This window comes from Falsihalocynthiibacter sp. CO-5D18 (assembly GCF_041205445.1).
Classification (GTDB): Bacteria; Pseudomonadota; Alphaproteobacteria; order Rhodobacterales; family Rhodobacteraceae; genus Falsihalocynthiibacter; species Falsihalocynthiibacter arcticus.
The window spans coordinates 1-115,343 of record NZ_JBGFCF010000013.1; the positions used below are offsets into that span (position 1 = coordinate 1).

At 52.3% G+C, this 115,343-nt stretch carries 105 protein-coding genes, 1 tRNA gene and 3 pseudogenes (1 of these 109 running past the window's edge); 60 read left to right on the forward strand and 49 right to left on the reverse strand.

Annotated features, from left to right (window positions below; translation table 11 throughout):
- The first annotated feature begins 44 nt into the window (after nt 1-44).
- Nucleotides 45-121, forward strand: a tRNA-Met gene (locus AB9F27_RS16020).
- 630 nt (nt 122-751) lie between these two features.
- Here AB9F27_RS16020 and AB9F27_RS16025 read toward each other — a convergent pair.
- Together AB9F27_RS16025 and AB9F27_RS16030 are read right to left on the reverse strand one after the other, a co-directional pair.
- Nucleotides 752-1,465, reverse strand: a complete 714-nt coding sequence (locus AB9F27_RS16025) for a response regulator (RefSeq protein WP_369756318.1) — start codon at nt 1,463-1,465, stop codon at nt 752-754.
- On the reverse strand, nt 1,462-2,688 hold the full coding sequence (locus AB9F27_RS16030) for an ATP-binding protein (protein WP_369757938.1): 1,227 nt from the start codon (nt 2,686-2,688) through the stop codon (nt 1,462-1,464). Before AB9F27_RS16030 ends, AB9F27_RS16025 begins: the two co-directional genes overlap by 4 nt.
- Before the next feature lie 181 nt (nt 2,689-2,869).
- Between AB9F27_RS16030 and AB9F27_RS16035 the strand changes: the two genes are divergently transcribed.
- Genes AB9F27_RS16035 through AB9F27_RS16055 form a run of 5 tightly spaced genes read left to right on the forward strand, consistent with a single transcriptional unit; the run spans nt 2,870 to nt 8,208 of the window.
- Nucleotides 2,870-3,886 carry an ABC transporter substrate-binding protein gene (locus AB9F27_RS16035; RefSeq protein WP_369756316.1) on the forward strand — a complete coding sequence of 339 codons (1,017 nt, stop codon included), beginning with the start codon at nt 2,870-2,872 and terminating at the stop codon, nt 3,884-3,886.
- Between the two features lie 17 nt (nt 3,887-3,903).
- Nucleotides 3,904-5,388, forward strand: coding sequence for an ATP-binding cassette domain-containing protein (locus AB9F27_RS16040; RefSeq protein ID WP_369757939.1), 1,485 nt, complete (start codon nt 3,904-3,906; stop codon nt 5,386-5,388).
- On the forward strand, nt 5,385-6,311 hold the full coding sequence (locus tag AB9F27_RS16045; protein WP_369756314.1) for an ABC transporter permease: 927 nt from the start codon (nt 5,385-5,387) through the stop codon (nt 6,309-6,311). Before AB9F27_RS16040 ends, AB9F27_RS16045 begins: the two co-directional genes overlap by 4 nt.
- Nucleotides 6,308-7,294, forward strand: coding sequence for an ABC transporter permease (locus AB9F27_RS16050; RefSeq protein ID WP_369757940.1), 987 nt, complete (start codon nt 6,308-6,310; stop codon nt 7,292-7,294). Before AB9F27_RS16045 ends, AB9F27_RS16050 begins: the two co-directional genes overlap by 4 nt.
- Complete coding sequence (locus AB9F27_RS16055) at nt 7,291-8,208, forward strand: SMP-30/gluconolactonase/LRE family protein (protein WP_369756312.1); 918 nt, start codon at nt 7,291-7,293, stop codon at nt 8,206-8,208. The genes AB9F27_RS16050 and AB9F27_RS16055 overlap by 4 nt, the downstream gene beginning before the upstream one ends.
- Nucleotides 8,209-8,379: 171 nt before the next feature.
- Here AB9F27_RS16055 and AB9F27_RS16060 read toward each other — a convergent pair.
- The 7 genes and pseudogenes from AB9F27_RS16060 to AB9F27_RS16085 form a co-directional block, all read right to left on the reverse strand.
- Nucleotides 8,380-8,680, reverse strand: a pseudogene (locus AB9F27_RS16060) (ATP-binding protein); the annotation flags it as partial.
- Nucleotides 8,677-8,823, reverse strand: a pseudogene (locus tag AB9F27_RS22235) (IS21 family transposase); the annotation flags it as partial. The pseudogenes AB9F27_RS22235 and AB9F27_RS16060, both read right to left, overlap by 4 nt.
- A gap of 154 nt (nt 8,824-8,977) precedes the next feature.
- Nucleotides 8,978-9,428, reverse strand: a pseudogene (locus AB9F27_RS16065) (IS21 family transposase); the annotation flags it as partial.
- Nucleotides 9,429-9,528: 100 nt separating this feature from the next.
- Nucleotides 9,529-9,996, reverse strand: a complete 468-nt coding sequence (gene msrB, locus AB9F27_RS16070) for a peptide-methionine (R)-S-oxide reductase MsrB (RefSeq protein ID WP_335586714.1) — start codon at nt 9,994-9,996, stop codon at nt 9,529-9,531.
- A gap of 70 nt (nt 9,997-10,066) precedes the next feature.
- The gene (locus tag AB9F27_RS16075; RefSeq protein WP_335586713.1) at nt 10,067-10,636 is read right to left on the reverse strand and encodes a fasciclin domain-containing protein; all 570 of its coding nucleotides are present in this window, start codon (nt 10,634-10,636) and stop codon (nt 10,067-10,069) included.
- A gap of 172 nt (nt 10,637-10,808) precedes the next feature.
- Nucleotides 10,809-11,507 carry an anti-sigma factor domain-containing protein gene (locus tag AB9F27_RS16080; protein ID WP_335586712.1) on the reverse strand — a complete coding sequence of 233 codons (699 nt, stop codon included), beginning with the start codon at nt 11,505-11,507 and terminating at the stop codon, nt 10,809-10,811.
- Nucleotides 11,504-12,046, reverse strand: a complete 543-nt coding sequence (locus AB9F27_RS16085) for a sigma-70 family RNA polymerase sigma factor (protein ID WP_335586711.1) — start codon at nt 12,044-12,046, stop codon at nt 11,504-11,506. The genes AB9F27_RS16080 and AB9F27_RS16085 overlap by 4 nt, the downstream gene beginning before the upstream one ends.
- Nucleotides 12,047-12,214: 168 nt before the next feature.
- Between AB9F27_RS16085 and AB9F27_RS16090 the strand changes: the two genes are divergently transcribed.
- Together AB9F27_RS16090 and AB9F27_RS16095 are read left to right on the forward strand one after the other, a co-directional pair.
- Complete coding sequence (locus tag AB9F27_RS16090) at nt 12,215-12,835, forward strand: YdeI/OmpD-associated family protein (RefSeq protein ID WP_335586710.1); 621 nt, start codon at nt 12,215-12,217, stop codon at nt 12,833-12,835.
- A 180-nt stretch (nt 12,836-13,015) separates the two neighbouring features.
- A complete protein-coding gene (locus AB9F27_RS16095; protein WP_369757941.1) occupies nt 13,016-14,644 on the forward strand; it encodes a BCCT family transporter in 1,629 nt (542 codons plus the stop codon).
- Between the two features lie 95 nt (nt 14,645-14,739).
- On the opposite strand, the gene AB9F27_RS16100 is transcribed toward AB9F27_RS16095, so the two are convergent.
- Nucleotides 14,740-16,092, reverse strand: coding sequence for a glutamine synthetase family protein (locus AB9F27_RS16100; protein ID WP_335586709.1), 1,353 nt, complete (start codon nt 16,090-16,092; stop codon nt 14,740-14,742).
- 339 nt (nt 16,093-16,431) lie between these two features.
- On the opposite strand from AB9F27_RS16100, the gene AB9F27_RS16105 reads away from it, so the two are divergent.
- The 3 genes from AB9F27_RS16105 (at nt 16,432) to AB9F27_RS16115 (ending at nt 21,301) form a co-directional block, all read left to right on the forward strand.
- Nucleotides 16,432-17,805 (forward strand): glutamine synthetase family protein, encoded by a 1,374-nt coding sequence (locus tag AB9F27_RS16105; protein ID WP_335586708.1) that lies wholly within the window; start codon nt 16,432-16,434, stop codon nt 17,803-17,805.
- A gap of 889 nt (nt 17,806-18,694) precedes the next feature.
- Nucleotides 18,695-19,771, forward strand: a complete 1,077-nt coding sequence (locus AB9F27_RS16110; protein WP_335586707.1) for an OmpA family protein — start codon at nt 18,695-18,697, stop codon at nt 19,769-19,771.
- Nucleotides 19,772-19,849: 78 nt separating this feature from the next.
- On the forward strand, nt 19,850-21,301 hold the full coding sequence (locus tag AB9F27_RS16115) for a caspase family protein (RefSeq protein ID WP_335586706.1): 1,452 nt from the start codon (nt 19,850-19,852) through the stop codon (nt 21,299-21,301).
- Between the two features lie 23 nt (nt 21,302-21,324).
- On the opposite strand, the gene AB9F27_RS16120 is transcribed toward AB9F27_RS16115, so the two are convergent.
- The 5 genes from AB9F27_RS16120 to AB9F27_RS16140 are packed head-to-tail and all read right to left on the reverse strand — an operon-like array spanning nt 21,325 to nt 24,665.
- Nucleotides 21,325-22,749 carry a DUF4384 domain-containing protein gene (locus tag AB9F27_RS16120; RefSeq protein ID WP_335586705.1) on the reverse strand — a complete coding sequence of 475 codons (1,425 nt, stop codon included), beginning with the start codon at nt 22,747-22,749 and terminating at the stop codon, nt 21,325-21,327.
- Nucleotides 22,746-23,150 carry a biopolymer transporter ExbD gene (locus tag AB9F27_RS16125; protein WP_335586704.1) on the reverse strand — a complete coding sequence of 135 codons (405 nt, stop codon included), beginning with the start codon at nt 23,148-23,150 and terminating at the stop codon, nt 22,746-22,748. The genes AB9F27_RS16120 and AB9F27_RS16125 overlap by 4 nt, the downstream gene beginning before the upstream one ends.
- Complete coding sequence (locus AB9F27_RS16130; RefSeq protein WP_335586703.1) at nt 23,147-23,569, reverse strand: biopolymer transporter ExbD; 423 nt, start codon at nt 23,567-23,569, stop codon at nt 23,147-23,149. Before AB9F27_RS16130 ends, AB9F27_RS16125 begins: the two co-directional genes overlap by 4 nt.
- Before the next feature lie 34 nt (nt 23,570-23,603).
- Nucleotides 23,604-24,224 carry a MotA/TolQ/ExbB proton channel family protein gene (locus AB9F27_RS16135; protein WP_335586702.1) on the reverse strand — a complete coding sequence of 207 codons (621 nt, stop codon included), beginning with the start codon at nt 24,222-24,224 and terminating at the stop codon, nt 23,604-23,606.
- 3 nt (nt 24,225-24,227) lie between these two features.
- Entirely contained in the window at nt 24,228-24,665 is a 438-nt protein-coding gene (locus AB9F27_RS16140) for a hypothetical protein (RefSeq protein WP_335586701.1), read from the reverse strand.
- A gap of 322 nt (nt 24,666-24,987) precedes the next feature.
- On the opposite strand from AB9F27_RS16140, the gene tssA reads away from it, so the two are divergent.
- From tssA to AB9F27_RS16230, 18 genes are all read left to right on the forward strand, one after another.
- Complete coding sequence (gene tssA, locus AB9F27_RS16145) at nt 24,988-25,995, forward strand: type VI secretion system protein TssA (protein WP_335586700.1); 1,008 nt, start codon at nt 24,988-24,990, stop codon at nt 25,993-25,995.
- Nucleotides 25,996-26,072: 77 nt separating this feature from the next.
- Nucleotides 26,073-26,585: a type VI secretion system contractile sheath small subunit gene (gene tssB, locus AB9F27_RS16150; RefSeq protein ID WP_039002360.1), complete on the forward strand. Its 513-nt coding sequence runs from the start codon at nt 26,073-26,075 to the stop codon at nt 26,583-26,585.
- 3 nt (nt 26,586-26,588) lie between these two features.
- Nucleotides 26,589-28,076, forward strand: a complete 1,488-nt coding sequence (gene tssC / locus AB9F27_RS16155; protein ID WP_369756298.1) for a type VI secretion system contractile sheath large subunit — start codon at nt 26,589-26,591, stop codon at nt 28,074-28,076.
- Nucleotides 28,077-28,156: 80 nt separating this feature from the next.
- The gene (locus AB9F27_RS16160; protein ID WP_335586829.1) at nt 28,157-28,642 is read left to right on the forward strand and encodes a type VI secretion system tube protein Hcp; all 486 of its coding nucleotides are present in this window, start codon (nt 28,157-28,159) and stop codon (nt 28,640-28,642) included.
- Nucleotides 28,643-28,721: 79 nt separating this feature from the next.
- The gene (locus AB9F27_RS16165; RefSeq protein ID WP_039002363.1) at nt 28,722-29,546 is read left to right on the forward strand and encodes a type VI secretion system accessory protein TagJ; all 825 of its coding nucleotides are present in this window, start codon (nt 28,722-28,724) and stop codon (nt 29,544-29,546) included.
- Nucleotides 29,539-30,033 (forward strand): type VI secretion system baseplate subunit TssE, encoded by a 495-nt coding sequence (gene tssE / locus AB9F27_RS16170; RefSeq protein ID WP_335586828.1) that lies wholly within the window; start codon nt 29,539-29,541, stop codon nt 30,031-30,033. The genes AB9F27_RS16165 and tssE overlap by 8 nt, the downstream gene beginning before the upstream one ends.
- 9 nt (nt 30,034-30,042) lie before the next feature.
- Nucleotides 30,043-31,917, forward strand: a complete 1,875-nt coding sequence (tssF, locus tag AB9F27_RS16175; RefSeq protein WP_335586827.1) for a type VI secretion system baseplate subunit TssF — start codon at nt 30,043-30,045, stop codon at nt 31,915-31,917.
- The gene (gene tssG / locus AB9F27_RS16180; protein WP_335586826.1) at nt 31,914-32,906 is read left to right on the forward strand and encodes a type VI secretion system baseplate subunit TssG; all 993 of its coding nucleotides are present in this window, start codon (nt 31,914-31,916) and stop codon (nt 32,904-32,906) included. Before tssF ends, tssG begins: the two co-directional genes overlap by 4 nt.
- Before the next feature lie 44 nt (nt 32,907-32,950).
- Complete coding sequence (gene tssH, locus AB9F27_RS16185; protein WP_335586825.1) at nt 32,951-35,704, forward strand: type VI secretion system ATPase TssH; 2,754 nt, start codon at nt 32,951-32,953, stop codon at nt 35,702-35,704.
- 122 nt (nt 35,705-35,826) lie between these two features.
- A complete protein-coding gene (locus AB9F27_RS16190; RefSeq protein WP_335586824.1) occupies nt 35,827-37,926 on the forward strand; it encodes a type VI secretion system tip protein TssI/VgrG in 2,100 nt (699 codons plus the stop codon).
- 12 nt (nt 37,927-37,938) lie between these two features.
- Entirely contained in the window at nt 37,939-38,553 is a 615-nt protein-coding gene (locus tag AB9F27_RS16195) for a DUF6931 family protein (RefSeq protein ID WP_335586823.1), read from the forward strand.
- Nucleotides 38,550-38,852: a PAAR domain-containing protein gene (locus AB9F27_RS16200; RefSeq protein ID WP_335586822.1), complete on the forward strand. Its 303-nt coding sequence runs from the start codon at nt 38,550-38,552 to the stop codon at nt 38,850-38,852. Before AB9F27_RS16195 ends, AB9F27_RS16200 begins: the two co-directional genes overlap by 4 nt.
- An 8-nt stretch (nt 38,853-38,860) precedes the next feature.
- Nucleotides 38,861-40,312 carry a type VI secretion system-associated FHA domain protein TagH gene (gene tagH / locus AB9F27_RS16205; protein WP_335586821.1) on the forward strand — a complete coding sequence of 484 codons (1,452 nt, stop codon included), beginning with the start codon at nt 38,861-38,863 and terminating at the stop codon, nt 40,310-40,312.
- 32 nt (nt 40,313-40,344) lie between these two features.
- Entirely contained in the window at nt 40,345-41,685 is a 1,341-nt protein-coding gene (gene tssK, locus AB9F27_RS16210; protein WP_335586820.1) for a type VI secretion system baseplate subunit TssK, read from the forward strand.
- 18 nt (nt 41,686-41,703) lie between these two features.
- Entirely contained in the window at nt 41,704-43,134 is a 1,431-nt protein-coding gene (gene icmH / locus AB9F27_RS16215) for a type IVB secretion system protein IcmH/DotU (RefSeq protein WP_369757942.1), read from the forward strand.
- A complete protein-coding gene (tssM, locus tag AB9F27_RS16220) occupies nt 43,131-46,706 on the forward strand; it encodes a type VI secretion system membrane subunit TssM (protein ID WP_369757943.1) in 3,576 nt (1,191 codons plus the stop codon). The genes icmH and tssM overlap by 4 nt, the downstream gene beginning before the upstream one ends.
- Before the next feature lie 2 nt (nt 46,707-46,708).
- Entirely contained in the window at nt 46,709-47,326 is a 618-nt protein-coding gene (gene tagF / locus AB9F27_RS16225) for a type VI secretion system-associated protein TagF (RefSeq protein WP_335585339.1), read from the forward strand.
- Nucleotides 47,323-48,036, forward strand: coding sequence for a protein phosphatase 2C domain-containing protein (locus AB9F27_RS16230; RefSeq protein ID WP_335585340.1), 714 nt, complete (start codon nt 47,323-47,325; stop codon nt 48,034-48,036). Before tagF ends, AB9F27_RS16230 begins: the two co-directional genes overlap by 4 nt.
- 38 nt (nt 48,037-48,074) lie before the next feature.
- On the opposite strand, the gene AB9F27_RS16235 is transcribed toward AB9F27_RS16230, so the two are convergent.
- Complete coding sequence (locus tag AB9F27_RS16235) at nt 48,075-50,234, reverse strand: protein kinase domain-containing protein (RefSeq protein WP_369757944.1); 2,160 nt, start codon at nt 50,232-50,234, stop codon at nt 48,075-48,077.
- Nucleotides 50,235-50,288: 54 nt separating this feature from the next.
- Nucleotides 50,289-50,882, reverse strand: a complete 594-nt coding sequence (locus AB9F27_RS16240; protein ID WP_335585342.1) for an OmpA family protein — start codon at nt 50,880-50,882, stop codon at nt 50,289-50,291.
- A 230-nt stretch (nt 50,883-51,112) separates the two neighbouring features.
- On the opposite strand from AB9F27_RS16240, the gene AB9F27_RS16245 reads away from it, so the two are divergent.
- Nucleotides 51,113-51,898 (forward strand): M15 family metallopeptidase, encoded by a 786-nt coding sequence (locus AB9F27_RS16245; protein WP_335585343.1) that lies wholly within the window; start codon nt 51,113-51,115, stop codon nt 51,896-51,898.
- A 66-nt stretch (nt 51,899-51,964) separates the two neighbouring features.
- Nucleotides 51,965-53,053 (forward strand): class I SAM-dependent methyltransferase, encoded by a 1,089-nt coding sequence (locus AB9F27_RS16250; protein ID WP_335585344.1) that lies wholly within the window; start codon nt 51,965-51,967, stop codon nt 53,051-53,053.
- Nucleotides 53,054-53,066: 13 nt separating this feature from the next.
- Here AB9F27_RS16250 and AB9F27_RS16255 read toward each other — a convergent pair whose 3' ends face one another.
- The 4 genes from AB9F27_RS16255 to AB9F27_RS16270 are packed head-to-tail and all read right to left on the reverse strand — an operon-like array spanning nt 53,067 to nt 56,631.
- Nucleotides 53,067-53,906, reverse strand: coding sequence for a hypothetical protein (locus AB9F27_RS16255; protein WP_335585345.1), 840 nt, complete (start codon nt 53,904-53,906; stop codon nt 53,067-53,069).
- A gap of 34 nt (nt 53,907-53,940) precedes the next feature.
- Nucleotides 53,941-54,372, reverse strand: a complete 432-nt coding sequence (locus tag AB9F27_RS16260; RefSeq protein WP_335585346.1) for a hypothetical protein — start codon at nt 54,370-54,372, stop codon at nt 53,941-53,943.
- A gap of 10 nt (nt 54,373-54,382) precedes the next feature.
- Complete coding sequence (locus AB9F27_RS16265; RefSeq protein ID WP_335585347.1) at nt 54,383-55,090, reverse strand: hypothetical protein; 708 nt, start codon at nt 55,088-55,090, stop codon at nt 54,383-54,385.
- On the reverse strand, nt 55,060-56,631 hold the full coding sequence (locus AB9F27_RS16270) for a caspase family protein (RefSeq protein ID WP_335585348.1): 1,572 nt from the start codon (nt 56,629-56,631) through the stop codon (nt 55,060-55,062). The genes AB9F27_RS16265 and AB9F27_RS16270 overlap by 31 nt, the downstream gene beginning before the upstream one ends.
- 222 nt (nt 56,632-56,853) lie before the next feature.
- Here AB9F27_RS16270 and AB9F27_RS16275 point away from each other — a divergent pair, with 222 nt between their 5' ends.
- From AB9F27_RS16275 to AB9F27_RS16290, 4 genes are all read left to right on the forward strand, one after another.
- Nucleotides 56,854-57,900 (forward strand): putative sugar O-methyltransferase, encoded by a 1,047-nt coding sequence (locus AB9F27_RS16275; RefSeq protein WP_335585349.1) that lies wholly within the window; start codon nt 56,854-56,856, stop codon nt 57,898-57,900.
- Between the two features lie 118 nt (nt 57,901-58,018).
- The gene (gene pseB / locus AB9F27_RS16280) at nt 58,019-59,017 is read left to right on the forward strand and encodes a UDP-N-acetylglucosamine 4,6-dehydratase (inverting) (protein ID WP_335585350.1); all 999 of its coding nucleotides are present in this window, start codon (nt 58,019-58,021) and stop codon (nt 59,015-59,017) included.
- Nucleotides 59,017-60,165, forward strand: coding sequence for a UDP-4-amino-4,6-dideoxy-N-acetyl-beta-L-altrosamine transaminase (pseC, locus tag AB9F27_RS16285; RefSeq protein WP_335585351.1), 1,149 nt, complete (start codon nt 59,017-59,019; stop codon nt 60,163-60,165). The genes pseB and pseC overlap by 1 nt, the downstream gene beginning before the upstream one ends.
- Entirely contained in the window at nt 60,155-61,249 is a 1,095-nt protein-coding gene (locus AB9F27_RS16290) for a hypothetical protein (protein WP_335585352.1), read from the forward strand. Before pseC ends, AB9F27_RS16290 begins: the two co-directional genes overlap by 11 nt.
- On the opposite strand, the gene pseI is transcribed toward AB9F27_RS16290, so the two are convergent.
- From pseI to pseF, 3 genes are read right to left on the reverse strand one after another with little or no spacing between them, the layout of a single operon-like run.
- A complete protein-coding gene (pseI, locus tag AB9F27_RS16295; protein ID WP_335585353.1) occupies nt 61,246-62,295 on the reverse strand; it encodes a pseudaminic acid synthase in 1,050 nt (349 codons plus the stop codon). The genes AB9F27_RS16290 and pseI overlap by 4 nt on opposite strands.
- Complete coding sequence (pseG, locus tag AB9F27_RS16300) at nt 62,285-63,850, reverse strand: UDP-2,4-diacetamido-2,4,6-trideoxy-beta-L-altropyranose hydrolase (protein ID WP_335585354.1); 1,566 nt, start codon at nt 63,848-63,850, stop codon at nt 62,285-62,287. The genes pseI and pseG overlap by 11 nt, the downstream gene beginning before the upstream one ends.
- Nucleotides 63,828-64,544 (reverse strand): pseudaminic acid cytidylyltransferase, encoded by a 717-nt coding sequence (gene pseF / locus AB9F27_RS16305; RefSeq protein ID WP_335585355.1) that lies wholly within the window; start codon nt 64,542-64,544, stop codon nt 63,828-63,830. Before pseF ends, pseG begins: the two co-directional genes overlap by 23 nt.
- A gap of 153 nt (nt 64,545-64,697) precedes the next feature.
- Here pseF and AB9F27_RS16310 point away from each other — a divergent pair, with 153 nt between their 5' ends.
- Nucleotides 64,698-65,615: a lysophospholipid acyltransferase family protein gene (locus tag AB9F27_RS16310; protein ID WP_335585356.1), complete on the forward strand. Its 918-nt coding sequence runs from the start codon at nt 64,698-64,700 to the stop codon at nt 65,613-65,615.
- A 32-nt stretch (nt 65,616-65,647) separates the two neighbouring features.
- Here the strand turns inward: AB9F27_RS16310 and AB9F27_RS16315 are convergent, their stop codons facing one another.
- The 8 genes from AB9F27_RS16315 to AB9F27_RS16350 all read right to left on the reverse strand — a co-directional run bounded on the left by AB9F27_RS16315 (nt 65,648) and on the right by AB9F27_RS16350 (nt 74,635).
- Entirely contained in the window at nt 65,648-66,757 is a 1,110-nt protein-coding gene (locus tag AB9F27_RS16315) for a flagellar basal body P-ring protein FlgI (protein ID WP_039002388.1), read from the reverse strand.
- The gene (locus tag AB9F27_RS16320; RefSeq protein WP_335585357.1) at nt 66,754-67,764 is read right to left on the reverse strand and encodes a flagellin; all 1,011 of its coding nucleotides are present in this window, start codon (nt 67,762-67,764) and stop codon (nt 66,754-66,756) included. The genes AB9F27_RS16315 and AB9F27_RS16320 overlap by 4 nt, the downstream gene beginning before the upstream one ends.
- Nucleotides 67,765-67,767: 3 nt before the next feature.
- Complete coding sequence (flgK, locus tag AB9F27_RS16325) at nt 67,768-69,216, reverse strand: flagellar hook-associated protein FlgK (protein WP_335585358.1); 1,449 nt, start codon at nt 69,214-69,216, stop codon at nt 67,768-67,770.
- Nucleotides 69,217-69,242: 26 nt separating this feature from the next.
- On the reverse strand, nt 69,243-70,547 hold the full coding sequence (locus AB9F27_RS16330) for a flagellar hook protein FlgE (protein ID WP_039002391.1): 1,305 nt from the start codon (nt 70,545-70,547) through the stop codon (nt 69,243-69,245).
- Nucleotides 70,548-70,660: 113 nt separating this feature from the next.
- Nucleotides 70,661-71,527: a flagellar motor protein MotB gene (locus AB9F27_RS16335; RefSeq protein ID WP_335585359.1), complete on the reverse strand. Its 867-nt coding sequence runs from the start codon at nt 71,525-71,527 to the stop codon at nt 70,661-70,663.
- A 76-nt stretch (nt 71,528-71,603) separates the two neighbouring features.
- Complete coding sequence (locus tag AB9F27_RS16340) at nt 71,604-72,812, reverse strand: NAD(P)/FAD-dependent oxidoreductase (RefSeq protein ID WP_335585360.1); 1,209 nt, start codon at nt 72,810-72,812, stop codon at nt 71,604-71,606.
- Nucleotides 72,813-72,854: 42 nt separating this feature from the next.
- Nucleotides 72,855-73,487 (reverse strand): CAP domain-containing protein, encoded by a 633-nt coding sequence (locus AB9F27_RS16345; protein WP_335585361.1) that lies wholly within the window; start codon nt 73,485-73,487, stop codon nt 72,855-72,857.
- 41 nt (nt 73,488-73,528) lie between these two features.
- Nucleotides 73,529-74,635 (reverse strand): polysaccharide biosynthesis/export family protein, encoded by a 1,107-nt coding sequence (locus AB9F27_RS16350; protein ID WP_335585362.1) that lies wholly within the window; start codon nt 74,633-74,635, stop codon nt 73,529-73,531.
- Nucleotides 74,636-74,980: 345 nt separating this feature from the next.
- On the opposite strand from AB9F27_RS16350, the gene AB9F27_RS16355 reads away from it, so the two are divergent.
- A complete protein-coding gene (locus AB9F27_RS16355; protein WP_335585363.1) occupies nt 74,981-75,610 on the forward strand; it encodes a sugar transferase in 630 nt (209 codons plus the stop codon).
- A gap of 117 nt (nt 75,611-75,727) precedes the next feature.
- Here AB9F27_RS16355 and AB9F27_RS16360 read toward each other — a convergent pair whose 3' ends face one another.
- The 5 genes from AB9F27_RS16360 to AB9F27_RS16380 all read right to left on the reverse strand — a co-directional run bounded on the left by AB9F27_RS16360 (nt 75,728) and on the right by AB9F27_RS16380 (nt 81,776).
- Nucleotides 75,728-75,928 carry a hypothetical protein gene (locus tag AB9F27_RS16360; RefSeq protein ID WP_039002396.1) on the reverse strand — a complete coding sequence of 67 codons (201 nt, stop codon included), beginning with the start codon at nt 75,926-75,928 and terminating at the stop codon, nt 75,728-75,730.
- Between the two features lie 79 nt (nt 75,929-76,007).
- Complete coding sequence (locus tag AB9F27_RS16365; RefSeq protein WP_335585364.1) at nt 76,008-76,685, reverse strand: YjbF family lipoprotein; 678 nt, start codon at nt 76,683-76,685, stop codon at nt 76,008-76,010.
- Nucleotides 76,685-78,835 (reverse strand): YjbH domain-containing protein, encoded by a 2,151-nt coding sequence (locus AB9F27_RS16370; protein ID WP_335585365.1) that lies wholly within the window; start codon nt 78,833-78,835, stop codon nt 76,685-76,687. Before AB9F27_RS16370 ends, AB9F27_RS16365 begins: the two co-directional genes overlap by 1 nt.
- Before the next feature lie 106 nt (nt 78,836-78,941).
- A complete protein-coding gene (locus tag AB9F27_RS16375) occupies nt 78,942-80,822 on the reverse strand; it encodes a nucleoside-diphosphate sugar epimerase/dehydratase (protein WP_335585366.1) in 1,881 nt (626 codons plus the stop codon).
- 222 nt (nt 80,823-81,044) lie between these two features.
- Nucleotides 81,045-81,776 (reverse strand): DsbA family protein, encoded by a 732-nt coding sequence (locus AB9F27_RS16380; protein ID WP_335585367.1) that lies wholly within the window; start codon nt 81,774-81,776, stop codon nt 81,045-81,047.
- 260 nt (nt 81,777-82,036) lie between these two features.
- Here AB9F27_RS16380 and AB9F27_RS16385 point away from each other — a divergent pair, with 260 nt between their 5' ends.
- The 5 genes from AB9F27_RS16385 to AB9F27_RS16405 all read left to right on the forward strand — a co-directional run bounded on the left by AB9F27_RS16385 (nt 82,037) and on the right by AB9F27_RS16405 (nt 88,436).
- Nucleotides 82,037-84,079 (forward strand): protein-disulfide reductase DsbD domain-containing protein, encoded by a 2,043-nt coding sequence (locus AB9F27_RS16385; protein ID WP_335585368.1) that lies wholly within the window; start codon nt 82,037-82,039, stop codon nt 84,077-84,079.
- A gap of 224 nt (nt 84,080-84,303) precedes the next feature.
- Nucleotides 84,304-85,806, forward strand: coding sequence for a SulP family inorganic anion transporter (locus AB9F27_RS16390; protein WP_369756258.1), 1,503 nt, complete (start codon nt 84,304-84,306; stop codon nt 85,804-85,806).
- Between the two features lie 9 nt (nt 85,807-85,815).
- Entirely contained in the window at nt 85,816-86,664 is an 849-nt protein-coding gene (locus tag AB9F27_RS16395) for a universal stress protein (protein ID WP_335585369.1), read from the forward strand.
- A gap of 131 nt (nt 86,665-86,795) precedes the next feature.
- Nucleotides 86,796-87,818: an aspartate-semialdehyde dehydrogenase gene (locus tag AB9F27_RS16400; RefSeq protein WP_039002400.1), complete on the forward strand. Its 1,023-nt coding sequence runs from the start codon at nt 86,796-86,798 to the stop codon at nt 87,816-87,818.
- 423 nt (nt 87,819-88,241) lie between these two features.
- On the forward strand, nt 88,242-88,436 hold the full coding sequence (locus AB9F27_RS16405; protein WP_335585370.1) for a hypothetical protein: 195 nt from the start codon (nt 88,242-88,244) through the stop codon (nt 88,434-88,436).
- Between the two features lie 20 nt (nt 88,437-88,456).
- Here AB9F27_RS16405 and AB9F27_RS16410 read toward each other — a convergent pair whose 3' ends face one another.
- Nucleotides 88,457-89,107: a carbonic anhydrase gene (locus tag AB9F27_RS16410; protein ID WP_335585371.1), complete on the reverse strand. Its 651-nt coding sequence runs from the start codon at nt 89,105-89,107 to the stop codon at nt 88,457-88,459.
- 152 nt (nt 89,108-89,259) lie between these two features.
- On the opposite strand from AB9F27_RS16410, the gene AB9F27_RS16415 reads away from it, so the two are divergent.
- The 3 genes from AB9F27_RS16415 (at nt 89,260) to AB9F27_RS16425 (ending at nt 91,938) form a co-directional block, all read left to right on the forward strand.
- Complete coding sequence (locus AB9F27_RS16415) at nt 89,260-89,637, forward strand: hypothetical protein (protein ID WP_335585421.1); 378 nt, start codon at nt 89,260-89,262, stop codon at nt 89,635-89,637.
- Nucleotides 89,638-89,731: 94 nt separating this feature from the next.
- The gene (locus tag AB9F27_RS16420) at nt 89,732-91,117 is read left to right on the forward strand and encodes a leucyl aminopeptidase family protein (RefSeq protein WP_335585372.1); all 1,386 of its coding nucleotides are present in this window, start codon (nt 89,732-89,734) and stop codon (nt 91,115-91,117) included.
- On the forward strand, nt 91,114-91,938 hold the full coding sequence (locus tag AB9F27_RS16425; RefSeq protein ID WP_335585373.1) for a C40 family peptidase: 825 nt from the start codon (nt 91,114-91,116) through the stop codon (nt 91,936-91,938). Before AB9F27_RS16420 ends, AB9F27_RS16425 begins: the two co-directional genes overlap by 4 nt.
- A 6-nt stretch (nt 91,939-91,944) precedes the next feature.
- Here AB9F27_RS16425 and AB9F27_RS16430 read toward each other — a convergent pair whose 3' ends face one another.
- Both AB9F27_RS16430 and AB9F27_RS16435 read right to left on the reverse strand, forming a co-directional pair.
- Entirely contained in the window at nt 91,945-92,283 is a 339-nt protein-coding gene (locus AB9F27_RS16430; protein WP_335585374.1) for a DUF2794 domain-containing protein, read from the reverse strand.
- 39 nt (nt 92,284-92,322) lie between these two features.
- Entirely contained in the window at nt 92,323-94,002 is a 1,680-nt protein-coding gene (locus AB9F27_RS16435; protein WP_335585375.1) for a DNA polymerase Y family protein, read from the reverse strand.
- A gap of 147 nt (nt 94,003-94,149) precedes the next feature.
- On the opposite strand from AB9F27_RS16435, the gene AB9F27_RS16440 reads away from it, so the two are divergent.
- Together AB9F27_RS16440 and AB9F27_RS16445 are read left to right on the forward strand one after the other, a co-directional pair.
- A complete protein-coding gene (locus AB9F27_RS16440; RefSeq protein WP_039002407.1) occupies nt 94,150-95,262 on the forward strand; it encodes an S-(hydroxymethyl)glutathione dehydrogenase/class III alcohol dehydrogenase in 1,113 nt (370 codons plus the stop codon).
- A gap of 47 nt (nt 95,263-95,309) precedes the next feature.
- Nucleotides 95,310-95,888: an ATP-dependent Clp protease proteolytic subunit gene (locus tag AB9F27_RS16445; RefSeq protein WP_369757945.1), complete on the forward strand. Its 579-nt coding sequence runs from the start codon at nt 95,310-95,312 to the stop codon at nt 95,886-95,888.
- A 42-nt stretch (nt 95,889-95,930) separates the two neighbouring features.
- On the opposite strand, the gene AB9F27_RS16450 is transcribed toward AB9F27_RS16445, so the two are convergent.
- Nucleotides 95,931-96,557, reverse strand: a complete 627-nt coding sequence (locus tag AB9F27_RS16450; protein WP_039002409.1) for a TetR/AcrR family transcriptional regulator — start codon at nt 96,555-96,557, stop codon at nt 95,931-95,933.
- Between the two features lie 188 nt (nt 96,558-96,745).
- Between AB9F27_RS16450 and fghA the strand changes: the two genes are divergently transcribed.
- The 6 genes from fghA to zapE are packed head-to-tail and all read left to right on the forward strand — an operon-like array spanning nt 96,746 to nt 101,657.
- Entirely contained in the window at nt 96,746-97,576 is an 831-nt protein-coding gene (fghA, locus tag AB9F27_RS16455) for an S-formylglutathione hydrolase (protein WP_335585376.1), read from the forward strand.
- A complete protein-coding gene (locus tag AB9F27_RS16460) occupies nt 97,573-98,037 on the forward strand; it encodes a YaiI/YqxD family protein (protein ID WP_335585377.1) in 465 nt (154 codons plus the stop codon). The genes fghA and AB9F27_RS16460 overlap by 4 nt, the downstream gene beginning before the upstream one ends.
- Before the next feature lie 31 nt (nt 98,038-98,068).
- Complete coding sequence (locus tag AB9F27_RS16465; RefSeq protein ID WP_335585378.1) at nt 98,069-98,692, forward strand: HAD family phosphatase; 624 nt, start codon at nt 98,069-98,071, stop codon at nt 98,690-98,692.
- Nucleotides 98,689-99,597 carry an ornithine cyclodeaminase gene (locus tag AB9F27_RS16470; protein ID WP_335585379.1) on the forward strand — a complete coding sequence of 303 codons (909 nt, stop codon included), beginning with the start codon at nt 98,689-98,691 and terminating at the stop codon, nt 99,595-99,597. Before AB9F27_RS16465 ends, AB9F27_RS16470 begins: the two co-directional genes overlap by 4 nt.
- Before the next feature lie 3 nt (nt 99,598-99,600).
- Nucleotides 99,601-100,527: an alpha/beta hydrolase gene (locus AB9F27_RS16475; RefSeq protein ID WP_335585380.1), complete on the forward strand. Its 927-nt coding sequence runs from the start codon at nt 99,601-99,603 to the stop codon at nt 100,525-100,527.
- Between the two features lie 56 nt (nt 100,528-100,583).
- Complete coding sequence (zapE, locus tag AB9F27_RS16480) at nt 100,584-101,657, forward strand: cell division protein ZapE (protein WP_335585381.1); 1,074 nt, start codon at nt 100,584-100,586, stop codon at nt 101,655-101,657.
- On the opposite strand, the gene AB9F27_RS16485 is transcribed toward zapE, so the two are convergent.
- From AB9F27_RS16485 to AB9F27_RS16495, 3 genes are all read right to left on the reverse strand, one after another.
- The gene (locus tag AB9F27_RS16485) at nt 101,654-102,928 is read right to left on the reverse strand and encodes a folylpolyglutamate synthase/dihydrofolate synthase family protein (RefSeq protein ID WP_335585382.1); all 1,275 of its coding nucleotides are present in this window, start codon (nt 102,926-102,928) and stop codon (nt 101,654-101,656) included. The genes zapE and AB9F27_RS16485 overlap by 4 nt on opposite strands.
- On the reverse strand, nt 102,925-103,851 hold the full coding sequence (gene accD / locus AB9F27_RS16490; RefSeq protein WP_335585383.1) for an acetyl-CoA carboxylase, carboxyltransferase subunit beta: 927 nt from the start codon (nt 103,849-103,851) through the stop codon (nt 102,925-102,927). The genes AB9F27_RS16485 and accD overlap by 4 nt, the downstream gene beginning before the upstream one ends.
- 73 nt (nt 103,852-103,924) lie before the next feature.
- Nucleotides 103,925-104,818 (reverse strand): lysostaphin resistance A-like protein, encoded by an 894-nt coding sequence (locus tag AB9F27_RS16495; protein ID WP_369757946.1) that lies wholly within the window; start codon nt 104,816-104,818, stop codon nt 103,925-103,927.
- Nucleotides 104,819-105,021: 203 nt separating this feature from the next.
- On the opposite strand from AB9F27_RS16495, the gene AB9F27_RS16500 reads away from it, so the two are divergent.
- The 4 genes from AB9F27_RS16500 (at nt 105,022) to AB9F27_RS16515 (ending at nt 109,377) form a co-directional block, all read left to right on the forward strand.
- Nucleotides 105,022-105,795, forward strand: a complete 774-nt coding sequence (locus AB9F27_RS16500) for a DUF6478 family protein (protein ID WP_335585385.1) — start codon at nt 105,022-105,024, stop codon at nt 105,793-105,795.
- 9 nt (nt 105,796-105,804) lie between these two features.
- Entirely contained in the window at nt 105,805-106,188 is a 384-nt protein-coding gene (locus tag AB9F27_RS16505; protein WP_335585386.1) for a hypothetical protein, read from the forward strand.
- A gap of 73 nt (nt 106,189-106,261) precedes the next feature.
- Nucleotides 106,262-108,289 carry an NADPH-dependent 2,4-dienoyl-CoA reductase gene (locus AB9F27_RS16510; protein WP_335585387.1) on the forward strand — a complete coding sequence of 676 codons (2,028 nt, stop codon included), beginning with the start codon at nt 106,262-106,264 and terminating at the stop codon, nt 108,287-108,289.
- A gap of 182 nt (nt 108,290-108,471) precedes the next feature.
- Nucleotides 108,472-109,377 (forward strand): LysR family transcriptional regulator, encoded by a 906-nt coding sequence (locus AB9F27_RS16515; protein WP_039002422.1) that lies wholly within the window; start codon nt 108,472-108,474, stop codon nt 109,375-109,377.
- Nucleotides 109,378-109,452: 75 nt separating this feature from the next.
- On the opposite strand, the gene AB9F27_RS16520 is transcribed toward AB9F27_RS16515, so the two are convergent.
- The 4 genes from AB9F27_RS16520 to AB9F27_RS16535 are packed head-to-tail and all read right to left on the reverse strand — an operon-like array spanning nt 109,453 to nt 112,413.
- Nucleotides 109,453-110,397 carry an OmpA family protein gene (locus AB9F27_RS16520; protein WP_369757947.1) on the reverse strand — a complete coding sequence of 315 codons (945 nt, stop codon included), beginning with the start codon at nt 110,395-110,397 and terminating at the stop codon, nt 109,453-109,455.
- Nucleotides 110,394-110,969 carry a peroxidase-related enzyme gene (locus tag AB9F27_RS16525; protein ID WP_039002423.1) on the reverse strand — a complete coding sequence of 192 codons (576 nt, stop codon included), beginning with the start codon at nt 110,967-110,969 and terminating at the stop codon, nt 110,394-110,396. The genes AB9F27_RS16520 and AB9F27_RS16525 overlap by 4 nt, the downstream gene beginning before the upstream one ends.
- Nucleotides 110,970-110,974: 5 nt before the next feature.
- Nucleotides 110,975-111,694 carry a GNAT family N-acetyltransferase gene (locus AB9F27_RS16530; protein WP_335585389.1) on the reverse strand — a complete coding sequence of 240 codons (720 nt, stop codon included), beginning with the start codon at nt 111,692-111,694 and terminating at the stop codon, nt 110,975-110,977.
- Nucleotides 111,691-112,413, reverse strand: a complete 723-nt coding sequence (locus tag AB9F27_RS16535) for a molybdopterin-binding protein (RefSeq protein ID WP_335585390.1) — start codon at nt 112,411-112,413, stop codon at nt 111,691-111,693. Before AB9F27_RS16535 ends, AB9F27_RS16530 begins: the two co-directional genes overlap by 4 nt.
- 45 nt (nt 112,414-112,458) lie before the next feature.
- Here AB9F27_RS16535 and sfsA point away from each other — a divergent pair, with 45 nt between their 5' ends.
- The 3 genes from sfsA to AB9F27_RS16550 all read left to right on the forward strand — a co-directional run bounded on the left by sfsA (nt 112,459) and on the right by AB9F27_RS16550 (nt 115,259).
- Nucleotides 112,459-113,166, forward strand: a complete 708-nt coding sequence (sfsA, locus tag AB9F27_RS16540; RefSeq protein WP_335585391.1) for a DNA/RNA nuclease SfsA — start codon at nt 112,459-112,461, stop codon at nt 113,164-113,166.
- A gap of 67 nt (nt 113,167-113,233) precedes the next feature.
- Nucleotides 113,234-114,043 carry a type I methionyl aminopeptidase gene (gene map, locus AB9F27_RS16545; RefSeq protein WP_335585392.1) on the forward strand — a complete coding sequence of 270 codons (810 nt, stop codon included), beginning with the start codon at nt 113,234-113,236 and terminating at the stop codon, nt 114,041-114,043.
- A gap of 166 nt (nt 114,044-114,209) precedes the next feature.
- Nucleotides 114,210-115,259, forward strand: coding sequence for a TRAP transporter substrate-binding protein (locus AB9F27_RS16550; RefSeq protein WP_335585393.1), 1,050 nt, complete (start codon nt 114,210-114,212; stop codon nt 115,257-115,259).
- A 40-nt stretch (nt 115,260-115,299) separates the two neighbouring features.
- Here the strand turns inward: AB9F27_RS16550 and rsmD are convergent, their stop codons facing one another.
- Nucleotides 115,300-115,343, reverse strand: partial view of a 16S rRNA (guanine(966)-N(2))-methyltransferase RsmD gene (rsmD, locus tag AB9F27_RS16555; protein WP_335585394.1) — the 3' portion only. Its footprint extends 517 nt past the window's final position; only the last 44 of its 561 coding nucleotides appear in the window; the start codon falls outside the window, past its right edge; it ends in the stop codon at nt 115,300-115,302.

Below are 115,343 nucleotides of genomic sequence, written 5' to 3' on the forward strand. Positions count from 1 at the left end.
ATTACAAAAACTGGGATGCGAACTAAGGCAAAATGCCTAAGCGTCGCGGGATGGAGCAGCCCGGTAGCTCGTCAGGCTCATAACCTGAAGGTCGTCAGTTCAAATCTGACTCCCGCAACCATTGTTACAGAACAAGCCACCTTCGGGTGGCTTTCTGCGTTTCTAGGGTTCCCCAAAGATAACAATCCAGCAAGTTCAATAGCCAAGGTATCCCCGTCTGGGATCAGGGTGATACTGGTGAGGAGGTTACGGATGATCTCGCCAGTTTCTGTCCTTGTGCTAGGCTCATTAAAGGCGTCTGTGAGGTCGGCCACCTTGCTGCGATACATATCCGCGAGGCCAGGGTGGAGCAGAACGGGCGGATTTCTGTCCGTCTCTGCGAGCTTGGCCTTCATGCTCTGCTGGAGCATCCCATTAGAAATTGCATCGATAATGGCGTCTATCTGTTTGGTAACCTGTGCCAAGTCGCGTCCTGCTTTGGCGTGATCTTGTCCGATTGTTGCAGAGAGGCGATTGAAATCTTTCTGATTGGACCGCGCAAACTCGGCAATCAGATCAGCTGTTGAACCCAATTATTCAGCGTCGAATGCCCAACCACCAAATCTGATGAAAGCTGGGGCCGCGTTAAGCCACTGGTCGTGCCAATCCGCACCGCATCACGCCTGTGTGTCTCGGTGCCATTTTTTGTCTCCTTCATAGCAAACATAGCTCGAAAGAGGCCGGAACTAAACCGCGACAAGTCCACTCTCAATCATAGAGCTGACAACCAAATAGTCAGCTCTTTTTCTGCAGATTCTATGCTTTCGCTGTTGATAATCTGTCTTTTCACACCTTGGGCGACCGCTCGCACGCGCTTATTGACTCCAACGTCTTTACTGCCACCCAGTTCGACTTCCAGTTTATCATAGATTGATAATAGTCTGTTTTGGATTGTTCTCAGCGATTGCCCTCGACGTTCGGCAATCGACTTGTCTGGCAAGCCAAGAGCCACATCCATCAATATCGTTAGCTCTACATCATTGAGCATATTGCTGGTTTGCTTTTGACCCGTTTGAAAGTGATTAACTTCCCTATCGACAACGACTTGCCCCTCTCCCAAGACAGATCGTAGAGCCAATTGTAGTTTCGTTTCGTTCGTAGTTTTGAGCAGGTAACCGTAAGCTGCACCGTTCGGGACAATACGAGTTATGCCGTGCAAATAAGCTTCATCGGAGTAGTTCGACCAAAACAAAATTCTCGTGTTGGGACGCTCCGCCCATATTGTCCTTGCTGCCTCGATGCCATTTCGCTCCTTCATACGAAGGTCCATGATGACGCGCGAAACATCCTGATCACGAGCCAGTCTCTCGCCATCCTTGCCGTTCCTGGCGACCAAAACTTCATCCACCTCAGGTAGAGCAGCGTGCACCATTCCCATCATGTAATTTGAGTGCATAGCATCGTCTTCGATGAGTAGAACTTTCATGCGCTTCCCCTCTCAGGATCGACGGCCCTTGGCGGCAAAACGACCCCAATCAATGTGCCATCAGTTTCGTCAAGCGTGAACAGTGCTCCTATGAGGCGCGCCCGCGTCCGCATGTGTTCTAGCCCCCCAGAGCCAACTCTCGATGGGTCGTTGATCGAAAATTGACCATTATCTTGAACCTGAATGATCAACTCACCTTTGTCAGATCGTGATATCACTATCCGTATGGCCGAGGCCTGCGCGTGCATGACAGCATTATTAATTGCTTCTTGTACAATCCTGTAGAGCGCAGTTCTTATAGCTGCCGGAAGATGGTCGATTTGATCCTGAGTCTCGTCGGTGACTTCGGTCTCAACGCCCGAACTGGTTTTGAGAGCTTGTTGAAGGTGCGTGCGGATAGCGTGTTGAAATCCAAATAGCTCCAAGATGGAAGGTATCGAGGTATCAATTATCTCTCGTAAACCTTGAATGCATACTTGCAACCGATCATGAATTTCACCTATTTTGTCTATTGACTTAATCGTTTGAAAGTCTCGGGCGATCCTAGTCAAATCGGCCAACGTCTGGTCATGCAGATCCATACCAATGCGTTGACGTTCTTGTTCTAGGGCTTCTGTTAAACTGAGAGCCCCTCGAATTAGGCCCTCTTCACGCATCAAGGTTTCCGTCCGGGCAATTGCTTCGTTCTTAGCTCGTTCGTTCGACCGCAAGGCTAAGAAATATGGTGAAAGCACGTCAGCTATGTTGCGAACCTCTTCTATTGTGTCCTCGTCATAAACGTCTTCTTCTTTTGAAGAGCAGTTTAGCGACCCAATCGTTCTTCCATGAAGTTTCATGGCGACATTCACGCGACTCCTCAACGAATGCCGGGTGATGGGTTCACTCATCGCACCGGGGAATATGTATCGTGCGTCCGTCGTGGCATCCCCAGTGATCATTGCGTCTAAGTTCCCCATCAGGATTTCTTTGACCGGCGATGCAGAAATTAATGACCTTGATGAACCCCACCTTGTTCTTAGCCCTACTTCAAACGTTGTGTTCCAAAGACGATCTTCATCTATCAAGCAGACATCCAAATGGTCGACCTTGATCAGCCGCTCGATTACATCTTTCACAGAGCAGAGTGCGTCGCGAATATCCAGCTTTCCAGCAAGGTGGTTCGAGATTTTGAGGTAGTTTGCAGACTTTGACATTTGATACTTTTCTTGAATAGCTAACCTCATGCTATGACATCAACTTCACCAATGGAATGCGGGCATCCGCATATTAGATGCGGGAATCCGCATTCTTTTCTGCGGGGGTTACTCTGTCACCCATCATGAACAAGCTTCATTATGGGTTACCGCCATAATTGCGGCACTGATATTAATGGAGAGCGGCGGGAGGTCGCTCAGTGGAGGAACTATGACTTTTAAGACTTTTCTGCTTGGCGCTACCGCCGGGCTAACCATCGTTGCATCGGCTCCTGCCTTTGCTGACACATCAGAAAAACGCATTGCACTTTCAAACAACTATGCGGGTAACTCCTGGCGTCAAGCAATGCTCGAAAGCTGGAGCAAAAATGGCGACGCAGCTATCGAAGCGGGCCTAATCGCGGCTGCAGATGCTTTCACAACTTCTGAAAATCAAGCGACGGAGCAAGCCGCCCAGATTCAAAACATGATCTTGCAAGGCTACGATGCAATCGTTTTGAACGCTGCTTCACCAACTGCTTTGAACGGCGCAGTTCAGGAAGCCTGTGACGCTGGTGTTATCGTCGTTTCCTTCGACGGTATTGTTGAGGCGGATTGCGCGTGGAGTATCGCCGTCGATTTCCGCGGCATGGGCCGCTCACAAATCGAATATCTTGCAGAACGTTTCCCTGAAGGCGGAAACATTCTAGAGATCCGTGGTCTTGCTGGCGTCTTTGTGGATGATGAAATTCATGCGGGCATTGAAGAGGCTGTCGCAGAGAACGGAAAGTTCACGATTGTAGGATCAGTTCATGGTGACTGGGCGCAAGACGTCGCGCAGAAAGCAGTCGCTGGTGTACTTCCAACTCTACCAGATGTTGTCGCAGTGGCAACGCAGGGTGGTGATGGATATGGCACTGCACAAGCTTTCTTGGCAACAGATCGCGAACTCCCAACGATCATCATGGGCAATCGGCAAGATGAGTTGCTTTGGTGGCAAGAAGCGCGCGACGAAAGTGGTTACGAAACAACGTCGCTTTCTATTGCGCCTGGCATGAGCACATTGGCATTTTGGGTGGCTCAGCAAATTCTTGACGGCAACGAAGTTCCAAAAGATATGGTTGTCCCGTTCCTGACCGTGACTCCAGCATCGCTTGATAGCGCTTTGAAAACAACGCCTGAAGGTTCTGTAGCCAACACAGAGTATTCGCTTGAAGACACAATTGCGGCTATCGAAGCGGCAAATTAAGAGCGAGAAACTTCTCTATGCTGAATGCAAATGCAAAAACCGGCGAGTCTCCCTCACCAGTGGTTGCTCTGCAAGACGCGCGCATGGTCTTTGGGGGCGTGCGCGCACTTGACGGAGTTAGCTTAACCCTCTCCGAAGGCGAATGCCTTGGACTGGTTGGCCATAACGGTGCTGGCAAGTCGACGCTTGTCAACGTAATCAACGGCAGGCTAACGCCGACTTCTGGATCGGTTGAGTATCCGGAAACGATGGGCAAGGGACTGCCCTCCAAAAATTCAATTCTCGCCCATGAGACCGGAATTCGGAGCGTCTTCCAAGAACTGTCTTTGTGCCCAAACTTAACGGTGCTCGAAAATTTTCGAGTTCCCTACAAGGGAATGAAGACAGCTGGCTGGCGCAAAATTGCGCGGCTAAGAGTTATTGAATCCTTGAATGAAATTTTTCCTGATCACGGTATAAAAGCCGATACTACGGTTGGCGACCTAACCATTGCTGAGCGACAAATGGTAGAGATTGCAATTGCATTCTCGCTCCGTGATTCAGCTCCATCAATGGTTATTTTAGATGAACCTACATCATCACTTGATGCAGCCATCGCAGCCCAACTGCTCGAACATATTAAGAAATTTTGCGCCAATGGCGGAACCATCGTTTTTATCACACATATGATGGGCGAAATTTTTGAAGTCGCGAGCCGTATTGTCGTGATGAAGGACGGCCTAGTGACCGAAGACCGACCGACCTCCGACTTCTCCCGTCAGAGCTTAGTCGATGCCATGGGTCACGTCGTTGCGGGTGGTTCTACCTCCACTTCCGCTGCCCGCAACGATAAAACATTGGGCGACCAAATCGTTGATGCACCGCCGGGCATCAAAGCACGGAAAGGCGAAATTGTTGGTTTGGCCGGTCTTGCTGGTCATGGCCAAGCTGAAGCGCTAGCAAATTTCTATCTTACGCAGACATCAGCATGGCGGGCAAAGAAAGCTCCGCAAGCGGCATTTGTCGCCGGAGATAGAACGCGTGATGGCATTATGCCTCTGTGGTCGATAGCGAGAAATTTGACTCTTAAATCTCTTGTCGAATTCAGTGGAAACTGGTTCGTCAACAAGGAAGCCGAATCCACGCTCGTTGCCTCTTGGAAAGATCGTATTGGCATTCGCACAGATGACGTAAGTAATCCTATTTTGTCTCTTTCTGGCGGGAACCAGCAAAAGGTTCTTTTCGCTAAAGCATTGGCCTCCTCTGCTCCAATTGTTGTGATGGACGATCCCATGCGTGGTGTTGATGTCGGAACAAAGCAGGATGTCTACAAGATGATAAAGCGAGAGGCCGGGGATGGTAGAACCTTCCTTTGGTACTCAACTGAGACAGACGAGGTTTGCCAGTGCGATCGGGTATTTGTGTTCCGAGATGGTGAAATTTCAGCTGAACTCACTGGATCAAATATCAATGAAGAGAACATCCTCAAAGCTTCCTTTGAGTTTCGGGAGACTACAGGATGAACAAAGATACACTTAGAATATTGTTACCAGTGATTTCGTTGGCAGCCCTGCTAGCGGCTGTTTTCTACCTGCAACCCCGGTCCATGAGCTATTTTGGCCTAAATCTTTTGTTCAATTTGGCTGTTCCCGTTGCTTTGGCGACAATAGCTCAAATGATGATCATCATGGTCAATGACATTGATCTCTCAATTGGCGCGTTCGTCAGCTTTTGCGCGTGTGTAACAGCGACATTAGTTCAGGATACGCCTCTACTTGGGTATGCTGTTCTTTTCGCTGCCATCTGTGGATACGCAGCAATTGGCGCAATCATTCAAGCAAGAAACCTGCCAGCAATCGTCGTTACCCTCGGGATGTCGTTCGTCTGGGGCGGCCTTGCGGTCTTGATCTTGCCATCACCCGGCGGCTCGTCTCCTGAGTGGATTAGGTTCCTTATGAAATCAAAGCCGCCGCTTATACCGATGGCGATAATTGCACCCATCTTGATCGCTTTTCTCACCCATATGCTCATAAAAAGATCTTCATTTGGAGTTCTTCTGCGAGGTGTCGGAGGGAACGATAGGGCGATGGCTCGATCTGGATGGTCTCTCATACAGCTCAAAGCTTCTGCTTATGCATTAGCTGGCCTATTCGGTGTGTTGTCGGGGATGGCGTTAGTAGGTCTTGCTACGTCCGCCGATGCAAACATAGCTCTGAGATATACCCTCCTTTCTGTTGCTGGTGTCATACTCGGCGGGGGAGAGTTTACGGGTGGGCGTGTTTCACCGATTGGAGCGGTTATTGGTGCTCTGACATTAACACTTGCAGCTAGTTTCTTGTCCTTCTTACGGCTTTCGTCCGACTGGCAAATTGGGTCTCAGGGAGCGATTTTGATCCTTGTTCTAGCAGTTCGCCTCTTCTTTACGAGAAAGGAGCGCATGTCGTGAGCTCAGCAACAAACTTAAAAGGCGGCTCCGGTCCCCTAAAAATAGTCAAAAAAATCATCTCAAAACCTTGGATATGGGCGTTTGTAGCAGCTTTGGCTGCCTTCACGATGACCATGTTGCTTTCGGGCGGGCAGGGCGCAACTTCGCTTGCATACTCTGCCGCTACATTTGCTTCCTTCGCTGCGATCGTAGGTGTCGGGCAGATGCTAGTAATCACCCTTGGCCCAGGAAATGTTGATCTTTCAATTCCAGCGAATATGACTCTCTCAGCAACGCTTGCGCTTAAGTTCATGGATACAGAGAACAGTCTGATCATCCCTGGAGTGTTTGTCGCGTTAGCCGTCGGATTGGGATGTGGGTTGTTTAACTTCGGTCTCATTTTGCTTTTGCGGATTCCTCCGATTATCGCAACACTGTCTGCATCTTTCATCTTTCAGTCGTTAGCAATTTGGTCAAATCGAGGCATCAGAGTTAAGCCTCCCGAAGCTTTGGCGGATTTCACTACTGGTGGGATTTTAGGGATCCCTAATGTGGCTCTAGTTGCTCTCTTCTTGGCCTTTTTTGCTTGGATTCTAGTGGAACGATCTATCGCCGGTCGTTGGATACTATCAATTGGACAGAATCTTCGTGCGGCTCAACTCAGCGGCGTTCCCGTTAGCTTGGTTCGATTTGGAGTCTATGTAAGCTGTGCGATGTGTGCCTCGCTTGCGGGCTTCTTGTTGGCTAATTTTTCCGGCGGGGCCGCATTGAACATGGGTGCAGAATACATGCTGATGTCCATTGCTGTTGTTGTCATTGGTGGATCTTCAATTGGTGGTGGCAACTCCAACATTCCAGGCATTTGGGGAGCGTCACTATTCATGTTCCTCGTCGTCTCGATGCTTAATTCCTATGGATTCGGCGCGGGCGTAAGATTGATTATGACTGGATTGATCATTGTCGGCGTAGTCTCATTGGCTAGTAAGAGGAGCGACGCAGCATGATGAACAATGATGTCTACGAAGTACGAGATAAACGCTTCTATGAAGTGACCCTCCCAGACGCGGAGTTGAAGCAGATATCCTCCGGACATCTTTGGACAGAGGGTCCTGTTTGGTTCAGTCGTCAGAATGCCCTTTTGTTTTCGGACATCCCAAACCAGAAAATTCACAAATGGACAGCAGATGGGACCACTTCCATTTTTAGGGCCGCCTCAAACTTTGCAAACGGTCACGCACTCGACCTTCAAGGGCGTCTAGTCACATGCGAACATGGGACACGTTCAGTCACGAGAACTGAAGAGAATGGTCAGATTACGACGCTCGCAGCCTCACACAACGATAAGCCGCTAAACTCGCCAAATGATGTAGTGGTGAAATCGGATGGCACCGTTTGGTTCACTGATCCAACCTATGGGATCAAAAGTGACTATGAAGGGTATCCTGCTCGGCAGGAACAGGAAGGGCGCTACGTGTTCCGTTTAGAGCCAGACAATGGACGATTGGATGTAGTTGCAACTGACTTTACACAACCAAACGGGCTAGCATTCTCGAAGGACGAAAGCCTGCTTTATATTGCAGATTCAGGACTGAGCGATGACCCCGAATTTGCACCTATTGTCAGGCGTCATGTTGTAAACGATGACGGGACGCTTTCCGACGATGGCATTTTTGCGACAATGGACCCAGGCATCCCTGATGGCCTACGTGTTGATGAACATGACAACGTTTGGATATCAGCTGCCGATGGAGTGCATTGTTTGGACAAGGATGGTCAGCTTTTGGGAAAAATTAAGGTGCCTGAAATCGTATCCAACCTTAACTTTGGTGGTGCCCACGGAAACGAACTCTTCATCACGGCAACATCAAGCGTCTATGCTCTCCAACTCAATACCAAGTCAGCGATCGCAAAACGATAAATCAAAATGGCCAATGTTAAGGCGAGGCATGGGGTAGCCCTGAAAATACGTCATTTCCGAGGACTCTTTCAGAGGAGGTGGTCCAAAGTTTTCGACCAGTTTGCAGCCTTGTTAAGGCGGATCAGGGCTTCATGTCAGGCTGCTAATCTCATTAGTATCTGACGTCAGTGGCTTGTTTAAGATGGGTATGATCCTGAAGTCAAAGCTATCTAGGCTTTTGGTGCTGGGGATCTTCGCCGCTTTGATTCGCCGTTCAATCATCCGGCGCTCGCGATCAATAAACTCCATCTCACACAGGCGTGCCAGGTAATGAACGTGATCCATTGCCCTACAGGGCATTGCACAGCAATGCACGAGAGGGGTTGTTCTCAGTAGCACATATCTGCGCTTGCTTTACGTATTCTACTTGGAACGTCGGCAAGCGCAACTTCTTAAGGTGATGTTGCAGAAGGATTTGGGGAGCCCCTGTCATGCCACGGCCCCTCCCATCAGGCTCATGTAGCTTGCCGGACGTGTTGTGCCAACATTTGGCTTTGGCAGATAAGGGTAGAAGTCCAAATCCAATCTTGGTGGCCGCTTCTCAAAACGGCACAGCACAAGATGCTTTACGGCATCCATTGACCGGCAGGAGATGCGTGCATCACCGAGAGGGGTAGCCTATTGCCCCATATCAACCGCCTGCTGGATCGCACTCAGCTCAACGTCCTACTCAAAGGTTTCCAGCAGGCGTAGAACTTGCACCCTCGCCATGTCTCTCGGACCAATGGCGGACAATTCCTCGCTCGTTCCCCCGCGCAGGCCTGCCGAACTTGTCATCAAACAGGCAATGCGATTGCAACTCGGTAAAACTCTGTGTCCGCACACGGGGTCGGACTCAAAGGATACGCGCAACAGCGATCTTGGTATTGTCATAAAGAATGGACTGCGGGATGCCATCAAAGAACGCAAAGGCAGACACGTGGCCATCACAGAACGGCTCGGTTGTCTCCGCAGGGTATCTCTTCACAAAAACTGCGTTAGAATGCGGCAGGCTCATCCCGCAGGCGCACAAAGATGCGCTTGGTTGTGTGACGCGGTTTTTTGATTTGGGCTTTGTCCATGCGCAGCATCTTCGCTATCGTCTTACGGTCCTTGTTGAAATAACGCGCGGCTTCTCGAGCAGACATACCGTCCTTCAAACAAGCACGACGCAGACGACTATAAATATCCACAGAATATATCTCCCGCCCTCCGAGTAAACGAGGGACACAAACTGGTGGAATTCTACTGAGCTACAACTGCGATATGCAGCCGCTTCTGCGGGCCATATTGCTCTGCCGTTCACATCTGTGCGATTTGAAAAGTAAGGCTGACTCCGTTGAGGCAATGGCGCTTGCCCGTCGGTTTCGGACCGTCGTCAAAGATATGACCTAAATGGCTACCACATCGGCGACAATGCACCTCTGTGCGTTTCGAAAAAAACGTGTTGTCATCCTTGGTCCTGACGGCATTGGGCAAGGGTTGATAAAAACTCGGCCAGCCTGTGCCGCTGTCATATTTTGTCGAGGCATCATAGAGCGGCAAATCGCAACCTCTGCAGGCGTAAATCCCATCGCGGGTTTCTTTGTCCAAAGGGCTAGAGCCTGCGCGTTCAGTCTTTTCTTCGCGCATCACAAGGTATTCTACTTCGCTCAACTGCGCGCGCCATTGGTCTTCGGTGCGCGTGATTTCAAACGCGCCTTCGGTGGCATGAAGTTTTGTAGCCACCACGGCGGCGGTACCGGACAGAAGGAATAATCGGCGTTTCATGAGAGCCTCCAATTTGGATTTCAGGGCCTGCCCACTCTCGCAATTTAGACGCGGAAGTGGGCGACATTATTTATTTAGGCAAAAGAACACGGTTAACAACGTGGATAACGCCATTGGACTGGTTCACGTCAGCGATGGTGACAAGACTGGCGTTGCCGCTTTCATCAAAGATATAGACTTTGCCATTTTTGACTTGCGCGGACAAGGCATCGCCCGAGACAGCTTCGAAGTGATAGAAACCATCAGAGCTTTTACCCACAGCACTGATGATATTAGCGGCGGACCATTTGCCCGCAACCACATGAGAGGTGAGGATTTTGGTTAGGGTGGCTTTGTTTTCTGGCATCAGCAAGGTTTCGACCGTGCCTTCAGGAAGTGCAGCAAATGCGGCGTTCACGGGGGCGAATACGGTAAAGGGACCCGCGCTCTGAAGCGTCTCAACGAGGCCAGCCGCCTGAACTGCGGCCACGAGGGTTGTGTGGTCTTCCGAGTTTACAGCGTTCTCGACAATGTTTTTGGACTCATACATGGCAGCGCCGCCCACCATTGGGTTTTCGGCATATGCGGCCGTCGACAAGAAGCCAGCAACAACGGCAACGTTGAACGCACGGAAAGTCGTTTTTGCGATTGAGAGTTTCATTGTGATTTCCTTTTCAAAGGGTTGGTTTGTTTTGGTTGTGATGAAAACACGCAACCCACCAATGAAAAGTTTCAAAGTAATTTGAAAGAACGAAAAATGGCCGTTAATTCTTTGAATTTAAAGCAAATAAAATTTTAAATTGTCCAAGCGGACCCGTTGAACACTCATCAAATCAGGACGAAATGATCGTTCCAACGGCCAGAACCGCCCCTGTTGGCGCTCCAGTGGGGGAGCCGCCAGTGGGCTCGTCACTGATCGCAAGCGTTCCGCCATTCATGGCCGCGATAAGAGTTTGCGGCACGGATATCATCGCATTTTCGCTCGCTGGTAAGACCCCCAGAGACACAGGCGCAGGTGCTCCGTCAGCAATGAGCCACAACTCTAGAACCCGCCCTTCGGCGGCAGAGCCAACAATCCGGTTGATATCAATTTCGCCAGAGTTGGGATCAAAGCTTGCCGTGACGACCAGTGCACGATCCTCTGCTGCAATCTCGGCGGTATAGGTCGGCGCTTGTGTGTCATCCAGCATGGAGGGGCCGAAATACGCGGCCAAAACCAGCATCGCAACGACGGCAAACACGCTGCCCTTGTGGCCAAAGAACCACGCCAGCGAAAACCTTGGCGCGGGTTCGGTGGCCCCAAAGAGGCGCGCATCAATGGCGCTCTTGAGGTGAGCGGGGGGCGTGACTTCGGGGATATCATCCGCCAAATGCACAAGCCCTTCGTCCCACTCGCGCAACAAAACACGTAAATCGGGCTCATCACGCAGACGCTTTTCAAACGCAAGACGGCTCTCCGCATCCAGAAGATGCAGCGCATATTCCCCCACGAGGGTAGTATCGTCGTCGTTATGATCGCCCGATTGGGTCATCTGCTTAAACAGTCTTTCAGTTTCGCAAGGCTTCGACGAAGCCATGTTCGCATTGTATTGATCGGCACACCCGCGCGGTCTGCCAAGTCTTGATATGTGTCGCCGTCAAGATAAGCGCCGCGTATTGATGCGGCGTGGTCAACATCCAGTTCGCCCAAACAATTATCGATCTGCGTGCGTTCGGAACTTTGCACTGCGGCGGCTTCTGGTGTCGGTCCACTATCGGCTAGCTCGACAACATCCTCGATAGACGCAGTGGAGATTTTGCGGGCTCTGAGTCTGTCGATTGACAGATTTCGCGCCAACGTAATCAACCACGTCATAGGGCTGTAACCGTTGACGACATAGCTGTTTGCCTTCTGCCAAACCCTGACAAAAACATCCTGCAAGGCGTCTTCTGCTTCGGCCCTATTGTTCAAGACACGTAGGCAAATACCAAAAAGTTTCGCAGAGGTCGCAGAATAAAGGGAAGAAAACGCCGCGCGGTCGCCCAAACCGGTGCGTACAATAAAATCCTCGATGTCAGCGACAGTGTTCATCTTGCTACGCTAATGCGAGGCCAGCACCGTGTAAACGAGCAAGTCAAAAAGTTACGCAAACACCATTGCGAAATCGACTAAACCTACCGCTAGACACTCTGCTCAAATTCTTTTCTTATTTCAGGAGTGGGGGGTTATAAATTTCCGAGACCAAGGAAAGCTTACGCTATGATCACAGATCCCGAGGACTATTTTTTGATTGGATGTGGGCGCTGCAAACGCTTTGCTACGCCAGATTGCTCGGTGCGTAAATGGGCGGATGGGCTCAAGCACTTGCGCCAAATCTGTCGAGAGGTTGGGCTTATGGAAACGGCTAAATGGGGCCATCCGTGCTATATGCACAACGGGCGCAACATTGCGTTGCTCGGCGCATTCCGTGGCGACTTTCGGTTAAGCTTCTTTAATCCCGCGTTGATGAAAGATCCCGAAAATGTCCTCGTGAAAAGAGGTCCAAACACGCAAAATGCAGGTATGATGAGCTTCACAGACAGTACCGCAGTGGCAAAAATGGAACCGATAATCGTTTCCTATTTAGCAGAAGCTATTGGCTATGCGGATGCTGGGTTAGTACCAGTTAAAGAGCCAGTGGAAATCGAATTGCCTGATGAATTGGTTGAGGCCATGGATATCGATCCCGAACTGGCTGAGGCCTTTCACAAACTGACACCAGGTCGTCAAAGAAGCTACGTGATTAATCTCAATGGTGCAAAAGCGTCTGCGACACGCACCACGCGTATTGAGAAGTTCCGTGACAAAATTATCTTGGGCAAAGGCGCGATGGAAAGGTGAACAATATCCGTCCAACAGCCCAAATAAGCGGCGAATTATAAGGCCTTAACCCACTTCGTTTGCTTTTTTTCCCTTTGCCTGTTACTGTCGGCTTAGGCGGATTTTCCGTAAACGCGACTTGAATCGCCAGTTGCAGGACAGTGTCCAAAGCGACTCGCGTCGGTTCTGGAAGGATAACTTTTGACAGATTCCACAAACGACCCGAGCGCGGACGTGCCTCAGCCTATTGATACAGACTTTGAGATAGGGCAACACAACGTCACGCCATTCGGCTTTGATATCCACAATCCGGTTTTCGGGATTTCGAGTATCGCTATCATTGTTTTCGTCATCGCAACTCTGATGTTGCAAGGCCCAGCCACAGAGTTTTTCAGCTGGTTACGTGATTTCCTAACGTCGAGTTTCGACTGGTTCTTTCTAAGTGCGGCGAATGTTTTTGTACTTTTCAGTCTGTTCCTTGTGCTTTCGCCTATGGGTAAAATCCGGCTTGGTGGCAAAGAGGCGCGTCCCGATTATGGCTACCTCGGTTGGTTCGCCATGCTTTTCGCCGCCGGTATGGGTATCGGCCTGATGTTTTTCGGCGTGTCCGAACCGATGTCGCATTTTGCATCCTCGATGGGCGGCACAACGGTTGAGGCTGGCGCGCGTACCGATTGGGCCCCCCTTGGTGCTGCGGTTGGTGACACCATCGCCGCACGCGATCTTGGTATGGCTGCTACGATCTTCCACTGGGGGCTGCATCCGTGGTCAATCTATGCAATCGTTGCCCTGTCGCTGGCGTTCTTCACTTTCAACAACGGTCTACCGCTGACATTGCGTTCGGCGTTTTATCCGCTTTTGGGCGAACGGGTCTGGGGTTGGCCGGGGCACGTCATTGACACTCTCGCAGTGTTCTCCACGCTTTTCGGTCTTGCCACCTCACTTGGCTTTGGCACCGAACAGGCACTTGCTGGGTTCAATTTCCTCTTTGGTTGGGGCACTGGCAATATCGCCAAGGTCGTCCTCATTTCGGTTATTACCGCACTGGCAACCATTTCAGTGATCCGCGGCCTCGATGGTGGGGTTAAAATCCTATCTGAGATCAACATTGGGCTCGCCTTGCTGCTCCTCTTGTTCGTAATCGTCGTTGGGCCGACAGCCATAATCTTTGATACGATTGTCTCAGGTGGCATTGCTTATGCACGCGAAATCATCCCTCTCTCTAATCCCTTCGGACGTGACGACACCAACTTCATGCAGGGCTGGACTGCGTTCTATTGGGCATGGTGGATTTCTTGGTCGCCTTTCGTGGGCATGTTCATTGCGCGGGTTTCTCGTGGCCGGACAGTGCGCGAATTCCTGACCTGCGTTATCCTTATCCCAATGCTCGCCAGTGTCGTTTGGATGGGTGCCTTTGGTGGTGCTGCTGTATCGCAAGTGATGGCGGATGCGGCGGCTCCCGTGATTGGTGTCGCACAAGAACTCAAGCTCTTTGTCATGCTGGAACAGTTGCCCTTTGCGTCGATTACGTCGCTTCTGGGTATCGTGCTGGTGCTTGTGTTCTTTGTGACGTCGTCGGATTCCGGCTCGCTAGTGATCGACACAATTACCGCTGGTGGCAAGATTGACGCCCCCGTACCCCAACGCGTTTTCTGGTGTATATTCGAAGGTGTGGTTGCCGCGACTCTGCTCCTTGTTGGCGGCAGCAGCGCGCTTACGGCACTTCAGGCGATGGCTGTTTCGACGGGCTTCCCGTTCACCATCGTTCTCCTTGCGATGTGTGTTAGCCTTTATATCGGTATGCGCAGATACGTTAAAGCAATGACCTAAACGTTCCGTCTGGCTCCCTGTTTTGGGGGCCAGACACCACTTCACAATTGCGAAGCCCTCAACGGCTACGGCTCGTCTGGATTCTTCCGAACCAGCTATATACGGTCCAAATAAGTTTGATATTCCACATCGGTAACCATAGCAGAAAGCTTTTGAATTTCTGCCCGACAGCAAGCGGTAAAGACCCTTCGGTACTCTTTCCCAAACACGTCCACAGCCGCAGTCGAGCGTGAAAACGCGTCAACAGCTGGAACCCAAGTTCCGTACAGGCGCTGTTTGATTGCCCCCCCTTCATCGATAGGCTTCCCCGGGTCCATTTTATTTTTTAATCCAATCAACGCTCCACCCAGAATGGCCGTCAGCGCGAGATAGGGGTTCACATCCGACCCTGAAATGCGGTGTTCAAAACGGGCTGCTGGTCCCTGACTTTCGGGCACACGAACGCTGGCGCTGCGATTGTCTAAGCCCCAATTTGGCTGTAGCGGTGCATGGCTGCCTTCTTGAAACCGCCGATAGGAATTTAGATGCGGCGCGAAAATAACCTGCAATTCCCGCATGGTCGACAAAAGACCGCCGATGGCGTGGTGCAAATTTTCTTTGCCACCGTCTTCAAGTGCAAAGATGTTTTCGCCGTCTTCATTGATCAAGCTTACGTGGAAATGCATCCCACTTCCGGCGTCGTCTCCATAGGGTTTCGCCATGAAGGTCGATTCCAAATCGTGGCGTTGCGCACATCCCCAAACGAGGCGCTTGAACAAAATGGCGTAATCCGCCGCCGCAATCGGATCTGGAACATGTTTGAAATTGATTTCAAATTGGCCGGAACCTGACTCCGCAATGATAATATCCACGGGGAGATCCAGGGCTTCGCACCCCCTGCGGATTTCGCGCAGCACGTCTTCCAACTCATCCATCGCATCCAAATCATAGAGCTGGGTACCCATGGAGCCAATCGGGGGGATGGGCGCTGAGCCCAGGTTTTTGCGTTTGCGAAACAGATAGAATTCCATTTCGGCGGCCACAACTGCGGTCAGCCCAATTGCGGCAAAGCGCTCAACCATCGACGACAATTGCTGGCGCGGGTCATAGATACAAGGCGCGCCGTCTTCAGTTTCCAACGTCATCAAGAGCTGGGCCGCAGGTGTTTTGGTCCAAGGTAGCCGTTTGAGCGTGCGCATGACGGGAACGCCATAACCATCAGGGTCGCCAGTGGCGAGGGCCAGTCGGGTTTCGTTCACGTCGTGCCCCCACACATCCAGCGCATACGAGGAAATAGGAAGGCGCACGTCCCGCGTCAGGAGCTTCCTCGCTCCGTCCGGTGGCATCCATTTGCCACGGAAGATCCCGTGCATATCTGGGAACAGGAGCTCAATGCGCTCAAGGTCTGGGTTCTCGGCTAGAAAATCTAGAAGGATTTTACGATCTTCAGGGCTGGGTGTCTTTGGCATTCTATTAACCTCAAGCGCCGCAATCTCGGCGTCAAATTAGTTGCTCGTCCTTGAAAAAATCGTTTGCAATTTCTCGATTTAGTCTTCAGGAATAATTTGATCAAATATTGAATTTGTGTCAAGATTGAACATGAAAAACCCTTTCGATTTCCTAAAAGCACTCGTCCCGTTTCTTTTCCAATTTCGCGCGCGATGGGGCTGTTTTTGTAGGGTTCTTGTCAACACTTTTCCATATACTAACACGTGCCCAGTGCTTTAAAATAATTTGATCAAATATGTGGTGAGTTGCAATGGGCGTCCATGCCCGCCAGTTTTTAGCTTTCACAGGAGTCCCCTAAAATGCGAGCAACAGAGATAAAATCCATCGTCGCGCAATTGCCCGATCACCTTCAGGAATGGTTGGCGGGGCGCAACCCAGAAGAAATTGAAGCTGTTGTACCGGACATGGTTGGCATTGGGCGTGGAAAAGCCATGCCGGGCCGAAAATTTGCCAGTGAGCAAACCATGTTTTTGCCAACGTCGATTTTCTTTCAAACGATAACTGGAGGCTATGCAGACGTCGCCATTGCAAATGCTTGGGCGGAATCCGATTTGGTTTTGGTGCCGGATTTGTCGACCGCGCGGGCGGTGCCTTGGACGTCGGATGTGACCATTCAAGTAATTTGCGACGTCCATACCCAAGATGGAAAACTTAGCGGTTTGGCACCGCGCAATGTACTAAAACGAGTGCTCGATCTCTATTCTGCGCGCGGGTGGAAACCCGTGGTCGCGCCTGAAATGGAGTTCTATCTTACCAAGCCTAATGTCGATCCTGATCTTCCGATTGTACCGCCGATTGGACGCTCGGGGCGCCAAGGAGTGGGGCGGCAGGCCTATTCCATTAGCGGCGTCGACGAGTATAGCGCCGTGGTTGATGACATCTACGATTTCGCCGAAGCACAGGGCCTAGAAATCGATACCGTGATGCAAGAGGGCGGGGCAGGGCAGCTTGAAATTAACTTAAATCACGGCGATCCCCTAAAGCTTGCGGATCAGGTTTTCATGTTCAAACGCACCATTCGTGAGGCGGCGTTACGGCACGATTGCTATGCAACCTTCATGGCAAAACCGATGGAAAACGAGCCCGGAAGTGCGATGCATGTGCATCAAAGCGTTGTCGATATTGAGACGGGCGCAAGTGTGTTCAATGATGCGGACGATCAAGCGACTGAGCTTTTCCATGGTTTCCTTGCGGGCCAACAAACCTATTTGAATTCGGTGGTGTGCCTGCTCGCGCCCTATGTGAATTCGTACCGCCGACTTGTGCCAGGGGAATCCGCGCCGATCAACCTTGAATGGGGCACGGACAACCGCTCGACGGGCTTGCGCATTCCGATCTCCAAGCCTGAATCACGGCGAGTGGAATGTCGGGTTGTGGGTATGGATGCCAATCCGTATTTGGCGATGGCTGCTTGCCTGGCCTGTGGATACTTGGGTATGGTTGAGAAGCTCAAACCCCGCGAACCAATCGTGAGTGACGCGGGCGATTTGCCCCATGAATTGCCCCATGATGTGAAGGAAGCATTGAAGGCCTTTGAGAACGCGCCCAAGGTTCAGGAACTGCTTGGGGTCGAATTCAGTCAGCTTTACATCGCAATTAAACGGTCGGAACAAAACGACTTTTTGCGTGTGATCAGCCCGTGGGAACGGGAGCACTTGCTGCTGAACGTATAGAAAATTAATGGCACCCTGCTTTTCGATCCACAAGGAGTCCGAAGCGTTGTATTTCGGCGAGCGGGGACTAAGCGTTGAACCGTCGGCGATAGATTTAGAAAACAAAGCATAGCATGCACGGCATATGTTTGGCGTTCGGAAACGGCATGACGGCGGGAGAGTGAAATTTTCAATTCGCAAGTCGCTAAATCCTCAACTTGGTGCGTGACAGCAATCATCCTATCGAGAAGTTTTTTCCATCTCCGGTCGCTGCATGGAATAAGGAATTGGTGCGTTGGATCGCATTTCGGACCGCGTTTTCGTCAAAAAGGACAAGAATAGCACACCGTCTTCCCGCAATTGATTGCTTTTAACAATATAATCGTGATTCTATTGCTGGTAGCGGTTGGAAGAACCCGCGTCGCTTTTAGAGGGCCAGCTTTGAAAGTCAGAGTCATTGGGCACAGCCTCTGTTGATTGAAAGTATCACTAATTGGACACTTTGGTGAGACTAAGCGCCAGCGGAGAGGTTGCTACAACCATTTTTGGGAGAAGTGGCAATCCGAAACCACAGAAGGAACCGCCGTTGCGATGCGCGTAAATTCTACTTAGCCGACAGCATTAAGGCGGTGCATCTACGGGTCAAAAAGGACCGCAATTGAAACGGTAAAACTGTGGCGAAAATGGCGCGGGAGTGTATAGTGGTGCAAAATTGGGTAAGTTTTCTTTCATTTTGGGAAGAGTAAATGGTCGTGGCACGCGCACTGTGCCATAATGGGAATACGAGAATGTTGATGTCGCGGTTGCGCGCCAATTCTGAGTGGCCATGGTTCACATGGCATTAATACTATTCGATATTTAACCAAGGCTAGAACATAGATCTTGGAGGTTTTTTTTGGAGGACGTGAGAATGCGAAGTAATGTGCTGGGGCTGGTTTTAGCCAGAGTTTTCCTTGTTATTCTGGCATTGGCGGTTGGGCTGTCAGAGCCTGTAAACGCTCAGGCTGGTCCGTTTTCAGGTGGCTGGAATCTCCAACCCGAAGCTTCATCCTTGGAGTTTCAATCTGTTAAAAAGCAGACCGTAGTTGAGTCCAGCAGCTTTGCCACATTAGCGGGCACAATCGATGAAAATGGCCTTGCCAAAATGTCGGTGCTGCTTGATTCCGTTGATACGAAAGTTGATTTACGCAATGTTCGGATGCGTTTTCTGTTCTTTGAAACATTCAAATTTCCCGAAGCGACAATCACAACCCAGATCAACCCCGCAGATTTGACCGATTTGGCACAGGTCCGCCGCAAGCAGATCCCGTTGACATATTCGATTGATTTACATGGCGTTTCGAAAACATTTGAAACTGTGGCAACCGTCACGTTGTTGAGTGATGATCTAGTATCAATTGCAAGCCGGACACCGATTTCGGTAGCCGTAGAAGATTTTGATCTCACCGATGGTTTGGCCAAATTGCAAGAGGCAGCAAACGTTGATATCGTCCCGTCGGCGACCATATCGTTTGACTTCTTGTTCGCGCGCGCCACATCGCAAGCTGCCGTGGAACCCATATCATCCGAGCCAGCTAAGCCCGCCTCTGTCGCCCTAGAAGTTGTCGGAAATTTTGATCAGAAAGCCTGTGAAGGGCGTTTTGAAATTCTTTCGCGCACTGGCAGCATCTATTTCTCCTCCGGAAGCGCCCGCCTACAGGACACGAGCGCTCCCTTGCTAAATAGCCTCGCAGAGATCATCGCCCGTTGCCCCGATTTGAAAATCGAGGTCGGCGGTCACACGGATTCTGATGGTGGGGACGCACAGAACGAGCGTCTTTCCCGTTCGAGAGCGGCGTCTGTTGTCGATTATTTGCTCGCTAAAGGCCTTAATCCTGACATGTTGGAAAGCAAAGGTTACGGCGAAAGTAACCCCATTGCCACGAACGATACCAGTGAGGGGAAATCCAAAAACCGCCGGATCGAATTTAAGGTATTAGGTAGCTAAATGAAAAACGTTGTAAGTCCCATTCTTCAATTCCTATCGCGACCCGCCGCTTGGCTTGTGTGTGCTCTGGCATTTTCTATGTCCGCACAGACCAGTTTGGCCGAGCCACGGGTCGCGCTCATCATGGGAAATGGGGCTTACTCATCCGTGACGCAACTCGACAATCCCGTGTCCGACGCGCATCTTATGGAAACTGCGTTGATCGAAAGCGGCTTTGACGTTCGCGTTGTCACCGATGCCTCTCAAATCGACATGAACCGTGCCATTGCACAGTTTGGCCGCGATCTGCGCAGCGGCGGAGAAGAGACAACGGGGCTGTTTTACTACGCAGGGCACGCGGTTCAGTCTTTTGGCTCGAACTTCTTGCTTCCCGTCGACACGCAGCTAACGGATGCTGCCGATTTAAGTTTGGTTGGTGTTCCCGCTGACGCCGTTTTGCGACAAATGTTTTCCGCCAGCAATCGCACGAATATCGTGATTTTGGATGCGTGTCGCAACAATCCCTTTGAGTCAATTCCAGCTTTGAATGACAATGGCCTCGCCGAGATGAACGCCCCGCGGGGCACGTTTTTGGCCTATTCTACGGCACCAGGCGCTGTCGCGCTTGACGGCTTAGACGGAAACAGCCCGTTTACCAAAACCCTCGCAACGGAAATTACACGTGAAGGGGTATCCCTTGAGCAGACATTCAAGAGCGTACGGATTGAAGTTGTTGCGCTTACGAATGGTCAGCAGACGCCTTGGGATACATCTTCGCTCACGTCCGATTTTGCCTTCCGCGCGTCACAGCCTTTGACCCAAGAGCAAGTGCAGGAAAAACAACTCTGGGATTCCGTGCGTCATAGCGACGATCCGGTACCTATCATGTTGTTTTTGCGAGCCTACCCTGCAGGCATATTCACGGTAGAGGCGCGGGATTTGTTGAATGAGATAATGCGCGCCGAGTTGGCGGGTGGCGAGAGTGATACCACTACGGCACAGGTTGCTGCGCCGACCGTTGAGCCTGAAGTCGCTGAGAATACGGGCTCAATTGCGGATGAGGAAGCCTTGATTGGGGCCGCCCAAAGCTCGGGGAAATCCGAGGATTATGAGGCCTATCTTGAAGCTTATCCCAACGGTATCTATGCGGAACTTGCGGGTTTTGAGCAGGATATTCTCGCCCAAAAAGCCGCAGCAGCGGCTGCGCCCGTCGCGGTTCCAGAGAGTTCCGTGGCCGCGGTTGAAAGCTCGCAGCAAGACGTGACGTTTACGACACCACTTACCTCGCAAGATCCAGAGGTGGTTGGTCGAAGCATTGCGCAACTCATTGAGGGATCGCCTGCGTTCCCGCCTTTTGAAGGCTTGCCCGAGGAAGCGTGGAATGGGAAAACGTGCTCCAATTGCCACGAGTGGACTGCTGAAGCGTTGTGCACGCAGGGGAAAACCTACCTCCTAGCCAGCAATGAACGTTCCCTGTCGAAATCGCACCCTTTAGGTGGAGCGTTCAAGCAAGGATTGCGTCATTGGGCTGGGGGCGGATGTTTACCCTAAGCGTGCCACGAGTTACTTCGCGGTTATTGTTCGGCGGTTGAGATGAAAAAATACACCCATTCCCCCTTGAAGTCTTTGTGTTGTTCTCGCGCCTCAGTAACCTGAGCTTTGAGGAATTCGAGATAGTTTTCGGCCGGTTCTTGCAAGGGGCGCGGATCATCATAAAGCACGACAGACGAGGCAAAGGCCGCCGCGATTTCTTGCCCGTATGGGGGCCCGATTGTCAGCTCAAGCGAGGGCTTGTCCCCACGGTCCGTGCCCACCGAAAGGGGGCTTTTGGCGTTAGAAAACTCAAGCGGGACAATCTCGTTGGGTTGGAGATGGATAACCATGCCATCGGCTGTAAAAAAATCGACGTAAACATAGCCGTCGTAGTCGGGTGCCACCAGTTCAAGCGAAAGACGTTGACCCGCGAAATACGTGTAGTTTTGGGCAAATCCAGACGCGCCAATCACACGCGGATTTGTGAGTTGTTCGGTCGATTGGGGAAGGCCCACATCGGCAATACCAGATAGGGCGCTACATTGCGGTCTAGGTAGAATAAGTAATTGATCCGTAACAGGAATTGCACTGCCAATCTGTTGTTTTAATGCGGCCAATACGGGCCCGCGCAAGGCATCTTCAGGAATGTGGCCGCGCAGCTCAAGCTGTCCAGTTTCGGGCAGAAATGTCGCTTGCAAGCGTGCGCAGGGAACGGAGGCCAGAATGGTTGCAATCCCGTCTCGTACTTCACTATGGGCACCACCGGCTTGCATCAGATCACTAGGTTGCATGAACGCCTGAATTGCGCTGAGTGACGCCGCTTCAACCACGGCATTGTCGCCACCAGACCAAGCGAGGGAGGCCTGTCCCTGCTCGGAAGGTATGTCGAGAGAGGCCGAGGGTATAGCTTGATCGGAGGGCGACGTGGAAATGGAGGCTTCGCCTGTCGCGGGGATTGCATTGCTTTCCTGTGCCGGGGCTTTCAATTGTGCGGAGGTTTCACCCCGGGGTTGGGTCGATTTGATGGTCGTTGAGGGCGGAGGTTTTGCGGCCTCCGCTACCGCTTTCGGGAGAGATGTTGCGATCTGTGTTTTCTGGGGAACCACTGGTGCTGTGGGAATTGTCGGTACCTCGGAGGGGCTCGTTTTCTGCGACGGCAATGGCTTGGTCGGCACAGAAAGACCTGCTGTTTGTAGGGTAGCGGCATTTGATTTGGGAAAGGCCCCCAGACCCAGAGTTTTGGAATCGGGTTTGCTTTCATTTGCTGCCTCAGGTGCGGTTTGCGTTTCCTGAGCTGCGACGCGTTTCACGTCTTGTGTTTTGATGTCGATTTGAGATTTAGGGAGGTTTTGTGTCTCAAACGGATCGGGCGTGACGAGATATGCGATGGCTCCGAGCGCCACGAAGTGGAGGGCAACCGAGGCGGCCATGGCGGCCAGCCAGAATGTTTTGGATTGCGTGTTCATGGCATTTCTGGCGTCACAACAAGCACCAAGTCGCGCGCACCGAGGGCTTCAATTTTTGCCATTAACGGCAGGACATGCGCAAGGTCGGCATCCTGATGTGCGTTGATGCGTACCAGCAAGTTCGGATCGTCCGCAAGGCTGACGGACAGTTGTCTAAGCAGGGAGTCCAATGCGGATTCGGCACTGTTCAGAGCGAGTTCCCCTTGCGCACCAATTGAAAGGGTCGCACCGCCACCGGGCATCTCGGTGCCTGTGGTGGAGAAAGCGGGATAAACTGCAAAAGGGGCGGTGGCGTCCATTCGACCGATGAGCATGAAGAAAATGAGCAGGAAAAACACGACATCAATGAGCGGAATGATGGTTTCTGGAGGAAGACGACGGGGGCGACGGGCGAGTTTCATTCGACCGCAGCCAATTGCAAAATGCGCAGTTGAGTGACGCCTGAAGCCGTTATTGTGTCGAGCAGTGACACGAGGGATTGGGTCTTTGCATGGGGCGATGGCCAGATCAAAACGGAAGTATCCGGAAATTGCGCGACCAGGGTGGTTAGGAGCGCGGCGAGGTCGGGGAGGCGCGCTTTCTGCCCTTTAAGGCTGGGCTGCCCGTCAGAATTTAACCGAATGAGCAGTGGGGCATTGGCAGAAGGAGCTCCCTCATTTTCCGGTGTAATTGTGGTGTCAGAGGACTTCACAACGGGGATCATTCCAAGGTTGAGATATGTTGATGTCACCATGAAAAACACCAACATGATTAGCAATACGTCAATCATAGGCACTAAGGATATGATCCTTTTGGGCTCAGTGACTCGCGTAAGTTGCATATCGCTTCCTTCTGAAAATTGGGTGTCGTTTTGACTAGGGTTTCTTTTGGTTCAGTGCAAAAAGCTGGCCTGTTGAGGATTCAATTTGCTGGGCCACCCGCTCGACGCGCGTATTGAGAAGGGCCGCGCCGACGGCCGCAGGAATCGCGACCAAGAGGCCCGCTGCTGTGGTTAAAAGGGCTTGCCAAATACCGGCCGCCAAAAGGGACGCGTTTGCGGCACCCTCCGCCAAAGCGAGTTCCTGAAACGACTGGATCATGCCGAGGACTGTGCCAAGCAGACCCAACAAAGGGCTGATCATGGCGATCAATTCCAAAAGCGGAATGTGCCGCTGCAAGCCGGATATTTCTTGATTGCCGCGCCATTCTAGATCGCCGTCGATGGCATCCGAATTTTGGCCCGATGCTAAAGCCTGCATGGCTACGAGGGTAATGTTGTCAGCAGGTGTCGCCGCTGATTCCATGCATTGAATGGCTGCGCGTTTGTCGCCCGTGGCCCATTTTTCAAGCGCGGCTTTCTGCGCTTCACCATTGGAAATTGTGCCCCGAAGCTGGACGAGTTTGACACCAATGAGCGCCAGAGAACACACCGAAAGAACGAGAAGAACCAGAACGATGGGCCCCCCACTGGTCAAGATTCCGAGGAGCTGTTGCATAGGCTATTTCTCCAGACTGGCGTTGGTGCGGCTGATCAAATCAAGGAGGGGAAAACAATCCATTTCCTCGGCGTTTTGTGGGCGACAAGAGGCAAGCTCATGCAACAAAAGCGCTGATATTCCGTCGCAGGTCGTTTCTGGAATTTCAAACAGTTTCAAAGTCGTGCGCGCGGCTGGAAGCGGGGCCGCGTCGATTGTGAGGAGGCGATCAATAACCCCTTCATTGTTGAGAACGGCGAAGGACATTTCAAAACCTTCGAAAGTCAGATCCGTCTGGTTGCGAAAGAGGAAGAAGGCTTGGCATCCTCCATTCTCATTTGATTCAAATTTATTCAACTCAATTGAGAGCTGTCCTGTATCCGCGCGGGTGAGTGTGGGATGCGCGAACATTGAAGATGCAATTGCGCCTGCTATTAAAGCAGCGGTACGAAAAGAATTCATGGATTAGGCTCCTCTACCTCGGTCCTTTTCACGATGCGTGGAGAGACTCGGAGCGGTCAAGGAATATTTTCTCTCTCATTCATCAGATAACTTCTGGAAATGTTTGATTTATCTGATAGCGTAAGGGCTGATATTGCGAACAAGACCCGCAGGAGTTCAAACTCGTGCTTATATAAAACTATTTTCATGAGCTAATTGGCTCTTTTATAATAATATTCCGGAGCGGTGTTTTGCGGTCCTGCACCTCAAAAAGATTGTACTGTAATCTGGTTTAATAATAGATTTGGGGTTCTGTGAGCCCAAATTGTCGGGGGAGTCTGATTTGAATTCGCTTTTAGTAAACTTCGGAGATGATGCTCCGAGTGGTGAAGATTTAGAATATGACGCTATTTTTGCCTCCTTGCTGCTTGCGGTACAGCCCGGCGAAGAGCGTCAAGTTGGAGATCAGATCATTGAGGCGGAGGCGCCCAAAGACGCGGAAATAATTGAAAAAGCGACGGCCGTTTTGGAGCGTAGTCACGATTTGCGTGCGGCTGTGTATCTGGCGGCCTCTCGTGTGCGCACGCAGGGCTTTGAAGGACTTGCGGATGTCACGGGCTATATTCGGGGCTGTTTGGAGCAGTATTGGGAAAGCTGCCATCCACAGTTGGATGACGAAGATGATGATGATCCGACGCTGCGTGTGAATACAATTTTGGGAATGTCTGATTCCGATATGATGCTCAAATGGATTCGCCTCGCGCCTCTGACTATGAGTCAGGCGTTTGGACGCATTTCGTTGCGCGATATTGCGATTTCAGAGGGTGAGGCCACGGCCTCTGCGGGCGCTGAGCAGACGCTCGATGCCGCTGGGATTTCTGCAGCATTTCAAGACACTGACAGTGAAGAATTGAGGCTCATTTACGATAGCGCCCTTGCCGTACTTGAAGACGTGCGCGCGATTGACGGTATCTTTGATGAGAAAATTCCGGGCCTTGGTCCTGATCTTTCGCCCCTAGTGAAGATGGTCAATCGTGCCGTGGTGCGGTTGGGCAATGAGGTTGGCGCGGACGTTGAAGAAATCGCAGAAGAAGTTGAGGAGGGCGGCGTCGCGCCCGTCAAGGCAACCTCTGCGCCCGCTGGTACAATTTCAACACGCCGAGATGTCGAAAATGCAATCGACAGGATTCTGGCCTATTATTCGGCCAACGAACCCTCCAGCCCCGTCCCGGTAATGTTGCACCGCGCCAAACGTTTGATTGGCGCTGATTTCTTGACCATCATGAAGGATATGGCCCCTGACGGAGTTGATAATGTCATGCGGGTTGGGGGGATTTCCGACGAAGAATAACAAGGCCGAGGCACTTTGCCGCCACGAGTGCCCGAAAGTGAAAATGTACCGCTAAGTCCAACAAAACGGAGAAATATATGTCAAGTTCACAGAAGTTTATTGCGCGAAATCGAGCGCCACGCGTACAGATCGAATACGATGTTGAATTGTATGGTGCCGAGAAAAAAGTTCAACTTCCTTTCGTTATGGGCGTTATGTCGGACCTCGCTGGAAAATCGGAAGTGCCGCAACCCGGCATTGCTGACCGAAAGTTCCTGGAAATCGACGTTGATAATTTTGATAGCCGCATGAAGGCGATGAAGCCACGCGCTGCATTCTCCGTTCCTAATACCCTAACAGGCGAAGGCAATATGTCGGTTGATTTGTCGTTTGAAAGCATGGACGAATTTTCACCCGGTGCCATTGCCGCCAAGGTCGCGCCGCTCAAAGCGTTGATGGATGCGCGCAACGAATTGTCAAACCTGATGACATACATGGATGGCAAGCCTGGCGCCGAAGAATTGATCGCCGACGCAATGAATAATCCTGAACTTCTGAAATCTCTGGCGGCAATTCCTGCTGCTACAGATGCAGACGCAGGGGAGGAATAACCCATGGCTGAAGAAGCAAAAGTCGACGAAGTTGGCGCGACACAAACTCAAGAAGCCGATTTCGCGAGCCTGTTGACCAAAGAATTTAAGCCGCGCACTGATACTGCAAAATCTGCGGTCGAAACTGCGGTTAAAACACTTGCGCAACATGCGCTTGCGAACACGGGTCTGATTTCTGACGATGTACTTCAATCGATTGAATCTATCATCTCCGAAATTGACAAAAAACTGTCCGTTCAGATCAATGCGATCATTCACAACGAAGAATACCAGCAGTTGGAAAGCGCATGGCGCGGCCTTCATCATCTGGTGAATAACACTGAGACAGACGAGAACTTGAAAATTCGCGTCATGAATATCTCGAAAAAGGATTTGCACAAAACGCTCCGCAAATTCAAAGGCGCAGCTTGGGATCAATCACCGATCTTCAAGAAGCTCTACGAGGAAGAATTCGGTCAGTTTGGCGGCGAGCCTTATGGCTGTTTGGTTGGCGATTACCACTTCAACCACTCCGCTCCAGATGTTGAGCTTCTTGGCGAAATGGCCAAAGTCGCCGCAGCGGCACACGCGCCGTTCATCACGGGCGCTGACCCTTCTTTGATGCAGTTTGAAAGCTGGCAGGAATTGGCGAATCCACGTGATTTGACCAAGATCACCGGCACACCTGAATATGCCGCGTGGAATTCCCTCCGCAAATCAGAAGATTCAAAATACCTTGGCCTGACAATGCCACGTTTCCTTGGCCGCCAGCCCTATGGCGCGAATTCCAATCCTGTCGAGGAATTTGCCTTCGAAGAAGACACTGGCAATGCTGAATCCGAAAACTTTGCTTGGGTAAATGCGGCTTATGGCATGGCAACCAATATCAACCGTTCCTTCAAGGAATATGGCTGGTGTAGTCGTATCCGGGGCGTTGAATCCGGCGGGACAGTTGACAATTTGCCAACACACACCTTCCCAACGGATGACGGCGGCGTTGATATGAAATGCCCAACCGAAATCGGTATTTCGGATCGTCGCGAAGCAGAGCTTGCCAAAGGCGGGTTGATGCCTCTTATCCACCGTAAGAATACAGATATGGCGGCCTTTATTGGCGCGCAATCTCTGCATCTTCCGGCGGAATATGATGATCCGGATGCGACATCAAACGCAAACCTTGCGGCACGTTTGCCATATCTTTTTGCGACATGTCGTTTTGCACACTACTTGAAGTGTATGGTGCGTGACAAGGTCGGGTCGTACAAAAGCCGCGAAGATATGCAGCTCTTTTTACAAAAATGGATCGACCAATATATCGACCACTCGTCGAATATCTCAAGCGAGGGCGAAAAAGCCCGCAAGCCGCTTGCAGCAGCAAGTGTTGTGGTTGAAGAAGTCGAAGGAAATCCAGGGTACTACACTTCGAAATTTTTCTTGCGGCCGCATTACCAACTTGAAGGCCTTTCGGCTTCTTTGCGGTTAGTTTCAAAGCTACCGTCAGAAAAATCCTGACCTTTGGCGCGCCAAAATCGGCGCGTCATCCATCATTTTTACCGCGGAATTTACCGCAAAATTAGTTTAGGAGAATACACATGGCATTAGACATGTTTCTTGATATCGAAGGCGAAATCACAGGCGAGTCAAAAGATGGCACGCATAAAGGTGAGATCGATGTTCTTGCGTGGTCATGGGGAATAAGCAACGCAGGTAGCTTTCACAGCGGCGGCGGCGGTGGCTCGGGCAAAGCAAACTTTCAAGACATAAGCGTTACGAAATGGCTCGATTTGTCATCGCCAATTCTCCAGCTCTATTGCGCGAATGGTGACCATTTTCCTTCGGCGACTCTGACTGTTCGCAAGGCTGGTAAAAAGCCTCTCGAGTATATGATCATCAAAATGGAAAACGTGTTGGTTACTTCTGTAAGCAGTGGCGGTTCGGGCGGAGAAGACCGTTTGACAGAAAATGTCTCATTCAATTTTGAGAAATTTGAAGTGAAATACACTGAGCAAAAAGACACTGGCGAATCCGGCACAGTCAAAGAGTTCAAGTGGAACATTGGTGCAAACGAACCCAAATAGGGTTTGTTTTAGGAAATACGTCGCCCCAAAATCTTGGGGCGACGACCTTATTTTTAGAGAATTCTAGGGGAGAACGCTTTTGACCGCCGATGCAAGAGAGTTGTTACAAGCTAACGATTTGCGGGGCGCCCTCGATGCGCTTCAGTCCGCAGTTCGCGCCAATCCCGGTGACGCAAAATTGCGGATTTTCCTGTTTCAATTGCTATGTGTGATGGGTGACTGGAAACGTGCCGTGGCACAGTTGAAACTGTCTGCCGAGCTTGACCCTATCGCCATTCCAATGGCACAGGCCTATCGCGAGGCGATCATTTGCGAAGTATTTCGCGAAAAGGTTTTCGCCGGCGAGAAAGACCCCCTCATTTTTGGCGACCCGGTTCAATGGGTCGCGCTGATGATCGAGGCGAACAAAGCCTTGGCCCTCGGGAATGCCGGACAGGCCGCGGATTTACGCGGCAAAGCCTTTGACCTTGTGCCGGATATGGGCGGCGTCATTAACGGCCAGCGATTTGAGTGGATCGCGGATGCGGATATGCGGCTTGGCCCTATCTTGGAAATCATCGTCAACGGGCGATATTTTTGGATGCCGTTTAGTGCCATCCGTACCATGACCGTTGAAGCGCCCGAAGATCTACGGGATTCTGTGTGGACCGCTGCGCAACTCACTGTTCAAAATGGCGGCGAGTTTGTTGCCTTGATTCCAACCCGTTATACGGGAACTTACCAATCGGGCGACGATGCCGCCATGCTTTCACGCGCAACAACATGGTCGGACCTTGGGTCGGAGACGTTTGTCGGAAACGGACAGCGTTTGATAACGACGGATGCTTCGGAAACCCCGCTGATGGATCTGCGTTCCCTTGAAATGGATGCGCTACCGGTTGGCGAGGGGGAAACCGATGGCTGATAAGACCATAACAGAGAGATTGCAGCCCTCTTTGTTAGATCGATTGACCGATCTTGAGCCTGAAAACAAGAACGAGACCCATGATGCGCGGGTGATCAATTTACGGCGGTTGCGCGACATCATTCGGCGTGACCTTGCATGGCTGTTGAATTGCAATAATCTGGACACGATCATTGATGAAGACGAGCATCCTCAGGTGCGTAAATCGGTACTAAATTACGGTGTCAGGGAAGTATCGGGCGACTTTTCAACAGAGAAAAGAGCCGCAGAAATTCGCAAGTCGATTCATCGTGCGATCACCCTTTTTGAGCCTCGTATCAAAGAGGGTACTTTGGAAATTTTGGAACGTAAGAACAAAGATGGCAGTCAGACGATTGTTGAGTTCGACATTCGTGCGGACATGTGGGCACAGCCCCTTCCGATGGAGTTGTACCTTCGGTCACAGGTTGATTTGACAACAGGTCAGTTACAGTTGGAAAGCGATTAATAGGACAGAATGGACACACGCCTTCTTAAACACTACGAACAAGAGCTGACATTTTTGCGCGAGATGGGGGCGGAGTTTGCCGATTCCTATCCAAAAATCGCAGCGCGTTTGGGCATGGATGGTGTCGAAGTTCTAGACCCCTATGTTGAGCGGTTGCTTGAGGGAAGTGCCTTTCTGTCGGCGCGGGTGCAGCTTGAACTCGAGATGCAATATCCGGCGTTTACCAGTCATTTGCTCGAAATTATCTACCCGCATTATCTCGCGCCAATTCCGTCGATGATGGTTGCGCAACTCCAGCCCGATATGGAGAATGCGTCGCTTGCAGATGGTCACGTCATGCCCCGCAACACACGGCTTCGGTCGCGGTTAACCAATGGATTACAGACGGCCTGCGAATTTCGAACCGCTGCCGAAATGACTTTGTGGCCCATTGAAATATCTGAGGCCGAATACATTGATGGGCGCGGCGCGTTGGTTGCCGCTGGGGTTGCGTCAAATATCGAGGCGCGCGCAGCGATTAGGCTACGGATTAAACGCCACGGAAATGCCCCCATAGGTGAATTGGGGCTGGACCGTTTGAACCTGTTTTTGGGTGGGAAAGGTGCGCTGGGCTGGCAGTTGCATCAGCTTTTGTGCACTGAAAACACAGGCATCGTTGCGCGCTCTACGGATCCGCGTGCGGATTGGACCAAGCCCCTTAAGTCGCGGGTTGAGCCACTTGGTTTTTCGCGGGAGGAAGCCCTCTTGCCAACCCCGCGTCAATCCTTTGATGGATACCGTTTGTTGCAAGAGTATTTTGCAATGCCGGAGCGGTTTCATTTTCTTGAAATCGGCGATCTTTCGGCGGGGCTGTCCCGTGCGGTTGGCGACGCAATGGATGTCTATATCTTGCTGCGAGACGGGAAGCCGGAAATCGAATCTGGGGTAACGCCAGAGGCGTTTTCCCTCAATTGTGTGCCTGCGATCAACCTGTTTGAAAAGCGATGTGATCGGGTTCAGGTTTCGAGCAATAACGTTGAACATCATGTTGTGGCGGATCGCACTTCAGGCCAAAGTTTTGAAATATATTCCCTGTTGAACGTGATGGGCATTCGCGCTGAGGGCCAAGAGGATATTGAACTGCGGCCATTTTATTCCGCGGATGACTTCTCTCCGGCGGGCGACCAGCATGCGTCGTTTTATACAATAAAACGCAAAATGCGGCAGCGTACGGAAAAAGAGCGCCTCAAGGGTGCGCGGACAAGTTACTTAGGTTCCGAAGCCTATCTCACTTTGGTCGACGCGAACCAGGCTCCTTATAGTGCCGAAATGTCACAACTTTCGGCGCGTGCGATGGTTACAAATCGCGACCTGCCGATCCTACTCCCAACTGGCGAAACCGATCTGTTTCACCTGCCCGACGGCGGGCCCGTGAGCATGGTGCGCACCCCCATAAATCCCACGCGTCCCCGTCCGACATTGGCACAAGGCGACGCGGCGTGGCGGCTTATCAGTCACCTTAGTTTGAATTATTTGTCGATCGCCGATACCGACACGGGCGAAGGCGCCGCCGCATTGCGGGAATTGGTTGGCCTTTATGCACCCAAAGGGGATCGCGCGACCAACAAGCAATTGGAGGGGATTACTTCGGTTTCAAGTCGCCCGATTGTGCGGCGAATAAGTGACGGCGGCCTGTCCACCGCCGTGCGTGGTTTGGAAATCAAGCTCGAAATGGACGAGAGCTTTTTTGAAGGTGCGAGCGTTTATTTACTCGGCTCGGTTTTGGAGCGTTTCTTTCGTAAATATGTGACAATCAACAGCTTCACGGAAACGGTTCTCACAACCCAGCAAAATGGCGAAATCGCCCGTTGGCGTCCGGAAACCGGACTGGGGAGGGTGATTTGACGCATTTCGAAAACCTCACAGAATCCCCAGAGTCCCACCATATTTTCCTCGCGCTGCGGATCATCGAAGCGCAGTTTCCCGACTCACCAGAGCTTGGGCGCTCACGGCGTCCGCGCGAAGATGCGGTGCGTTTGGGTCAAGAGGCGCGCATGGCGTTTCCACCAACGACGATCCGCTCATTTACCCCACCAGATGCCAACGGTCCGGCGCAATTGATCAATCGGTTCTTCGGCTTTTTCGGCCCGAACGGCCCACTACCTGTGCACCTGACGGAGTATGCGCGCGAACGCCAAATCAACAATCGAGACCCATCTTTCGTTGCCTTTGCGAATATGCTGACGCATCGATTGATGAGCTTGTTATACCGCGCATGGGTCACGGGGCAGCCTGCAGTAGATTTTGATCGGGGAAGCGATTCCGAGTTCGAAAGCCACGTCGCAGCGCTCGCTGGATTGCACGGCGAACACCTGCGCAACCGAGATGCGATGCCCGACCTATCCAAACGCCATTTCTCCGGCCAATTGGCGCAGGGAGCGAAAAATGCTGAGGGGCTGGTTGCGCTGCTTTCGAGTTTTTTTCACGCGAAGTTTCATTTGCAGGAATTTGTCGGCAGTTGGCTTGAGCTTGAACCAGAAGATCGCTGGCAACTTGGCGCGCCCGGTGGGCTTGGGCAAACTACAAGTGTTGGCACGCGGGTATGGTCTCGGGCGGCTAAGTTCCGGCTAATTGTCGGACCGGTTTCCCTTGAGGAATACAAACGATTGATGCCGGGCAGCATGGCGATTGAAAAACTGGTGGCGATTGTGCGCAACTATGTGGGCGATGTGTTGGATTGGGATGTGAACATTATTCTGCGCGGGGACCAAGTGCCCGCGATGATTTTAGGCCAAGATGCGCGCTTGGGGTATACGACGTGGGTCGGCGAGCGTGACACGAATAAAGATGCAGGTGAATTGTATCTAGAACCGAGAAATTTACAAAAAAACTAGCAGCCGGAATTTAGCAGGGCAGCTGTAATGGGAAGGACAATATTATGACCGAGATCAGTCGCGTTGCTTTGTTTGGAAAGCTGAATTCGCTGGGGTATAAATCCGTCGAGGGTGCCACAGTTTTTTGTAAAATGCGGGGCAACCCCTATGTTGAAATCGTACATTGGTTGGCGCAAATCGTACAGCTTCCTGACAGCGATTTTCATAAAATCATCACGCATTACAAAGTCGATCAATCACGCCTTGCTTCGGATATGACGCGTGCATTGGATGCGCTTCCGCGTGGCGCAAGCACGATTTCCGACCTGTCCCAGCACCTCGAAGATGCGATGGAGCGGGCATGGGTTTACGGCTCGCTGTTGTATTCAGCGTCGCAAGTTCGCACCGGTCACTTGGTTCTCGGGATGATGAAAACCAAGCAGTTGCAGAATATTTTTCTTGGAATTTCAAAAGAGTTCGCGCGTATCCTTCCAGATGATTTGGCCGATAATTTCGCCACCATCACAGAAGGGTCCCCCGAAGAGTCATTGGTAGCGATGGACGGCTCGCAGACGGGTGGCGGTGCGGTTCCGGGTGAAGCATCAGGCGCGATGTCTCCTGCGTCGATGGGCAAGGAAGAGGCCCTTCAGCAGTATTGCACAGATATGACCCAGCAAGCCAAAGACGGCAAAATCGACCCTATTGTTGGGCGCGATCAGGAAATTCGCCAGATTGTCGATGTGCTTATGCGCCGTCGGCAAAACAACCCGATCCTCACGGGCGAGGCGGGTGTTGGTAAAACGGCGGTCGTTGAAGGCTTTGCCCTTCGGATTGCCCGCGGCGATGTACCGCCTGCGTTGCAAGGTGCACGCCTTTTGGCGCTTGATGTGGGTCTATTGCAGGCGGGTGCCTCAATGAAGGGCGAGTTTGAAAACCGTCTTAAGGCCGTGATTGAAGAAGTTCAGGCTTCTGCCACGCCGATTATTATGTTTATCGACGAGACGCACACGCTTGTTGGTGCGGGTGGCGCTGCGGGAACGGGCGATGCCGCCAACTTGCTCAAACCTGCGTTGGCACGTGGTACACTTAGAACGATTGGCGCGACAACTTGGGCCGAGTATAAAAAACATATCGAAAAAGATCCGGCATTGTCGCGTCGTTTCCAAGTGGTTGCAGTGGAAGAGCCCAGTGTCCCTAAAGCGATTTTGATGATGCGGGGCATCGCGTCGATGCTCGAGAAACACCACGGCGTTCAGGTCCTTGATGAGGCAATCGAAGCTGCAGTTAAGATGTCTGCGCGGTATATTCCCGCCCGCCAATTGCCCGACAAATCGGTAAGCGTGCTTGATACAACCTGTGCGCGGGTCGCGATTAGCCAACACGCCGTTCCAGCCGAAGTGGATGATTGCCGCAAGCGCATCGATTCTTTGACCACCGAGCTTGAGATTATCGACCGCGATGGTACCGCCGGTTATGACGTCGAAGATCGGCGTATGGTCATTTCGGAACTCAAGAAATCCGAAGAAACGCGTCTCGCTGAGCTGGATGTGCGTTGGGAAGCGGAGAAGGTTGTCGTCAAAGACATCCTCGACTTGCGAGCTCAGTTGCGCGAAGGCGCGGCGGCGGTTGATACTGCGAATGATCCCGTGGCCGAGGCTGTGCAAAGTGAAGACCTTCCAGAAGGGGAGGAAGCGCAAGCGGCTGAGACGTCTGTTCTGGATGCAGAAGCGCGCGCCGAGTTGATGGCGCAACTCAAAGCCAAAAATATCGAACTTCAGGCGCTTCAAGGCGAAACAGGCCTGATCCTTCCGATTGTCGATGAACAGGCCGTCGCGACGGTTATTGGGGATTGGACTGGGATTCCGGTTGGGCGCATGGTGAGTGACGAGCTGGAAACAGTTTTGAACCTTGAAACGCATCTCGCCAAGCGGGTCATCGGCCAAGATCACGCGATGAAAATGATCGCCAAACGTATCCAAACCAGCCGTGCAAAATTGGACAATCCGTCCAAGCCAATTGGTGTTTTCCTTCTGGCGGGGACATCCGGCGTGGGCAAAACGGAAACCGCTTTGGCAATCGCCGAAGTTCTGTATGGCGGTGAGCAAAATGTCATCACGATCAATATGTCCGAATATCAGGAAGCGCATACGGTCAGCAGCCTGAAAGGGGCACCTCCCGGCTATGTGGGCTACGGCGAAGGCGGCGTTTTGACCGAAGCTGTGCGCCGCAAACCCTATTCCGTTGTGCTTTTGGATGAGGTTGAAAAGGCCCACCCGGATGTGCACGAGGTGTTTTTCCAAGTCTTTGATAAAGGTGTCATGGAAGACGGAGAAGGACGGGTCATCGATTTCAAGAATACATTGATTTTGCTTACGTCAAATGCGGGCTCTGACCTGATTATGGATATGTGCGCCGACCCAGAATTGATGCCTGAAATTGATGGTATAACCAAGGCGCTGCGGGAACCGTTGCTCAAGATTTTCCCAGCAGCCTTGTTGGGTCGTCTTGTGACCATCCCCTATTATCCTTTGTCTCCGGATATGATCGGCAAGATCACTGTCCTTCAATTGAACCGTATCAAAAAGCGGACCATGGAAAATCACGGTGTTCCGTTTGAATATACCGACGCTGTGGTTGATGAAATTGTGAATCGCTGTCAGGAACTTGAGTCTGGTGGGCGGATGATCGACACTATTGTGACCAACACCATGTTGCCTGAAATTTCTTCGGAATTTTTGACGCGCATGATGGAGGGCAAGCATGTGTCCAAAGTGTCCATCGATGTGAAAGACCACGATTTTGTCTATAGCTTTGAATAAATAGACATTCTCGAATATGGTAGGCACACCTGAGGGTTCTTGGGTTTGCCTGCTAGCTTTGAATAAACTGAAAATCGGCCTGACTTGGGCACGATCGGCGCCGTAATCAAAAGGGGGATGGCATGAAAAGCAAATCAAATTATGCCATGGAGATGACTGCCGATGGGCAAGAACTTCCTGTCAAACTTATTGCCGGAATCGTTGAGGGGGCAATGAATACCGTGCCCCTAGCGCGGATCGAATTTGTGTCAAATGATCTCTTGTTAGATTTGGGTGAGTTCGTCGGCAAAAGTATGGATGTCAAGATTTTCGGAGAGGACGAAAAACAGCAGTACTTTTGCGGTATTTGCGTGTGTGCGGAATATTTGGGGTCGTCATCGGGAAATGGTCATTACCTCGCCGAAATTCGACCATGGATTTGGTTTTTGTCTAGGAAGCAAGACAATCGCATTTTTCAGAACCAGACAACCACCGAAATTGTAAAGAATGTCCTGAGCGAACACGGTTTTAGCGCTAACTTGAAAACTTCCCTTTCGGGGGCTGAGGCGGTACGCGAGTATTGCGTTCAGTACCGTGAAACGGATCTTGAATTCATCACGCGCCTTCTTGAGGAAGAGGGAATTTACTTCTTTTTTCAATACAAGGATAGTCAGGCGAAAATGGTACTGGCGGACTCGATCGCGGCGCATTCTAACGTGAAAGTCGACAGCAAACTTCCCTTTCGCGACGACGAAGCAGAACTGCAATTGGACCATTTTTATCGATGGGACGCGGCGGAGAAGGTTGTCAGCGGAAAAGTAACTCTGGATGACTATAATTTTGAGAGACCTAAAGCAGATCTCACATCTGTGGCCTCGAAGGACAGTGGCAGTCACACCTATAGCGATTACGAAATTTACAAATATCCAGGCCGCTATCTTGAAACCGAAGTTGGGGAAAATTTTTCGAAATATCAGATGGATGCGACGGCCGCAGCCTTTCAATCGTGGAGTGCCGAGGGGAATATTTTGAACCTCGGTGTTGGTGATACATTCGAGTTGATTGATCATCCTCGGCACGACACGGGGTCTGAAGACTTCATGATAACTGAACTCAAGCAATATTTTCTTTTGGAAGCAGGGAGTGGTTCCAAAATAAAGCCTTTGCTAAAAGAACGAGAAGCTTTTGGGCTGAGCGAGTATGAGCACACACGTATTCAATGCAAAGTTGTTAGAAAAGATGCCGCTTTTAGAATGCCGGAGATTACTCCTAAGCCAGAAATACACGGTGTTCAAACCGCCGTCGTAACGGGGCCGAGTGGCGAGGAAATCCATACGGATAAGTATGGTCGTATTAGGGTTCAGTTCCATTGGGATCGCGAAGGCAAATACGATGATAAGACGACGTGTTGGATCAGAACAATGATGCCAGTGGCTGGTAAAAACTGGGGCACAATTGCGATTCCTAGAATTGGCCACGAAGTTGTCATTCAGTTTGAGGAAGGAAACCCCGATCGCCCAATTTGCACAGGAGTGCTATATAACGCAGACAACATGCCACCGTATGAGTTGCCCAAAAACGCAACGCGGATGGGGATGAAAACCAACAGTTCCAAGAGCGGCGGTGGCTTTAGCGAACTTATGTTTGAGGACAAGAAGGGCGATGAGTTGGTGCGGTTTCAGTCCGAAAAGGACTACGTTCAAACCATCAAAAACAGCGCCCACGTCAAGGTCGGATACCCTTACGAAGAGGATTGCCTTAAGGCGGAAGCTGATGGCGAAAAGAGTATGAAGGTTGAGATTGAGAACAATCTGGATGAGATTATTGAAAAAGGTAATCACACATTTACCGTATCAGCGGGCGAACAAACGATTGCGGTCAAGAAGGACAAAACTGAGACGATCGAGGGGAAGTCTACGCAGGTAATTACCGGAAATGTGACCGAGACCGTCAAGCAAGGCAACGTCAAGCGAGAGATAAAATCCGGCAATGAATCCACAACGATTTCGATGGGCAATTTCACTTTGGACACAAAGGCTGGTAAAATTGACATGACGGCAATGCAGTCGATCACTTTGAAAGTCGGCCCATCAAGCATTAAAATTGACCCAAGCGGGGTTACAATTAAAGGGCCGATGATCAAGATAGAGGGCACCGCTATGATCGAGGCCAAAGCGCCGATGACCCAAGTTAAGGGCGATGCGATGCTTGTTTTAAAGGGCGGTTTGACCACCATCAACTAGGGGAGGCGCAGGATGACGACAGATTACACCGACCTCAAAAAAGTCCCAAATCAGCCCGCCGTGCGATTGCTTGCTATGGCGAATGCGAAACTGGGTACCAAAGTAAAGGCGCCCGCGAACGCCAGCGTTTCGACCGTTTTACAGGAACTCGACGGCGCGGAAGCCTATATCGATATTCTGCGTTTGATGTCTGTTGCTTTGCCGCCGCGCGAACGATGTTGGTGGGCATGCCTTGCCGCACGCGATGTTGCTGGGCCAGATGTTGAAAGCCTTCCAGCCCCCCTTTTGGCGGCGGAAAAATGGGTGCGAAGCCCCTCGGATGAAACAAGAGAGGCGGCGCGTGTGGCCGTTGAGCTTGCGGATATGGATGACGACACAGTGCATTGCGCGATCGCGGTTGTCTTTAGTGCGGATACGCTTGGACCGGGAAACCTTGCGCAATACCCAGCGCCTGCGGGGGCCTCTCAGTCGTCAGCGTTTGGGATGAATATTATCGCAATGGGCATGGGCGAGGATATCGCGGTGACGGCGAAATTGTTGATCGACCGAGCGCTGAATATTGCCCGTGGCGGCAATGGCAATGTTACGTTAAACAAACAAAAAGACACACAGGAGATGCCGTCTTGACGCCCGCAGCTCGTATTACAGATATGCACGTTTGCCCGATGGTTACACCGGGAATTCCGCCGATTCCTCACGTTGGGGGGCCGATTGCGCCGCCCGGAGTTCCGACCGTTTTGATCGGAATGATGCCTGCCGCTCCGCTTGGAAATATGGCGATTTGCGTTGGTCCGCCTGATGCTCTGGTCAAAGGGTCCGCGACTGTTATGGTCGGTGGGCGACCTCTTGTGCGGATTGGCGATTCAACGGCTCACGGTGGCGCTGTCGCCGGGCCGGGATGTCCAACCGTTCTTGTGGGGGGATAGCCGCTACAATGACCGTTATCTTACATTTTCAATCGACGGGTACCATTCCGGGCAATGCACAGCCATTTCGGATGTCTGGAGCGTCGATGACGATTGGGCGCTCCGATCAAAACGACCTCGTTTTGCCCGACCCCGACAAAGTGATTTCGGGACGCCACAGTGCGATTGAGGATCATGGCGGCAATGTTGTGGTTATTGATTTCTCGACCAATGGCACCTTCTTAAATTACAATAAAGCCGCGCTTGGCCCCACGCCCACCCCTTTGAATGACGGCGATATTTTGTCGATTGGCACCTATGAGTTGTTGGTCGAGATCGCGGCTGGAGTGCCTGCTGGAGTGCCGGATTCCTTTGAGTCACAATCTGATTATCAATCCGCCCCACTGACAACGGGCGCAGCCCAGATTATGGATGTCCTAGACGATTCATCGGGCGATGATTTCTTGGATGACCTCCTTGGTCCGAGTACGCCGATTCAGGGCCACCAAAGCGTGATACGCGACCAGATAGGGGATGACGGACTCATGCCGCCGATGGGCGATGACGACGACGATTTAATGATGCCTCGGCAAGAGGAAAATCGCGATCAGGGTGCGAGCATTTCTGAACATTCTTCCTCTTTGGAGGACTCCTTCTCAGCGTCCGCCCCAGCGTCAAGCGCAATTCCTGACGACTGGGATTTGGGCGATTTGGGCCCGATTGATGGTTCAGATGCACAGGATGCTTCGCCTTTAGACCCCTTTGCAGTCCCCCCTGTTCCCACGCCCATCGTTGAAATTCCAGAAGAGCCATTGGATGTTGCACCTGTCGCTCCGCCGCCCCGCGTTGAAGTAACATTAACGGCGCAAACTGTTGCGACACCGGTTGCCACCACAGGGGATGATCGCGCCGCGCGTGCCTTTTTGAACGCGCTGGGCGAGGGGGCTTTGTCCTGTTCGGACGATGCTCTTGAGGAAACGATGGACCGTCTTGGGAAAGTTATGCGCACGATGATCCTTGGTGTGCGCGAAATTCTCATGACTCGCGCAACGATCAAATCGGAATTTCGGATTAATCAAACCATGATCAGTCATGGCGGGAACAACCCGTTGAAATTTTCCGTTAGTCCCGAGCAAGCCATTGAGAGTATGGTGAAACCAACGACCAAAGGATACATGGATGCGGTCGCTGCGTCAGAACAAGCTCTGACCGATATCAAAGCGCATGAAGTCGCAATGATGACAGGAATGGAAGCCGCCTTGAAGGGGGTTTTGGCAAAAATGGAGCCAAAAGCTCTGGTGAAATTGATCGAGTCTGATCGTGGTTTTCGCTCCCCTTTGACGAATAAAAAGGCCAGCTATTGGGACGGTTTTGAACATAAGTATCAAGAGATAGTGGATCAGGCGGAAAATGATTTCCAAGATCTATTTAGCAATGAATTCGCAAAGGCCTATCAAGACCAGCTTGATAGGTTGAAGTGATGCACAGCCTAGCTGGGAGTTGAAGCAACTATATGTCGTGGGATAGCAAAGTATTGTGGACCGAGGGGCTGTTTTTACAGCCTCACCATTTCCAACAGGCAGACCGATACACCGAAGCGCTCGTTGCCGGTTTGGCGCGGCGTATTGCACCCTATGCATGGGGCGTTACTGATCTCGAGATTGATCAAGACGTTCTAAAGGTTGGTCAATTCGCGATTAAATCCTGCTCGGGTTTGACACAGGACGGCACCGTGTTTCGCGTGCCTAATGTCGAAGATCACCCGCCAGCGTTGGATGTTCCCGCGGGAATCAAAGATTGTGTTGTCTATTTAAGCGTTCCGCAACGCCGTCAGGGCGCAGCCGAAGCCGATACCAGTGGGACCGAATTGTCGGCGACACGGTTTCGCTCCTCTGAGGTTGAAGTTACCGATACTACGGGCTCTGGCAAAAAGGCGGCGACGCTGACCGTTGGGAAATTACGTCTGCAATTCGCGCTTGAGGTTGATGATCTGGCCGACCGTTTGGTCATTCCGATCGCGCGGATTGTTGAGGTGCGCCCAGACCAAGAAGTGATTTTGGATGGCGCGTTTATTCCGTCCTGTCTTGACCTGCGCGCGGCCCAAACCCTCGACGGGTTTGTGCAAGAACTTGAGGGTTTGTTGAACCATCGGATGACCGTTTTGTCAGGCCGCATGAGCCAAAGTGGCAGTGCAAAAGGGGCGGCGGAAATTCAGGATTTCCTTTTGCTTCAGACAATCAATCGCGTCTTGCCCGTGATACGCCATCTCCAGATGATTGAAAATGTACACCCCATTCAATTTTATCGGGACTGTGTTTCGCTGGCAGGCGAGCTTTCGACGTTCATGGCACCGGAAAAACACCCGCCGCAATTTCCGGCGTATCAGCACCACGATCTCTCGGCGACATTCGCGCCCGTAATCCGACTATTGCGCCAGTACCTCTCTGCTGTGTTGGAGCAAACAGCGGTTTCCATCCCGCTTGATCCACGCAAATACGGAATTTCCGTTGGTGTGATTGCGGATCGTAAACTGTTGAGCACGGCTGGATTTGTCCTTGCCGTGAGCGCGGATATTCCTGCCGAAAACTTGCGGCGGCATTTCGTAGGGCAATCCAAGATTGGCCCTGTTGAGGAAATTCGCCAGTTGGTGAACTCGGCTTTGCCTGGCATTCCGATGCGGCCCCTTCCGGTGGCGCCGCGCCAAATCCCATTCAACGCGAATTGTGTGTATTATGAATTGGATGGCACCAACCCCTATTGGGGAAAAATGACCACTTCGGGCGGCATCGCCGTGCATGTGTCTGGAGAGTATCCGGGGCTTAAAATGGAGCTCTGGGCGATCCGTAAGAGCTAGAAGAATTGTGAGATAACGATGTCAGATGACGACCCATTTGCGGAACCAAACGACAACGAACGCACAGTGATCCGCCCCAATCCGGGAGGGCGGAGGCCTGCGTCAGCGCCTTTTGGCACAACGCCTGCTCCGGCTCCGGCGGCTCCTAGTCCTGTGGATTACAATGACCCAGCGGGTTTTAACGCGCCCGCTCCCGCGCCAGCGGCGCCCGCCCCAAGCGCGCCGCCACCTCAGCAAGATCAATCCGCAGTCGAGGATTTTACGGGCCTCAATCCGATCCATGCCGCAGCTTCAACGTTGTTTTCCCTCGTAAGCCGTATTCGCAACCGCGCCCAGCATGCCGATCCAGAAACCATGCGCCGTTCGGTGATTGCGGAAGTGCGGGCTTTTGAAAACCGAGCCATGCAAGCCAAGATCGATCCGCAAACGATCAAAGTAGCGCGTTACGCCATTTGTGCCACATTGGACGATGTTGTCCTCAACACGCCGTGGGGTGGCGCTTCCACGTGGGGCCAGCAATCTTTGGTCGCGACTTTCCATCGTGAAACTGTCGGCGGCGACCGTTTTTATGATCTTCTTGCACGTCTTGAAAAAGACCCCGCGCAAAATATCGACCTGTTGGAATTCCTATATGTGTGTCTATCGCTGGGGTTTGAGGGCCGTTTGAGGGTCGAGGCCGGCGGTGTTGATAAACATATGAACATCCGCACGGGGCTGGCGCGGATTATTCGCACGCAAAAGGGTGACATCGAGCATGATCTGTCGCCTCATTGGATGGGGTTGAATAAACCGTTGCGCCAGTTGTCAGCGTGGAAGCCTTTCTGGATATCGGTGGGCGCGCTGGCCGCCGTCATGACGATTGTGTTTCTAGTGCTTTCAAACCTGTTGTCGAACTCTACGGACAAAATATTGGCGCAGTTCACGGTGATTGATCCCACGGGTATTGCCGAATTGGAACGGCGCGCGCCGCCTATTGTGGTTGAACCTTCTGTAGAAGTTATCGCGCAGAAAGACCGTGTGTCGGAGATTTTGAAGGCTGAAATCGACGAGGGATTGGTTTCCGTTTTTCAGGACGCCAACACTATTACAGTGCGGATCAAGGGCAAGGACATGTTTAAATCCGCATCGGATTCGCTCACTCCTGCCTTCTTGGTGCCGCTCTCTCGGGTCGCAAACGCGCTCAATGACACCAGAGGACAAGTTATTATCGCAGGCCACTCCGATAGTTCCCCCATTCGGTCGGCGCGGTTTAAAAACAACATGGCTTTGTCGTTGGCCCGTGCGGAGATGGTTCGCAAAAGCATTTCACCCGAATTGGATGACGCCAGCCGTTTGGTCGCCGAAGGGCGCTCTGATACGGATCCGATTGCGAGCAATGATACGTCGGAAGGCCGCGCTGAAAATCGGCGCATCGAAATTATTCTGCTGCGCGAGGAACTGACGGAATGAAGAAAGTGCTTAAAGCCTTAGGATCGGGGATTGGCATTACCGTCATCCTCTCGCTCATTTTGTCGGTTTGCCTTTGGTTCCTCGGGGGCTTTCTAGGGTTTGGCGATTGGCATCCATTTGACAGTGTTATGGGGCGCCTTATTGGGTTGGCCCTTCTCTGGATCGTTGCGCTTCTGATTATTCTCACGATTTTGTTGGTCCACAGCAAACGTGACACAGACCTTGCCGATGACTTTGCAAGCATGGCCGATGAGACGGGTGCGCCAGATGAGGCCGTGACCGAAGAACTTGGTGAAATGGGCGCCAAGCTGAAGGCCGCGATGCTCGGTCTGCGCAAATCCAAACACGGGCGCAAACACTTGTACCAGCTGCCTTGGTACGTGATTATTGGCCCACCCGGTGCGGGGAAAACCACCGCGATTGTCAATTCTGGTCTGCAGTTTCCTCTCGCGGATGAAATTGGAAAAACCGCTGTTGGCGGTGTTGGTGGCACGCGAAATTGCGACTGGTGGTTTACGGACAATGCCGTTTTGGTCGATACGGCGGGACGCTATACCACCCAAGAAAGCGATGCCGAAGCCGATAACGCCGCGTGGCTTGGATTTCTGGGGCTACTTAAAAAACATCGCAAAAGACAGCCGATTAACGGGGCCATTATTGCCATCAGCCTGTCTGATCTTTCGATGCAAGATGAGCTAACCCAAAAAGGCCACGCGACTGCGCTGCGCCGTCGGTTACAAGAGTTGCGCGAAAAACTTGGGGTGCATTTCCCTGTTTACGTGCTGTTTACCAAAGCCGACTTGATCGCGGGTTTTTCCGAGTTTTACGAACCTTTGGGCAAAGTGGAGCGCGAGCAGGTCTGGGGCTTCACGCTGCCGTTGATCACCAAAAAGGCCAAAGTGTCGCCGATTGCTACGTTTGATGAGGAATTCTCGCTGTTGTTGCAACGCCTGAATGCGCAATCTTTGGAACGGATGCAAAACGAGACCGACATTCAACGCCGTAGTATGATCGCGAGTTTCCCCGCGCAAGTGGCCTCGGTTCAGGGTGTCGCGCGGACGTTTTTGGCGGAGCTATTTCAAGAGAATAAATTCGAAGATCGCCAAATGCTTCGAGGAATTTACTTCACGTCGGGCACCCAAGAAGGCACGCCGATTGACCGTTTGATGATGGGCATGGCCCGCACCTTTGGCATTGGTCGCCAAGCGATTGGCTCGGGGCGCGGAACGGGGCGATCCTATTTCCTGACGCGCCTCTTTGATCAGGTGATCTTTCAAGAAGCTGGTCTTGTTTCGGCTGACGACAAGGTAGAACGTCGGTATCGATGGACCAAACGCGCCGCTTTTGCCGCCGCTATTTCCGCCGCCATCTTTATGGGCGTCGTTTGGGCACAGAGTTTTCAGGGCAATACCGCCGTTGCAAAGGCTACCCAAACAGACCTCGATGCCTATCGGTCGGCCATTGCGCAAATTCCGCCAAACCCCGTCGGGGATACAGATCTGGCCTCTATTATTCCCGCGCTCAATATTTTGCGCGATCTTCCTGACAATCCACAAATGGACGCTGATCTATCGTCCGAAGGCAGGGGATGGGGCCTGTTTCAAGGCAAAATCATGAACAACCAAGAACGCCAAAGCTATCGGGCGTCGTTGAACCAATTTTTGCTGCCGCGGCTTTTCTTGCGACTTGAAAACCAACTGCAAACAAACATCAACAATCCCGATTTGCTCTATGACGCTTTGAAAGTTTACCTCATTTTGGGGCAGGTTGGTCCGCTCAATCGCGACTTAATCATCAATTGGATGCAATCCGATTGGGAGCAAGCGTTTCCAGATACTCGTGGCGAACCCATGCGAGAAGACTTGCTTGGGCATTTGGACGTTCTGTTATCCGCGCCCCTTGACCCCATCGCGCTGAACAATGATTTGGTCGAAGCAGTCCAACGTGTGTTGACGCAAATGCCGCAATCGCAGCGGGTGTATAACGGGATTATAAATTCCGCAGCCGCGACTGAGCTTCCTGCTTGGCGGCTCACGGATATCGGTGGCCCTGCTATTACGCGCGCCTTTAGTCGCTCATCGGGGAAGCAACTTAACGACGGGATTCCCGGCATTTACACCTACGCTGGCTTCAACGAGGTCTTTCTGGAGGAAGCTTTAGGGATCGCAACCCGCATTCAGCGCGAAAGCTGGGTCCTCGGCGAAAGCGCGCAACAGGAACAAAGCCAAGCCGCGCTTATGGCAATGAGTCGAGATGTTTTGGACCTCTACTATGGTGATTTCGTCTTGCAATACGACACGTTGCTCGGCGATCTCGATATCATTCCCATGAGTGACTTGGCGAATGCTGTCGAAGTTACCAACGTGTTGTCTGGGCCAACGTCACCCATTGGCAATGTTTTGGAAGCGGTATCTTACGAAACAAACCTAACCGCCGAGAGCGATGAAGGGAATGGTACAGCGGCGGTTGCAGATGGGGCGCAAACCATCGGAACGCGTCTGGCGCGGCGCGGGCTTTCCACGAATGGGCGGATTTTCCTTGAGGCCATGACCTCAGCGCAAACTGAAACAGGCGGTAAACCACAACCTCCGGGCCAGTTTGTCGAGGATCACTTTGCGTGGCTGCACCAATTGACAAACAAACCCGAAGAGCAAGGGTCACAGCTGGACGAATTGATCGATATCCTCAAGGATGTGTATCAGGACCTTAGCAATCTTAATTTCGCGGGTGGCATCGGTAACCCACAAGATTCAAGTGTTGCACTCCAGCGCTTTCAGGCAGCCGTCGGTCGGGTTTCAAACGGACCTATGAAGCGGTGGTCTTCGCAAATTGTTGTTGGTTCGTCAGGAATTGCAACGGAGGGAACGCGCGCTGGGATAAACGCCCAGTGGCAGCAAACGGTTCTGCCAATCTGCGAACGCGTCGCTAACAACACGTATCCGTTTACACACCGCGCCCGTGCCGAAGCAGCCATTCCAGACTTTTCGGCTTTGTTCCGGCCCGACGGGGAGATGGACAAGTTCTTCAAGGATAACCTCGCAAAATTTGTGGATGTTCAGACAAGCCCTTGGAGCTTTAAACAGGTCAACAATACCGACTTGGGGATCTCTCAGGCCGTGTTGCAGCAATTTGAAAACGCGGCCCAAATTCGTGATGCCTTCTTTGCGGGATCGCCTGTAATCAACGTTGGCTTTCAAATGACGCCCGAAGCACTCGATCCAAAAGCGCGCGGAATTCTATTGGAGATTGATGGTCAGCCCGTGACTTTTCAGCATAAAGATAAAATCCCTCGACCGGCGGCTGTACGTTGGCCCGGACCCGTTGGTGGTGCACGCATATCGTTCACTCCGGAGAAAAGAAATTCGGAAAGTGCGATCACACAAACGGGTCCGTGGGCGTGGTTTCGCATGTTAGACTCTGCGGAGGTTCGCAACACGAATGTTCCCGATAGAAAGCGGGTCATTTTTAATATTGGCGGGCGCATCGCTATCTTTCAGATGCAGACCAGCACGGCCCTCAATCCCTTTGCTTTACCGGCGCTGACCAAATTCAGCTGCCCGAAATCTTTTTGATCGTGGCTGGGTTTGGTGCCTTTGGGAAAATTCCCAGTTTGGGAGATTTCTTCCGAATTAATGTTTCGTCGGACTTTGTGCGACCGTGGGACCAGTGGCTTCAGATGGGCCTGAGTAATGTGCGCAATTCACTCGGGGAGGAGTGGCAGGCCTGCTATATGTCCGCGCCGATTTGGCGGTTTACGTTAAGCGCTGGGCTTGCGGGGCAAAATGCGGCGATGGGCGTTCTAATGCCGTCAGTGGATCGGGTTGGGCGGGCGTTTCCTCTTACGTTGGTCACGCCAATCGCCTTGCTAACTGAGGTTTCTGACGCACATTTGTCCGCAACGGCGACCTTTGAGGAATTGGAACTTGTCGCCCTAGATGCGCTCGAAGACAGCATGACCACCGAGGCGTTAAGCACGCGTTTGAGTGCCATTCCGCTCGTTGGGGAAGGTCCTCAGGCTTCGCCGAAATCCCGCAGCATATCGCCTACCAGCGTTTGGAGCGCGCGTCTTGACGAGGACACGCGGACTATCCGGTGTTCTGGGTTGCCGGATGAGTGTGAAATGGAAGGGCTTTTTAATTTAGAGGCCGCAATTTGGAACACAAATGACCAACGGATAGGGGCACAGACATGAGGGCGATACGCCATAACGCAGTGACCCATGTTGGGAAAGTTCGCAAAATCAACGAAGACAGTATCCTTGCATTAGGGGACCAAAATATCTGGGTCGTGGCCGATGGTATGGGAGGGTATTCGGGAGGCGATTTTGCGTCGCAAACGATTGTCGATGCCGTTGCGATGCTGCCGCTTGACCTTGAGCCTGCCAATCGAATGGTAGCGTTGCGTAAGGCTATTTTTGATGCGCATCAAATCATATTGGACGAGATTGAATCGCGCGGCGGCGGTACCATCGGTGCGGCCGTGGTTGCGCTGATGATTTCGGGGCAGCACCTTGTTTGTTTTTGGGCGGGGGACTGTCGCCTTTATCGGTTGCGCGACGGTAAAATTGAGCTGTTAACCTCGGACCATTCGCTGGTAGCCGAACTGGTCCACGCGGGGCAGTTGACGTGGGACGAAGCCGAGCACCACCCACAATCAAACGCGATTACGCGAGCTGTAGGGGTCGGCGATGACCTTGAGCTTGATAAAATACGTGGAACCTTGGAGCCTGGTGACCGGTTTTTACTGTGTTCAGATGGCTTGAATAAATACGCAGGGTTTGAAAAACTGCAGCAAGCGATCACGGGAGCGCCGATTGAAACCGTTTCCGAGAAGCTTCTGAATATAGCCTTGGAGGGCGGTGGCGCGGACAACATTTCCATCATCGTTGTGGATGTCGCTTAGCGGGCGGCCTACGCGTTTTGCGCGCAGGCCGATCTGATTTATGGCCGTTCTGCCGTGGTGAGTATCCGGCTGTCAAGCGAGCGAATTGTGCCTGAACGTGCCTTGAGAGCCGCCGCATAACCGCCAGCTGATTCCGTCGTTGGGCGTATGCCATCGAATATTTGCGTGTCAGAGTAGATCGCGATAATTTGGGTTTTCCCCAGCGACGTGGCATCGACATTAAACGCCAATTTACTGCCATCTGCCGCGTCATCAAGACTGTAAGCAACCCGAATGTCGATTGGTCCGCTGCGCCCATCGCGCAAGGAGGCGATGCTGTTATCTTTGATCAATACGTTGGGCAAAAGGTGAAAAACACTACCCGAAACATCCAAGGCAGATACGAATAAATACCCATCCGTGAGGTCGGCGGGCAAGGTGATGTCGATGATGGGATTGTCCCCAACAAAGAATGTGCCCGTTGGGTTTGGTGTGTTGTCTGGCCCCAATCCAAAGGTGACGCCAACGCCGCCCGTCGGGACCATAGGCAGGGCGCCACTTATCGAACAAAGAGTGGGATTTAGCACCTCGAAGTCTAGATCGAGGGATCGCTCGCCAATAATCGCGGCCAAAGTTTCCGCCAAATTTCCCTTCGTGGTCTCGTTCGCAACACGGCCCGTGACAGTGATCACGTCGGCATTGGAATAGCCAATAGCGGGCGGGTTGATGACTTGTAACTCGCCGCAATCGGCATAGCCGTTGAGTGCTGGCAGGAGCGCGGCAACCGGTAGGATTCGGGGGCCCAGTTCAATATTCGCGGTACCGGTTAAACCGGCGGGAATACCGTTTCCGGCGAATAAATCATTTAGGCGTTGCTGTTCAGACGCGTCATTGGTGAGGCCCGTGATGCGCACTTGATTGGCATTCAGGAGGACGCGCCATTCGGGCAGGCCACTAACATTATTGACCAACTGCAGGACATCTTTCCCCCAAGTTTCGGCAATCTCTCCACTGGCCAAAGTCAACTCCGCCGAGCCGCCCAACTTGGTCATTAATTGGGTCAGTTCCAGCTGTATGTCTTCGGAAGGAACGTTGCCAACCGCCTGTGCGGTTCCGTTTTCCGAACGACTGGCCACGAAGGTAAAGGGATCGGCAAAAGGGTAGCTCGTCGTGACAAGTCCGCCGAACAACCCAGAAAAATATCCGCCGGCGCCGCCTGCCAAAACCAGCAGGACCGCTAGAGTAGGGATAAGGAGGCTGCGCGATTTTTTAGGGGGCTGTGGATCTTGGCGCGCGCTCTTGTTCTCAGTTGTTTTGGGCTTGGCCTTGGAAAGTGGGACGATGACTGTGCGGTCCATGTCCTCCAATTCCGTCGGAATTTCCGAGGTGCTATCCTGTGGGTTCTGAAGTCGATCAAGGACTGCTTGTGCCGATTGCAAACGAAACTCGCGGTCGGGATGCGTCATGGCATCAAGGAGCGATTTTAAGGGTTCCGGAACGCCAGATGTATCAAGGACCTCTGACTTTCGCTTGATGACCTCCATCGGGTTGTTGCCAATATCGGGCGCTTTACCTCGGTAGGTCGCCAGCAAAAGCGCGCCGAGGGAATAGATGTCCGCACGGGCATCCGTTTGACCGCTAAGTTGTTCGGGTGCGGCATAGGCATACTTCCCAGCGAATTCATTGCCAACAATCGTCTCGGCACCAGGGTTGGTATCCTTTGCAATGCCAAAATCAATGATCACCGCATCATGCGGATTACCGTCGCGCAGAATTATATTATCTGGTGAAAGGTCACGATGAACGATGTTTTTCTTGTGGGCCGCGACCAACCCTTCGGTGACGCGTTTGCACAAAATGAGCAGCTCGTCGGCGGGCATCCCACCGTCCTTGATTTTTCTATCAAGTCCCGGCCCTTCGACATAATCCATCACCAAATAGATCAGCCCGCTGTCGGTCTGTTGGTTGTCATAATACCGTACAATTGCATCATGACGGATTTCGCGCATGTCCTCCTCGCGAGTCATCAGCGCGCGAAAATCCTCATCCAACGAGTACTCTGGTCGCAGCGCTTTGAGCGCCATGACGCGACCAGAAATCACACTGGTGGCGAGGTACACTTCGGATGTACCACCGCGACCAAGGACTTTTTCAATTCTGTAAGTATTGTTCAGCACATCGCCGATCTGAAAAATACCGCGATTGCTATTTGAATTCACAGAATATCCTTGCGCGATTCTTTAGGGAGTGTGGAGGAACGGCTTGCACCGAATTTAGCCAAGAGCCTGAAACTCGACCCTACGGTTTTTATCGGCATTGGGGTCTGCGGGATCAAACAGATTGCGTTCGCCAACGCCAAGCGCTTCCATACGATCCTCAGGGAACCCGCAGTCAGTGACAAGGAAACGTTTAACTTCTTCGGCCCGCAATTTTGAAAGGCGTTCGTTATACTCCGCAGAACCGGAGGCATCCGTGTGCCCAAGAATACGAATTTGTTGAACATCGGCCGCTTTAAGAGCTGAACACAATTCAACCAGCTTTGGGAGTTGATCGCTACGCAAGGCCGCTGAGTCAAAATCAAAGGAAACGTTCAGATTTACTTGTTCGTCTTTGGGGACAATATCCGTGTTCAGTTCCGCTGTTGGAGCGACGGTGGCCGCAACAGTCTCTTGTGCCGCAGCATCGGTTTCGGTCGCATTTTCGTTGGCGGGAACCGCAACAACAAGGCCACGGGTTTTTTGGGCACTAAACCGTTCCGTCATTTCCTCAGCGGTCATATCGTTGTTGGATTGTGAAAATACAGGGGAGCCGAAAGTCGTGAGCGCCACCATAGCTGATGTGAAAAGGATTAAACCGTGTTTTGTCATGCCTAAAGACTCCATTGAAATGGAACATAAATGTTCTTCTTGATTACCGTAACATGGCTAGATTTTAAAATCACTTTCATAATTCTTGAAAACGGCCAGTATCACGCTGTATGTCGCGGGACTGTTGACACGCGGCAAGGCTTACCGCAAACATAAAACGAATAATTTAATCAGGAATATTTCCACTGAAGCGCCTCATCCCCATTGTTGTCCTGACGATTGTTTTGCTTTTGGCTGCCCTAGCTTGGCTGGTCATTCAAACAAGTGGCGGACAGGACGATTATTCCAATGAACCCGGAATTGACAGCGGCGCGCGGATTGAGATTGAAGGGTTGCGACAGCAGATCGAAGCGCTTCGTGGCCAGATCGAAGCTCTGCAAAATCAAGTTCAGCAATTGGGGTCGGCTCCGCAGGCTATGCCTCAGATGAACGACCAACCTTTTGTCAAAGAGGGACCAAATACCATTTTGGATGCTTATGCACAGGTGGTTTTGATTGCGAACCGACGCGAAGTAAACAAGGGAATTGTGGTGGGTGGGCCGTCTTTTTTGGAATCTTTCTTGGGGCGACCGAGGGAAGTTCTGAGCGACGATTGCGAACCGATGACCAATCCAAAACTTAAGGATTTATTGGTTTTGGCGGATGTGGGTCCGATAAAAGTGAATATGCTTCAGCCTGCGGTCGATAGTTTGAACCGCGTGTTTGAAAAAGTTCGCGCGACCGACCCCGACCTTTATGAGCGTATAAATACTGCTGGCGCGCTTTGTGTGCGGCAAATTCGGGGCACCGTTGGGCGCACGTCTACCCATTCCTTTGGCCTGGCCGTTGATCTAAATATCGACGGACACCTTGATACGCTGGGCGATGGAAAGACCCAATTGGGCCTAACCATTTTGGCGGATTTTTTTAACGAAGAAGGCTGGGTCTGGGGCGCGGGTTTCACCCGGGAAGATTCGATGCATTTTGAAATCAGTCGGCAGATGCTGGAGCAATGGCGTTTGGAAGGTAAGATTTGACGCGATTATCCTTCCATTCATGTTGCGTGTCGCCGAGAGAGACTGCCTAAAATCTAGGGGCGAAAATTGAAACAAGTCGGTGAACTACAGTCCGAGTTGAAGGACATTTTGGGAGAGCTTCGTGAATCGGTCGAAGTTGTCGGTGCCGAGTTGATCAAATCGGAGCAAGCCGATACGGCGCGCGTCACGTTGGCGATGAGTCGAATCTCAATGGTTGCCCGAAAGTTTTTGTTTTTTGTCCCCGAAATAGCGAATGCGCGCACTGCTGAAGTCGAATTGAACGGTTCGCTCTCTGCTCTTGAGACGCAGAAATGGGCCGAACTGACCAGTGAAGCCACCCATTCTCGCACATGGATGACCCAATGGTCCGCAATTGAAACCCTCATCCGCAATCAAATTCCGCCACAAAGGCGCAAATTGTTTAAACCTTCCGTTGCCACGGATGACATTTCGATTTCCCAGAATATGGTCAATGATCAATTGTTGGATTCCCTTTACAAAACTTTGAACAATACCAAGCAGAATGAAACGGCCCGCGAGCATGGGTGTTATGCCGACATCGCCTTCCCACAGAGTGTGTTTATTGAGCATGTCCATGCCGCGCGACGTATCCTGTTGGCGCGACGTCCAAGGCATCCGGTTCGGTTTCTGGATGTGGGATGCGGCGGTGGGTTGAAAGTTTTGAGCGCTTCGGCATTTTTTGATCGCGCAGATGGGCTCGAATTTGATCCAGGTTACGTTGCCGCCGCTGAGACTCTCTTTAAGAATACCCGAGCGGATCGCTGTAACGTCATCGAAGCAGATGGGTTGAATTATGCGCATTATGATAACTATGACGTTGTGTATTTTTACCGACCCATGCGCCATATCGAAATGCTAAGACAGCTAGAGGATCAGATCATAAAAACCGTGCGACCGGGCACTTTGATCATCGCACCATACACTATTTTCGAACATCGATTTAAGGAGCTTGGATGTGCGCGGGTCGAGCGTCAAATTTATATCACCCAAGTGAGCCAATCAGATGCAGACAAATTGCGCCGCGACGCCGAATTTACCGGCAGTTTTGCGCAATTTCCCCCGCCCATTGCCTCCACTATTTGGGACCCGATCCTCAAGGCGTCGAGAGCGATGGGATTTAAGGCCGGTGTCTAATCCAAAATGAAGGTTAAGTTGGGTCAATACAAATTTGGCCTGCGATTTCACTAAAGGCGGATACTTTTGCGGGTGTGTCGTCCTGCACACCGATAATTGCCATGCGGACGTCCGAGCGACCTTGCGTGAGATCATGCATGGCATGGAGATCGTGACAGTAGAATGTGTTGCACAGAGGTGCACGCGAGGTGCGTTCAAGGGTGCAGCCTTGATCCGATTGAAACACGCAAGCCGCCCGAACGGATGCTTGGGGAAGGGCGTCCGTATAGTGGGCAATAACGTCCTCCTGAAGTAATTCCTGATTCTGACTGAGATACCCAAGAATTGTTTTTACGGTGAGGAACGCATGGTTTTCACCGCCACCTCTCGCACAACAGAACCCTTGGCAGGTACTACAGGCGGCATCGATTATTGAATGCTCGGCACTGGAATTTGGTGAAATTTCGGCGTTCTCAAGGGCACTTGAACCAAGGGCGAACGCCTCTTCGACGATTTTTTCCAAATGCTGCCGGAAGGCTTCGCGGTGCGCGGGAGGGAGGGGCTCAACTGGGTTGTTTTGGAAGGGGACGACCGCAATCAGAAGGTCGTCCGTATCGCAATTTAGGTGGAACGCGGCTGTTGCAATGGCGGATGCCTTCCCTTCTTTTGCAGAGTTTTGTCGTTCAATATAGTCTTGTTCTCTTTGGTCTTTTTGCGCCTGAACACCACGGGAAATATGCGCAAGGAAGCAAGGCTCAGCGCCACAATGCCCTGGCTGCAGGAGTTGATGCGTGGAAATGGCTGCAGTGCAATAGGGGCAAACGGGGGATGTGAGCGCCTTTTTGAAATCTCCAAACTCTTCGTCTTGTTGCATCACATTGTCCCGTGTTTTCGGTTCTTAAAAGGTCTTAAGCCGCAAGTTTCGCCAATTCAGCCGAGAGGGCCTTGGCATCAGAAATGGTTTTTTGCAAAGCCGCAAGCTTGGATTGGTCCGTCGCTCCAGAAGGTTTCGCATTCAGCACCGCATTCACACGTGCGCTGGTTTGCGGGTCCATTCCCGACAGCGCATTTTTTTGCTGGAGGATTGTGAACTTCAGTTTCGCAAGCTCACTTTCAGACGCCTTGATTTGCGCCTGTAAGTTGGCTTGCTCGGCCCGCAAATCCGAATTGCGGCTTTGGGAGGCGACAACGGCTTGCTCACGCTCATCAATCCGCGCGTCATAGCCGCCAGACGAAATTCCTTGAACACCATTAAAAAAACCGCCGTCCGCAGGATCGCTGCTTGAAACACAGGCGGACAGAAGGAAACTACAGCCGAGAATTGGTAGAAATTTATGCATCTATTTGCCCCTACAACTGGTTTTCTAGATCATTGGCGATGGCTTTCATCGACGTAATTTGTTGCGCCAAGGCGGCGAGGTCGGGGTCGATTAAGGATGTGTTATTGTTGGCCAACACAAGGCCACGAACCTGACCTAACTCGGCTTGACGTCGGTCCGCCCCTTCAATAGCCAACTGCATATTGAGCAAGTTCGCATTGGCATCGGCGAGTTCGGCGTACAAAGCTTCCGGCGATGCGCCACTATTTACCCGCGCGCGCACGGATTTAAGCTCCGCTTCCTGAACGGCCAGAACTTCCCGCATGACATTTATTGTTTGTTGAATTTCGGCGGAATTCGCGTCGATATCAGACTTCACAGCGTCGAGGCGTTGCTCATTGTTGCTGTACTGTTTCTGAAGAAACGCGACGTAGGTTCCCGCCGATCCGCCGATGACCATGCCAAAGCCAATGGCAGGGCCGATTGAAATCGCACCCCTTCTGTTCGAGCTCAAAGCCCCTGCGAGGAGAGCCCCTGCGACCGCACCTTCTAGGATGGTTTTTTGCATCGCGGTGGCTTGCCGTTGAAGTTGCTTTTCCGCGGAACTTGCTGAGACGGTTGTCGTTGGCGCAATGGCCATCTTTTTAGGACTGGTTTGCGTCGGGCCGCAGGCGACAAGGGCAAGCGAAGCCACGGTTGTAAGGAGTGTTAGCCCTCTGAAATAACGTCTACGAGCCATGCGTAACTTCCTTTTTGTGATTCATTCGCGTCAGAAATATGTTTCAAAAATAAATTTGCGTCGTTGAATAGTCGTTGGTTATTTAGCCCCATATCGCGGGAGCGCTCTTCGCCGCCAATGAGGGCGACCGTCGCCCCTTTGGGCATAAAGAGTACGGCCCGATTGAGGATTTCGTCGTAATATGTGCGACTTTGATCAAGCCTTTGTAAAATCGTATCACGAGAGTCCTCAATGGCTTGCATATCTTTTTTGGCAATTTCCAAAATGGGGAGGGCATCGGGGTTGGTCAGGGCAATTTCTGTGATTTGCACAAGCGCAGTTTGGGCGATGACACGGGTGCGATCAACGCTGCGCAGGGCAACGATATCGGTGCGCATGCGTTGCAGGGTTGTGGCGGCAAGAAACATTGAGCCTTGGCCTGCGTCGGTGAATAACTGTTCAAGGCTCGCGTCATTGGGGAGGGCCAATTGCGAACGATAGGCATTCATTGCGACTTCGATGTCGGCATTTAGATTGCGGGTTGTGCCCGCTTGCGCGGTGTCATTGGACGCGTAGAACCCCAATGCGGCCAGCGCGGCACTCACTTGTTCAATATCGGCAGAGGCGAGAAGGTCTTGGCTGTTGCCAGAAATTGTCTGGCTTTTTTGCAACATCGCCACGCGGTCGCGGGCAAAATCCGCAAACAGGCCATCGGGGAACTGCTCCAAATATGCGCTGAATTCGGCAGGATTTGTGCTGCTGGAGATTCTGCGCCATTCGGCGAATTCGAGCGTATTTGGGTCCTTCGGGGTCGCATCAATACTTGCTGGAACGAAATAATGCTCGCCCAGTACGGCTTCCTCCACCCACGGCACCTGTTGGCCCTGCGTCTCAAGAACCACTTGTTGGCGCACCCGACCCAACATTAATCGCGCCTCAAGTCCGGGGGTCGCCAAGTTTTTCAGAAGAGCAGAGGTAAACACACTGTTTGCGCCCGTGCCATCAAAGGCAACATTTCCGGGATCAGTGGCATAGGCGATGAGCAAACCCGCGCCCCCTTTGGTGCGCACCAATCCTTTTTCCACCTGCCCTGCATCGGCGAACGGGTTGTTGCGGCATGCGTCCAAAATGAGCATCCCAATGTCTGGCGCTGCGGCCTCAAAGACGTCGCGCACTTGGGTCAATGTCATCGATGCGCGGCGTAGGTCTTCTTCATTGATTGTGTCGATATCCGTGCCGATTAGGTAGTTTTGGCCTCCAATCTGAACGCCATGCCCTGCATAGAAAAACAACGCGATCTCTGAGGAAGCCGCCTCAGCTTGAAAGGCAGACAACGACACTTGCATGCCCTGCGAGCTTTGGTCGATAACTTCAGTCACGGAAAAGCCCAAACTTCTGAGGGACTCGGCCAGCGCGATAACGTCATTCTTGGGGTTTGGAAGCGCAAGATCTGGGCGGCTATAGTCTGAATTGCCGATCAAAAGGGCCACGCGACCATCCGCGAGGGCAACCGAAGGTGTGATTGCCAGTATTGAGATAAGGAGTGCAATAATAATGCGCATTTACGGTCTTTCAAAATTCAAATTGGCGATTTTCAACCCCATGTTAGCCACACCATAGGTGTAAGTATATGTTCTCATATCCGTAAATAGTATGGATTGCGATGGGTGCGACTTGAATTGCCAAGACAAGAGAGCGGTTGCAAACAGTCCTCTAGCCTGCATAAATGCCTAAAATTCTCTGGGTTTACTGGGGAGGTTCCAATTGATTAAAGGACCACGATGATGGCGAAAACTTCAGTTCTTGACGATATGTTGACCGATATGGAGTCCGCCCCGCAAGAGTTTAAACCGACGAACTTTTGGAACAGTGGCCTCAAGAAAATTGTAGACGATATTCAGGAATTTGGGATTTCCAGTTTCCGTACCCATCCCTCTGCGCGCTTCTTTTACGTTCCGGTCTATGCGTCCAATACCTATGGTCGCTGGCGCCACATTCTGGACCCGATTTTGGCCAAGCTGCCACCGCGAAAACGCAAGCGCTGGGCCACGAGACTCACGCATTCTGATCGCGCCCGCGCGGATTATCGCTTGTACCGCGCCAGTGAGCGATCGGGCGGTTTGGATCTGGATAAGGTGAGTGAAAGCACCGATGTTGACGGTGAACGTTTTGAATTTGATGGGCGGGCCTATAGTTATCCCATGCTCAATTACATGCGCGCTCTCAACCTTTTGAAGCGCGAAGTCGACACCTCGGATTTTGCAAGCTGTTTGGAAATTGGCGGCGGATTTGGCACGCTTGGCGAGATATTCCTCAAGGCCCAATCCAATGGAATTTATGTCAATGTCGACATCCCGCCCGTTGCGGCCGTTTCGACGTGGTACCTACAACAGGTTTTTGGGGCGGATCGTGTGTTGGATTATTCCCAGAGCCGCTTGATGGATGAAATTGATCTTGAGGACCTGAAAGGTAAGTATAGCGCCGTGGTCCTGTGTCCGTGGCAATTGCCAAAGCTCAAAGGACAGTTTGACCTCTTTGCGAATTTCATGTCGTTTCAGGAAATGGAACCTGACGTGGTGGCCAATTACATATCGATCATTAAGCCACTGATCGCGCGAAACGTATTGGTCCGCAATCATGCGATCGGCAAAAAAGTCGCCGAAAAGAGTGGGGATATCGGGGTTCTTGAGCAGGTCACAACTGGCTTCATCGTCGAGAAATTTGATGGTTTTGACGTCTTGGCCCGCGATAGTTTTGTTCATGGCGCCCTATCTGAGGATGGGAAATACCAGTCCGAAGTCATCGTTTTAGAACGCAGTCCTAAATCCTAAATCGCGCGCCTTGATTACGTGAAACGCTTGTTGTGGACATCGACTTGCGCGAGGTTTAAAAACTTCTAACGCTCACCTAAGTAAAACGAGCAATCAACAACCTCATAAGGGACAAAATATGCTGACCGGCTCTACAATTCTCCTGACTGGCGGAACTGGCTCTTTTGGATCGCATTTCGTTCCTATGACGCTTGAAAAATACAATCCTAAGCGAATTATCATTTATTCGCGTGACGAGATGAAACAATGGGAAATGGCCAAAATCTATGGCGATGACCCACGTGTGCGGTTTTTCATTGGCGATGTCCGCGACCGTGACCGCTTGATGCGCGCGCTGGATGATGTGGACTTCGTGGTCCATGCGGCGGCCACAAAAATTGTGCCAATCGCGGAATATAACCCATTTGAATGTGTCAAAACCAACATCAATGGCGCGATGAATGTGATCGACGCCTGTATCGACAAAGGCGTGAAGCGCTGTGTTGCCTTGAGCACGGATAAGGCCTCGAGCCCCGTGAACCTTTATGGCGCGACGAAATTGGCGTCCGACAAGCTGTTTGTTGCGGGGAATTCCTATTCTGGCGCTGATAAATGCCGCTTTTCTGTGGTGCGTTACGGTAATGTTATGGGCTCGCGCGGGTCGGTTATTCCGTTTTTCGATAGCCTCAAAGAAAAAGGGTCGCTGCCGATCACCGATCCACGGATGACTCGCTTCATGATTTCCCTTGAAGAGGGCGTTGATCTGGTTTGGCACGCGTTTGAGGATATGGTTGGCGGCGAAACTTACGTGCGCAAAATTCCGTCCATGAACATCCTCGATATTGCATCGGCGGTTGTTCCCGGAGCAAAACAAGAGACCATCGGTATCCGCCCCGGCGAGAAATTGCACGAGCAGATGATCGGTGTCGAAGATGCGCCCCACACCTATGAATATGACAAATATTTCAAAATCATTCCTGCGATTCACAATTGGTCAAAAGACCCATATCGGATTAAAGATGGCAAGAAAGTTGCTGAAGATTTTGAGTATACTTCGGACGGAAATTCTGAATGGATGGGCGTTGCGGAGCTTCAGGAATGGATTGCCGCGAACAGTGGTAAAATCGGTAAATTCTAATGATCCCATATGGCCGCCAAGAGATTTCGGATGAGGATATTGAAGCGGTCGTAAGGGTTTTGCGATCAGATTACCTCACGCAAGGCCCCGCCGTTCCAGCCTTTGAAGCAGCGGTTGCCAGTTCCTGCAACGCGGCTTTTGGCGTCGCGGTGAATTCGGCGACGTCAGCGTTGCATATTGCCTGTATGGCGTTGGACCTTGGGCGCGGCGATTGGTTGTGGACCGTTCCGAACACCTTTGTCGCCTCGGCAAATGTGGGGCTATATTGCGGTGCAGATGTTTCGTTTGTGGATACGGATCCGCAAACCTACATGATGTGTCCCGACGCCCTTGCCGACAAACTGGCTGCGGCGGAACGTGCTGGAACTTTGCCTAAGGTCTTGATTCCTGTGCATTTTGCGGGGCAAAGCCCAGCGATGGACCGGATTGGGGCGCTTGCCAAACAATATGGTGTGCGCATTATCGAAGACGCATCCCACGCCATTGGCGCCGCGTACAAAGGCCAACCCGTGGGCGATTGCACGCATAGTGATATCACCGTGTTTTCCTTTCACCCCGTAAAAATTGTGACCACCGCAGAGGGCGGGCTGGCGACCACCCAAGACCCAGAACTTGCACGGCGTATGGAGCTTTATCGCTCGCATGGTGTAACGCGCGATCCGGCTTCATTGACCGGTGAAGAGCTTGATGGCCCGTGGGCGTATGAGCAGGTTGCCTTGGGATACAACTATCGCATGACCGAGTTGCAGGCCGCGTTGGGTTGTTCGCAAATGACCCGCCTTGCGGAATTTGTGGAACGTCGTAATCAACTGGCAACGCGCTATGACAGGCTTCTGGCGGACCTCCCGCTGACCTGCCCAGCCCAATCGTCTGATGCTTATTCTGCGTTCCATCTCTACCCTATTCAGGTGGACAATCGGGCGGAGGTTTTTGCGGCGTTGCGGGCGGCGGGGATTGGTGTAAATGTGCATTATATTCCGGTCCATACGCAACCGTATTGGCGCAACCGTGGGTTCAACTGGGGCGACTATCCCAACGCAGAGGCCTACTATAAGCGCGCGATCAGCATCCCGTTGTATTTCGGTCTAAGCGATCAAGATCAGGACCAAGTCGTCTCGAGCCTCTCGGCGGCATTGAATGTCTCATAAACCCGTCCTGTTGGCGTATCTCAACGGAATGCCGGATGTAGAGAGCACTTATCCGGTTCTCGCGCGCCTGCATAAGCGCGGCAACGTTGATGTGCGCGCTTTCGTTTACTCGAAACTGTTGCGCAAAGAAAAGCGTCTTACACAAGCCTTCAACAGCGAAGGTTTCATGCCCGAACCGGCGTCCAAATGGCGGATGAAACTCTTTTATAAAAGCGACATCAACAAAGCCGATGCGGTTCTTACGATTGCCGATCCAAACTGGGATTCGACCACTCGCAAACAACGCGGCACGCATATTCGCACCAACGGACAACAGAGCATTTTCCTACAACACGGCGCCTATCAATTGGGTGTGAACGGGCCTCTTACGGATGGGCCTATGGCGTATTATTCGCAGCGCCTTTTGTTTTGGGAACCCCTTGGAAAAAACAGAAGCCTGTTTGAGCCTGCAAGTGCGGAGCGCGTTCAGGTTGTTGGATTTACGAAGAAAAACATCTTGCCTTCAAATGCATGGGGTCCTGAAGTCAACGACTGGGTCGCTCGATATCCCAAACGGTTGTTGGTGTGCCAATCCTTCCGTTGGGGCAAAGGGCGCTATTCTGGTGACCATATTTCGCATTTTTACAACCTGATGGATTCCATTCTCACGAACCATCCGGATATGGGGATCATCATTCGGTCACACCGTGGAAAAGTGCGTAAAAACCACCGTAGTCATGACAAAGCCCTCGCGCAGAAGCATCCGAATGTACTGTTCTCACACTACTATTCAGGCCCCTTGGCTAAGGCGTCCATTCACGACGCGATTGACCTGTGCGACGCGATGATTTCGCCGACTTCAACGACTGTGCTGGATTGTATCTATTCCGGGAAACCTGCTGCCGTTTTTGCCGAAGACGTGGAAATTTTTTCCGAGTTGCAACAGATTTCGGACGCGGAAACGCTGGAGAATTTCGTGAACTCCCTGTCGGAGCCCGATCCCGTTTATGATTTAATTCGGGCGCGGTTTGGCGCGTTTGATGCCAATTTGGACCGCGCCGCCGAAGCGATCGAAAGCCACATGTTTGATGTGCAGGCTGGTTAAGAAAACATATCCCAAGCCAAAGGTTCACCCCGTTTAAGAGTGCGATTTGCCGTTTTGCCAAGGGCGCTGGGCAGGTGTTTGGGCGCGAGGCCCAAACCAGGGCGGATTGATCTTAGGTTTTCATCCGTCAAAACTGCGCCTTCCGCAACGTCTTCAACAATATAAAGCGATCGCCGGAAGGTCGCGTTTGTACCGCCAACGCCTGCACGATCAAAACGTGGTTCGCCCAATGCTGCGTGCGCCATGCGGCAGTCGGCGACCAATTGCGTAAACTCGTCTGGCTCAAGCGAGAAGTCCGCATCTGGTCCGCCGTCGGCGCGCGCGAGGGTCATGTGCTTTTCGATGACGGTCGCTCCCCGTGCAATCGAGGCCACAGCGACCGCTGATCCCAACGTGTGGTCGGAAAGGCCAACCGTCACGCCAAAGGCTTTTGCCAAGGCTTCAATGGTGCCGAGGCGCATTTCCTCTGGTTTGGCAGGGTAGGCCGAGATGCAATGCAGGAGGCAAATTTCGGTGGCCCCACCCTCACGGGCGGCGCCTAATGCGTCTTCAATTTCGGCGTAATTGGCCACGCCAGTGGACATGATCATTGGTTTTCCTTGGGTAGCGACCTTGCGAATGAGCGGTGTATCCACGAGCTCGAAGGACGCAATTTTGTAGGCGGGAACATTAAATCCAGCGAGGAAATCAACGGCGGTGGGATCAAAAGGCGAAGAAAAACAGTGTAAATTATAGGACTTCGCGCGGGCGAAAAGGGCTTCATGCCAGTCCCAAGGGGTGCTGGCCTCCTGATACAATTCATGCAGGCTGCGACCATCCCAAAGCCCACCTGAAATGCGAAACTCGGGGCGATCAACGTCAATGGTAATCGTGTCGGCCGTGTAGGTTTGCAGCTTTACGGCGTCCGCGCCGGTTGTCGCTGCAGCATCCACCAACGCCAATGCGCGATCAAGGTCGCCGTTATGATTGCCTGACAATTCGGCAATGATATAAGGAGAATGCTCCGTTCCAATGGACCGTCCTGCGATTGAAAATTTAGGGTGCATCGCTGTTTTCTCCTTTGACTGGCTGCCAGATACCCGCGGCCAATTTCACATCGCATCGGTCAAGTCGGAACGCAAGGACTTGAGGATCATCGACGCCTATTTGACGAAATCCGAACCGCTTGTGCAAGGCAATTGAACGTGTGTTTTCAACGCGGACTTTTGCTTCAAGCGCGGTAACATCCCGCCGGTCAAACAGGACCTTCAGGAAGGTCGCCAACATACGTAGTCCGGCACCGCGTGGCGCATTTTCCGCGCCCACATAAAACCCCCACGACCAGGTTTTTCCGGCCACGATTTGCGCATTCACGTGTCCTAAATCGCGCGAGCCTTCGCTATAGATCATCCACAGACCTTCGTTTCCGCGCAAGGTTTTCCGCATCCAGCTTTCGTGATTGCTCCAAACAAGTTCATCCGTGTCGAGGCTGGCAGCACGAATATGCGATTGGTTTCGCCAGTCGTATAACGTTTGGGTATCGCCCAATTCCATTGGCCTCAGCTTTGCTTCAAGTACGTCCATCACGCGTCCAGCCCCCAAGCCGTCACACAATCCAGCGGCTGCTTTCGACATATTTCGGCACTTGGAAATTGTCCGGATGAGGGCGTGGTGTAATATGTTGGGATTGCGGGCTTGCTCCAAGGAAAGCGCAGTCACGGCCCCCGCGCGATCAAGGGCGTCGAGCACGGCTTTCTGGTTGTCCGCGGTACAAATGGCCATAGCGGGAAGGCCGAGACAGCAACGCTCCCAGCTCGTCATGCCTCCCGCTCCGATACATAAATCGGCCCGCGCCATGCGCTCGGCCATGTTGTCGGCATCCAAAGCGAGCGTCGCCTTTGGACGTGTCGCCAAAAGAGTTTCGACCTCGATTACGGTTTGGCTTGAAGATCCCATAACGACTTCGACTTCGATATCAGGAAATGCGGCGAGCGCTCGCAGTGCGAGGGGGGCCAATCCAGAGCCGTCGACCATACCCGGCGCAATAAGGATGCGTGTGACGGTATCATTTCGGCCGGCGAGGGCCGTGGGGCGCAATGCAGCGAATTCGGGTCTAAGAAGGGCAAAACTGGCACCTGTAAGTGTGGCATCGGCGGGATTGAGGCGCGCCGTTTCTGACATTCGAGTTTGATCAAGAACACGCTCGGACCCTAACGCGCGGTCATCCAAATCGTCGATCGCCATGAATTGCGCTGTATAAGTCGCGCTTCGAACTTCGTGGGTCCAGCGTGCATCCAGCCCATAGTGATCCCAAATGATCCAGTCGGGGCCGAGTTTCTGGGCGGCCTCAGCCGTCGCCCTTGCGTCCTCTTGCCATGAAGTCGCCAGCCAATTGCTGTGGGCAGGGCCCGCCGGGTCATGGGGGGGAGGTGAACTTGGACTGATATCGTGGACCTTGAAGCCAGAATCCCGAACCCGTTGTGACATGGTATTGAGCCTTGCAGCCATAACAAATTCAACGTGGTGCCCGCGCTCCGTCGCCTCGTTCGCCAATGTTAGGCACCGCATGACATGACCGCCACCAATGATCGTATCGCCGTCAGTCCGGATGAGAAGACGCATTTTTCTCCATTTCCAAAAGGGCAAACTGATGCTCGGCGCGACGCCAATCTGTAGGCGTGTCTATGTCGATACACCGTTCCGGCGGCAAAATCACCGAAGCTGCTCCGTCCCAAACGCGCGCGTTTTTATCGAGCCAAGTTTCTGCTCGGGCCCAATAGAACTGCCCCGCGTCAAAGTACGCGGGTTCCAAATCTTGGGAACGCATGGGCATTTTTTCGGGGTGCCTTGCTGCGACTCGCTCTGTTGCATCGATCATTGTATATGCGCGGTCAATCGGCGTGGCATACTCGCCAAGAGACAAAACCCAGTCAACATCCTCGGTCAATTGGTCTTTTCCTCGGGCAAGGTCGTCTCCCGAAAGAAAGAGTGCCGTCGGGTATATGCAGCATACAAGGGTTTTTGGCGGGAGGTTCAGTTTTTCCACCGCGTCACGGATCACATCCGTCGTTCCCGTGAAATCGTCAGCCAATGTGGAGTCCCGCAAAAAGGGAACTTCGGCCCCATGAGTTTGAGAGACTCGGGCGATTTCGGCATCGTCCGTCGTAACAATAACTCGGTCAAAACATGCACTCTGTTGGGCAGCCTGAATTGGCCATCCGATTGCTGGTTTCCCATGGAAATCAAGAATGTTTTTCCGCGGAATGCGCTTTGATCCACCCCGCGCAGGAAGAATTGCTATGGCTTTTTCGTGCACTGCGAACTTCCTTTGGCTTTGATCTCAAGTCGTTGACAGCAATAGATCATATCCTGTTTCACGGAACAAGGTACAGAACGCGGGCGCTCAATTGCCTTGGAACGTCGGATGTTTCAGGTATATAGCGTTGAAAGAAAAAGAAGTGATCGCCCCATGTCGCAAGAGAACCTACACGAAACCACGGCTGATCCAAAGCCAGATGGCCCGTTTCGGGATCGTCTGTTGTTCTGGTTTATTCGGATCATTTTGGCGGTGTTGCACCTCGTGCCCTATCCGTTGAGAATTCGAGTTGGTGGCTGGTTTTTTAAACATATTGTCGCCCCTGTCGCTGGATACCGGCGCCGAATCCGCGTAAATCTTGATCTTGTGCTCCCTAATATTGATCCCGTCGAAAAAGAGCGTTTAACTCGTGCTGTGCCAGAAAATTTTGGGCGCACGATGACCGAGTTGTTTTCTCCGAGCGAGTTTTTGGAAATTGCGCGGAAAACAACACTCAATGGACCAGGACTTGAAGCTCTTGAAAAGGCGCGCGCATCAAAGCAATCCGCGATTCTTGTTTCGGGGCATTTTGGGAATTACGATGTTGTTCGCGCGAAAATGATTGACCAGGGTTTTGATGTTGGGGGTCTCTATCGTCCCATGAAAAACGTGTTCTTTAATGATTACTATGTGTCGACCATTTCCAAAATCGGGCAGCCGCTCTTTCAGCGTGGGCGCCGCGGAATGGCGCAGATGGTTAAGTTCTTGCGCTCTGGGGGAACTCTGGCGATCTTGATTGACCAGCATATGGGACAAGGTGCACCGCTCACTTTTTTCGGGCAACCTGCGCAAACCGCGCTTTCTGCTGCGCAGTTGGCCCTAAAATACAACGCTGTTTTAATACCCTGTTACGCGATCCGCCAAGAAGACGGGTTGAATTTTCGAATTGAACTTGAAGAACCTGTCCCGATTGGAAGTGCCGAAGAGATGACACAGGCTCTAAATGATAGTCTTGAGAAAAGGGTTCGGGAAAACATGGATCAATGGTTGTGGATTCATCGCCGATGGAAAGCCGCAGGTTCGCTGGAGTAGGGCATTCAGCTGTTTGCTGTTCCGTGATTGATTTAATTCACAATGAACTCCGCATGCAGGGCACCGGCAGCCTTAATTGTTTTTAGAATATCTATAAGATCCCGCGAAGAAACTCCTAAGGCGTTCAACCCTTGAACGACTTCCGAGAGAGAGGTTCCACCCGACACTTCGGCTAATCCTGTTATTGGATCCTGTCGTACATCAATATTTGTACGGGGAACAACGACTTCCCGCCCATCTGAAAACGGGTTTGGTTGCGCAACGAGAGGTTCTTCCTGAATGCGAATGGTTAGGTTCCCCTGTGACACGGCAACTCTGCTAATTCTAACATCCTCGCCCATAACGATCGTGCCAGATCGCTGGTCGACCACAACGCGGGCTTTTCTTTGTGGCTCCACATCAACGTTTTCTATGCGCCCAATTGCATGAGCTGCGGAGGCCATTTTAGTGGCAGGAATATCAATTTGCACGGTTCCTGCATCCAGCATTAACGCGACCCTGCGACCGAATTCCCTATTAATCGCCCTCTCAATCCGCTCGGCAGTTGTAAAGTCCGGCGTCCGAAGTGCAAGCCGCATTTGTTTGATGGCAGCAAAGTTAAAATCAATTTCGCGTTCAACCCGCCCTCCAGCTGGAATTGTACCTGAAGTAGGTACGCCCCGCGTTATGCTCGCTGACTCTCCTTCTGCGAAAGCCCCTCCAGCAATAATCGAGCCCTGACTGACCACGTAGATTTCACCGTCTGCGGCGTTCAACGGTGTCATAACAAGCGTGCCACCAGCGAGGCTCTTTGCGTCGCCCATTGTGGAAACAGTTACGTCAATCATACTGCCCGCTCTTGCAAACGGCGGGAGGGTGGCTGTTACAAATACACCGGCAACATTCTTAGGTCGGAATTGTTCACCGGTTACATTTACCCCAAGCCTCTCGAGGATGTTTGACATAATTTCTTCTGTAAAGGGCGCGTTTCTTAGTCCGTCGCCGGTACCATCTAGGCCAACAACTAATCCATAACCAACAAGGTCGTTACTTCGGACGCCATCAAACTCAACCAGATCTTTAATCCTGACGGGTGATGCATGGGTGAGGCCGGTTGAACTCACCAGTAGGATAGTAAAAAGTGCCAGAATTCTTCTGATCATCTTAAAAAGTCCACTAGATTTAGGCGCGATAGTCGCGCAGTTACTGTGTAAAGCGTCTCGAGTTGAATTTGCACAGCTTCAAGTTCCGTCGCTGCAGTGTAGGGATCGGCTCCCAGTACTCTCGTGCGCGCCAAATCCAACGCGTGTATTTCTGTTTCGTTCTGAACGCGCATTTCGTCGATATGGGCTTCGGCAGTGCCCGTTGCTGCTCTCAAGCCTGATATTTCGTTCTCATTTGACAAAAGGGCCTCGCCAGCACTTTGAAGGAGGATTTGCCTTTCGGAGGCGAAGGCACTCATAGTCCCCTCGGAAATGAGAGCCGCGATAGCAAGACCTTTCAATACACCCCGAATTCCGGGATCGGCTGCTGTAATTTCAAAATGTGCTTCTCGCCCCGGACCAATCTTAAATGGCGAGAGCGTGGTCTGTGAGCCCGTATACCCAATTGTCTCGAACCCCCCACCCGCGTCGTCAAACCAAGAATCAATAACTGCAAGCGCCCCTGCCGCCGTTGTTTCGGTTGCAAGAAGTGGTGTTAAATCCGCGAGCATATCGTCCACGGAAGCAAGAGCGGCTGTGTCAGTCGCCCTTCCGGAAAATAGTGCTCGGCCTGTTGTTTGAGTATTTAGAGCGGAAACTACAGACTCGAATTTCTGTTTGGTATCGGAGGTGGTGGCGTCAACGAGTTCATTGTTGTTGGTATTTGAGGCCATAAGGAGCGCTGGCGCCGCCTCACCAGTTAACCCTTGAATGAAGCCAAGAACTGACTGCGCATTTTCCACGAATAATGCCGCTTCCGAATTCGCGGTTTTATACGCGCCCAGGGAAGCCGCCGCTTCTTCAATTTCACTTAAACCAGTAAAATCCCCGCGAACAGCCTTGGAGGTGTCGGCGACTCTTCCGCTAGAAAGCTCAAGGGAGAGCCTATCCATTTCTGTCTTGAGCTGTGCGTTCTGACGGCTAAGCATGAAAGTGCGCGCTTGGTCACCAAATGAGGAAAACATCATATTTTAAAGCCCCATCAATAAGTCAAGCATTTGGTCAATCGACTGAATAACCTTGGCATTCGCGGCATAACTGCGCTCAACAAGAAGAAGTTTTTGCATTTCCTGATCGGAGTCGACTCCATATGCCTTCTCCTGCGATTGCAGCGCGGTTGTTTTTGTGGCTGCAAAACTAACGTCACTTTCACGCGACTGTCTTTGCACCCCAATGGACGAAAGAAAATCAGCCGACAGATCATTCAATGAGCGAGCTGAAGACGCGAAACTGCCCGAAGCTGGTGCGATTGGGGAGCGCAGGGCATCAATCATGGCTTGAAGCTTTGACGCATCACCAACCTCACCTGCAGTCGCCGCCCCAAGACCATCTCTTAAGCGCCACACTTCGCCCCCTTGGGCTGGGTCAACAGATGCTGTTAGCGCCAAACGAGTGGAAAGTGCAGACTCATTCAAGGGGTTAAAGGCTGCCCCAGAATCGGTGAAGAGACCTCCTGCACTGGTGTTGTCTACAGCGGGGTCGGAAAATCTCTCTACAAGATTGCGTGCAATGGCGTCGAGATCGGATTGTGCCTGAAGGGCGATTTCATCCCGGACTTCGAACAAAGAAGCGAGGGAGCCGCCATTAATGCTGTTTCGTTCGGCGGTCGTATCAATCGGGTACCCGTTGAGCGAAATCCCCGAGAGCGCCCCTGATTCGAGAGTCATTTGTGGAACGATCGTGCTGACGCCAGCGAACTGAAACTCACCAGCACGGCCGTCAAGGAGCACTGCGCCACCTGTGGTGAAAAGAGCAACTGTGTTCCTGTCGCGTGCCACCTCTTTTAATGGAACAATTTCGGCAATCTGGTCAATCATGGCCTGCCGTTGATCCATCAAACCGGTGGCATCATGACCAGAAGATGTTTGCGCAAGAATGTGGTCGTTTAGCTCTTCAATCTTTTGTAAACTATCATTGAGAAACGCCACCTGCGCACCAATTTCATGGTCTGCGGACATTCGCATGTTCTGTATGTCATCAGACACGGTTTTGAATTTTTGCGTCACATCATTTGCCGCAATCAAGACGGCATTTAATCGCGGCGTGGAATCCGGCCGGCTAGAGGCCTCGATGAGTGCGGTTTCAAGGGCACTGATTTCCTGATTTAGGGAGCCCGCGTCCTCAGGAATGCCAATTGTCCGCTCTAGTTCGCCAAGGAACTCGCTTAATACAGAAGCGTTTCCCAATTCCGCTTGCGCCACCCGACGATCAGAAATGAGGCCGGAGTCAACATTTCGAAATATGCCTTCGATTTGCACCCCAGCCCCATTCCCAGCCAATGACTGGGAAGAGAGCTCGAGTCTGCGGGTTGCGTATCCCTCGGTGAGGGAGTTGGCAATGTTTGAGGAAACGACTTGTGCGGCTCGCGATGAAGCCGAAAGCCCACTCAGAGCGTTCGAAAATGAAGATGTTAAACTCATTGCTTTTCCTCACTCATTTCCCCCGACTATCGCTTAATGTTAGTCGTCTCTTGCAACATTTCGTCGACGGTTTGGATGACTTTCGCATTTGAAGAATAGGCTCGTTGGGTTTGGATCAAGTTCGTGAGCTCGCCTGCGACATCTGTAGTTGAGCCCTCACGCGCAAATCCGGAAACCTCGCCGGTTGGGCCGTCGCCAGCATCCCAAAGGAAAAATGAACCTGAGTTTGGCGATACTTGAAATGCTTGATTGTTAAGGGACGTCAAAGCATTAGGGTTTGCCACGTCAACCAAGGGAACCTGATAAATCGTCCGGGTGAAACCTGTATCGTAGGTCGCGTTGATATAGCCATTGGCGTCAATCTCCACTGATGTCAGGTTGCCCACTGGTGAGCCGTCTTTCGTAATGGATGTCGGCGCAAAACTGTCTGAAAGCTGGGTCAAGCCGTTTGGATCCCCAAGCGTTCCAATGGTCATTTCCAAATTGCCACCCGCGACTACGAGGTCCAGCGTCCCATCGGTCGCATTATATGCCCCACCTGAAACGGCAACAACGGATTGCAACGTACCCCCATTTGCGCGACTGTCATCGAAAGTCAGAGTATACTCCCCGACCGTCCCACCAGCCTGTGCCGAGTCCGTAATTAGCATTGTCCATTCGTTTGAGGACCCACTCCCCGGTACCGTTGGCGTGAAAGTTACACCTAGTGTTTCCGAAGTTCCCAAGTTTCCAAAATACTCTACGGACAGCGGCAAGGTCTCGCCGGATGAACCGGCCTCAGTTTCTGTCGCGGGAAGGTTCACACCAAGATTGAGAGCGGTAGTAGGGTCGCCGGCGGATTGGTTCACATTGATAACGACGGGTTCGAGGCCGGACGTCGTATCCCGAGCGAATGTTGGAATTGTGCCATCTGCATCTGCAGGCCAGCCCAAAAGAACGAGGCCCGTTTCTGTTTTTAGAACTCCATTTGCATCTGTCCGAAAGGACCCGGTGGTAGTCATCATCATGGGGTCGTCGCCGGTCGCAGATATAGAAACCTCCGCAGTTACGGGCAACATACCGCGTCCGGAAACGGCAATATCTAGAGGATGGCTTGTGGCAATGAGAGGGCCGCGCTCGTCAATAAGACGACTTGTGGTAGCACGAACGCCCCCTGCGGAATAGGAGCCTGCGCCTGGCTCACCATTAATAACAAAGGATTGAAAAGCCGCAGTCGCACGTTTGTACCCATAGGTACCAGAGTTAGCGATGTTATCTGAAATAGTAGCCAAACGGGTTGCGTTTGCGCTAAGCCCGGCTACGCCGGCACTTAGGGAAGATGATATCGTCATGTAAATGCGCCTTTCTGCTGCACTGACCAATGGTCTACAACGACATCTACATGCGCATGCTTAACGGCCCCCTAACAATTAAAATGCGGTCTAATTTGTTTTTGCGCCGCGTTTTAGAAATCTGATCGCAGCAGGATGAGTTCAAGCCGATTGTTTCGATAAGACATTGGATCAGGGTCAATGGTTTTGCGAGATGCAAATCCCGTAACGCGTTGAACCCGTTTTCCTTCCAATCCTTCCTGCTCCAAAAGTTGGCGCATTGCCATGGCACGCGCCGTCGAAATACTCCAAGTACTGTCCGTGAGTGCGACGATAGGGACGGCTTGCGTGTGTCCATTCACGGCGACCTCATTGCGCACCAACTTAAATACACGAACCATCATCTCTGCTATTTCTATTGTAATTTCAGTTGGTTGCGACGTTCCTTCGATGAAAAGCGGCTCCCCCGGAATATCAAAAACTTCGATCACCAACCCTTCGTCGGTCAACCGCGTGAGAACATGCGTAAGCGCTTGGTCCAGCAGGATGCTTTCGCCACCAGCCCCTAGTAAGATTTGTTGAGCTTGCTCTAGATCTGCCTCCTCTGCGGCACGCGCAGCGCTTTCCTCTTCAGATTCCAAGCCACCATTTGCACCGTCAGTCTTACCTGTTTGCTCTAGAAGTTCTTCCGGCAATGGGTTGGATGCACCAACACCGTTGTGTGCCAAAGTTTCTTCGGGAAAGGGGCTATCCCCACCAAAAAAGCTACCACCTCCACCCGAGTTCCTATTGATTGTAATTGTTGGATTGAAGTAATCAGCAATCGCTTTGCGCTGCTTCTCGTTTGTGGCGCCCAGCAACCACATAAGAAGGAAAAACGCCATCATAGCGGTCACGAAATCGGCGTAGGCCACTTTCCACGCACCGCCATGGTGCCCCGCGGCAATAATCTTCTTGCGTTTAATAATAATCGGACGCTTGCTGTTATCAACAACGCTCATGTCACCACCTCTTATATTCACCCAACCTTTTGATATCAAAGGGGTGTGAAAGTGGCGTTAACCCTTCAAATCCTAACTAATTTTTGGTTTGAGCTGCGATTGCAGATCCTGCAGCCCAACCAGACGACCATGCCCACTGGAAGTTGTACCCGCCGAGCCACCCAGTGACGTCGACCACTTCTCCAATAAAATAAAGGCTAGGAACTAAACGTGATTCCATTGTTTTGGAGCTCAACTGATCGGTGTTCACCCCTCCCAGAGTCACTTCGGCCGTGCGGTAACCCTCTGTCCCCGTTGGAAAAAGCTCCCAAGCGGACAAATAGGTCGCAATAGCTCGCAAATCCACGTCGCTTTGGTCTGCTAGGTTTCCCGTCAGGCGCATTTGGTCGGAAAAATAGTCCGCAAGCCGAGTGGGGAGCACCATGGCCAGAACGTTGGAAATTGACTTTTTCCCGTGCTCCTTGCGCAACGCTCGGAGGTCTTCAAAAAGTGTCCGTTCGGGTAGGATATGCACGTGGATAGGGTCTTTTTCATTCCAGTAACTGCTGGCTTGCAGGATGGAGGGTCCGGATAACCCACGGTGTGTGAAGAGTAAGCCCTCACTAAAGCCAGTGCCATTTGCTGTGACGCGCGCGGGCACTGAAAGACCAGGAAGCGGGCTAAAATCCTGTTTGGTATCCTCACCAAACGTTAGCGGCACAAGGCCGGGGCGTGTTTCAATGATCGAATGGCCATACTGCTCTGCAATTTGATACCCGATGCCCGTCGCTCCCATTTTTGGGATCGATTTTCCGCCAGTAGCGACGACAACGGAGGAGGCTTGGAGCGTGCTTCCATCGTTTAAGGCGAGATCAAAAAGGCCATCGGAGTGGCGCACCGACGTCACCGAAGTTTGAAGCCGAAGCTCCACGGACGCCTTTTTCATCATCCGCAAAAGCATCGCGATGATATCTTTCGCCGTATCATCGCAAAACAACTGCCCAAGCGTTTTTTCGTGCCATGAAATGCTGTGCGTGGAAATTAACTCAATGAAATCCCACTGTGTGTAGCGTTTTAAGGCGGATTTGGCAAAATGGGGGTTTTGCGAGATGAAATTCTGAGGGCCACAATGGAGGTTCGTGAAATTGCAGCGTCCCCCGCCGGATATCCGAATTTTCTCACCCGCAGCTTTTGCGTGGTCAAGGATAAGGACAGTTTTGCCGGTGCTCGCCGCCTGGGCCGCACACATCATGCCGGCAGCGCCCGCCCCCATGACGATTACATCGAATTTTGAAATGCCACTCATACCTTGCTGAACCACAGCTGCCCATTCAATGCAAGGGGATGCTTAACCAATAAAGAGTTGGGTTAAGTAGATTGAGCCACAGTGGGACCCCTTTGGATCGACGGCTGCGCCCGTTGCGGTCATACGCATTCGGTTGCTCATGAAGTTTTCACGGTGTTTGGGCGATTCGATCCACTGGCGGGAGGCCTCACGCGCGAGACTTGCATAACTATGGGGAGGCAGCGTGTTCCCTTTGCCGTCAGCAAAGTCGCAGGTCGCCATATTCTTTACAAAAAACGGGCCACCCGTCAGCTGATATCGGTACATTCTAATAATGTTTTCGGCACCAGTCTTGACCTTGATCCCCGAATTCATGATGCGATTTTGCGTAGAGTTTTGCCCCCTAACATTGGACTTGTGTGACAGGGTGCTGTTTTTTGCCATCCACTTCGAGTGCTTCGTCGCAGGCTTTGTGAGCTTAGAGTCGCTTGATAGCGCGGGAAGTCCCGAACGACAGCGTGCGTAGTTGACTTCGATAAGGACCGCGTTGTTTAACAAGGATTCGTTGATTTTTCCAGTCGCGGGTATCGCTTTATTCGATCCCGCAATGAGTGTCCGTTCGCAGGCGGCTCCTGCAACGCTTGATAGAAAAATTACGCTGACGACGAGGCAAAAGCTACGGGCAATACTTCTCATAATTAAGCTCCTAAACTGGTTTTAAGGCCAAACCGCCTAATCTATTTCGTAAGAGCAGCAACGCCGACTACGGCGCCAAACAAGCCCACAATCGAGCTTGCCGCTGTGACAACTGATTCGGTTGCAAGCACAACATCACCGGGAACAATTTCGAATTTCTTAGCGCCAAACAACCCTTCTGCAGAAGTCAGGTCGATGGAAAACACGATTTGATCGCGTGCAGGGCCCGTTCCATCCAAACGGATCGCGGATGTGGGATAGTTTCTAAGCACGAGAATTCCCTCTGGATCAGCTCGCAAATCGTTCAATCCACCCATCATCGCGATCGCGTCGAGCGCAGTGATGTTGTCTTTGCTGAAATAGATAGTTGCCTCGTTTTTTGATGCCCCCATTCCTACAAAATAGCGCTTTTCTTCGTCGACAATAACCTTATCCCCGCCACGTAAAGTTGTGTCACGGCTTGGATCCTCATAGAGGTTATCAAGGGAAGTTCCGTAGGTCGTGTTATTGCGGACGAGGCGAATTTGTGGATTTCGGACACCACGGTCAACCCCGCCGCCTGCGGACAACAGGCTGAGGACGGTGAAGTTGCGATCTGGCAACTGGAAGCTTCCGGCCTTCATAACGCCGCCCACGAGGTCAACGGAATTCTTGCGGCCTGACACATGGACGAGTTGAACCTGAACGGCGGGAATAAGCGTCTCGATCTTGACTTGCAATTCCTTTCGAGCGCCCTCTGGGGTGAGGCCCGTAAGCAATACGTCCCCAACATACGGGACATAAATGGTGCCGCTTGGCGAAACAACGAGACCTGCGAGCTCAGTCGCTTTTTGCCCATCGGTGCTCAAAAGGGAGTTCTCTCCACTGTCCCAAATCCGGAGGCTCACAATATCACCTGCCGCAATTATGGGGCTCGCGGGTCCCGCCTGGTGTGAGATCCAAGGATATGATTTTGAGGACTGATTTCCCGGCCACTTAGCGAATTGCGTTAGGAAATCTGGTGATATGACATGCAGGGCGAATGGGGAATTTGCATCTCCAGCGCCACTAATCACCTCGCTCGAAACCGCGGCCCCCCTTGGGAGTGAGCAGGCGGCAATGCCAAGTCCTGCTACGAGTGCGAAGATTAGGTTCGTCAGCCTTGTCATTTTGGTCCCCTAAGGCCAGATTCTCGCACTATCTTGTGCCAAACCCGAAGAAAATTTTAGTTTCACACAAGATACTGTGTGCAGGGACAAGGTCAATCATACATTTAATATATGGCTATAATTGTCGGCATTAAGCGATCCTCGAAGTGTGGTGGAGTACATGAAAAACACTCTAGAGGCCAAAGCCTAAGAATTTGCTAGCAATTTTGGAACAGGTCACTTCCGCTTTTGGGAAATGCATCCGAACGGTTGAGGTTGACGCATAAATACTGCAAAACAAAATCGGAAAACATATGCGCGCGGTCCGGAAGACTCTCTTCATATTAGCGGCGCAGGAGATTGTGTGTGACTTGGCAGAAACGTAGTTTGGACATTTTTCTCGCGTGTGTGGGAATTCTCTTTTTTGCCATACCCTTTGCGGTGTTGTTCTTGTTTCTTATGGCTGTCCAGGGGCGGCCAATTTTCTACCTTTCGGAGCGCATGAAGTCCCCAAACGAGGGTTTTTTACTTTGGAAATTGCGCAGCATGGAAATGTCAGCGGTAAATTCTGGTGTGACCGGTGGGGACAAACAGGCGAGATATACGCGGTACGGCAAACGTTTGCGCCGTCTAAGGCTTGACGAAATTCCACAGCTTTGGAATGTGCTGAAAGGAGATATGAGTCTTGTTGGGCCGCGCCCACCGTTGCGGCTGTATGTCGAAGATTTCCCCGAACTTTATCAGCGGGTTCTCACCTCGCGGCCTGGAATTACGGGCTTGGCCACGCTTACTTACCACCAGCATGAAACTGAACTGTTGGCGAAATGCGTGACGGCCGAACAAACCGACATTGTATATCGGCGTCGCTGTATTCCCCAGAAAGCGCGTCTAGATTTAACCTATCAAGAGCACCAATCAGTGTGTTTCGATCTGGAAATTCTGGCCCAGACGGTTGGAAAAGTCTTTTCCGTACGCAAGTCAAGAGCTCGAAAATAGTTTGAAAACAAATGGTTGCGTAGAAAATAAAAAAGCGGGCCTCATTGCTGAAGCCCGCTTTTGGTAAACCGAGGTATCAAAACTATGACACCCCGAAATTCCAGTTCACAGAACGACTTAGGTGTCGTCGTTGTTGCTTGCTACAACCGCAGCAACGGCTACGAGGCCGAGCAATGCGAGTGGTAGCCAGTTATTGCCTTCTTCTTCAGCAATGAAGACGTCTGGCATTGGCTCGGAAACAACTACTTCAGGGCTGCCGGCGAATGCTGTAGTGGCGGAAAGCGCCAAAACAGCGGTGAGTGCTGTGATTTTTTTCATGTTAGCTCCATTAATATATGCACGTACGCGAGAAAAGCATATCGTGGCTTGGGTTTACGGTAAAGTTATATTCTGTTGGTTACTCTAAAATTACTAATAGTGACACATAACCAACAGTTTCGGATACGAATTGGCGGGATTGACGAGCGATACCACTAGAATCGAGCCAATAGTCGTTTTTGAATTTGATTTCGCCAGCAACACACGATTCTTTATAGTGTTTTGTGGCATAGGATTTGTTTAAAATTTGCGTCGTTTCGGCCCCAACGAACTTCCATGTACATACAGCCTGAAGCGGCGCCACTTGATCATCGCCATCGAGATAATAGTGCGTGCGGCTATGAGAGCCTGAACTTTGAATTGATGCGGGAACGCTCGCGGACACCAGATCGGCACCAAGGGCTTTCGTACCGGTGACAAAGGGCCCCTTGAACGTATAGGAGGCTCCATTTTTGGTACGCCACGTTTTATAGGACCCGTTTTGTACCTGAAACGAGAGGAAAGCCATGCCTTCTATTTTTTCGACAAGAACAATTATTAGTGGTTTGGTGTTCGTTTCGATCCACGAAAGGTCGCCTTTGGCCGGAGAAGAGGATGCCGCCGTTGCCGCACCTTTGCTCGGTTTGGCCGAAGACATATATCTGCCCTTTAAGTCGCTATAAACTGCCGTACCTATGGTTTCGTCACGCTCTTCTGAGCTACAAGCAGCCACAGCCAATAGGCAGGCGGCAAGCGTTAACTTACGAGTAATAGTCATCACCGCCAGACTCTCCCTTGGCCATCTCTAATCGCGGCCGCATGATTGACACGAATACGGTCATAAAGACGGTCGTTGACGATGAGTTGGGCGCCGCCATCCCGTGACAAGACTTGCAGTGCAACTTCCTGAACGCGACGCGAAGGTTTGCCTGTGAGCCAGCTTTGGGGAATTTCAAGGATGACTCCTTTATCAAAGGAGCCTTCGCCATAATCTTCTGCGCTCAGGTCGGTTAGTGTTGCAAATGCCCCAACGCGCCAGCCATTTGTAAACTCACGGCGCACGGTAAAGGTTCCGCCCACATCCCCCGCCAGATACTTTCCGGCGCTGAGTTGGAAATCAAATCCACTTGCTTCGTGTTTGTAATACACCGAGGCATGACCGGTTGCGACGCCGTAGTCTTGGAAGCCGAGATAGGAGTCTGTTTCGCGTTGAACGACATAGTTCGCCTCAATACCAAAGGCGAAGGGCTGATTGACAGGCATCCAGAGCAGCTCGGATGAAATGCCACCGAACATACGTTCGAGGTAACCCGCGCTCACGCGTCCATAGATCTCTTCCGTTGGCTGAAAGAAATACCCCAAAGTAAGATACTGCAGGGAAACAGGGCTGAAGCTCTCGTAAAGGTTGGCATCGCTGCGCACGGGTTGGATGGCGGATGTTGAAGGAGATTCATCCTTTCCAAGAGTACCAATCAGCTGGGCTTGGATCGATCCTGATAATTCCAAACCGGGAGCAAGGAACTGAAGTGTCGTGGCTTCAATACCTGCGCCCCAGCGAATGGGGTCGTCTGGATCGAACAGGCTGAAATCCATGTAGGGGTCAATAGCCCACTGGAAATCCGGATAAACGCCAGGGGCATAAATCAGGTTGGCGGGTTTTGTGGGGACAATGTCTTCAATGACTGCGCTCGCCATGATGAGCGCTTCGCCATTGGGGGCCGTTGAGTATTTTTCAACGTCACTGCGCTTCAACTTAACAACCGATGTTGCCAGCCCATTGACCATATTAACGATCTCAAAAGTTTCAACGGAGGGCGGCATGGTCCGAGTCAGCGCGCGGGCTGTGCGGCCAATTGCTTGGGCGCTGTTGATGAATGTCTCGTTGCGAATGCGCACTTCAACCGAGGTGCCGCGCATTGCAACAGCTTCCATTTTGACGTCGTCGAACTCCATGTGTTTTTGGAGGTTTTGTGCCAGAATTTCCTGAGATCCGGGTTCCGTCATCCAGATAGTCGAATATTGCTCCGGGTCGTCAGCATAAACAGGACGAGGTTGCACGGCCAAGGGGGCGGGGCCATAGCTCCCCAAAACCGCAGGGCGCTTGGGGCTGAATTTCATCGAGAGGCTTGCGGCGAGTTCGGATCCATACATATAATATACGCCAGCCGATATGATATCGTTGAAGCGATATTCGGCGCCGAAATTAAGGGGTGACTTACGGTCAAACAGGTCTTTTTCGCCAGCTTCAAGGGTGTAGTCGTCCGATGAATACTCTACCTTGAGCGAGAGTTTTTCTGTTGGCCGATACTCGACGCCACCGAAAACCGACATTGGGCCGCGGAAATATTGATTGGTACTAAAGGTACCGCCCTGGCCAACATCAATTGGCGGACGGGTGCCAAACGGGGAGCCAATTGAGTTGTAAGAACCAAGCCGGCCCCACCCCAATCCAATTGTCGCCCGTATTTTTGGCGAGAAGTTTTTCGTGGCGGCAATGTATTCTGCGGAGTAAATTCCTGTGCCAGCGACATCCATGATGCCAACGGTCACTGCGGGCAAATACTCGGTTTCCGTCAAAAATTGATAGCGTAAATCAAAACTGCGGTCGTAATATGTTGGATACTCAATGGTGTTCCAATTATCGATCCGAGAATACCGAAATGTTCCAGATAGGCGCTTGGTTATTTGGAAAGTGCTAGACGCGCGCGTGCCCCCCGCAAAGGTCGACATTGTCACCGCAAGTTCGGCGTCCGGCATTGCTTCGCCTGACGGCATGTCGATGAGGCCTGCAATGCCGGCCAAGTTATAGGATGCGTCAGAGGCCGCAGTCGGAACCGCCAAAACAAGAGAAGCAATGCAAAGACTCGGCGCGGTGCTGCGCAGGGCGAGTCCCCGATAGCTTACTTTGTTTCTTTTGTGGCCCAGCATAAATCCTACCCGTCTAGTGTTGTTCATGGTAAAACATACCGTGAATCGTGGGGCAAGTAACAATACCCAACGGCCTTCGCTATAAGCAACAATCGTCTTGTTTACATCACATTTCGACTGCGGGTGGGGAGGCGGCTTCGGCATAACCTTCGACGCATCCATAAAGAATGTCCAAGGCTGCATTCCGATCGGTGGTCGCGATCGCGTGGCGCAGGGCCTTGAGGGCGGCGGCCACTTCAAGTTCGGATAATGATTCTTCGCGCGCACAGAAAATCTTGGCATGGGGAGTCGTAATATTGCCCTCGCCAAGCAAAAGCTCCTCGTGCATTTTTTCGCCTTGGCGCAGGCCTGTCGTCAGAATTTCAATGTCCCCGTCTGGGTTTTCTGCCGTTTTGACTGTACAACCGCTGGCTTCAATCATGCGCCGCGCAAGGTTCAGAATTTCGACGGGTTCGCCCATATCCAAAACATAGACTTCGCCACCCTGCGCAAAGGTTCCCGCCATAAGAACAAGACGACTGGCCTCTTGAACTGTCATGAAATAGCGCGTGACTTCACTGTGGGTCACCGTCACAGGACCACCGTGCGCAATTTGATTGCGAAAGAGCGGAACAACCGAGCCTGACGACCCTAGTACATTCCCGAACCGAACCATCGAAAAGACCGTATTTGAGCGCGAGGCTTGATCCTGAACGACCAATTCGGCCATCCGCTTGGATGCGCCCATAACATTGGTTGGGCGCACAGCCTTGTCTGAGGACACAAGAATAAACCGTTCCGCGTTGGCGTCATGGGATGCTTTCGCGAGAGTCGCAGTTCCAAGAACATTGTTTTCAAGCCCTGCGAGGCTGTTGATCTCAACCATAGGCACGTGTTTGTACGCCGCGGCATGAAAAACGACATCAATCTTATTTTCAGCGAAAACAGATGCAACCAATCTTGGATCGCTCACGGACCCTAGAACGGGTTTGACCTCGATTCCAAGTTCATTGGCGAAACTCGAAATGTCCATATCCGCGTTGTATAAGGCAAATTCACTGCTATCCAAAAGGATGATTTGCTTTGGTCCACAGGACAAAAGCTGCCGGCAGAGTTCAGAGCCAATTGTCCCGCCTGCGCCCGTGACAAGGATATTTTTGCCACGATAATTGTCCCCAAATTCGGTCACTTTGTGGTCGACTTTGGCCCGACCAAGTAGCTGTTGATGGTCACTCAGAGAGAAGACTTGCCCCATTTCCTCATCGCCAATCAATTCGGCAAAGTCAGAGGGTGTTAGGACTTCGAGACCAAATTTTTCAAACCGTCGAACAATGGCAACTTGCCGTGCAAACGACAGGGACGGCATGGCAAGGATGACTTTGTGCGCCTGCTTTATCTTGGCGATATGCGGGATTTGGGAAGGGCGCGCAATCGGGATGCCATCAATGGCAACGCTCTGAATGGCGGGGTTGTCGTCGGCGTAGCTTAGAATCTCATAGTGCTCTTTACTTTGGATCGCTTTGGCAAAATTCATACCTGTCTGGCCCGCGCCATAGATAATGAGGCGTTCCCGAGGATGCCCCGCGAGATAAATCATCTCGAGGATTTTCAACATCATTACGCGGCTTGTGACCGCAAACAAAAAGTAGCTATTCCCAAAAACCATGATAGTTCCCAAGGGATACTGCAGGCCGAAAAGCTTGCCAGTTGCCATAAAGGCAAGCGACAAAAGTATGGATAGTTGGGCGGTCTTGCCCGCAGCGCGAATTTCATAATCGCGAAGCCGAAAGTTTGGTATTTTAAGATAGGTCGTAAAAAGCGCCGCTAAGCAAACGAGGATTAACGTCTGGGCAATGATACTTGTGTTTGAGCCAAAGGGTTCAGTGGATGTTGATTGAACGAGAAGTGTAAATCCAAGCGCGACTGGAAGGAGTGACGTGTCCACAAACAAAAACACAAAACGTTTCTGCGCGCGTGTGAGTTTTTCAATTCTACCAAGCAATGACACTAAAATGGCCTCTTAAAACTTTTTCCAAGCGTTAAAATTGAAGGCCTGAAATGGCATACTTCAATACGTTCGCTCGGTCCCCACCGTGGGCCGCCAAAATTTCAGCGGCAATAGGTACGGGATGCTAGTGAGAAAAGAGGAAATTCGCTAGCTTTTTGATGCGGCAAGCAAAAAGACGCCGACATCGGGCTAAATTTAGCACAGATTTAGCCCGAAAATGGCTCAGTTAGTTTTGTTTCTGCTGGCTTCGACCATTTCGATCATTGTCGGCATTTCAATCATACCCGGTGCCAAAGCGTCACCAATCACAAAAGAGGGCGTTCCCCCAAAGCCAAGAGTTTTCGCAAGCGCATGAGTCGTTGCAATATGTTCGTCGACCTCGGGCGCATTCATATCTTCCTTCAAGCGATCTAAATCTAGACCAATGCTTTTGGCAATCTTGAGCACGGACTTCTCGTCGAGCCTGCCGCGTTGCCCCATCATCTCCCAATGGAATTCCTCATATTTTCCCTGCTCGCGGGATGCCAATGCGGCGCGGGCGGCATATACTGATCCTTCACTTAGGATGGGCCACTCGCGGTAAACGACGCGTACATTTGGGTCGTTGGCGATCAATTCCTCAACGACATCGGCCGCTTTTTTGCAGTAGGGGCAATTGTAGTCAAAAAACTCAACCACAGTCACATCCCCATCAGGGTTGCCCAAAACGGGCGCATTCGGGTCTTGTTCCAGCATTTGACGTTGCGCTGCGAGGGTCTCAACTGCGGCGGCGGCCTCGGTTGCTTGTTCTTGCTGTTGCAGTAGAATGAGAGCCGAACGAATGACGTCAGGGTTTTCCAGGATTGTTTGAAGAACAAGCTCTTTAATTTGCTCTTCGGTAAAATCTTGGGCTTGAGCTGCTGGAGCGAATCCCAGAAAAGTAATGAGGACAGTGGCGGTGATACGGCTCAGCATATTGGGACCCTTTGAAAGATGGTGTTGCAGCCCCTTAAAGGCGGTTTGATAAATGTGCGCAAGCATTTGTGGCGATTCTGGTCGTAAACTCACCGTGAGGCAACCCAACGTCTCCCGCGAAGTCTCCCGCGAAGATGTCGCGTTTCCCATCGTTTGGTCTCTGTGCCATATATCCGTCAGACCAGAGACGTTCACGACGATCTGATTTGCATGTGTTCCACGTGGGTCCCACACATGACCGGGTTAATAACGAGGCTAAAATGCGCATGAAAATTCTTTTGGCGGCTCTAATGACCGTGTTCGCAACGAGTGTTCTTGCGCTTGAGAGTGCCCCCTATCAATCGAATTCTCTCAATGCGAAGTTACGGTCCGCGCAAGAGGGAATCGCCGCCGGAGCGCATACCTTTTCGGCTGGCCTGCATCTAGAACTCGAAGATGGGTGGAAAACCTATTGGCGTAGCCCGGGCGAAGTTGGCCTGCCGCCAGAAGTTGATTGGAGCGCGTCGGAAAATATTGTGTCGGTGGATTTTCAATATCCCGCGCCAACTCGGTTTCGCGCGTTTGGAATTGAAAATTTCGGGTATGCACATGAGGTGTTGTTTCCACTGCAAGTGACTTTGGAAAACCCCGGAGAAGCCGCCGTCCTTCGAGGGAATTTCTCGCTTCTTGTCTGCGCGGACGTGTGTATTCCTGATAACTTTACGCTGGAGATACCTATCGGTCAGGGAGAGGGAATTGATGCGATCTCTGCTGGGTATATCGCCGCAGCGATGGCGCTTGTTCCGTCCGAGCCTTCTAAAAATCTTATCGCAAGCTCACATATGTCTGACCAGACTTTGACGCTGGAAATCCGTGATGAAGTGCCCTTTCAGATGCCGGATATTTTTCCAGAGTTCGGGTCAGGCTCGGCCTTTGGGGCTCCCGATGTGCGGCTGTCTGAGGGCGGTAAACAGCTGTGGGCCGAGATTCCAGTTCTCGCGTTGGATGACGACGCAGACGTACTGGCGCTCACAGTTGTGGATGGAAAACGGGCGATTACATTTGACGCGCAACTCGGCGATGAGATTCCCGCACCACCCTACGAGACTAGCGGCTCAGGGAGACAAACCTCCCGCATTTGGGTCTACTTTCTCGCGCTTCTAGGCGGGTTGATCCTCAATGTGATGCCTTGCGTCCTCCCGGTTTTGTCGATCAAATTTGCGTCTGCCATCAAGGTGCGCGACCAAAGTCTTACCCGTGTTAGGCGCGGTTTTTTGGCGTCGTCCTTCGGGGTTCTAACATTCATGTGGGCGCTTGCCGCAGTGCTTCTCTTGATGCGCGGCATGGGGCAAACGGTAGGTTGGGGGCTGCAATTTCAGAGCCCAATTTTTCTCGTCACCATGCTTGCGGTTCTCAGTGTTTTTGCAGCCAATATGTTGGGGCTATTTGAAATCTCCCTGCCGCAATCTTGGATGACAAGGATTAACGCTACGGGAACAGGCTCGGGATATATCGCGGATTTTTCAACGGGTGCGTTGGCTGCGGTCTTGGCGACCCCGTGTTCCGCTCCCTTTCTAGGTACGGCTGTGGCCTTCGCCCTTGCTGGGAGCACGCTTGATGTTTTGGGTATCTTTACGGCACTAGGCATCGGGCTTTCCGCACCCTATCTCCTCGTGGCACTGCGGCCCTCTCTTATTCGGGCTCTGCCCAAACCAGGGCGCTGGATGATCACGGTAAAGTTTGTTCTTGGTCTTTTGCTGGTCGCAACAGCGCTTTGGCTGGCGAGCGTTCTGGCCACAGTTTCTGGGGTGAAGTCGGCTGGGCTTGTCCTTTTGCTGTTGGTCGGTTTGGTTCTTGTTCTGACATTTGGTCAGCGTGTGAAAGCACCCGTGAGTATCGCAATTTTTTTAGCGGCTCTTGGGGTGCCACTCGCGCTTTCTGCACCTGAAGAAATGATCTACGCTTCCAGTTCCCAAATCGAATGGCAAAAATTTGACCGCGGAGAAATCCCCAGACTTGTCGCATCGGGTAAGACGGTTTTCGTCGACGCCACAGCCGATTGGTGTCTTACATGTAAGGCGAACAAAAAACTGGTCCTAACACAGGGAAAGGTTGCGGAAGTTTTGCAACAAGAGAACGTTGTTCCCATGATTGCAGATTGGACGCGCCAAGACGAAGATATCGCGCGCTTCTTACGGTCCAACGGGCGGTTTGGTGTGCCGTTTAATATTGTGTACGGGCCCGCAGCGCCGGACGGTAATGCCCTACCCGAACTACTGACATCGGATATTGTTTTGGACGCGTTCAAGCAAGCTGAGGGCTAATTTCGCGCACGACTGGTTTTGATCATTGGCCCAAAACCACTCAAGCAAGCGCCAAACGTGACGCTAGGGGCACATTTGACTGCCTTTGCGATTGAAAGCTACAAATATGCGACACGGTTTCGGGCTTTTTCGCATTCCCCCTAGCAAATGACGCACCAAGCGAATATTGCCAGCGCAAACGCGAGAACAGGGCCACGACGTGCCCGAAATGGCCGGAGATACCCATGAATTCTGATTTTTTACCTCGAATGCGCCAAGATTGGCTGGGCAATATCCGTCCCGACCTTATGGCGGGTCTTGTTGTAGCGCTTGCGCTAATCCCCGAGGCGATTGCCTTTTCGATCATTGCAGGTGTGGATCCCAAAGTGGGTCTTTACGCGAGTTTCTCCATTGCGGTGATTGTGGCGATCACAGGCGGCCGTCCTGGGATGATCTCGGCGGCCACGGCTGCGACGGCGGTTTTGATGGTGACCTTGGTGAAGGATCACGGACTTGAATATTTGCTTGCAACGACGGTCCTCGCGGGACTGCTACAGATCATTGCCGGCCTTTTGAAGCTTGGAAGCGTGATGCGCTTTGTGTCAAAGTCGGTGATGACGGGTTTTGTGAATGCCTTGGCTATCTTGATTTTCATCGCGCAACTTCCCGAGCTTAATCCCGCGACAATCGGTGTGAACACGATGACCTTTGTGATGCTCGCGCTGGGCCTTGGGATTATCTACCTCTTTCCCTATTTGACTAAAGCTATCCCATCTCCCTTGGTGACAATCGTCGTTCTGACGGCGTTGACGATGATGTTGGGGATTGATGTGCGCACAGTTGGCGACATGGGAGCGCTGCCAGATACGCTGCCTGTTTTCCTGATCCCGCAAATCCCTCTTACGCTGGAAACATTGCAAATCATCTTCCCAGTGGCGGCTGCGATTGCAGTTGTTGGCCTGTTGGAAAGCCTGATGACCGCGCAATTGGTTGACGATTTGACCGATACTGTTTCGGACAAAAACCAAGAGTGTATCGGCCAAGGTATTGCCAATACGGCGACGGGTTTCATTGGCGGCATGGCGGGTTGTGCGATGATCGGTCAGTCGATGATCAACGTTAAATCCGGTGGACGCGGACGTTTGTCTTGCTTTGCGGCGGGTGTCTTTCTGTTGATCCTCATCGTCGGGTTAGGCGACTGGGTGGCGCGTATTCCAATGCCAGCGCTTGTGGCGATTATGATCATGGTTTCGATCGGGACGTTTAGTTGGTCGAGCATCAAAGGCTTGCGCGACCATCCCCGCGCCAGTTCAATTGTTATGTTGGCGACCGTGTTTGTGACTGTGTTCTCGCACAACCTTGCGCTGGGTGTTTTGACGGGTGTGCTGCTTTCGGGTATCTTCTTTGCTTGGAAAATCGCGGCGGTGTTCCGCGTGACGTCAACGTTGAAAGATGGCGGTCGCGAGCGGGCGTATTTGGTCGAAGGACAGATGTTCTTTGCCACCGCACCCGACCTTGCGCCTGCGTTCGATTTTGGCGAAGTGCTTGAGCGTGTGACAATTGATGTCAGCCGTGCGCATATTTGGGATATATCATCTGTCGCCGCATTGGATATGGTGGTGCTGAAGTTCCGCCGCGAGGGGGCCGAAGTTGAAATCTTTGGCATGAACGAAGCCAGCGAGACCCTGATGGGTCGTTTGGCCGAACACGACAAACCGGGCGCGCTTGAGCGTCTGATGGGCCACTAGGAGGTGACTATGTCTAAGATTATCGCATTGGTGGACGGTTCGGTTTATTCGGAAAGCGTTTGCGACCACGCCGCTTGGGTGGCGACACGCAAAGGCTCCTCGGTTGAGATCCTCCATGTTTTGGGGCGCCGCGAAGCGGGCTCTAAAAACCTGTCGGGAAACATCGGATTGGGCGCGCGCAGCAAACTCATGGAAGAGCTCGCGGATTTGGACGCCCAAAAGGCCAAACTCAATATTCAGCGTGGCCGTGCAATCCTTGAAGATGCCGAAGCGCGGGTACGTGCGGATGGTGTGAGCGAAGTGCAAACCCGCCTCCGTCATGGCGACCTAATGGACGAGTTGCACACGGCGGAACAGGACAGCGATCTTGTTGTGATCGGCAAACGTGGCGAGGCTGCAGATTTTGCGAAGCTGCATCTTGGCTCAAATGTTGAACGCGCGATCCGCACCAGTAAAAAGCCCGTGCTCGTGACGTCGCGCGCCTTTCGGCCTGTAAAAACGTTTATGATTGCGTTTGATGGTGGCGCAAGCTCGATCAAGGCGGTCGAACACGTAGCTCAAAGCAATGTCTTCGCAGGTTTGGCATGCAAATTGATCTTTGCGGGCGCAGATACGACGGCAAATCGCGCCACTCTTGCAGGCGGGAAAGCAATTTTGGCCAAAGCCGGATATGACGTCGATGCGCAAATCCATGACGAACGCCCCGATGTTGCGATCCATGAAGCCATCGAAACGTTGTCTATCGACATGCTTTTGATGGGGGCCTTTAGCCACTCGCGTATTCGCAGTCTGTTCATTGGCTCGACCACGACGGAAATGGTGCGCTCCTGCTTGGTGCCATTGTTGATGTTCCGCTAAGCGCCTTTCTGCGTATATATTCACGATTTGCATATATGATCGCACAAAATAAAGCGGTGTGGGCCTTTCCACACCGCGCCGGATGCGCTATTTGAGCCGCGTCCTTGTGACCGTAACGAAGGAGTCCCCATATGGGCTATAAAGTCGCCATCGTCGGCGCTACAGGTAATGTAGGCCGCGAAATGCTAAATATTCTGGCCGAACGCCAGTTTCCAATTGATGAGATTATCGCGCTTGCGAGCCGTAAATCTATGGGCTCGGAAGTAAGCTTTGGCGACAAGACGCTCAAGACGAAGGACCTCGACACGTTCGATTTCACTGGTTGGGATATGGCGCTTTTTGCCGTTGGTTCCGAAGCCACAGCGAAGTACGCCCCGATTGCGGCGAAAGCTGGTTGTTTGGTGATCGATAACTCATCTCTGTACCGCTATGACCCACAAATCCCGCTGATCGTTCCAGAAGTGAACCCCGATGCGATCGAGGGTTACAAAAACAAAATGATCATCGCGAACCCGAACTGCTCCACCGCCCAGATGGTGGTTGCCCTTAAGCCCTTGCATGATCGCGCCAAGATTAAACGCGTTGTTGTGAGCACGTACCAATCGGTTTCTGGCTCCGGCAAAGAAGGACTCGATGAGCTTTGGAACCAAACCAAGGGCATGTATGTCCCCGGTCAAGAGGTTGCGCATAAGGTCTTCACCAAGCAGATCGCCTTTAACGTGATCCCGCATATCGATGTTTTCCTCGATGACGGTTCCACCAAAGAAGAGTGGAAAATGGTCGCCGAGACCAAAAAGATCATCGATAAGTCGATCAAAGTAACCGCGACCTGTGTGCGCGTACCGGTTTTCGTTGGCCACTCCGAAGCGATCAACATCGAATTCGAAGAGTTTATCGACGAAGACGAGGTGCGTGACATCCTGCGCGAGGCCCCAGGCGTCATGGTGATCGATAAGCGCGAAGATGGTGGCTATGTGACCCCGATTGAATGTGTGGGCGACTACGCGACGTTTATCTCGCGCATCCGTCAGGACAGCACGATTGATAATGGGATCAACCTGTGGTGCGTTTCTGACAATCTGCGCAAAGGTGCGGCTTTGAATGCAGTTCAGATCGCCGAGCTTTATGGCCGTCGGATTTTGAAAAAGGGCTAAGTCTCGGCCGTGAGGCCCAAGATGTTACCGATTACAATAACGCCTTCCGAGTTAATCTCGGGAGGCGTTTTACATTTTGGGAATGCCGAACTTTTAAATGGGCGCATGCGTTTATGACGTGAACTATCCCGATAACAGTTTGTTAAGTTCTTGTTTACTTGATTCTTTTCCCAACCAAGCGCATTCGAAAAATTCCATGTGGCGGTGGGTTGTTCGGAATATGGCGAAGAAACCTTGAATTGAGGCGCAATTGGATAGGTATCTTGCTGGGTTAAAACAAACTTTAGTAGTTCCTATACCATTGGAGGCCCGTCCTCTGCTCTTGGTAGCCGTTTTATCCCTTTGCTTGCTCGTTTTTTGTCAAGTTTTGGGTAACACTGGTTAGCAAGAACTTAATCAAACTACATCATCTGGAGATACAAAATGACAAACGTTAGCCTTCAAGAAAAAGCCCGCCTTGGTCGTACTGTTGCTCTTGCTCGTTTGAAAAGTGAACGTGCACGTCAAAAATCTCTCGCTATGTTCTGCACTATTCGCGACACATCCGGTACGCCAGAACACTTCCTGCCAACTTACGACAAACCCGTGCTCCTCGAAGCGTCCCGTTTGGCCGCCTAAGACGCCGAGGGATTGCGGGTCTAGACGGAAGCGAAGAGACCAGTTTTTGGATTGTAGTATTCCAAACCACCTTCGCCAATATCCGTCCAAAGACCATGCAGGCTCATTCGTCCTTCTTCAACGGCATCCCGCACAAATGGGAATGTCATCAGGTTTTCGAGGGACACAAGAACCGATTGATGTTCAAGTGCCCTTGTGCGCTCGGCCTCATCTTCAATATGGACAACACGCTCAAAGCCGGGACGTAGAATGTCCATCCAACGGCCAATAAAGCTGGTCTTTTCCTCAAGCTCGGGGGCAATGCCGGAACACATATCATGGCAGCCACGGACGCCGCCACAACCCGAATGGCCCAGCACCACCATATTGGTGATGTGCAGAGCCGAGACAGCATACTCAACTGCGGCAGATGTGCCGTGGATATCCCCATCCGGTTTGTAGGGTGGCACAAGATTGGCAATGTTACGATGTATAAAAAACTCGCCCTGATCGGCGCCAAAGATCGAGGTCACGTGGACGCGACTGTCGCAGCACGAGATCACCATGGCCCTAGGGCGCTGGCCTTCGTCGGCCAATCGCTGATACCAAATTCTGTTTTCGGCATAGGTGGTGGCTTTCCACCCCATGTAGCGCTGAACAAGATAGGAAGGTAACGGTTTCGCGTGTTCCATAGAGTTTCCTTTGACCAGTATTCAAAGTGTTCTAAGGCGCATTTGTATGGAATTCGAGAGATTTCTGTATTTTGCGTAAACTCTTTCTAAGGTTACGCGACCTTAAATGAAATTGCCGTGGGGGCTATAATAAACCGGAGGGTGTGGTTTTGGTGGAAGCAGTTAATCTTCGACCCGATGAAAATGTGCGACTCAATCCAAGTCGTTTGACGGAGTTGTTTGTTCAACTTGGCAATCGAGGAGCTGAGGATGTTGTTTGTCGGGCGATGGAGGAGCTAGCCGTTAGGTTGGCCGATATAGAAACCGCCTATTGGCAAGGCGAGTTCTCCAAGGTGAGCAAAGGTTCTAGGGGGCTGATTGCTATTGCGGATCAGATTGGTTTGAACGGATTGGCGCAAGTTGCGCGTCACGTGGCCGCCACTGCTTCGCGCAATGACCCCACCGCGATAGCGGCAACGGTTTCGCGTCTCGTTCGTATGGGGGATAAGTCGCTTACGGCGGTTTGGGAGGCGCAAAATATGACCCTGTAGCGCGGAATTTCAATTTCGGCTGTATTGTTGTCCTTGCAGCTTCCAAGCATGTCTTTAGTCTGTGTGAGGTCTTTACCCTAGCACAGGCTACCCTATGTCGATGAAATTTGCCCAACTCTCCGCCGCATCTATTCCGTTGCATGTTATTTCCAAGCCGGAATGCGAATCGTTTCTATCGGGCTTGCCTGCGGCGTCGCAAAACTGGGTGGCCGCGCAGGGGTTCACTGGAGGTTTGGGAAGCTTTTGCGCGCTTCCGAATGCAGACGGAGGAATTTCCGCCGTTCTGGTCGGGTACGGCGACGCATTGGGTCGCGAGCGCGGCCGTTTCCATCTCGGCGGTGTGGCGGCCAATTTGCCAAAAGGCGCATACCATATTGCCCAAAGCCCTGAAGGTTTTGACGTTGAAGTCGAAGCACTTGGCTGGCTACTGGCGGGATATCATTTTGACAAGTATCGCAAACAGCCTGCTAGTGGCGCTGAACTTGTAGCGCCTGAGTCGGTTGATGTTGCCCGCATTGAGGCGATTGCCACCGGTGAAGCCCTCACGCGCGATTTGATCAACACGCCAACCTCGGATATGGGGCCTGAACAGCTTCAGGCGGCCTTTTTCGATCTGGCAAAAGCCCACGGAGCCGTGGCAACCGCTATCGTCGGAGAGGACTTACTCGCGCAGAATTTCCCGATGATTCACACGGTCGGGCGGGCCTCCGCCCAAGAGCCGCGTTTGCTTGAAATGCGCTGGGGGACGGCGGGGCCAAAACTTACCCTCGTGGGCAAAGGCGTGTGTTTTGATACCGGCGGGTTGAACATCAAGCCTGGTGCGTCGATGGGACTTATGAAGAAGGATATGGGCGGGTCGGCGGCCGTTCTTGGGCTGGCACAGATGATTATGTCGCTGAAGCTGCCGCTTCAACTTCGGGTTCTTGTTCCAGCCGTTGAAAACTCAATTGATGGGTCGGCGTTTCGTCCCTCCGATATTTTGATATCGCGCAAGGGGCTGACGGTTGAGATCAATAATACGGATGCCGAAGGGCGGTTGGTTTTGGCCGATGCGCTTGCACTGGCGGACGAAGAAGAAACGGATTTGGTGATCTCAATGGCAACGTTGACTGGGGCTGCGCGGGTTGCTGTGGGTCCGGATTTGGCCCCCTATTTTTGTGGCGATTTAGACACGGTCGCAGCATTGGAAAATTCGGCAAAGCGCGTGGCAGATCCCGTATGGCGCATGCCCTTTCACACCCCGTATGAAGCTATGATCGAACCCGGAATCGCGGACCTTGATAATGCGCCAAGCGGTGGGTTCGCAGGATCTATTACGGCGGCGTTGTTCCTGCGCCGGTTTGTGACGGATGCACCTCGATATGCCCATTTTGATATTTATGGTTGGCAACCTACGGCGGCTGCGGCCCGCCCCAAGGGTGGTTGCGGGCAGGGAACGCGCGCTATTTTAGAAGCGTTGCCAGCAATCTTGAAACTATGACGGATCGTCGGACATATTTCGCAAATGAACGCGTTGCTCATGTCGGGTTGCGGGGGCAGGTAGACGCCGCGCATTTCGTCGAGGTTGCGGCGCGTCGGGTGTTGGTCCCTGTTGTGGACGTTTGCGCCGCGCCGCGCGGGACGCGGGTCTCCCAGTTGCTGATGGGTGCGGGGTTTGACGTTTTGGAAACGCTCAACGGGTGGTGCTTCGGGCGCGTCGTTGCGGACGGTAACGTTGGATATGTGGCTGAAGTTTCCTTGGGCGAGGCCGTCGCACCAAGCCATTGGGTTACGGCGCGTAGTTCGCATATTTACACCGAATCCAGTTTGAAATCGGCTGATAAAGCTGCGGTATCGTTTGGCTCGTCGCTGAGTGTCGTTGCCGAGTTGGAAGGGTATGTTGAGCTTTCGGGGGGAGGTTTTGTTCCTGTGCCGCATGTATCCCCTTTGTCGGAGCGGCCTTTGGATGCAGCTAAAACGGCTCTGACGTTTCTTGGCGTGCCTTATCTTTGGGGTGGGGACAGTGTGTTTGGGATCGATTGTTCGGGGCTTGTGCAGGCTTGCTTGCGCGCTGTCGGCACTATGTGTCCACGCGACAGCGATCAGCAGGAAGCCTTTTTCACCGCAGATGTGGCACCTAAAGATTTACGTCGGGGCGATTTGGTTTTTTGGCGCGGCCATGTCGCGATGATGTTGAATGAGAGAGAAATGATCCACGCAAATGCGCATCATATGGCCGTTGCGATAGAACCGTTTGAGGTGGCCCGCAGCCGTATTGGCGCGCGTGAGTTTGGCGAGATTGCCTCGATGAAGCGCCCCTGAGGGGTTTTATTTTACCGCTCGGATGAGTTTTTTCTCAAGGACGCGCAGGACGGGTGTAAGTTCATGTCCGCGTTTGAGGATTTGTCCGTCCATACCGATGACTGCATAAAGCCCCTGTTTTAATCGAAGCTTGGGGCGTTTTTCGATCCGGTACAGCGGGTTTTCGGCGCTGCGGCGGAAGATTGAGAAGACGGCGACTTCTGGTAGGTGTGAGATTCCGTAGTCGCGCCACTCACCAGCGGCAACCATGCGACCGTAGAGGCCGAGAATGATCCCGAGTTCCGTGCGGTGAAACGCCACCTGTGCGGGGGCTTGGAAAGGTTTGCGGAATGCATCGACGTTCATTCTGAAATTTTGCGCCGAAATGCCCAGAAAATCAAGCCTTCATGCAAAGCGGCCGTGACAAAACCAGCCAGTCGAAAGCGCGGCTCCGTGTGCGAAATAGATCCACAATTGCTGGCCGTGTTGTGTTGTTGCACGCCAGTAGTCCCGTACGCCGTTGCGCCAATCAGGGTCATCTAGCCACCATTCCGGCGCCACACGTTCGGGGCCGGAGGCATAGGTGATTTCAAACATCTGGCCACGAAATTTTAACCGTTCGGGGGGCATTGGATCGGGCTGTGTTCCCATTAATGGCTCGGGACGCCATAGGTGGAGGGGCCGTCGCGTGGCGGGTATGGGCCACGTGGCGTCGGCTCCCATATCCACGCCATAGGCCGTGGACCACGCGGCACCAAATATGAGCGCGGCTTTCTCAGGGAGGTGGCTTGAGGCGGGGTGGCGGCGTGTGATGGCTTCAAGCCCCAAACGCGCCCCAAGACGCCCGATTAGATCGTCGAGAGCGGTGTCTTGGGCCATATTCGCGCGGGCTTGGCCGCTGGCATCGAAGTGGCCTTTGTGTTGTTGGGGCGCGAGGGATTCGGTTTGATGGGCCTCGATGCGCAAGATATCAACGCCAAACCCAACATCAATATCAGAGAGCTTCATCGCCAAGAGGGGGCGGATACGATCAGGGTCGGCGCTGGGCCGTGCGAGGCCGATTTCGATGATTTGGGACGTTTGGTCGGTGCGGAAAGCTTGGAAGCGCACGCGCCGCGCGCCACGTCCTTTTGTCTGTAGGCGTTCCGCAAGGGCAGGTAGTAACCGATCAATGCCTGCGAGCATATCCGCCTCAAGCCCGATGGGTTCTGGGAGGGTGAGGCGCACGGCAAAGTGCAAGGGCGCGCGAGCTGGGGAGACCGGTTCGGGGGCGACGCCGTGGGCTTGATCAAGACGCAACATTACGTCTTTGCCAAAGCGGCGGGCGAGGGCGGCGCGGGGCATGCCTGCGAGTTCGCCGATCTGGCGAATGCCGAGTCGTGTGAGTTGGGTTGTGATGCTCTCGGGTAGGCGTAACGCGGCGACGGGGAGAGGCGCGAGGGCGCTATGCGTTGCTCCGGGGGCGGCGATACGGGCACCGCGCGGGGCCCGCGGCATAGCGCGTGGCGTGGGGCCGCCGCGTTCCCAGTTGCGCCGTTTCGTGGCGCGGGATCGGGTGGCGCGGGCCTCTTGGTCGACGGCGTCGCCGGTGCGTGCCATGCCCAGAGGCTGCCCCGCATAACGCGCCAAGGCCCATGCCGCGCCAACGGTATCCGCAATCCCCGCATGGACCGTCAGGTTAAGCTGGAGACAGTCTTCTTCGACGGCCGCCAAAAGGGATTCCTCGCCGCCAAACAGATGTGCGCAGCCCGTGATATCAAGAATAAGCGCGGTTTCACCCTGCTCTCCGACCCAAGGCGAGAATTTCCCCGCCCATCGACGCAATGTTTTGAGGAAATCAGCCTCTGCTTGGGGGTTTTGCAGCCGTGTAATCAGCGCGGGACACATGGTGCGGGCATCGCGCAGGGGTTGCCCCATCGTGAGCCCCGCTTCAGATGCGGCCAGCGAAAGAGACGACAGGATCTGCATATTGCCCGTGTCGCGCGCCACCGCGAGCGGCGCCTCAAGGGTGCCACGCTCAAGGCGCAAGAGGCGCTCGGCTCCGAGGCGCGGGAACCAGAGAGAGAGGATGCGTTTGGCAGGCATGGGGCAGAATCACACTTTTGTTCGCATTTTGTTCTATACTAGAGTGTGCAGAAAAAGGCTTCAAGGCTGACGTGAATATGCGCTTCTGAGGTTGAAACTTTTTTGGCAATAGATCACGCTGTGCCCAACATATTTGGAGGAAGCATTATGAGAACGCGCGCAGCCGTCGCCCTTGAGGCCGGAAAACCTCTTGTCGTTATGGACGTCAATCTAGAAGGACCTAAAGCCGGAGAGGTCTTGGTTGAAATCAAGGCCACGGGCCTGTGCCATACGGATGAATTTACGCGCTCTGGCGCGGACCCCGAGGGGCTTTTCCCCGCTATTTTGGGCCATGAAGGCGCGGGTATCGTGATTGAAGTGGGCGAAGGGGTGAAAAGCCTTCAAGTAGGCGATCACGTGATCCCGCTTTACACGCCGGAATGTCGCGAATGCGAATATTGCCTCAACCCGAAGACCAACCTCTGTCAGTCGATCCGTAGCACACAGGGCGCAGGACTGTTGCCCGACGGAACGACACGGTTTTCGATGTTGGATGGCACGCCAATCCACCACTATATGGGATGCTCGACCTTCGCCAACCACACGGTTGTGCCGGAAATTGCGCTGGCAAAGGTGCGCAAAGACGCGCCGTTTGATAAAATTTGCTACATCGGTTGCGGTGTGACCACGGGCATTGGCGCGGTGATCAACACGGCCAAAGTCGAGATTGGCTCCACAGCGATCGTCTTTGGGCTCGGCGGCATCGGGCTCAATGTGATCCAAGGGCTGCGCCTTGCGGGGGCCGATCAAATTGTGGGGGTCGACCTCAACGATAGCAAAAACGAAATGGCGACACGTTTTGGGATGACGCATTTCGTGAACCCAAGTGAAGTTGAGGGTGACTTGGTCGCGCATCTTGTGGAGCTTACGGGGGGTGGTGCAGATTACACGTTTGACGCCACGGGCAACGTGAATGTCATGCGCACGGCCCTTGAGGCGGCGCACAAAGGTTGGGGTGAAAGCATCATTATTGGCGTCGCGCCTGCAGGTGCCGAAATCTCCACGCGTCCATTCCAACTTGTGACGGGGCGGTCGTGGCGCGGAACCGCATTTGGCGGTGCATCTGGCCGCACCGACGTTCCCAAAATCGTCGATTGGTACATGGATGGCAAAATCGAAATCGACCCGATGATCACCCATACGATGTCGCTGGACGAGATCAACGAAGGATTTGAGCTGATGCACGCTGGAAAATCCATTCGTTCGGTGGTGCTTTATTAACCAAGCCACTACATAGATAGCAGCAGAGACTGAATCCTGAGGATATTATGACTGAAGAAACAAACAAAAAAGACGAAGCAGTAAGCCCAACAGCGGAGAAACTGTTTTTCAAAAGTCGCAATGTCTTGGTGACAGGCGAAGTAAACGACAAGCTGGCTAAGCAAACCGTTACGCATCTTTTGGCGCTTGCCGAAGAGAATGACGACCCGATCAATATGTTCATCAGCTCCCCTGGTGGTCACGTTGAATCTGGCGACATGGTGCATGACATGATTAAGTTCATTACGCCAAAAGTGCGCACGATTGGGTCTGGCTGGGTCGCGAGTGCAGGGGCGTTGATCTTTGTCGGTGCCGATAAGGAAGACCGCTATTGCCTTCCCAACACGCGTTTCCTCTTGCACCAACCCAGTGGCGGTATCGGCGGCAAGGTGACGGATATGCAAATCCAAGCCGAGCAAATCCGCATCATGCGCGCGCGCTTTGATGATTTGTTTGCTCTGGCAACAGGTCAAACAGCCGAAAAAATCGCGCAAGATACGCAGCATGATTTCTGGCTGAACACTGAAGAAGCCTTGGAATACGGCTTACTGGGTCACGTCATTTCGACAATGGCCGAACTCAAGTAATGTAAAACATGAACACTCTAAGGGCGCGGTTCATTCGGGCCCTTAGTCTAAGTCCCGACCATAGCGGGCAAGGAACATTTCCACAGAGCCATGTACGATTTTGGCAAGTTCAGCATGTGAGAACGTCAGTTGCACCCCACAAAGTATGCGGGGGTGAATGTAGGTTTTGGTGAGTTCTAAAAACTGTTCGGCCGCGAAATTAAAGTCCGTAATATTCAATTCGCCGCGTTTGGTCGCTTCCTTCAGGTATACAACAATGCGTTCGCGCACCAATTTAGGCCCAGAATCGTAGAACTGTTGACCAAGGTTTGGAAACCGTCCGGATTCCGCGATGCAAATTTTGAAAACGGCGATACCAAAATCGGACGTTATAAAACTCACCATACGCCAAGCGGCCTCTACCAAAACTTCTTTTGGCGGTGCGTCCATGTCGAGAACTTCGAAGGCTTCGTCGGCCTGACGCCTGCACTCGGTCTCTGAAACTTGTCCAAACAAGAGACGTTTATCGGGAAAGTAACTGTACAGTGTCGCTTTGGAAACACTTGCTTCGCGCGCAATGTCATCGACGCTAGCACCCTCAAAGCCGTCGCGCATAAAAATGGTGCGGGCGCCTTCAAGGACCTGGTCGAACTTACGTCCGCGTTTTATGGTGTCGGAATGCGTAGCCACTGATTGCTCCTTGTGTATCTCTTCGAACTTAAACCATTCGGTTCACTTTCAGCAAGCAACAGTCGTGCCACATAGGGTTGTTTTACGTAAACGCTTGAAACCCGCCCTTGTCAGAATTCCGCATGCGCGGTAGCCCTAAAGATTGTAGTCCCAAATCTCTGGGCGTGCGTAATAAAAAGGATCTGGCAATGAAAATGGTTTCGGTGAATCGTTGTTTTGACGGCGTTCAGGGGGTCTATACGGCGCCGTCTAAAGTCTGCGGTGGAGATATGACCTTTGGGATCTTTCTGCCTGCCGAAGCGCAGGATGGACCCGTTCCCGTGTTGTGGTTCCTCTCTGGCCTGACGTGCACCCACGAGAATGCCATGACCAAAGCGGGCGCGCAAATTTGGGCGGCAGAGCAGGGCATTGCGCTTGTTTTCCCCGACACCTCTCCGCGGGGAGAAACGGTTGCCAATGACGAAGCCTATGATCTTGGACAGGGCGCGGGATTCTACGTGAACGCGACGCAAAATCCATGGGCACCGAATTTTCAAATGTGGGACTATATCACGGAAGAATTGCCAAATTTGCTGGCCAAAAATTTTTCGGTCGACACAGATCGCCAGTCGATCATGGGGCACTCTATGGGTGGGCATGGTGCGCTGACCATAGCGATGAATCTGCCTGATCGGTATCGCTCCGTTTCGGCGTTTGCCCCTATCGCGCATCCTTCGCAATCCGAATGGGGCCGCAAGCAATTGACGGCATATTTGGGCAAGGACGAAGCAAATTGGGCCAAACATGATGCCACATTATTGATGCACGATGTTGGCTTTAACGGCCCCCTCTTGATTGACCAAGGCACCGACGACCAGTTCCTTGACCTTTTGAAGCCCGAAGCCCTTGCCGAGGCTATGTTTGCCCGACGTCAAGCGGGTGTTCTTCGGATGCAAAAAGGGTATGATCACTCCTATTACATGATTTCAACATTCATGGAGGAGCACATCGCCCTTCATGCAGAGGCCCTATATCAATGACAGTAATCTATGTGGACGCCGATGCTTGCCCTGTAAAATCCGAGGCCGAAAAAGTAGCGACGCGCCACAAAATCCAGATGTTTTTGGTTTGCAACGGTGGATTGCGACCGAGTGCAAATCCCTTTGTTGAGTTGATCATCGTTTCGGAGGGACCAGATGTCGCGGACATGTGGATCGCCGATCGGGCAACCCGCGGTGATATCGTGATCACGGGCGACATTCCCCTCGCGGACGCCTGTATTAAGGGCGGCGCGCGAGTTTTGCGCCACAACGGCGATCCCCTCAACGAAAGCAACATCGGTCCGCAATTGGCCACGCGCGACCTGATGCAGGATTTGCGCGCGGCCGATCCCTTTCGACAGGGCGGTGGGCGTGCTTTTTCGAAGGCTGATAGATCAAATTTTTTGAATGCGCTTGAACGTGAAATTCAGGCATCAAAGCGTTTGCCGCCGATTAAATAGATCCCCATTCGAGGGCACGAAAGGACGAAAAATGGCCATTGAAGCTGTGGTTTTTGACATCGGGAATGTGCTGATTGAGTGGCAGCCAGAGCGGTATTATGACGCCACCTATGGTGAGGCGCGTCGGCGGGAAATGTTTGCTGCCGTAGACCTGCACGCGATGAACGATCGCATTGATCGCGGGGAACCGTTTCGCGAAACGATCTATGCCGCCGCTGAAGAATTACCGGAATTTCGCGTTGAAATCCGCGATTGGTTTGACAATTGGATCAAAATGGCCAGCCCCGCGATTCCGCATTCGGTTCGGCTTCTTCGTACGTTGCGCGCCAAGGGTGTACCAGTTTTTGCGCTGTCGAATTTCGGGATCGAAAGCTTTGCCTATGCCGAGACCCAATATCCTTTTCTCAAGGAGTTTGACCGGCGTTATATCTCCGGCCATATGCGGATGATTAAGCCCGCAGCGGAAATCTACGAGTTGCTCGAAGCGGATTGCGGCGTTGCTCAAGAGGCGCTTTTGTTTGCAGATGATCGAGTTGATAATATTAAAGCCGCCGCCGCACGGGGCTGGAAAACGCATTTGTTTACGGAACCCACGGGATGGGCCGAGTCGCTTGTTTCGCATGGGGTCTTGACGGGTTCAGAGGCAGGATTATGAAAAACGTAGCTTTTGACGAGGGGCAGGAAAATCTGGATTGGATCGGGCTCACCGATGCTTTGATCGCAGGGCACAGCTTACCACGTGCCGATATGGGCGATATGTTTTTGTACCGCACACCGGACACGGGTTTGGTGCGTGGAGCCGTCATTGATGGCTTGGGGTATTTGGTAAAAGTCGCGACAATCTTTCCTGAAAACGCGCAGCATTCGCTCCCTACAATCAACGGCTCTGTTTTGTTGTTTTCCGACGCAACAGGCATGCCAGAAGCCACAGTCGATTTCCATCTGGTGACCAAATGGAAAACCGCTGGGGACAGTTTGTTGGGCGCGCGTTTGTTGGCCCGTCCAGACAGTCGAAACATCACGATTATCGGCGCCGGGACGCAGGGCTCAAACCTCCATGAAGCCTATAGCGCCCTTTTCCCCGACGCACGGTTCACAATCTGGAATCGATCACCAGAAAAAGCCGTAGCCTTTGCTAAATCTCACGCAAACACACTTGCGGAGGCCGATTTGGAAACGGCGGTCAAAACTGCGGATATCGTGACCTCCGCGACCATGTCGACCGAACCTTTGATAAAAGGCGCATGGTTTCAAGCGGGTCAACACATTGACTTGATTGGTGCCTATCGTGCAGATATGCGAGAAGTTGACGACCGAGCGATAACGCGTGCGCGGATATTTGTAGACAGTCGCGACACCACCATTGACCATATTGGTGAGTTGAAAGATCCCATTTCGCGCGGTGTCATTAGTTCCGATCAAGTGGTTGCGGATTTCTATGATTTGGGCACAGGGTCTTTTTGTCGCCAAAATGTTGACGAGATAACCCTGTTTAAGAACGGTGGTGGCGCACATCTGGATTTGATGACGAGTCGCTATATTCTGTCACAGTGGAGGTAATGAATGCTTTGGTTTCTCTTCGTACTCGTGCTTGTTGCCGTCGCTACCCCGCCTATAGTTGAGCGCCAGCGCCGACCGATTTCGCGTGCGATGCAGGCCGACGCACCGGGGCGATTTTCGAAACTAACGCGCGGAGTGACTCATTATCAGTGGGTAGGGCCGGAAAATGGGCGCCAGATCGTGTGTATTCACGGCCTAACCACCCCCAGTTATGTTTGGACGGCCCTCGTGAAAGGGTTCGTGCGTATGGGGTTTCGGGTTCTGACCTATGACCTTTATGGACGCGGACTCTCGGCACGGCCAGAAGGCCTTCAGGACCCCGAATTTTTCCGCCAGCAATTAGCGGAACTCCTTGAAGATCAAGAGGTCGACGAAGGGGTTATTCTGGTGGGCTATTCCATGGGCGGCGCAATTGCTGTTGATTATACCCAAACCCATCCACAAATGGTCGAGCGGCTCATCCTCTTGGCCACCGCTGGATTGGGGGCAACGGTTTCGCCCTTCGTGAAGTTCATGATTAACGTGCCTGTTATTGGCGACGGATTAATGTACACGTTTGGCGGAAACCTATTTGGGAAATCGTCGCGCGCGATGAATGCAGCCCTCGCCGCATCGCCGAATATGAACCCTTGGCCGATGGAAGAACGCCAATCGCAAGGCTTTTTGCCTGCGGTCCTGTCGAGTTATCGCCATACACTTTCTGTGGATCAACTTGGGGCTCATCGTGCGATGGCGAAAAACGGCACACCAGTCCTTGCGATTTGGGGCGACAAGGATAGCGCTATTCCACTCTCGGCCATGGGGCGCCTCGCAGAAGTGAACCGAGCCGCCTATCAGGACGTGTTAAAAGGGGCGGATCACGGTTTGCTCCTCACACACTCTGACGAAATCATTCCGATCGTCCAAGAATTTTTGCGCGAAGCTGTTTAAATTCAACGACCGGCGCATCTTCCCTTTTTACCTCCAGCGATTTAAATGAGGGTATGATGGCAACTCTCCAAAAAATCTATGCCGCGCATGTGGCTGACGGCACGTATAAAAACGATACAGCACAGGTGCGCGCTTTGCCCGAACTTGAACGCCTGCGGGTTGATCTCGTTGAAAACGAGGAAAAATCACGCGGATTAAAAGGGCTGTTTTCGCGCAAACCGACTGCGCCCCGTGGCGTCTATCTCTGGGGTGGGGTCGGTCGTGGAAAATCCATGCTGATGGATCTTTTCGTGAGTGCTTTGGGCGATATTCCAGTGCGGCGCGTACACTTTCACGCCTTCATGCAGGAGGTTCAGGGAGCGTTGCACGAGGCCCGTAAGGATGGCGCAGACGACGCGATTGCACCCGTGGCATCTGCGGTTGCCAAGGATATTCGTGTCCTTGCCTTTGACGAAATGCAGATCACCGATATTGCCGATGCGATGATCGTTGGACGCTTGTTTGAGAAATTGCATGACCTCGGTGTGGCGATTGTTACCACGTCGAACCGCATTCCCGATGACCTATATAAGGATGGGCTAAATCGACAGTTGTTCCTACCGTTTATAGAGAAAATTAAGGTCGATATGGAGGTCCACGAACTCTCTAGCGAAACCGATTATCGGCAGGATCGCTTGTCAGGAAATCAAGTTTATTTCACCCCCAACAGCGCTGCTGCCCGAGCCGAAATCGAAGCGATTTGGCAGGATTTAACGCAAGGCCAAGGTGCGCCGATGGATATAACCGTCAAGGCACGCACGGTACACATTCCAGAGTTTTGGAACGGCGTCGCACGCGCACGTTTCTATGATCTCTGTAGTAAAATGTTGGGCCCCGCCGATTATTTGGCGATTGGGCAAGTGGTGCGACTGTTGATCCTTGAGGATATACCAGCGCTTGGACGTCGAAATTTCAACGAAGCCAAGCGATTTGTGACCCTTATTGATACGTTATACGAGGCGAAAACGCGGCTTATTTGTACCGCCGCAGCGGAGCCTGAATTCCTCTACCTTGAGGGGGAAGGTACGTTTGAATTTGAACGCACGGCGAGCCGTCTGCGCGAAATGCAGAGTGCCGATTGGGGCACTTAGCTGTTCTCGCGTAAGACGTTTCCAGCCAAATAGAGTGAGCCGCAAATCAAAATGCGGCCGCGCTCCGACCTGTTTGCGATTTTCACAATGGCGGACAAAACGTCCGGTGCGATTTCCGCATCCATACCCACGTCTTGCGCCACGCGCGCGGTGACGTCGGCGGGTAATGTGTTGACCTCATTTGGAATTGAAACGGCAGTGAAGGACGTCACATACGCAGCAAGTGGGCGTAGATATCCAGCGATATCTTTAGTGTTAAGCATGCCGCAAATGATGTGCGTGTCCTTAGCGGGCAGCGTCCCTAGCAAGGAAGCGATGGCCTCTCCGGCGGCGGGGTTGTGACCTCCGTCAAGCCATACTTCGTTCAGACCCGCCGCTTCGCTCAGTGGCCCCTTGGTGAGGCGTTGCATGCGAGCCGGCCAGACCGTTTTGGTCATTGCAGCCTCGCAAGCTACCTCGTCAAAACCAAGCGCTCTGAGGCTGGCGATTGCAACGCCAGCATTCTGGATTTGATGTTCGCCAAGGAGGGTTGGCCGGGGCAGGTCAAGCAAGCCTGTTTCATCCTGAAAAATCAAGCGGCCGCGCTCTTCAAAAACATGCCAGTGTTGGCCCTGAGCGATCAGCGGAGCGCCAAGTTTGGCTGCGCGAGCTTCAATTACCGCGAGCGCGTCAGCGTCCTGTTTTCCGACAACACAAGGCACACCCCGTTTGAGGATTCCGGCCTTCTCGCCTGCGATTTCTGTAAGCGTTTCCCCGAGGTATTGTGTGTGATCGATCGATACAGGTGTGATCACCGTCAGGGCGGGGTTTTCCACGACGTTGGTCGCATCAAGGCGTCCGCCAAGGCCGACTTCAAGCAACGTGAAATCCGCAGGTGTGCGCGTAAAGGCGAGCAGGGCTGCGACGGTTGTGATTTCAAAATACGTGATGCTCTCGGGGCCGTTTGCAACATAGCATTCGTCCAGAATAGCCGCCAGCGCGTCTTCGGTTATGAGGTCCCCTGCAAGACGAATGCGTTCGTGAAAGCGGGCAAGGTGCGGCGAGGTGTAGGCATGAACCTGTTTGCCAGCCCCCTCGAGTCCCGCACGGATCATCGCTTGCGTGCTGCCCTTGCCATTGGTTCCCGCGATATGGATGACAGGCGGAAGATGCTGTTCCGGATGATCCAGAATCGCCAAAAGCCGTTCCATACGATCGAGCGTAAGGTCGATAATCTTGGGATGCAGCGACATCATCCGTTCAAGGATAACGTCCGAGGCGGCAGTGCTCACTTTTTCACGGTCTCGGAAATTTCAATTTTGGGGATCTGTGCGTCGGGCTTGGGAAGTTCGCCAGAGACAACTGGCGGCAGACCCATGAGCATCCGCACAATGGCCGTGAGTTCGGCCTTTAGATCCTTGCGTGCCGTGACGCGGTCAAGCATCCCGTGATCGAGCAAATACTCCGACCGCTGAAAACCTTCCGGAAGTTTTTCGCGCAATGTTTGTTCAATGACGCGTGTGCCCGCAAAGCCGATCAACGCATTTGGTTCACCGATCTGAACGTCGCCAAGCATCGCATAACTCGCCGTAACCCCACCGGTTGTGGGGTGGGTGAGGACAACAATAAACGGCAAGCCTTCTTCTTTGAGCATTTGGACGGCAATGGTCGTGCGCGGCATTTGCATGAGCGAAAGAATGCCCTCTTGCATGCGCGCGCCACCAGCGGCGGAGAACAGAATCAACGGACGTTTGAGTTTTACGGCACGTTCCGCGGCGGCAATGATCGCATTGCCGACATACATTCCCATCGAGCCGCCCATAAAGGCAAAGTCTTGCCCCGCGGCGACGATCGGTGTGCGGTTCATTTCGCCCTCAGCAACAAGCATTGCGTCGCGTTCGCCCGTTTTCTTTTGCGCGGCTTTTAAGCGTTCGGGGTATTTCTTCTGGTCGCGGAACGACAGTGGATCGACCGTCACTTCGGGTACAGGAACTTCGGTGAAAATACCGCCATCAAAGAGGTCTGCGAATCGGGCGCGCGGACTGATGTGCATATGGTGGTCGCACGACGAACAAACGTTCAAATTTTCCGACAACTCGCGGTGAAACAACATTGTTCCGCATTCGGGGCATTTCTGCCAAAGATTCTCGGGCACTTCGCGGCGCGAGAAAAGTGAGTTGATCGTGGGGCGAACGTAGTTTGAAATCCAGTTCATCCGAGCTTGTCCTGCTGTTTGGGTCGCGAATTTGCGTTACCCCTCAAATAAGGAATGACGCGACGAATTGCAATCAACGACGTACCGCAAGACGGATTGCAAGCCAAGAAACTCCCATCATTGCGTATTCCAGCAGTATTTCGACGCTTGTTGGGCCAAAATCGGCCGGCCCTTCCGTGAATACGAATAGCGAAAGGCCGCTCATATTTCCGGGATATGAAACGACTAGCATGGCAAACGCGTTGTTCACAAAATGCAACCCAATCGCCGCCCCAAGGTTTCCCGTTCGCGCGACAAGGTCCGTGGCTGCGAGCGAGAATAAGCCCGCCCAAATAACGATAGACCATGCGTGTACACCGTTTGCTGGGTCGAAATGTCCAAGGGCAAAAACAAGGGTTGGCGCTCCCATCCAGACAAGGGGCGAAGAAAATCGAGCGGCGAGTTGCTGCAAAAGATACCCCCGAAAGAAGATTTCTTCGGCGCTGGTTTGGACGAGCAAGCCAAGGAGCGACAGCGGAAACAGGAGGGCCCATGTCTTTGGTGCTAGGTTTTCGACGATCTCGACGCTCCCGCTCCCGCCGTAGGGTGGGAGCAAAATGAGGGTAACATTTAACACCAGCATGGCCTTAACGGCGCGCCAAAACTGTCGAGCCATATGTGTTGGATCGCCGAGAAGTGAGAGCGCCGAGCGCTTGTGGAGGATTATGACGGTTGCCGCCGAACCAAGTGTGAGCAAACCAAACGAATACAAAATCACGAGGGTGGCCGCTGGCGCAACGTCACTTTGTTCTAGTAAGGTCGTCCCCACATCGCTTCCTGTTGCGGTGACCTCCCTCAAAAGGGGGGCAAAGGTTGAAAGGCCCATGCTGTAAATCGCGAAGGTCAATGCGATCCCCGCGACCGTCCGCCAAATCTGGCAAGTGTCACGGGCCGGTGCGATGAAGCTTTGAAGGGGGAGGTATGACATTAGGCCTCGGAGAGGGTGTGAGAGTGTGGTTGCGTGGGGATGTCGTTTTAAGTCAAAATAGGCGTAAAGATGGTTGAAATTGAGGGTTCTGCGCGTGAATATAGGTGTGAAACAAACTGTTTGCTTTCCGGAAACTATTTGACGTCATATAAGACGTTGAAGAAAAACACCAAAGCAGCAATTGATGGGCGACAAGAGTAGGCATGGCGAAACATATTTTACCGCTTTTGGATCGCGCGTTCCATTTTCGAATTTTACGCCGATGGACACGTTGGGCGCAAGAGGCGGAGGTTGTCGATTTAAAAACTTTGCGGGCTTTGCGTCGTCGTGGTCGGCAAATTAATTCCCGTGTTAATGAACTGCTCTATGTGGCCGAAAGTCGTTTGGCGCTCCCCAGAATTGGATCGACAGCTATTCAAAAACCTATGCATTCAGATTGGGCTTGGCGACCAGAACTTTGGCGCGGCCCGTTGGTGCCCCCGGGGCGCTCCGCAGTTAAGACGCGGGAAACGTTTGGGCGCGAGGTTTCTGTCTTTCACGACTGTGAAATTAGCGAGTTAACCATCCGACAACTGCGCAACCAGCACGAAGCGGATTTAGCACCGTTTGGCCTTCGCATGGACGTATTTCGTTTTGACGGTAGCTTTCTGTCCCTCGTGATCGAATTGCCCGAAAGTGCTGCGCAGGGGTTCAAGTTGAAGCATTTGTTGCGCCTTGATGCGATCATTGAAATGGAAAAGCCGCTCGAAATTTTTGCGCGACTCAATATAAAACACGGCCCCAATACAGAACAAGTTGTGCGGGAGCTTCCTTTGATTTCAGACAACGTGATGGTCGAGTTTGATCTCTCGTATACGAAAATGAATGAGAAACGCGTTGAACGTGTGTGGATCGATTTGATTTTTGAAGGCCCCGAAATGAACCAGATCATTTTGCGTGATTTGACCCTCAGCCGCCGACCGCGTGCTGAACTTTAGGAGCAAAATATGAACGCACTATCTTTGGTAAAAATTAGAATAAAAGAAGGGTATTGGGAAGGTATCCTGACGAGCGATAAAGGCGATTCCACCCCCCCACAGGTTTTGGTGACCCATCTTGAAGCCCCTCTTGAGGGGGTTGAAGTGATCGCGCAGCATGATACCAGCAACGAATGGCTTCTGCGGATTGCGATTCCGATCGAATTGCTTTCGGACGGGGTTCACACGTTTTTGATATTCGACAAGGACGAGCAAGCCCTCCTTGATAGCTTCTCGATTGTTGCTGGCGAGCCTTTGTCGCAAGATATTCGCGCCGAGATGAATTTGTTGCGTGAAGAACTCGATATGCTCAAACGTGCTTTTCGGCGCCATTGTGTGGAAACGGCACCCTAACTTAGTTTGACGCGGCGTTTTACGTGACATCCTTTTGCATGGCCGTCAGTTTGACCGCGCAGGAGGATCAATTATGACCAGCTATCCCACATTATTAGCGCCCCTTGATTTGGGCTTCACGACTTTGAAAAACCGCGTGCTCATGGGGTCCATGCACACGGGGCTTGAAGAGACCAAAGATTGGAAGCGAGTCGCACGGTTTTACGGCGACCGCGCTGCAGGTGGGGTTGGTTTGATCGTTACGGGCGGCATGGCACCCAATAGTGAAGGGGGTGTTTTCCCCGGAGCTGCTGGCCTTTTTACCGCAGAAGACATCGAAAACCATCGCGTCGTAACCGAACGTGTCCACACCGAAGGCGGCAAGATCGTCATGCAAATTTTGCACGCGGGCCGCTACGCATATTCCCCAGACTGCGTTGCGCCAAGTGCCATTAGATCCCCAATTTCGCCTTTCCCACCGAAAGAATTGGACGCTGACGGAATCGAAAAACAGATTGCCGATATCGAAATGGCCGCGCGACGCGCCAAAGAAGCGGGTTATGACGGCGTTGAAATTATGGGATCGGAGGGATATTTCCTTAACGAATTCCTCGTAACGCATACCAACAAGCGGGAGGATGAATGGGGCGGTTCCTATGAAAACCGCATGCGCCTTCCTGTTGAAGTTGTACGACGGGTTCGCGCGGCAGTTGGAACAGATTTTATCGTCATTTTCCGCCTATCGATGATTGACCTTGTGCCCAATGGGTCCACATTCGACGAAGTTGTACAGTTGGCCCAAGCGGTTGAGGCCGCAGGCGCGACCCTCATCAATACGGGCATTGGGTGGCACGAAGCGCGCATCCCGACGATCGCAACATCGGTCCCTCGGGCCGCCTTTAGTTGGATTACTAAGAAGCTGATGGGGCATGTTTCCATTCCCGTGATCACCAGCAATCGCATTAACAGCCCAGAGATTGCAGAGGGAATTTTGGCCGATGGTGGGGCCGATATGGTCTCAATGGCGCGGCCTTTCCTTGCGGATGCCGATTTTGTGAACAAGGCCATGGAGGGCAAATCTGCGGAAATTGCGCCGTGCATTGCATGTAATCAGGCCTGTTTGGATCACACGTTTTCTGGAAAACTCACAAGCTGTTTGGTGAATCCACGTGCGTGCCACGAAGCGGAAATCGAAATTGTGCCAACCGACACGCCCCGCAGTGTGGCGGTTGTGGGGGCGGGCCCAGCAGGGCTATCGACCGCGATTACCGCGGCTCTTCGGGGCCACAAGGTAACTCTCTTTGACAAGGCCGAGGAAATCGGTGGCCAACTCAATATCGCAAAGAAAGTGCCAGGCAAAGAAGAGTTTTTTGGATTGGTCGATTGGTATCGCACAATGGTTGAGAAAGCCGGAGTGGAGCTTCGGCTAGGACAGGCGGTAACGGCGCCCGAGCTTATGCCGTTTGACGAAGTCGTGGTTGCGACGGGGGTTCTTCCGCGCGATCCGGAAATCGCAGGCCAAAATGCTCCAAACGTTCTCTCTTACATCGACGTCATCAAAAACGGCGCTCCTGTGGGAAAGAAAGTCGTTATTATTGGCGCAGGGGGGATTGGTTTTGATGTCGCTGAATTCGTTGCACATGACGGCGTGAGCCCTGCTGAGGACCTTGAAGTGTGGAAGCGTGAGTGGGGCGTTGGCGACCCTGAAGAAACCCGTGGTGGGCTTGCTGTTGAAGGAGCGCACCCACATCCGGCTGCGCGTGAGGTCATTATGGTGCAACGTAAAGCCGAGAAATTGGGGAAACGTTTGGGCAAGACCACGGGATGGATCCACCGTGCGACCCTGCAAATGAAAAACGTCAAGATGATCGGCGGTGTGAATTACGAGGCCATTACCGCTGAAGGCTTGCAAGTAAGCTATGGCGAAGGGCGCGAACGGCCAGAGATACTCGAATGCGATACAATTGTTCTGTGCGCAGGGCAGGTGCCAGAACGCAGTCTTGCGGAGAGATTGTCGGCCTTGGGAAAAACGGCGCATGTGATCGGTGGTGCGGACGTTGCCGCAGAATTGGACGCCAAGCGGGCGATCAATCAAGGCACGCGGCTTGCCTGTACTTTCTAGGATTTAAGGCATTAAAAACAAATGGTTGTCGGGATGAATGGTGCGAGATTCGCCGTTTGTCCCGTTTCCACTTTACGGACGATCACCCTAAATACCGCGGTATTGTCAGGCCATCAGCACATTTCCGCCTAAATTGGCCCCTAAAAACAACCTTAACGAACAAGTGGACGTAAGGGTGAAAAATGGACCGACTCACAGAAATGGAAGCCTTTGCCACAGTTGTGGATCAGGGTGGATTTACCGACGCTGCTAAGAAAATGGGGATTTCCAAATCCGCAGTTTCCAAGCACGTCTCCTCCCTTGAGGCCCGTCTAGGCGCGCGACTTTTGAATCGAACGACCCGCCGCGTTAGTCCAACTGAAATTGGACTCGCCTATTATGACCGAGCGCGCCGTGTTTTGAATGATGCGGGGGAAGCAGACGCCCTTGTTACATCTATGCAATCAGCGCCTTCGGGCCTATTACGTATCTCCGTTGCTACAGATTTTGGTGTGAACCACCTGTCGCCAGTCCTCGGGGATTTCCTTTCAGAGTTTCCTGATATCACCGTGAATATGGTGCTCAATAATCGATTTGTTGAGTTAATTAGTGAGGGTTTTGACATGGCGATCCGCATTGGGGAGCTTGAAGACAGCACCTTGCGAGCGCGAAAACTCACTGAAACGACAAAGCGTATGGTTGCGGCTCCGTCCTATTTTAAAGAGTTTGGGCGGCCCGAAAAAATTGACGATTTAAGCGATCACAAACTGCTTCATTATTCCAGCCAATCAAGTGGTGCCGTTTGGAAATTGACGGCTCCGTCTGGGGAAAAGCGACAGGTTCGCACGTCGGGCTGGCTTTCGGTGAATGACGGACAATCGCTCCTAAATGCGGCGGTTTCCGGCCTCGGAATCGCGTATTTGCCAAGCTACCTATATGCCGACGCATTGCGCAAAGGCGATGTCATTGAAGCAATGCCAGACCTTCCCGTGGAAAAGCAGGGCATATATGCCGTCTACCCGCCGGGTCGATTCACGCAACCAAAAGTGCGTGCTTTTATCGATTTCTTGGTGAATTCATTCGCCGAAAAAGGACCAGACATTTGGTAAGCTCCATTTAACGTTTGTCTGAAGAGGTCACCTGCGAAAACGGGTGGCCTTTTTCATTGGGCGTAGGATGTTCGCTTATTGAGTGGACGTAAGGATGACTTCAACACGACGATTGAAAGTGCGGCCTTCTTCGGTCAGGTTGCTCGCGCGGGGGGATAAAAAGCCCATCCCTTCTGCCGTGACTTGGGTCTTCGAAACGCCATGTTTTCCGGTCAGAAGTTTAACTACGGACGCCGCGCGTTTTTTGGACAAGGCTACATTTCCACTCAAGGAACCTTCGGAATCTGTATGCCCAACAAGGGCGGTTTTGCGTTCTGGGTTGTTATTCAAATAGTCTGCGAGGGCGGCCACGGTGGCAAAATCTTCCCCCGATAAAGCCGAAGACCCCGTCGCAAATTCCAAATCGTCTAGAACGAATGACCCCTTGTTTTCTAGAGTGTACGAGAGACTTCCAGGATCTAGAGCGCCCGGAATTTGGACCCCCTTGGTGGAGGTTGTAAGCGGGGTGGGTTGTGTGTCGACCCTCCCTAAATTTGTAACTTGAATATAACCAGTAGTTGACGATTTGCTCACCACGAGGCTGGTGTATTCGGGTTTATCTTCGCCCATCCGCTGGGCTGACAAAAAACGAAAGTCACCAAGATCAATATGCATGTTCGGCTCAGGTAGTATTTCTGTTTCAAAACGGAAATCAAACCCACCACAGGATGCGGCGTCGCACTCAAATATCACATCATAACCAGCTTCGATTAATTGCTCGCGAAGGGGGGCGAGAAGTTGAAGGGTAGTTTTGTCGGAAGCACTCACGCGCCAAGCTTGTTGGGTGAAGGAGCCTTCTGCCCATATACTTTCGAAACGGCCCTTTTTCCAACCGCTAATCGGCAAAGCATAGCTCGCAAATTCCTCCACAGTTTCGGTTGCAAGCGACGCACCGAACGGCAGGTGTAAATCCATAGCTTGCGCGGGCGGAAACGCGCAGACAATTGCTCCAGCTAGTAGATATTTACGCTTAGTATTCATCTGTTTTGGCCGTGATATTCCGAGTTAGGTTGCATTTGCGTCGCCGAGGCCACGCGATTTGTCATGTTAAAGAACGCCGCAACGTTGGCGATGTCCCATATGTCGCGATCAACATACCCCACGTCTCTTAGGGTTTGACGGTCCGCTTCTTCAATAGTTGCGCTTGATTTTGTCATTTTTAGGGAAAAATCAAGCATTGCGCGTTGATTTGGCGCAAGCTGTGCCATCCGATAATTCATCACCAGCATCTCGCCCAAAATGGGATCACCTGAAAGCGCCCGGACCGCTTGGCCGTGGGCAACGAGGCAATAAAAGCATCGGTTCTCGGCGGAAACAACAACCGCAATCATTTCGCGTTCCAGCTTAGAAAGGCCACTTGGGGCGAGCATCAACTCGTTATACAGTCCGGCGAATGCGTCGAGTTTCGCAATATCAAACGCATGGGCACGCAAAACATTTGGGATCAATCCAAGCTTTTCAGCACAAAGGTCAAAATATTTTTGAGTGTCTTCCGGAAGAGGATCAACCACAGGAAGGTTAAGGGCTGTTGGGCTGATTTCCGTGTTTTTCAAATTGACTACGCTCGTTTTGGGGCCAGAATTCTGTAGTGGTAGTGTCCCACAGGCTTCATGCCAAGGGAAGTATAGAGTGCGTTGCCAGCTTTGTTTGCCTGGGTAACAATAATGCTCAGTCGTTCTGCCCCATGATCTTGGGCCCAATTGGCCGCAGCACGCATTATGTTGAGAGCGACACCTTGCCGACGCAGGGATTGTTTTACCTCAAGCGAGTGTAACATCGCGGTTTTTTCGTGGATTCCGACAAAAGCAACGCCGGCCGCGTGGTTGTTTGCGCGCCCAAGGAGAGTCGTTTTGGGGGTAGTGACGCGCTCCATTACAGCGATGCGTTCGGGGCCAATTCCCGCGTCCGCCCAAATTTCGGTCATGATCGCGAGGGGCGGGAACATTGAGAAGCAAGTGAGGCGTGGCAAGGATTCCTTAAGGCTTTCAACATCCGACATATAAATGGTGACGGGGTCAATCACCGTGTATCCAAGGGCTCCGAGAGCAATATCTAGGTCATTCTCACCGTCACGGATCATAAAAAGTGGCAATTGTTGGATTGCAATCATCTCGGCTTGGGCGACTGAAATTTCCGCGTGCTCTAGGGGGGCATCGAGCGTTGCCGCGCTTACTCTCTTGCCTCCTCCCGCACCATTTCGCACAACAAACCCGCCAAGGGTTTGGCTGGACGCGGACCGCCAAGTGGCCTCGGCTACGGCATAGTAATCGACGGTCATTGTGGGAACAGTGCGGTCAGGGATGCAAATGCGGTGTCCAAGCGGATTGGGTCTTGGCCGCGAATAACAACGTTTGAACCGTAAATACCATCGTTTTGGAACGGGTAGGACCCAAAGGAGAGATCGCTGAATTCCTTGGCTAGTTCCCCAAGCGGGGCGGCGATATCCCCTTCACCGCGTTGGATCCGAAGGGTGCGGCTTAACATCGGTTCGCCGCCAGAAAGCAGTGGCAAAACGCTTTGTACCATGGCTTGAAAAACGCTGGGAACACCCGCCATGACATGGCAATTTTCGACGGTAAATCCGGGGGCGATGGAAACCGGATTGTCAATCAGCGTGGCGGTCGCGGGGATGCGGGTCATACGCAACCGCGCTTCGTTTAGTTCGCGGCCCGTTTTTTCGTAGTGATCAGCGAGAAGCTTGCGGGCATCGGCTCGCACGTCGATGGTTTGGCTGAAGGCTTCGGCAATGCAGTCGGCGGTGATATCGTCGTGGGTCGGACCGATGCCTCCAGAGGTAAACAAATGCGTGTATTGCGCGGCAAGGGCGCGGACCGCGGCAACAATCGCGGGGGCATCATCGCTCACAACGCGTACTTCTTTGAGGTCGATGCCGTAATCCGTCAAAGCTCCCGCCAAGTGGTACATATTGGCATCTCGTGTGCGGCCAGACAGGATTTCATCGCCAATGACGAGCATTGCAGCGGTTGGGTTGGGCATCTCGCACTCCTTGATCGTTGGTGGCGCAAGGTATAGGCCAGCAATATGCGCTTTGATACCCCACTTATACCCGCCGTTTTGATCCGTCGCTACAAACGATTTCTAGCGGATGTGCGCCTCGCCGATGGGCGCGAGGTGGTCGCGCATTGTCCGAATCCGGGTTCGATGATGGGCTTGGCGGAGGTGGGGATGCGGATTTGGTTGGAGCCGAACGACGACCGTAAAAAGAAGTTAAAATATGGGTGGCGATTAGTCGAGCATAGTGACGGAAACTTCACTGGAATTGACACGGGTCGGGCAAATCGGATCGTCGCGGAAGCGTTGCTGGCCAAGAAAATTGCGCCGCTATTGGGGTATGGAAATATCCGCTCGGAAGTAAAATATGGCACGGGATCGCGGGTCGATTTTCTGCTCACAGGCGAAGCGCCAGATTGTTATCTTGAAGTCAAGTCCGCGACTCTAATGCGCGAGGCACCTATTGTGGAATTTCCCGATAGCGTGACAGCGCGTGGCGCAAGACACCTTGCCGAGCTGGCGCAAATGGTGGCCGAAGGGCATCGGGCTGTGCTGCTGTTCTTGGTGCAGCGAACGGGCGCGACCCACATTGATGTAGCGCGGGACTTGGATCGCAAATACGGGGAAGCCTATGATCTTGCTCGTAGCGCGGGCGTCGAGTTTCTGGCGTATGGTTGCGAAATATCACCTGAAAGAATCGAATTGTCGGGACAGATCCCGTTCGATCCAAGAAAATAGGCCAAAGCTCTAGCCCTTTTGCTTAGTCTCGCCTATTTAGAGATCACACTAGTTTTGGAGATAAGTTTTGAACGAAGCGCGCGGTCGTCTGACAAAAGACGGAATTCGAATTTACGAAACGGCTGATTTTGCAGGAATGCATGCGGCAGGGAAACTTGCGGCCGAAATTTTGGATGCAGTTGCCGAACATGTTGTGCCGGGAGTGACGACGGGTGCGCTTGATGACCTCATTACAGAACACGTAAATCAAGCGGGCGCGAAGTCGGCGACCATTGGCTACAAAGGCTATAAGCATGCCAGTTGTATCTCGGTTAACCACGTAGTTTGTCACGGAATTCCGGGTCCAAAAGTGGTTCAGGATGGCGATATTTTAAACATCGATGTCACAGTCATTGTTGATGGCTGGTTTGGAGATACGAGCCGGATGTATGTTGCGGGCAAACGCTCCAAAAAAACTGAACGCCTGATTCAAGTGACGCATGACGCGCTGATGGTGGGAATCGAAGCTGTCAAGCCGGGGAATACCTTTGGTGATATCGGCCACGCGATTCAAAAGTATGTTGAGAGCAACAGAATGTCCGTTGTCCGCGATTTTTGCGGCCACGGATTGGGGCGTGTTTTTCATGCGCCACCCAATGTTTTGCATTATGGCAAGCCAGGTACAGCAGCCGTGCTCGAGGCCGGAATGTTCTTTACGATTGAGCCGATGGTGAATTTGGGGCGTCCAGAAACCAAAGTTCTCGCGGATGATTGGACGGCGGTTACGCGCGATAAATCATTGTCCGCGCAGTTTGAGCATTCTATTGGCGTAACCGAAACAGGGGCCGAAATATTCACTCTTTCGCCCCGGAACCTTTACCATCCAACTTGGGTGTAGCGGGATCTGAGCGTCCTACCGCATCGTTTTTGACGGGGCACAAATTTTTGACCAATCGGTCTAGTTGCGAATGATTTGCAATTGGCCGAAAGGGGAGGTAACAAGTCTCACCACGCTTCAAAAGGAGGGTGGTTCACTTACCTCTAGACGAAAAGGAGGCTGCGCGATGAAAATCACTCTCAAATCCGCCGCCCTCACTGCCCTTGTTGCAACTGCTGCTCAAAGCGCGTTTGCCCAAGAGGTTACCCTTCGCTTTCAGCATTTCGTTTCCCCGAAATCTGCGAACCCAACTTACTTTATGCAGCCTTGGGCCGATAAAGTCGAACGCGATTCGGACGGTCGCATTAAAGTGGAAATCTACCCCCTGATGCAACTTGGAGGCAAAGCGCCTTCGCAATACGACCTCATTCGTGACGGGGTTGTGGATGGTGGTTGGGTCATTCCGGGATATCAACCCGGGCGTTTCCCCGAAGCTGAAGCCATGGAAATGCCGTTCATGGTCACCAAAAAGGGTGAAGAAGCCAGTAAGGCCGCTTGGATTTTTACTCAAAAGCACCTGATGGATGATTTCGCAGATGTGAAGGTAATAGCTGCGCATATGCATGGCCCCGGAGTGGTGCATAAAAAGGGTCCAGGAATTGCGGAAATCGCCGATTTCGACGGTGTAAAATTACGCGGACCTTCGCGTCCTGCAACGCTTCTTTTAAGTAAATTAGGGGCGAATCCGATCGGCATGGCCGTTCCAGCCTTCCCAGAAGCGCTCTCAAAAGGTGTGGTTGATGGCGGGGTTATCACGTGGGAAATGGCGCCCTCGTTGAAGCTCGACGAATTGACAGATAGCCACACCGATGTGGCGGGCGACAAATCCCTGTACAGCCTCTTTTTCATCTGGGCGATGAATAAGGACGTATATGAAGGGTTGCCCGACGACCTAAAAGCCGTGATCGACGCGAACTCTGGCTTTGAAACTTCCGCTTTGGCAGGGCGTGCGCACGACACGGGTGACATCGAAGGCAAGCAGGTCATGATTGATGCGGGCAACGAAATCGCCGAGATCAACCAAGAGCAGACCGAATTGATGAAGGCGCTGGGTGAAGAGGTGGTCGCTGAGTGGATTGAAGAAGTTTCGCAAAAAGGTCTCGACGGAGAGGCGCTTATCTCTGATGCGCGCGCTGCGGTTCAGTTAACTGAAGGCACCGCTGCGCCTTTGGAGTAACGAATGAAGTGAGGGTCGCCCATGGATTTGGGCGGCCTTTTCAAGCAATAGGCTCCAGAAACGTGACATGCGTATTACCATAGC

Coding starts and splice junctions, on each gene's coding strand:
- AB9F27_RS16420 (WP_335585372.1), top strand. CDS start 89,732: ATGTCGATGAAATTTGCCCAACTCTCCGCCGCATCTATTCCGTTGCAT.
- msrB (WP_335586714.1), bottom strand. CDS start 9,996: ATGAAACGCCGATTATTCCTTCTGTCCGGTACCGCCGCCGTGGTGGCT.
- AB9F27_RS16100 (WP_335586709.1), bottom strand. CDS start 16,092: ATGCCAAAGACACCCAGCCCTGAAGATCGTAAAATCCTTCTAGATTTT.
- flgK (WP_335585358.1), bottom strand. CDS start 69,216: ATGAGTTTAACATCTTCATTTTCGAACGCTCTGAGTGGGCTTTCGGCT.
- AB9F27_RS16505 (WP_335585386.1), top strand. CDS start 105,805: ATGAACGCACTATCTTTGGTAAAAATTAGAATAAAAGAAGGGTATTGG.
- AB9F27_RS16350 (WP_335585362.1), bottom strand. CDS start 74,635: ATGACAAGGCTGACGAACCTAATCTTCGCACTCGTAGCAGGACTTGGC.
- AB9F27_RS16270 (WP_335585348.1), bottom strand. CDS start 56,631: ATGCGCATTATTATTGCACTCCTTATCTCAATACTGGCAATCACACCT.
- AB9F27_RS16370 (WP_335585365.1), bottom strand. CDS start 78,835: ATGCTGGGCCACAAAAGAAACAAAGTAAGCTATCGGGGACTCGCCCTG.
- AB9F27_RS16365 (WP_335585364.1), bottom strand. CDS start 76,685: ATGACTATTACTCGTAAGTTAACGCTTGCCGCCTGCCTATTGGCTGTG.
- AB9F27_RS16390 (WP_369756258.1), top strand. CDS start 84,304: ATGAATTCTGATTTTTTACCTCGAATGCGCCAAGATTGGCTGGGCAAT.
- AB9F27_RS16340 (WP_335585360.1), bottom strand. CDS start 72,812: ATGAGTGGCATTTCAAAATTCGATGTAATCGTCATGGGGGCGGGCGCT.
- AB9F27_RS16040 (WP_369757939.1), top strand. CDS start 3,904: ATGCTGAATGCAAATGCAAAAACCGGCGAGTCTCCCTCACCAGTGGTT.
- tssK (WP_335586820.1), top strand. CDS start 40,345: ATGTCGTGGGATAGCAAAGTATTGTGGACCGAGGGGCTGTTTTTACAG.
- AB9F27_RS16035 (WP_369756316.1), top strand. CDS start 2,870: ATGACTTTTAAGACTTTTCTGCTTGGCGCTACCGCCGGGCTAACCATC.
- AB9F27_RS16025 (WP_369756318.1), bottom strand. CDS start 1,465: ATGAAAGTTCTACTCATCGAAGACGATGCTATGCACTCAAATTACATG.
- AB9F27_RS16075 (WP_335586713.1), bottom strand. CDS start 10,636: ATGAAACTCTCAATCGCAAAAACGACTTTCCGTGCGTTCAACGTTGCC.
- AB9F27_RS16530 (WP_335585389.1), bottom strand. CDS start 111,694: ATGACCGTCGATTACTATGCCGTAGCCGAGGCCACTTGGCGGTCCGCG.
- pseC (WP_335585351.1), top strand. CDS start 59,017: ATGATCCCATATGGCCGCCAAGAGATTTCGGATGAGGATATTGAAGCG.
- pseG (WP_335585354.1), bottom strand. CDS start 63,850: ATGCGTCTTCTCATCCGGACTGACGGCGATACGATCATTGGTGGCGGT.
- tssF (WP_335586827.1), top strand. CDS start 30,043: ATGGACACACGCCTTCTTAAACACTACGAACAAGAGCTGACATTTTTG.
- AB9F27_RS16475 (WP_335585380.1), top strand. CDS start 99,601: ATGCTTTGGTTTCTCTTCGTACTCGTGCTTGTTGCCGTCGCTACCCCG.
- AB9F27_RS16510 (WP_335585387.1), top strand. CDS start 106,262: ATGACCAGCTATCCCACATTATTAGCGCCCCTTGATTTGGGCTTCACG.
- AB9F27_RS16535 (WP_335585390.1), bottom strand. CDS start 112,413: ATGCCCAACCCAACCGCTGCAATGCTCGTCATTGGCGATGAAATCCTG.
- AB9F27_RS16115 (WP_335586706.1), top strand. CDS start 19,850: ATGTCCGCACAGACCAGTTTGGCCGAGCCACGGGTCGCGCTCATCATG.
- AB9F27_RS16140 (WP_335586701.1), bottom strand. CDS start 24,665: ATGAATTCTTTTCGTACCGCTGCTTTAATAGCAGGCGCAATTGCATCT.
- icmH (WP_369757942.1), top strand. CDS start 41,704: ATGTCAGATGACGACCCATTTGCGGAACCAAACGACAACGAACGCACA.
- AB9F27_RS16445 (WP_369757945.1), top strand. CDS start 95,310: ATGACTGAAGAAACAAACAAAAAAGACGAAGCAGTAAGCCCAACAGCG.
- AB9F27_RS16290 (WP_335585352.1), top strand. CDS start 60,155: ATGTCTCATAAACCCGTCCTGTTGGCGTATCTCAACGGAATGCCGGAT.
- tssE (WP_335586828.1), top strand. CDS start 29,539: ATGGCTGATAAGACCATAACAGAGAGATTGCAGCCCTCTTTGTTAGAT.
- AB9F27_RS16055 (WP_369756312.1), top strand. CDS start 7,291: ATGATGAACAATGATGTCTACGAAGTACGAGATAAACGCTTCTATGAA.
- AB9F27_RS16500 (WP_335585385.1), top strand. CDS start 105,022: ATGGCGAAACATATTTTACCGCTTTTGGATCGCGCGTTCCATTTTCGA.
- AB9F27_RS16425 (WP_335585373.1), top strand. CDS start 91,114: ATGACGGATCGTCGGACATATTTCGCAAATGAACGCGTTGCTCATGTC.
- AB9F27_RS16240 (WP_335585342.1), bottom strand. CDS start 50,882: ATGACAAAACACGGTTTAATCCTTTTCACATCAGCTATGGTGGCGCTC.
- AB9F27_RS16030 (WP_369757938.1), bottom strand. CDS start 2,688: ATGAGGTTAGCTATTCAAGAAAAGTATCAAATGTCAAAGTCTGCAAAC.
- pseB (WP_335585350.1), top strand. CDS start 58,019: ATGCTGACCGGCTCTACAATTCTCCTGACTGGCGGAACTGGCTCTTTT.
- tssC (WP_369756298.1), top strand. CDS start 26,589: ATGGCTGAAGAAGCAAAAGTCGACGAAGTTGGCGCGACACAAACTCAA.
- AB9F27_RS16515 (WP_039002422.1), top strand. CDS start 108,472: ATGGACCGACTCACAGAAATGGAAGCCTTTGCCACAGTTGTGGATCAG.
- AB9F27_RS16120 (WP_335586705.1), bottom strand. CDS start 22,749: ATGAACACGCAATCCAAAACATTCTGGCTGGCCGCCATGGCCGCCTCG.
- AB9F27_RS16090 (WP_335586710.1), top strand. CDS start 12,215: ATGATCACAGATCCCGAGGACTATTTTTTGATTGGATGTGGGCGCTGC.
- fghA (WP_335585376.1), top strand. CDS start 96,746: ATGAAAATGGTTTCGGTGAATCGTTGTTTTGACGGCGTTCAGGGGGTC.
- AB9F27_RS16105 (WP_335586708.1), top strand. CDS start 16,432: ATGCGAGCAACAGAGATAAAATCCATCGTCGCGCAATTGCCCGATCAC.
- AB9F27_RS16495 (WP_369757946.1), bottom strand. CDS start 104,818: ATGTCATACCTCCCCCTTCAAAGCTTCATCGCACCGGCCCGTGACACT.
- AB9F27_RS16130 (WP_335586703.1), bottom strand. CDS start 23,569: ATGCAACTTACGCGAGTCACTGAGCCCAAAAGGATCATATCCTTAGTG.
- sfsA (WP_335585391.1), top strand. CDS start 112,459: ATGCGCTTTGATACCCCACTTATACCCGCCGTTTTGATCCGTCGCTAC.
- AB9F27_RS16385 (WP_335585368.1), top strand. CDS start 82,037: ATGCGCATGAAAATTCTTTTGGCGGCTCTAATGACCGTGTTCGCAACG.
- AB9F27_RS16190 (WP_335586824.1), top strand. CDS start 35,827: ATGAAAAGCAAATCAAATTATGCCATGGAGATGACTGCCGATGGGCAA.
- AB9F27_RS16345 (WP_335585361.1), bottom strand. CDS start 73,487: ATGAGAAGTATTGCCCGTAGCTTTTGCCTCGTCGTCAGCGTAATTTTT.
- AB9F27_RS16230 (WP_335585340.1), top strand. CDS start 47,323: ATGAGGGCGATACGCCATAACGCAGTGACCCATGTTGGGAAAGTTCGC.
- AB9F27_RS16410 (WP_335585371.1), bottom strand. CDS start 89,107: ATGGAACACGCGAAACCGTTACCTTCCTATCTTGTTCAGCGCTACATG.
- AB9F27_RS16195 (WP_335586823.1), top strand. CDS start 37,939: ATGACGACAGATTACACCGACCTCAAAAAAGTCCCAAATCAGCCCGCC.
- AB9F27_RS16395 (WP_335585369.1), top strand. CDS start 85,816: ATGTCTAAGATTATCGCATTGGTGGACGGTTCGGTTTATTCGGAAAGC.
- accD (WP_335585383.1), bottom strand. CDS start 103,851: ATGAACTGGATTTCAAACTACGTTCGCCCCACGATCAACTCACTTTTC.
- AB9F27_RS16310 (WP_335585356.1), top strand. CDS start 64,698: ATGTCGCAAGAGAACCTACACGAAACCACGGCTGATCCAAAGCCAGAT.
- AB9F27_RS16550 (WP_335585393.1), top strand. CDS start 114,210: ATGAAAATCACTCTCAAATCCGCCGCCCTCACTGCCCTTGTTGCAACT.
- tssB (WP_039002360.1), top strand. CDS start 26,073: ATGTCAAGTTCACAGAAGTTTATTGCGCGAAATCGAGCGCCACGCGTA.
- AB9F27_RS16430 (WP_335585374.1), bottom strand. CDS start 92,283: ATGAACGTCGATGCATTCCGCAAACCTTTCCAAGCCCCCGCACAGGTG.
- AB9F27_RS16160 (WP_335586829.1), top strand. CDS start 28,157: ATGGCATTAGACATGTTTCTTGATATCGAAGGCGAAATCACAGGCGAG.
- AB9F27_RS16360 (WP_039002396.1), bottom strand. CDS start 75,928: ATGAAAAAAATCACAGCACTCACCGCTGTTTTGGCGCTTTCCGCCACT.
- AB9F27_RS16400 (WP_039002400.1), top strand. CDS start 86,796: ATGGGCTATAAAGTCGCCATCGTCGGCGCTACAGGTAATGTAGGCCGC.
- zapE (WP_335585381.1), top strand. CDS start 100,584: ATGGCAACTCTCCAAAAAATCTATGCCGCGCATGTGGCTGACGGCACG.
- AB9F27_RS16085 (WP_335586711.1), bottom strand. CDS start 12,046: ATGAACACTGTCGCTGACATCGAGGATTTTATTGTACGCACCGGTTTG.
- AB9F27_RS16380 (WP_335585367.1), bottom strand. CDS start 81,776: ATGCTGAGCCGTATCACCGCCACTGTCCTCATTACTTTTCTGGGATTC.
- AB9F27_RS16125 (WP_335586704.1), bottom strand. CDS start 23,150: ATGAAACTCGCCCGTCGCCCCCGTCGTCTTCCTCCAGAAACCATCATT.
- AB9F27_RS16080 (WP_335586712.1), bottom strand. CDS start 11,507: ATGACCCAATCGGGCGATCATAACGACGACGATACTACCCTCGTGGGG.
- tssM (WP_369757943.1), top strand. CDS start 43,131: ATGAAGAAAGTGCTTAAAGCCTTAGGATCGGGGATTGGCATTACCGTC.
- AB9F27_RS16435 (WP_335585375.1), bottom strand. CDS start 94,002: ATGCCTGCCAAACGCATCCTCTCTCTCTGGTTCCCGCGCCTCGGAGCC.
- AB9F27_RS16260 (WP_335585346.1), bottom strand. CDS start 54,372: ATGCATAAATTTCTACCAATTCTCGGCTGTAGTTTCCTTCTGTCCGCC.
- AB9F27_RS16275 (WP_335585349.1), top strand. CDS start 56,854: ATGGCGAAAACTTCAGTTCTTGACGATATGTTGACCGATATGGAGTCC.
- AB9F27_RS16465 (WP_335585378.1), top strand. CDS start 98,069: ATGGCCATTGAAGCTGTGGTTTTTGACATCGGGAATGTGCTGATTGAG.
- AB9F27_RS16520 (WP_369757947.1), bottom strand. CDS start 110,397: ATGAATACTAAGCGTAAATATCTACTAGCTGGAGCAATTGTCTGCGCG.
- tagH (WP_335586821.1), top strand. CDS start 38,861: ATGACCGTTATCTTACATTTTCAATCGACGGGTACCATTCCGGGCAAT.
- AB9F27_RS16255 (WP_335585345.1), bottom strand. CDS start 53,906: ATGCAACAAGACGAAGAGTTTGGAGATTTCAAAAAGGCGCTCACATCC.
- AB9F27_RS16470 (WP_335585379.1), top strand. CDS start 98,689: ATGAAAAACGTAGCTTTTGACGAGGGGCAGGAAAATCTGGATTGGATC.
- AB9F27_RS16045 (WP_369756314.1), top strand. CDS start 5,385: ATGAACAAAGATACACTTAGAATATTGTTACCAGTGATTTCGTTGGCA.
- AB9F27_RS16335 (WP_335585359.1), bottom strand. CDS start 71,527: ATGAGCGTTGTTGATAACAGCAAGCGTCCGATTATTATTAAACGCAAG.
- AB9F27_RS16330 (WP_039002391.1), bottom strand. CDS start 70,547: ATGACGATATCATCTTCCCTAAGTGCCGGCGTAGCCGGGCTTAGCGCA.
- AB9F27_RS16265 (WP_335585347.1), bottom strand. CDS start 55,090: ATGGCTCGTAGACGTTATTTCAGAGGGCTAACACTCCTTACAACCGTG.
- pseI (WP_335585353.1), bottom strand. CDS start 62,295: ATGCACCCTAAATTTTCAATCGCAGGACGGTCCATTGGAACGGAGCAT.
- AB9F27_RS16440 (WP_039002407.1), top strand. CDS start 94,150: ATGAGAACGCGCGCAGCCGTCGCCCTTGAGGCCGGAAAACCTCTTGTC.
- AB9F27_RS16135 (WP_335586702.1), bottom strand. CDS start 24,224: ATGCAACAGCTCCTCGGAATCTTGACCAGTGGGGGGCCCATCGTTCTG.
- AB9F27_RS16405 (WP_335585370.1), top strand. CDS start 88,242: ATGACAAACGTTAGCCTTCAAGAAAAAGCCCGCCTTGGTCGTACTGTT.
- AB9F27_RS16460 (WP_335585377.1), top strand. CDS start 97,573: ATGACAGTAATCTATGTGGACGCCGATGCTTGCCCTGTAAAATCCGAG.
- AB9F27_RS16315 (WP_039002388.1), bottom strand. CDS start 66,757: ATGATCAGAAGAATTCTGGCACTTTTTACTATCCTACTGGTGAGTTCA.
- AB9F27_RS16110 (WP_335586707.1), top strand. CDS start 18,695: ATGCGAAGTAATGTGCTGGGGCTGGTTTTAGCCAGAGTTTTCCTTGTT.
- AB9F27_RS16320 (WP_335585357.1), bottom strand. CDS start 67,764: ATGATGTTTTCCTCATTTGGTGACCAAGCGCGCACTTTCATGCTTAGC.
- tssH (WP_335586825.1), top strand. CDS start 32,951: ATGACCGAGATCAGTCGCGTTGCTTTGTTTGGAAAGCTGAATTCGCTG.